Here is a 115,343-nt window from a genome sequence, read left to right on the forward strand (position 1 = left end):
TGTGTCACAAGCTGCTGAACACTTGCAGATGAGTCAGCCTACAGTCAGTAATATTTTAAATAAAATACGACAGCATTATAACGACCCCTTATTTTTACGTATCGGCAATGAAATGGTGCCTACGGAGTTATCGCGTCAATTATTTCCTTTAGTTAGCGAAGCCTTGAGTAAAGTCGAAGCCATTAATAATTTTACGATTAATTTTGATCAAGCCATTTCAGATCAACAATTTACTTTGGCCATGACCGATGTTTCGCATTTGGTTTTATTGCCTAAAATCAGCCAATATCTAAAAAAACACGCGCCACAAATACGTCTGAATGTACGCCCGATTACCACTGAAACCAGTTATCAAATGGCGAATGGTGAAATTGATTTAGCATTGGGGTTTTTACCGCATTTGGAAAGCGGCTTTTATCAACAAAAATTGTTTGAGCAATATTATGTGGTGATTGCAGCTAAGGATCACCCACGATTAACGGGTGACACCATTACAACTGAGCAATATTTGTCAGAATCGCATATTGATATTGATGCAGGGATGGGGCACTACCATATTGAAAATGAGCTGCTTAACCTTGATTTAAAACGTGATATTTTGATGCGTTTACCTAGTTATTTAGGTGTGGGTTTGGTTGTGCAAGACACTGATGCGATTGCTACTGTGCCGTACTACTTGAGTGAAGTATTGCTTTCACGCGGTAACTTAAAAATATTTGATGCGCCGATTGCATTTCCAACCTATGGCGTGAAGCAATATTGGCATATGTCCTGCCATCATAAAACCAGCCATCAATGGCTGCGTCATATGTTCCATGAAATCTTAGTGAAGTAAAAAATATCATTAAAAGATCTCGCGCAGAAAATTGATTGCTAGACGTTTAGTGAATAAAAGCATAAGTATTCCACTAATCGATAAATGCAATTTTGTGATAAATATTGTCAATTAACTTATTTTTCATCATAAAGCTGACTGATTAGTATGTGAATTAGTTATCACTTTTTATGAAAAAAATATGAGCGGCAAATCTAAACCTTTAATTATTACGGCGATCGTCATTGTGGCGATCGCTGCTTTCGTATATTTCCAAGCTAAAAAATCTACTCCTGACACTTCAACGGCTGCAATTGCGCAAAAAGATCAGAAAGCGGTAGTCATTGCCTATCAAACGGGTGTTGATCCGAGCAAAGTGGCGCAGGCCAATGGCGATTATGAAAAAGACAGTCAACAAAAAATTGAGTGGAAAAAATTTGATACGGGCGCAGACGTTGTAAATGCTTTGGCATCAGGTGATGTCAGTATTGGCAATATTGGGACAAGTCCTTTAGCTGCTGCTGCCAGCCGTGATTTACCTATTGAAGTATTTTTTGTGGCAGCCAAACCTGGTGCTTCAGAAGCCTTAGTGGTGAGCAATAAATCAGGCATTGAAAAACCTGAAGACTTAAAGGGCAAAACCATTGCAGTGCCATTTGTTTCTACGGCACATTACAGCCTGCTTTCTGCATTGAAGCATTGGAATCTGTCAGAGTCTGACGTCAAAATTATTAACTTACGCCCGCCTGAAATCTCAGCAGCGTGGGAACGTGGTGATATTGACGCGACTTATGTATGGGAACCCGCTTTAAGCAAGGCGAGTGCCACAGGTAAAGTTCTGACCGATTCTAAGCAAGTTGCAGAATGGGGCGCACCAACCTTTGATGTATGGGTGGTTCGTAAAGACTTTGCAGAGCAAAATCCAGAGTTTTTAAAATCTTTCGTTCAAACTTCTTTAAAGAAAATAGATGAATACAATCAAGATCCGAAAGCGTTTGAAACGAATATTGCTTATATCAATAGCATTGCGCAATTAACCGGTTCTGATGCGAAAGATATTCCATTGCTGCTATCTGGCAATATTTATTTGAACCAGCAGCAGCAAGCTCAAAGTTTCAGCACAGATTTTGCCAAGAATATTTTAGATACAGCGACCTTTTTAAAAGCCCAAGGCAAAGTAGATAAAGTCAAAGCCGACTATAAAGGCAATGTAACAGCCTTATTTGTTCAGCCTTAAGGATGTGAAAATGAGTATCTTAAAAGCGGAAAATATTAGCCTGACCTATCCTGAACAAGAGGTGGCTGTACTAAAAAATATCAATTTGGACGTTCCTGAATCGACTTTAACAGTTGTACTTGGCGAGTCTGGCTGCGGCAAAACGACGCTTTTAAATATTTTGGCGGGTTTTCAACAGGTGAGTGCAGGCCAAGTCAAAATTGATGATGAAGTTTTAACTGGCCCAGATGCAAGACGAGCAGTGGTCTTTCAAGAACATGCTTTGCTGCCGTGGCTTAATGTGTCAGATAACGTGGCATTTTCCTTGAAATTAAAAGGCTTAAAAAGTACAGAGATAAAGTCACAAGTTGCGTCTATTTTAAATACCGTCGGGCTTTCGCATGTGGCAAATGCCAATATCTGGGAGCTTTCAGGCGGGATGAAACAGCGCGTTGGTATTGCACGTGCCTTGATTAGTCATGCACCATTTATTTTGCTGGATGAACCATTTGCAGCACTCGATGCATTTACCCGCGAAAGCATGCAGGAGTTTGTGCTGAATTTATGGATTAAAGAGAAAAAAGGTTTCTTCCTCATTACCCATGATATTGAAGAGGCGCTTTTATTAAGCAATCAATTGGTACTGATGACAGCGCGTCCGGGGACGATTGTTGAAACGCTCAAGCTAGATTTTGCTGAGCGCTACCGTAAAGGCGAATCTATACGAGCGATTAAGTCTGATCCGCAGTTTATTCAGCTGCGTGAAATGTTGTTTGAACGCTTAAAAGCGCAAAAATTACATGCGGTGGAGTCTTAATATGAATACACAAATTCAAAAATTAAATAAGGCTCATCTAAGCGAAAATCGTGCAGAAGCAGTAACATTAAACAGAAGTTCATCTATTTCTATATTTAGAAAAAATTTGCCACTTATTGTGAGCATCGGCAGCGTGCTGAGCATTTTAGTACTTTGGTTTGTCGTAACCACTTTGAAAATTATTCCTGAGCTTTTTTTACCAAGTCCAGCAGCGGTATGGCAGAAGTTTATTGAAGTCAGCCAGCAAGGTTTTATGAAAGCCACGCTTTGGCAGCATTTGGCTGAAAGTATTGGCCGTGTGTTTAGCGCACTCATTGCTGCTATTGTGATTGGTGTGCCTTTAGGTTTATGGATGGGACTCAACAAATGGGTAAGTGCTGTATTTGATCCACTTGTGGAGCTACTCCGTCCCATTCCACCGCTTGCGTATTTACCGTTATTGGTGATTTGGTTTGGTATTGGTGAAACCACCAAAGTGCTGCTGATTTTCTTTTCAATTTTGGCGCCAATTATTATTAGCAGTGCGCATGGTGTGATCAGCCATCAAAAAAACCGTGAACGTGCAGCATTATCTTTAGGCGCAACGCGCTTGCAGGTTTTGCAATATGTGATTTTACCTACAGCTTTGCCGCACATATTAACGGGTGTGCGCATTGGCTTGGGCGTGGGCTGGTCAACACTGGTGGCTGCAGAGTTGGTTGCTGCTGATCGCGGTATTGGTTTTATGGTGCAGTCTGCGGCTCAGTTCCTAATTACTGATACCGTGATTCTTGGGATTATTGTGATCGCGATTGTCGCAGTAAGTTTTGAGCTATTTTTACGTTGGCTGCAAAAGCAGTTGGCGCCTTGGCATGGCCAACAGCTGTAAACAGATTTAGAGATTGAAGAAGATTTGATTATGTCATTGCAAGCGAAGCAAATTAACCCAAACATTGGCGCTGTTATTGAAGGTATCGATTTAAACCATGCCGATACACCATTGTTGCTTGAAATAAAACAGGCACTATTGCAGCATCAAGTGATCTTTTTTAGAAAGCAGGCGCTTAGCGCACAGTCGCAAGTGACGTTGGCAAAAACTTTTGGTACTTTACATATTCATCCGATTTACCCTGCGATGGAAGATGCTCCAGAAGTGATTGTACTGGATAGCCACAGACAAGATTTAAGAGACAATGACCTTTGGCATACTGATGTGACTTTTAGTCAGACACCGCCATTGGGCTGTGTGCTGCAAGCCATTAAAATCCCTGAATTTGGCGGGGATACGCTCTGGGCCAGCGGTACAGCTGCTTTTAATGCGCTCAGTGAAGATTTAAAACTGCAACTACGCGGTTTAACAGCAACACATGATATTCGTAAATCTTTTCCATTAGAGCGCTTTGGCGCAACAGCAGCAGACCGCGAAAGGCTTGAAAATAGTTTCCGTAAAAACCCGCCAGTGGTACATCCGGTCGTACGTACACACCCCGAAACTGGTGCTGAAGTATTGTTTGTGAATGAGGGATTTACAACACAAATTAATGAATTAAATGCACAAGAGAGCGATGCATTGCTGACATTCTTGTTTGAACATGCAGTGAAGGAAGAATTTCACTTGCGCTGGAAATGGCAAGAAGGTGATGTCGCTATTTGGGACAACCGCTGCACGCAGCACAAAGCGCTGTTTGACTATGGTGATGCGTACCGCATTATGCATCGTGCAACTGTGAATGGCTCGGTACCATTTTATAAAGCAGTCAGTTAATGCAATAAAAAGTCCTGAATAATCAGCAAAAGCCCAATGCCCATATTGGGCTTTTTATTTTGAAGAAATCGAAAAAATATAAATTCCAAAAAACTTAACCATGAATGCATTTGCACAATCATGAAGCATATCTAAGCAGAAACAAGGTTCAAAAATAGCGCAATTTAAAACCAATACTGCAGCTTAAGCATCAAAAACTAACCCTAAAAGCCTTAGTATTACGTTTTACTCAAACCGTAATACTATTTTGGCACAGCCTTTGCATTTCTACATACATCAAAAGTGATCTAGGGTTCCGATACATTTCTGTGTATGACCGCGACCGAGAGTTCACGGCTTCGTTTTAATTCAAAGCAAAGCTGCACGGAGGGATAAAAGCCCGGGAGGTAAACAGTTAAGAATTAGGCAGAGGCTGCAATGAGTACAACACATTATCATGACGATAAAGCACTATGGACTGAACTTTTACCGGGTGGACACCACTGGTCAGCGCGTATTCAGCGTGGGGCAGTATTACAGCTTAAATCGCTAGGGCAAAATGCCAATGTGGCACTGTACTGTGTAAATAGTGAAGATAAGCTTGAACGCTACAACATGCCAGATAGTCTCAAGGGGCAACACACGGCATATTTAAGTACAGGACATATTTTGGCGTCGGATTTAGGCCGTGCCATGATCTCGATAGTCAAAGATGATCACGCTTGGAATGATGCGTTTTGTGCACCAAGTACCGCACAACAAATCGAACAACAATTTGGTTCAAAAACTTTCCAAGATGCCCGTAACGATATGTACCGCAGTGGTAAGGATAGCTTACTGCTTGAAATGACCAAGTTTGGTTTATCTGCAACTGACCTGAGCAGTACCTTAAATTTATTCTCTAAAGTTCAACCTGATGACAACGGCAACTTAAGTTATGTTGCTTCGGACAATACAAATCAAGTGATTGAAATGCGCTTTGAAATGGATTGTTTGGTCTTTTTATCTGCTGCACCACATGGATTATCTCAAGCAGAAGAATATAACCCTGCTGACGTACAACTAAGTTTATTTAAGGCGTTACCTTTGGCAGACACCGATGTTTGCCGTGATTCTTGCCCGCAAAATCAACGTGCTTTTCAAAATAATAAACGCTATTACGCTTTAACGGCTTGAGGGGAATGATCATGACTGCATTAGTAAACCCAACACAACATTCTGAAAAATCAGTGTTAAGCGAAGTATGTCCAGCCGGTGAAGCGTGGATGTGCGAAGTCAAAAAAGGGCAATACTTCCGTATCGTGGATTTAGAGGGCAACCAAGCGGTCGATACGCTCTTTATCTCGGCATCAAACCCTGAAGAGCGTTATAGCGCCACTGATACCTTAGCGATTAATCAACAAATCTATTTAGAAAAAGGCACAGCGCTATACACTAACTTTGGCAACAAAATTGCCACCATCCATGACGATAACTGTGGTCGTCATGACACCTTAGGCGGTGCATGTTCATGTGAAAGCAACACTGTTCGCTATGCACATGACAAATTTCCAATGCACAGTTGCCGTAATAATTTCATGATTGCTCTGTCGCAACATCCGATTGCCAAAAAACATGGCTTAAATGTGCGCCATATCGGTCCAAATATTAACTTCTTTATGAATGTTCCTGTGACCGCTGAGGGACATTTGAAATTTGATGATGGGATTTCTGCACCAGGTAAATATGTCGAAATTAAAGCTGAAATGGACTTAATTGTATTGATCTCAAATTGCCCACAACTGAATAACCCATGTAATGCTTATAACCCAACAAAAATTCAACTGATCATCCGTGAAGGTGAGGAGTAATAGCATGTTTAATAAAGTCCTCATTGCCAACCGTGGTGCAATTGCGTGTCGTGTCATTCGTACCCTTAAAAAATTAGGTATCCAATCAGTTGCTGTATATTCCGAAGCAGACCGTGATTCTTTGCATGTGACCTTAGCGGATGAAGCGGTATTTATTGGTGATAGTCCTGCCAGCCAAAGCTATTTAAATGTCGATAAAATTTTAGAAGTGGCCAAACAAACCGGTGCACAAGCGATCCATCCGGGTTATGGTTTCTTGTCTGAAAATGCTGAATTTTGTGATTTGTGTGAAGCACAATGCATAGTATTTTTAGGGCCAGACTCAAAACAAATGAAATCATTTGGCTTAAAACATACGGCGCGAAAACTTGCGATTCAAGCTAATGTGCCTCTCCTTCCGGGCAGTCAGCTTTTGGCAGATGAAGCCGAAGCACTGCTTGAAGCCAATCGTATCGGTTATCCTGTGATGCTGAAAAGTACCGCAGGCGGTGGCGGTATTGGCATGCGTTTGGTATGGAATGAAGAAGAGCTGAAAGATGCTTATTCTACGGTTTCATATCTTGCCCAAGCCAACTTTAAAGATGCAGGTTTATACCTTGAGAAATTTGTACAGAATGCGCGTCATATCGAAGTGCAGATTTTTGGTGATGGTAATGGCTTAGTCTTGGCACTTGGCGAGCGTGATTGTTCGGTACAACGTCGTAACCAAAAAGTGGTGGAAGAAACCCCAGCACCACATATCAATGATGAGCAACGTGCCTATATTCAATCGGTCGCGATTGGGCTGATGCAGTCGGTGAATTACCGTTCGGCAGGTACAGTTGAATTTGTAATGGATACCGACACACAGGAATTCTATTTCTTAGAAGTGAATACCCGCCTGCAAGTTGAACATGGTGTGACGGAGCAAGTCTTTTGTGTAGATCTTGTGGAATGGATGGTGACTCTCGGTAGTGGGGATTGGATTGCACCAACAGAACAACTTGAATCGAAAGGTCATTCAATTCAAGTGCGTTTATATGCTGAAGACCCAATCAAAAACTTCCAACCGAGTGCAGGGCTTTTAACGCACGTTGAATTTGATGCCAATGCGCGTAATGAAACGTGGGTGGAAACGGGTTCAAATGTATCGTCATTCTATGACCCGATGATTGCGAAAATCATTGTCACGGCAGATGATCGTGACTCTGCAATTCAAGCCATGACCGAAACACTCGCCAAAACATCGGTTGCAGGTATCGAAACTAATCTTGAATATCTACAAAATATTATCGACTGTGATGTATTTAAAGCCGGTACGCAAACCACACGATTCTTAAATACATTTGAGTGGAAAACCCAAAAAATTGAAGTGTTGCAATCAGGCATTCAAACTTCTGTGCAAGATGTGACAGGTCGTTTGGGCTATTGGGATGTTGGTGTTCCGCCCTCAGGTGCGATTGATCCGCTGTCACTTAATGTTGCGAATCAATTGTTAGGTAATGCATATAACACCGCAGGGCTTGAATGTACGCTACAAGGTCCGACTTTAAAATTCCATTGTGACAGCCAAATCGTGCTTGCCGGGGGCGATATGCCATCAACCCTTGATGGTATGTCTGTACCAATGTGGCAAACCGTGAATGTACGTAAAGGTCAGATTCTAAAATGTGGAAAAATTGCCACAGGTTGTCGCACCTATATCGGGATTAAAGGTGGTCTAAATGTGCCTGAATATTTAGGTTCACAAGTGACCTTTACCCTTGGTCAGTTCGGTGGTCATGCAGGACGTAATTTATTGATTGGTGATATGTTGCCAATCACGGCATTTACATCTGAACAAGTGACAGCGCTTGCCCCTGAACAAGTGCCGTCATTCAGCCATGAATGGGAAATTGCGGTGATGTATGGCCCACAAGGTGCACCAGACTTCTTTACTAAAAAAGACATTGACACCTTCTTTGCTAATACTTTTGAGATTCACTTTAACTCAAGCCGTACAGGTATTCGTTTGATTGGTCCAAAACCTGAATGGGCACGTGAGGATGGCGGTGAAGCAGGTCTACATCCATCGAATATTCATGACAATGCATACGCGATTGGTGCGATTGATTTCACAGGGGATATGCCGATTATCTTAGGTCCAGATGGTCCAAGTTTAGGAGGCTTTGTTTGTCCTGCCGTGGTGATTAATTCTGAGCTTTGGAAGCTTGGTCAATTGAAAGCAGGAGACAAAGTCAGATTTATACCTGTGAGTTATCATCAAGCTAAGCTCTTAAATGAAAAATATCATGCACAATTAGAAGCATCTGATACGCAGGTTGTGGCATTTGATGAGTCATTTTATCCTGAACTTTTCACCTTAAAAAATGCGGTGCTTGATACCTTAAAAGGTGAAAATGGTGCGCCTGATGTGGTGTATCGTCCTGCGGGTAACAACTACATGCTGGTGGAATATGGTGAGTTGGTTTTAGATCTGAACTTACGCTTCCGTATTCATGCACTTATGCAATGGGTTCAAAAGCAAAATATCACAGGGATTATTGATCTCACACCGGGGATTCGTTCGCTACAAATCCATTTTGATTCGATCAAGCTTGATCAATTGGATTTATTGCGTTTACTACAAGTGGCTGAAGCAGAATTGCCTGATGTCACAGAAATGCAAGTTCCATCACGTACGGTGTATTTACCGCTGGCTTGGGAAGATTCACAGACCCAATTGGCAACTGAACGCTATATGCAAACCGTACGTCCAGATGCGCCATGGTGTCCTGACAATATTGAGTTTATCCGTCGTATTAATGGTTTAAAAGACAAACAAGCGGTCAAAGATGTGGTTTATGACGCGAGTTATTTGGTCATGGGTTTGGGCGATGTGTATTTAGGTGCACCTGTGGCAACACCACTTGATCCTCGCCAGCGTTTAGTGACGACTAAATACAACCCTGCACGGACATGGACACCTGAAAATGCTGTCGGTATTGGCGGTGCGTATATGTGCGTGTACGGTATGGAAGGTCCGGGTGGCTATCAGTTTGTGGGTCGTACTACTCAAATGTGGTCTCGTTACCGTAAAAACCCTGATTTTGAACAAGGCATGCCGTGGTTACTACGCTTCTTTGACCAAATTAAGTTTTATGAAGTTTCTGAAACTGAACTGATGCAGATGCGTGAGGACTTTAAAGCAGGTCGCTTAAAACTGCGTATTGAAGAAGGCGTACTCAATCTTAAAGAGTACAACGACTTCTTAACGGAAAATCAGGAATCCATTTCAGCATTTAAGTCTGTGCAACAAGCCAACTTTGATGAGGAACGTCGTCGTTGGCATGAAGCTGGGCTTGCAGAATATGTTTCTGAAAGCTTAGATGCTGTGACCGATGATAGTGATGTTCAAATTCCTGAAGGTGGCTGTGCAGTGGAATCGCACATGCCGGGCAGTATTTGGAAAATCGAATGTGCATCAGGCGATATTGTGGAAGAAGGTGCAACGCTTGCTGTGATTGAAGCGATGAAGATTGAGATTCCAATTATTGCACCTGAGCGGATGATGGTTTCTGAAATTACAATTGAGAAAGGGCAGACGGTGAAAACGGGGCAGGTGTTGTTTACTTTAGCTCCAGTGGCTTAAAGATATAAAGTAGAAAAGTTTGTTTAGCAGAATTTATTATTCATTAGACGTCTAAAGTAAACGACCTATATACCTAAGCACTTGTTATAAATATTATTGTTTATAACAAGTGCTTTAAGCTATTTTGTTGATTTTAAATTATTCACTTTTAGGATAAATGCAAATAAAAGCGGTGCGGTAAAAATACAAAGTGCAATAATACTAATGCTGTTGCCATAAGGTTGAGCAAATACAAACAGTGCTATGAGCAAACATAGGCTTGCTACTAATTTGGTTAATAGTGGAGAACGAGCCATCCAAGCCAGCTGAGTTTTTTGGGTGTGTACTAAACGTTTTGCACTCACTTGATAAAAGCACCAAAGCGCAATGACAATCAACATAAAACCAAAAATCAAATGCATGTTTAGATGTTCTCCAGTACAGCCTGCTGTTTACGTTTAATTTTATCTACGGCCCTTTGTTGAATGGGCACAATATTTTGATGTAAAAATAAGGCCAACAGTCCAAAAATTAAAATCATGAGATCTACTCTCAAAAAGGTCCAATATTGAGCCCATGAATGGATGTAGCCATGTGAAATTAAATAGTAAATATTAATGATCGGTAGCAGCAGGGCGCCAAGAATAAAAATTTTAAGCTGCATTTTCCAAAGCATGCGTTGTGGCATAACTAAGCTTGTAATTAAACTACTAAGCCAAATGCCAAAAAATGCGTAAACTTCATAAGTTGCGACACTGCTATGACCTTGCATCACTCGGTTTGCATATAAGTAGGCCAGCATAGACAGCGGGAGCCCAAGAATAGCCGCAATATTGAGACGGTTCACTACATAGTGGCCCAGATGAAAACTTTCCGATTTCCTTTGCATTTGTCGTTTTAAACTCCACAGCAAAAGGCCTGAAGCAATCATGGCACAGCCTAAAATGCCAGAAAAGAAAAAGCCCAAACGTAATGCAGGCTGAGCAAACTTTGCCATATGTAGCCCATATACACCTGCATTGAGTGTTGCGATGGCACTGGTATTCCGTGTTGAGCCCAACATTTTGCCATTGGCAGCATTAAAGGTTATTTGCGCTTGATTTCGAGTAATTGATTGATCTTTCAATTCGGTAATGGTGAGCCGCGATTGGGTAGTATTGGGTTGTTGGATAGTTATATTTTCAATAGCCGAATTTCCCCACTGCTGCCGTGCTGTATTTAAAAAATAATGAATTGACTTCATCTCTGCTTTATTTATTGTAGTTTGATGAGGCATAGTTACTGTGGTACGAATTTCTTCAAAATATTGAAATGGATTATCTGGATAGATTTTTTTCATACCAGATGGCAACAAAACATAGAAAAAAATGGCTAAACCAGTAAAAGTTATAGTCAAAAAAAAAGGAAGTGCGACAACAGCAGAAACATTATGAAAATCTAAATATGATCGTTGTCCTTTAAAGGCTCTTAAAGTGAAAAAATCGGTCAATATTTTTTTATGCGTTATCACTCCTGAAATGAGCGTAATCAGCATAATAAACGCCGCGATGGTCGTAATCAGCCTGCCAATATAATAGGGCACACCGTAGAGCTGAAAGTGAAAACTGTAAAAGAAATCTCCGCCTTGAGTTGTAGATGCGGCCATTTCTTTACCTGTGGCTGCATCTAAGGTTTTACTGTCATATCCGCCATCTGCCTTTTGCCAGTAAATTTTATTCACGGGCATGCTTTGATTTGCAACCCCGATGTACCAACTTTTAGCATCAGGCGCATTTTTTTGCAGATAGCTGACTGCAGTTTCAACAGCAGTTTGCTGATTAACTTGCATACTTGCAAATTGTGGTTGCATCCATAGACTGATTTCTTGGCGGTAATATGTGACGGATCCTGTTAAAAAAATCGCAAATAACAGCCAGCCAAAGAGCAGTCCAATCCATGAATGAAGCCATGCCATCGATTGGCGTACAGATTTATGCATGAATTAGCCTATGGAATGGTCAAGTAAAAATAGCCCGAATAAAAAAGCGATGCTGATAACAGAAAAGCGTTTGATATGTGGTGTACAAAATGCACAGATGACGAAGCAGGTATAAAAAATGAATGCGCAAAAACCTGCAAGAAATACCGATTCTGCTTTAGGTAAAAATGTGCTGAACAATTGGGTTAAATTCAGCGCCACTAATGCGCAGCACAAGAAGCCTATGCCAAAGGTCAGCAATAGCCGGTAAAGAAGGATGAGTGGCTGGGGAACAGAGATCATGCTGAGTCGTTTTAATTTACTTGATGTGAAAACAGATTGATCCTGCAAGCCTAAACGAGAGGATCAATCAGGCAATTATTGGCCGAACTTACTGAATAAAACTTAGAGTTGTGACCAAATACTGCTTGCTGTAATTTTGCTGATTAAATTTTCCTACTTTGTCAGACTCTTTGCTGACTTCAATTACATATTGGCCTTTCCAAGGCGTATCTATGGTGATTTGGCCTTGAGAATTGGCAGTATATTTCTTTTGCCAAAATTGAGGGGAAAATACAGTCAGTTCCAGTCCAGCTGCAGGTTTGCCTTGATAAAATACAGCGAATGTATTGCTGTTGGCTTGAACAGGAACAATATCCAGTTCAGAAACTGCTTTTAAATCTGATCTTCCCGCTTTCGCATGGTAAGAGAGCAGTGCTTCACCATACATCAGTTCACTGCTGAGTTTTACATCAGCCGCGCCTTTGGAGGCATAGGCAAGATGATCGGACTGAACCTTGGCCTTGAGCTTCTGTTTATTTTGCTCTGCCACGGCTGAATTAAATGATTTGAGAGATGTATCTTGTGTTTCTTTCACCTGTTCGCTGTATTCGCCAAAGTAGGCGCGGGTTTGATCATCTGCATCGCGTTCCAGCCAAAGCATATGCGCTTGTGCGGAGAGTGTGAATGTGAGACCAGTGCAAAGCGCAAAGATTTTTTTCATGATTCATCCTGCAATATTGAAAATCTGTGAATGGCCTTAAGACAAATGCTCAAGGCCTGTATGTAAATTAATATTTAAATCTGAGAGCTACGCTATAATTTGCTGGCGCACCGTAAAAACCTTGTTGGTCTGGGAAACTATAGAGATATTTTTCATTGGTCAAATTGTTGCCATTTGCCTGTAGGGTCAGATGATCATTTACCTCATAGCTGACCATAGCATTCAGCAGAGCATAGGCATCTTGTTTGATCACGCCAGCTTTTTGCGTGACTGTGCCATTGCTACTGGCTTCTGGAACTTCTAAATAGGTTTTGTCTTGCCATTGTAAACCCACGCCCAGTTTTAATTTAGGTAACTGTGGCACTTGATATGTGGTCAGTAAATTAAAAGTTTGTGTTGGATTAAAAGTACGGGCATCACCACCATTAATTAAGTCTTTCAGGCTAAATTGTGTATAACCAAAACTTAGATTTAAATGGTCGGATAGTTGACCAGCCAAGCTAAATTCATAGCCTTGCGAACGTAGATCACTGACCTGAGTTTTACGCAATGTTGGTATGCCATCTGAATTACGTAGAGGATAGTTACTTTCTTCGGTACGGAAAATGGCCATAGTTGCAGTTAACTTATCATCCAGCCAAGAACTTTTAACTCCAATTTCATAGCTTTCACCTTCAATAGGTTTATTGATGCTTCCATCTAAAGCTTTTGTTGTTTGTGGGCGGAAAATTGAGGTATAGCTCATATAACCTGTATATTCAGGCGTAAAATTGTAGGTCAAGCCTGCATATGGCAATACTTTGCTTTCGTCATAAAACATGTCTGTGCCATAACTACTACCTTTACTTTGCGCTTGAACGTAATTGGCACCTAAAAGCAGTTTCAGATCATCATTTAAATGTAGACGGGTTGCGGCATACAGACTGCGGTTTTTTTGATTGGTATGTGTTTCGCCCGTAATTGTAGACATATCCCAATCTGGCTCATCTGGCGTTAGACTGCCTAAGTCTGATGTAATTGGGTTGGTATAAGTACCGCCATGTGCAATTTCATTCATGTTGTTATCTGCCCATGAATAGCCAAAAGAGGCTTCATGGAGCTGCCCCCATAAAGGGTAAGTTCCGTTAATATTTAAACTCACTTGACGTTCTTTATCATTATCGTCATACATGCCTGGCCATAAATACACACCAGATGTGCCATCAGCACTTGGATTGCCTAATAAATATAGAAGTTTTGAGTCGCGAGTGGTCTGCTTTTCATCATAAACCAGTTTGGCTTTCCAATCGCCGCCCAGCTTCTGTTCAAGCTCGGCGAAGTAATTTTTGACATTGGTATTCCAATAGGTCCAGTCTGGGGTGTAATTGTAACTGCGTGGAAAATCGAGCTGTTCTCCCTCGGTCGTTATCAGCGGATTTGCTCCCCAGTTATTGCCATTCGGTTTATGGTTAGTTTCGGTGTATCCGGCAGTTAATGTTGTGCTGTCTGTAAGATCAGCAGCAAAGACTGCGCCAAAGCCATTTTTCTCTAATTCATAGTTGTCTAAATAACTGCCGCCTTTTTGCTCAAAACCAAATACCCTCGCGCGAACAGTGCTATCTTGATTCAGGGGAGAGGAGATATCCGCTTCATAACGCTGAGTATCCCAAGAGCCATAGCTTGCGTTCAACGAGGCATGAAGTTCCTGTGCAGGACGTTTTCGAATCATATTGATGCTGGCACCCGGATCTCCAATACCGTTGTTTAACGAATCAGAACCTTTAACCACTTCAACTCTGTCAAATAAAAAGCTGTCTGGATTATCATTGTTATAGTTGTAGCTGCTGAGCGGGAATCCCACACCGTCAAACATGATATTCGAGATCTCAAAACCGCGTGCTAAATAGGAAGAACGTTCGGTTTCCTGATTGCTGACAATTACACCAGGAGTGTTGCGCAGTACGTCTCGTGTGTTATTCAGTGCAAAATCATCCAGTTGCTGGCGTGTAACCACATTGACAGTCTGAGGCGTCTCTTTCAGTGCAATATCCAGTTTAGATGCGGTAGAAGAGTTTTGAATAATATAGGCTTTGCTTTGTTCTGAACTTTTATTTGCTTGCTGACGATCGACAGCAATAGTTATGGTCGGGAGCTGCTGGGATGTCTCAGCATAACTTTGATGGGAAAGTATAGCTAAACTGATGAGTGATAATTTAAAAACAGGGCTTTTATGAGATGACATTTTTATTTCATAAATGAAAACAATTATCATTAAGTTTATTATTTAATATGTGAGGTGACAACGGTTGCCTAATAGAAAATATGAATGAAATGTTAACTTTTAATAGAATTTGTATTTATAGAGTATATTGATAGGTGACTATTGTTTATTTGATAGGCTATGAAAATGTTTCAAAGGAATTGAAGTTTAAAACTAAAGGTCTATTTAGAATTTTTTCTGAGTAGCCCATAAGTCAGTATGAGTTAAACATAGCGTTTAAATAGAAATCTAAGTTATATCCCTTGTTTTGTTCAATCTAATTGTGCTGCTGATTTTTTAAGGTCATGTTGAGCAATTTATGGTGAATGAATCGCAATTTATCCAATACCGGATTCGACAATGTAAATGGATATGCATCATCTAAGCCCATGCTGCGGTTCAACGCATTTAAATTAAAGGTTAAGGTCATCCAGTGCTGCAGCAATAGGTCAAAATCTTGAGCGCCAATCGGGTTTTCTTTTAATTCTAAATTATTCAAATCTGACTTATTGGTTTTGACCACTAATCCTGCATAGTAGGCGGTTTCCAGAGTGTCCATCATGTGCAAATAATGCGCCCATGTTTCCGCCCAATCTTCCCAAGGATGCGTACTGGCATAGGAACTGACATAGTAATCCGCCCAATTTTGCGGCGCACCGTCATTATAATGACGTTTCAAAGCTTCACTATAATCTTGTCGTTCATCACCAAACAGTTCCCGAAATTCCTCAATCAGTTCAGGGTGTAAATGTTTGATCAAATCAAAATAATAATGACCGCTTTCATGTCTAAAATGACCTAGAAGTGTACGGTAGTTTTCACCCATTTTTATACGCGTTGTTTCACGGTAAATCACATCTGCTTCACTGGCATTCAAGGTAATAATTCCATTGGCATGACCGGTCATAACAGGTGTATTTTCTGTTGGCATCAGAAAATCAAAACGAAGTCCAAAACGGTCATCTTGGCTGCGTTTAGGACGCGGCATGGTATTGAGCTGCTGCATTAAATATAAAAAACGTCGTTTGGCATGTTCCAATCGCGCCCAGTACACAATATGGTCTGGGTTATCTAGATTGGGAATGGTGTGCGTGAGCAGGCAAGACTCACAGTAAATTTCTTCACTGTCGGCAGGCACCATCCAGTTGCAAACCTGATGATGCTGATAATTATGACAAGGTTTAAAGCGTTTTTCCTTTATTTCAGGATTTAACGCAAGCCACAGCGTAGAGCTGTGCTTTTCAAAACAGCCCATTTGCTTTTCAGAGGCAATATAACCCAGAGCAGTCTGACAATTGACACAGTGTGAATTGGCAAAAAAGATTTGGTTAGAACATACCGCGCAACTGAAATACTTCATAGGCGTTGAGTGATTAATAGAATGATCAATCAGTATAAATGATGTTCAATGTTGATGAAATAAATTGAACTTCGAGTTTGTTGCATGTCGGTCAATGCTCTTGTTTAAGAACAACGATTTTTTAGAAATAGTCCTTCATCAAAAGACACATCGCAGCAATAGTGCAAAGGGGTCTCTACGAGTGCATTTTTTGCACAAATGATGAACAATAAAATCTAAAAGAAAGCTAAAAGTCCAAAAGAATCGATCATTTTTCATATTCCTCACTTGGCACAGTTTCTGCATTTCTAACGATATTACGAAATAAATATTTTGTATTACTCAAACAGGAGATGCATATGAACCACCATCAATCTGCAACATTTCTGCATCAATTAAAGCAATTTTTTATTGAGCTACTGAGCGCCCGCGCGGGTTTCTATATTCAGCAAAAAAAATAAGGAAAAACAGTGCCTAAACAAAAGCTGGCGCGTATCAGTATTACTGTGCCTGAAAAAACAGTCGATGCTTTGGATCAAAAAATTGTCGATCAGCATTATGAAAGCCGTTCTCAGGCCATTGTCGACATGATCAATAAGCATCTGATTGCCGATCAGGAGCAGCGTAATGAAGTAATGGTCGGCACGTTTACCTTACTTTATGACGCAAGTATTACGGCGCTACGTATTCAGCTTTTAGATTTACAGCAGCAGTTTTTAGAACAAGTGGTGAGCTCGCTGCATATTCAACTCGATGACCACAAGATTTTAGAAGTCATGATTCTGCAAGGTGTCAGTTCAGAGCTCAAAGTTATCAGTCAGCATTTTTCAGCACTTAAGGGTGTGATTAAAGGACATTTGGAGTTGATGGACGCAGTGATGCCGCCAATTCCGCAAAATGCAAAGAATTAAGGAGTTTTAAAATGGGCCAATTATATCGATCACAAGGTCAGTTTAAAGACCAAGTGACAGACCAACAGCAAGCAAATGCCAATGCAGGCAACGATAGACCAAATCGTGCAAAGCGTAATGCTCAATCAGTCAGTAATCCGAATACACCATCGTTTTTGAACACCAATACCAAATTTAACTGTAATGCCATCGGGGAAATCTCACTATGATCAAAAAAACCTGCTTATCTGCATCCGTTGTGAGCGCTATCTTACTGGGTGGCTGTGACAATACGGCCAAAACACCTGAACCAAACGCGCAAGCAGAAGGCACAGTCAATACAAAAGCCATTACGATCGGCTATAGCGACTGGCCTGGTTTTGTCGCATGGCAAGTTGCTATTGAAAAAGGCTGGTTAAAAGAAGCCGGTGTCAATGTGGACTTTAAATGGTTTGATTATTCAGCTTCACTATCTGCATTTGCTGCAAATCAGTTGGATGCCGTTTTGGTCACCAATGGCGACAACTTAGTCACGGGTTCTGGCGGCACAAAAGGCGTCATGATTATGGCGACGGACTATTCTGCAGGTAATGATGTCATCATTGCTAAAGATGGCATCAATAGTTTAACTGATTTAAAAGGAAAAAGTGTCGCGACAGAAAAAGGCTTGGTTGATCATTTGCTTTTGGCAACGGCGTTGGATGATGCAAAAATTCAAGCTTCTGAAGTGAAGTTGGTCAATACCATGACCAATGAGCTACCACAAGTATTTGCGAGTCCAGATATTGCAGCGATTGCCGTGTGGCAACCGGTCGCAAATCAAGCTTTGAAAGCGGTAGCAGGTTCTAAAATCATTTATACCTCGAAAGATAAACCCGGTCTGATTTACGACACATTAACCGTCAACATGACGCATTTATCTGCCAACAAAGAAGAATGGAAAAAAATCATTCAAGTTTGGGATAAAACGGTTAAATACATCAATGACCCTGCAACGCATGCCGATGCCGTGAAAATCATGTCAACCCGAGTTGGTGTTGACCCTGCACAATATGAACAGTTTATTGGAGGGACACATTTACTGGATTTAGCTGCCAATAAACAAGTCTTTAAAAAAGGAACAGGTTTTGACTCAATTTATGGCTCTAGTTACCACGTGAATAAATTTAATGTTGCCAATGGTATTTATAAAACTGAAATGGATGTAGATGGATCAATCTATCCAACGTTGGTTGAAGAACTGAAATAAGTTGCAATATAGCTAAAAAAGCCCTGAATGATGTAAAAATTTCAGGGCTTAACAACATCAAATTAATATCCATAAAAAATAACGAAGGGCAGAACTCAAGCTTCTTCATCCATCGCATTGGAATAAAACTTCACCCCTAATTTGATTCGGTCACGGCCTTGACTCAAGCGCCAGCGGTTGGTATCGCGCAGTGAATAGACACAGCCACAGTATTCCTGTTGATAAAATTCTTCTTTTTTACTGATTTCCAGCATACGCACAGCGCCGCCATTTTTACGCCAGTTATAGTCCCAATATGTAATTCCGTCATAATGTGAAGCCGAACGATGACCACAGTCATTAATCTGCTGCATATTTTTCCAGCGTGAAATACCCAATGAACTGCTAATCAGGCTAAAGCCATGTTCTGCTGCATATAATGCTGTACGTTCAAAGCGCATATCAAAACACATGGTACAGCGGATACCTTTTTCAGGCTCATTTTCCATGCCTTTGGCACGTTCAAACCAGTTGTCTGTGTCGTAATCACAGTCGATAAACGGAATGTTGTGTTTTTCTGCAAAGCGGATATTTTCCTCTTTACGGATTTCATATTCTTTAACTGGATGAATATTAGGATTGTAAAAAAAAATCGAAAAATCAATACCAGATTCAATTAAAGTTTCCATGACTTCGCCAGAACAGGGCGCACAGCAAGAATGCAATAAAAGCTTGTCATGACCTGTTGGGAGCGTCAGTTTCTGACGGTCAAGTTTGTTCGACATAATCATAAGCTATAAATATAAACTTTATATTTTAGCGATTTATGGACATATCAAATTTCGAATATGCTGATTTTTTCTAAGTTTGAGTTGAGACAGATTCAGTACAGAGACTTAAAATTGAAACAAATTTGAAGATGCATTTTTTTTTATTTCGCGTTCATTTGCTGATTCCATTCAATCTGAAAATCATGTGCCAATTGGTCTAATTGAGTTGCTTTAAGGTTTTTAATCAGCACTTCTTGCGCTTCAAAAAAGGCATGATCAAGTGCCCGATTGACCACTAGTTCTACTAAGCAATCTGGATGCATATTTTCATTGCCAATGGCGAAAATAGAAGGTTCACCGACAGCAAGGTAAATGTCATACAGCGAAATGTCATGCAGGGGTTTAATCAAACACCAGCCACCACCTGGGCCTTTCTCAGAATCAACATATCCATGCTTTTTTAAACCCGACATGGTTCTACGTACGACAACAGGGTTTGTTTCTAGCATTTCGGCAATCTGATCTGAAGTGAAAGGCTTATTTTCACGCGCCATATGTAGCAGGACATGCAGCATTCGTGAAAGTTTACTGTCTTTACGCATGAGGAAATTGATTATCGGAGAAATTGATAGATTGTAACATTAAAAGTTTCTTATACATGGATTAAATGATATAGTAACTTCAAAAGTTACATATTAGGAATTATGAACATGAATTATGAAGTTGTGATTATTGGAGGCAGTTATGCAGGGCTTTCTGCAGCTTTACCTTTAGCACGTGCGCGCCGCCGTATTTTAATTATTGATGCAGGGCAACGTCGTAATCGTTTTGTTGAACATTCACATAATTTTTTGACGCAAGATGGCCGATCACCTAGAGCTATTGCAGAAGAAGCTAAAGCACAATTAGAAAAGTATTCCACGATTTCATGGCTTGCTGAAACGGTTACAGATGTAAAAGCAGTTGATGGAAAATATTCAGTTATCGCAGGTGATCAGCAAATTCAAGCTGAAAAAATAATTATTGCCACTGGCGTACGTGACGAATTGCCTCAAGTGAATGGTTTAGCCGAACGTTGGGGGCAATCTATTTATCACTGCCCATATTGTGATGGTTATGAACTGAACTTAGGTGAAATTGGCATGTTAGTGTCGGGTATGCACTCATTGCACATGGCGTTGATGTTGCCAGATTGGGGCAATACTACTTTATTTTTAAATGATGCAATTGCTGTAGATCAATTGGATGATGAGTTATTAGCGAAGCTTTCTAAACGTCAAATTCAGATCGAAACGCGTAAAATCGACCATATTGAAGGTCATTGTGACGTTGTAATGGCAGATGGTGAACGAATTAAATTGAATGGCTTATTTGTTTCTACTGTTACTCGTTTGCAATCGAACTGGATTCAGCAGTTAGGTTTAGAGATAGACTGCAATGAATATGGCGAGGCCATTAAAACTTCGCCAGCAAAAGAAACAAATGTTAAAGGAATTTATGCTTGCGGTGATGTCACACGTTCAGGTGGTTCAGTTGCTTTATCCGTAGGTGATGGAGCAATGACAGGGATTGTCGCGCATAAATCTTTTATTTTTTAAAGTGATTGCATAGTAGTTTACAAAAATAGGGCAAGTATCTAAATGATAAATTTGGGTACTTGGACCTAAATATAAGAAATGAAAATCCAGTTAATAATTTGATCTTTTCTCAGTTTAAGCTGAGTTTAATTCACTTAGAACGATAAATAATCATATTCTAAAAGCGGACATACTTATCGATGATTTTCATTTTATCCTAAAAAGTCAGTAGAATATAGATATAAATACTTATTAAAAAATATCATAAAGCATTGTTTATATTTAATTTAATTTAAAATTATTTATATCCAGATTATTTTTAAAATGCTCTCATCGAGCCAAGTTGAAATATATTCATCCTATAAAATTACCAAACATGAATTTCACTCACTTTGTGTTGAGGTTAAATCATTTTTATTCATCTTAAGATTCACGTATAAATTACTCCATACAGAAAATTTGATTATTTTAATTATAGGGTAGTGAATCTCCATGAGTAATAAATTTGCATGTTCAATCAAACGAATCCGCTTTGATGAAAACTATAAACCAGCTGACAATACACGTTTAACAACGAACTTTGCTAACTTGGCGCGCGGTGAGCACCGTGAAGAAAATTTGCGCCGTACCTTGGCAATGATTAATAACCGCTTCAACACTTTGGCCAGCTGTGATAACCCAAATGCGGATCGTTATTCACTTGAAATTGACATCATTTCTGCTGAACTCGATGTAGAAGGCAATGGTCAAACTTTCCCATTTATTGAAACTTTAAAAAGCACCATCATCGACCATAAAACCAATGAACGCATTGAAGGCATGATCGGCAACAGTTTTTCGTCGTATGTACGTGACTATGACTTCAGTGTGGTATTACCTGCACTCGGCTGTAAGTTCAATGAAAAGCCTGAAGATTTTGGTGATTTACATGGCAAGCTATATCAACACTTGATCAATTCAGATGTATTCAAAGCTGAATTCAAAAAACAGCCTGTTATTTGCTTAAGTGTTTCAACGACAAAAACCTATTACCGTACTGCAAATGTGCATCCGATCTTAGGTGTGGAATACACCAATGATGACTATTCACGTACCGATGATTATTTTGCAAAAATGGGCTTAAGTGTTCGTTACTTCAAACCTGAAAATGCGACTGCGCCATTGGCATTCTATTCAGCAAATAACTTGCTCAGCGACTATACAGATTTCGAACTGATCAGCGCGATCAGCACCATGGAAAGCTTCCAAAAAATCTACCGTCCTGAAATTTACAATACCAATGCGACAGCAGGCTTAGTGTATCAACCAAGCTTAAGCTTTGGCGATTACTCATTAACCCGTATTGTGTATGACCGTGTTGAACGTGGTCAGTTAGCAGTTAAACAGGGCAAATGGACGGAAGAGAACTTTATCCAGCCATATAAAGATATTCTGAATGAGTGGGCGGCTAATTTTAGTATTGAAAATGCAGATGCAGCTTAATTTTAAATTACGTAAATAGATGAAACACGGGTGAGTAAAAACACCCGTTTAAAAGAATATAGAGATAGAAGATCGAATATGGCCATTTTACTCCCAACTTCAACTGCTGGCAGCTTACCTAAACCATCTTGGCTGGCTGAACCTGAAAAATTGTGGTCAGCATGGAAACTTGAAGGCGAAGAATTATTAGATGCAAAACGTGATGCGTTGAAATTATCTTTGCATGAACAAATCCATGCAGGCATTGATATTGTTAGCGATGGTGAACAAACCCGTCAGCATTTTGTAACCACATTTATTGAACATCTTGAAGGTGTCGATTTCGAAAAGCGTGAAACGATGCGTATTCGTAATCGTTACGATGCAAGTGTACCCTCTGTGGTTGGTGAAGTATCGCGTAAGAAAGCAGTGTTTGTTGATGATGCGAAATTCTTACGCAGCCAAACCAATCAGCCGATTAAATGGGCACTGCCAGGCCCGATGACGATGATTGATACTTTGTATGATGGTCACTACAAAAGCCGTGAAAAATTGGCTTGGGAATTTGCTAAAATCTTGAATCAAGAAGCGCTAGAGCTTGAAGCGGCAGGCGTGGATATTATTCAATTTGATGAGCCTGCGTTTAACGTATTTTTTGATGAAGTCAATGACTGGGGTATTGCGACATTAGAGCGTGCGCTTGAAGGTTTGAAATGCGAAACAGCAGTTCACATTTGCTATGGTTATGGCATTAAAGCCAATACCGATTGGAAACAGACTTTGGGTAATGAATGGCGCCAATATGAAGAATCATTCCCGAAATTGCAGCAATCGAAGCTGGATATCATCTCGCTTGAATGCCAAAACTCTCGTGTCCCTATGGATTTGATTGAACTCATCCGCGGCAAAAAAGTCATGGTTGGCGCAATTGATGTTGCAACCAATCAGGTTGAAACAGCAGAAGAAGTAGCAAATACATTACGCAAAGCATTGCAATTTGTAGATGCCGACAAGCTATATCCTTCAACAAACTGCGGTATGGCGCCTTTACCTCGCCAAGTGGCGCAAGGCAAACTAAATGCGCTAAGCGCAGGCGCTGCCATTATTCGCCAAGAATTGACCGCATAAATTCGAGCTGACTCGGTTTCATGTAAGGGCAATAAGGAAATTAAATCCCTATTGCCCAAACCTGAGCGTGAGATAAGCCATATAAACCATTGAGATTGAAGAGATGATTGAAGCAACTGATTTTAGAAATGCAATGTCTTTATTGACGACTGCAGTCAACGTGATTACGACTGAGGGTGAAGCAGGCATGCATGGATTTACAGCATCAGCCGTATGCAGTGTGACAGATACACCGCCAACTTTGCTGGTTTGTATGAATCAATCATCTCGTTCTCATGCGCATTTTCTTGAAAATAAAGTTCTTTCTGTCAATGTTTTAGGCGCACAGCATGAGCAAATTTCCAATGCTTTTGCTTCAAGCAAATTCAATTCGGAAGAGCGGTTTAAATTGGGTTCTTGGACTGTATTAGAAACAGGTTCACCGATATTAAGAGATGCTTTGGCCAGTTTTGACTGTCAGATTGAACAGATTCAAGAAGTGGGTACGCACAGTGTGTTTATGTGCCGTGTGGTTGCAATCAAGCAAAGTCAGCAGGAGGAAAGCTTGGTATATTTCAACCGCGCTTATCATGCTGTGGGTCAAGTAGAGTTGGCTTAAACCAGTCAACTTCTTCAATACATCTCTTTAAAAGTATCTATTTCGTGGAACTCATTACTTTCTTAATTATTGGCGCATTTGCAGGTTTTGCTGCGGGGCTGTTTGGCGTTGGCGGCGGTACTATCATTGTGCCTTTGCTCTATATTGTTTTTAGCCAAATGGGCTATAGTCCCGATGTGATTATGCATTTGGCGCTCGGCACATCTTTGGCTACGATTGTTGTGACTTCGATCAGCTCCTTGATGGCGCACAATAAAAATGGTGCTGTGATTTGGCCTGTATTTAAAAATTTAGCTCCGTCTATGGCGATTGGCTGTTTTGCAGGCGCAGGGATTGCAGGCTGGCTGTCAGGTTTACATCTGCAAATGATTGTCGGCGTGTTTTTACTTTGGGTGGCTTATACCATGTTTATGGGAGCAAAAAAGCCAGTCGATCCCAACAAAACACTGCCATCTACAGGCAAGCAAATTGCAGCAGGTTCGGGCATTGGTGTGGCATCGGCCATCTTCGGTATTGGCGGCGGCAGTATTACGGTACCGTATTTAACGGCAAATGGCGTGGTGATGCAAAAAGCGGTCGGGACGTCTGCCGCTTGCGGTTTACCTATTGCCATTGCTGGTGCATTAGGCTTTATGTTTTTTGGTATGCAACAGCAAGTTGAAATTCCAAATACCATTGGCTTTATTCATATTTATGCCTTTTTGGGCATTAGTGTGATGAGTTTCTTTACGGCTAAATATGGCGCGAAAACTGCGCATGCGCTTTCACCAGCAGTACTGAAAAAATGTTTTGCTGTGCTGTTGTGTATTGTTGGATGCTTTTTTCTAGTGAAAGGCATTTTATAGAAGCCGACTGATCACAGTTAATTCATTCGAAACGTATGCTCTAGTGTGCAACAGAATGCTAGAGCATTTTTATCTATAGCAATTTAAGTCTTTAAAATTTCAGAGATATTATTTAAAAACTTCATTTTAAAACTGACATTTCAAAGCTCTGTGCTTTTAGAAAAAACATTAATAATCACAATGCCCAATAAAATAAAGGCCAAACCAATTATGGCAGGCAGGTCTAAATTTTGTTTAAACACAATCCAGCCCACGCATGAAATAAGCACAATGCCTGCAGCGGACCACATGGCGTAGGCCAATCCCATAGGAATCGATTTAAAGGTCAAACCTAAAAAGAAGAGCGCAATGGCATAGCCCAATACGGTAAAAATAATCGGTACTAGTTCAGTAAAGCCATTGCTGGCTTTTAAGGCGGACGTGGCAATCACTTCAGCAATGATTGCGATGAGCAAATATATAAACGACATTGATTTCCTATAGACATTCTACGGCATGGTACAAAAGGTGCTGTTTTTCATTTTGCAACCAATCTGTACTTTCTGTCGTGGTATCAGTGCGATGATGAAATGCATAATGTGGAACATAAATATCCACCTCGAACATCAGCTGTATTGCTTGACCATTAATAATGACGTTTTGCATTAAATGTGTTTCATCAATAACTTTGAAATGATCAAAGTTAAGTGGTTGATCTTGTTGAGATGAGGTCGTTGTATAGTATTTATGCAGACCATCTATAGCGATGGATACTTCAAAGCTTTCAATCAGCGCTTCATACCCAGCAGGTGCAGATGGTATGTCTATGCTGGCAATTGTTTGCTGATCTGTAGGTAAACGGCTCAGTGCAAAGGCCACATACTTATCACAAATAATTAAACCGCCATCCATCTGCAATCGCTGATGGCTTTCTACATCTAAAGCTGACTTCAAGCGCAGGCCTAAAAATAGCCCTTCATGCACTTGTTGACGCCAGTCTTCGACATACGCATTGCTTGGAGAAAATTCTAAAATGCAGTTACCAATCGCATGCAGTTTGGCGGGTTCTGGCCATTGCACATGATTTTGATAATTTGAGTGTGCTTCAACATCCCAAGACAATAATTGCTGTTCAGCATCCCAAAGAGTGTTGCCAATCCAGCCTTGACGCTCATTTACTGGCGTATCTTCACGGCTTTTTAAACGCAGATCGATGGTGAAACTACGTGACTGAAACCAATACACAATGGTTTTTTCATCCGTTAATCCATTTGCAAAACTGATACTTTTACGGCGAAAAGCACCATACAAATAGTCTGGAATAGGACCTGAAACCTCTTGGCTGGCTGGAAGCTGTGCTAAAGCCTGAAATAGATTCATGCGCTTGCTCCTTGTACTTCTGTATTTTCATCCATACCAAATGATGACAAAGGCACAGCATTTCTAAGACTTAGCTCTCCTGAAGCGATACGTTTTTTGAGATAACTAAAGGTTTGCGCGGTTTGATTAAATAAATGTTCGCCACCAATTAAGGGCTGATATTTGGGCACTTCAGTAGAATGTACTGGCTCAATAATTGTGTCGTAATTACAGGCACAGAACAGAGGGAAAGAGTAGCGTTCTTCAGAGACTTTTTTAACACGGTGTTTGGTGGCCAGATATTTGCCATTCGACAAAATTTCCATCATGTCGCCAATATTCATTACCAAGGTATTTTCAATCAATGGAATATCCATCCATTCACCTTGTTTATTTAATACCTGTAAACCCGGCGCCGTCGGCAAGAGCAGTGTAAAACACTCATAGTCTGTATGTGCACCAATACCTTCTGCATCTTTTACTTCAGGGTTATACGGATAATGGATTAGACGCAATTGGCTGGTCGGATGGGTAATTTTACGATCAAAAAAATGCTCATCGACATTCAAAGCTAAAGCAAAGGTCTGAAAAATCTGCTCGCTAATACTGCGTAAATGGCAGTAATAATCACTGACCGTACTTTTAAATGTGGCATCATTTGGCCATAAAGTAGGGCCCAGCAAGGGAAATACCGTAGTTTCGCCGTGGTAATCATAATTGACGTCATAGGCTTCTTTTAAGTCATAGCTGTTGCCTGCAAATTGTTCTTCACCAATCGGCACATAGCCACTGTGATTTTTCGACAGCCCAATATAGTGTTGCATTTTACTGGCGGTATCTTGTTGGAAATAGCGCTTTGCCACCTGAATTAGTGATGTCGCAAAATCAAAATTGAACTGATCACCTTTTAAATAAAGAAAACCAACATCTTTACAGGCTTGATCCAACGCAGAGGCTACTTCTAAACGCTCTGACAATACCGTGCTTTGCATTTTTGAAATATCAACAAGTGGCAAAACATAAGATTCATTCATCTTCGATTCCTATAATGTTGGCCGTCCAACGCTGTAGTACATCATTTAGGCCGTCCTAAAGATGAAGAGGGATTAATCCAGTTATTTTTGCGTACTGACTTGGGTCATACGCGGAATTTTCGGTAGGTTTTCCATCGCTGGGTCGAGCTCGTCTTCCTGCGCATGTACCAAGAAATCCACCCGTTCGCGCAGTTGTTTAAATTCAGGACTCAGCATGAGTTCAGGATTACGGGGACGGGGTAAATCGACCTCAATTATTTCTTTAATTTCACCAGGATTGGCTTTGAGCGCCACAATACGATCCGCCAATAAAATGGCTTCATCCATATCATGTGTCACAAAAATAATAGTAATATCAATGTTTTGCCAAAGATCCATTAAATGTTTTTGCATTTTTTGACGGGTATGCGGGTCAAGCGCGCCAAACGGCTCATCCATCAATAATATTTTGGGTTCATTGACCAATGCGCGGGCAATAGCAACGCGCTGTTTCATTCCGCCAGACAGCTGATGCGGGTACTGATCTTGGTATTTTTCTAAACCAATAATATCAATCCATTCGCGGGCGCTGGATTCAGCCGAGGCATTGCTGGCACCTTTCATTAAAGGGCCAAACATCACATTTTCTTTGACCGTTTTCCATGGAAAAAGCGTGTAGCCTTGAAACACCATGCCACGCTCAGGGCTTGGGCCTTCAATGACTTGGCCATCGACCAGCAATTCACCGCTACTGTAAGGGTCAAGTCCAGCCACAATTCGGCTAAAGGTCGATTTACCGCAACCCGATGGGCCAATCACACAGATAAATTCACGTTTATGAATCTTTAAATCCAACTGATTTAAAATAGTGCGTTCAGTTTTGCCGTGCTTAAAACTTTGTGTAAGTTTTTTTGCTTCTAAAATGACAGGGCGTGCATAAATTGCATCGAAATAAGTGGTGGCATTAAACTCTGTGCTGTTCATTATTTTGCTCCTGCTTTCCATTTAAATAGACGTTGACCGAGTTTCATTAGCACCACATCGCACAGCAAGCCAATCACCCCAATGATGAGGATCGCGGCATAGACATTGTCAAAATTTTGGTAACGCGCTTGTTGAGTAATAAACCACGTAATCCCAGAGGTTGTGCCGATCAGTTCAGAGACAATAAGATAGGTCCAAGCCCAGCCCAGTAATACACGCAAGTCGCGGTAAATGTCAGGAAGCGCTGCCGGAATCACCACATGAAATAAGCTTTTCATTTTATTGGTGCCTAGCGTAAAACCTGCTTCGATCAGGCCACGGTCAACCATCCGTGTGGTATTGGCAATAATTAGAATTTGCTGAAATAGCGTACCAATCACGATAATGGCGATTTTAGGTGCGTCATTAATGCCTAAAATTGCAACGGCTAAGGCACCAAAAGCAGGAGCGGGCAAGTAGCGAAAAAACTCAACAAAGGGTTCGGTCAGTTGTGATATTTTTTGAGAAAAACCGCAAAGAATACCCAGCGGAATACCGATGAGAGAGGCAATAAAAAATGCGCTGAACACAATTTTAATACTGTGCCATAAGCTTTGATGAAACCATGGGGCATCAGGTTGGGCAGGTGGAGTTATAAAAGCCGTAACTAATGCTTTTGCTACTTCGTGCGGTGCAGGTAAATAGATTGGATTGACCAGTTTACCTTGAGGTGGTGCTAAACCTGCATTCACTGCAGATTGTGCTTCGGCATAAAACACCGCTTTGTCTACACGGCTATCGACCTGAAAATATGGCACACTGCCAGACTGCGTAATTTGCACCTGTGAATGCCATAAAAATGGCAAATAACTCACTGCACACCAAATGAGCACAGGAATTAAAAATGATCCGAAGCCGAGCAATAGCTTGCTTTTCGGACTGAGCTCTCTTGCGACATAACCCATACTGACCAAGCCCCAATATTACTTTTTTAATAAAACGTAATACTGTAAAGCAATTAGAATGCCAAAGGCCTGTATGCCGTGATTTATTGGCCTTATGCAAAGTTAGATAGGCTATAAACAGCAAAAAGCCTGCAAAAGAAGCAGGCAATATTAGTTTTTTTGATCGATACTGATGCCAAAATGTGTTTTTATGGCGCAACCAATTGCAAAAAAAGTTTTTTCATTCCTTCACTCGCACCCGCTTTAATCAATTGATACTGCTCAGGTACACGCTGATAATCTGCTTTCGGGTCGATATAAAATGCACGGCAGTTGGCAGGGATTTCGTGAATCAATCCAGCCACAGGATAGACAGCCAGACTCGTGCCAATCACAATAAAAATATCTGCCGTTTGTACACTTAAACTGGCATCTTCATAGGCAGGAACTGCTTCGCCAAACCAGACTACATGTGGCCGTAAAGGATATCCTTCAGGGCATTTGTCGGTGTCTAAGTTTAAATCTGCACCTTCAATGGGGAAAAATTCTTGCGTATATTGCGCCTGAGGGCCGGAGCTTTTTGCGTAACGAATATTGCCATGCAGATGCAGTACATTGTGACTGCCTGCACGTTCATGTAGATCATCAATATTTTGTGTGATGACTTGTACATTAAAAAAATCATCGAGTTCAGCAATCAATTTATGCGCTGCATTTGGCTCTGCGGCTAAAATATGTTTACGGCGTTCATTATAAAAACGCTGTACTAAAGCAGGGTCACGTGCCCAAGCTTCAGGTGTAGCCACATCTTCAATACGATGCTGCTCCCAAAGACCATCACTGTCACGGAAGGTATTGATGCCGCTTTCTGCACTCATGCCAGCACCTGAAAACACCACAATTTTTTGCATAGATATTTAGCCTTATATTTTAAGTTATGAGTCCATTGCCTACGGTTGCATGTATTGAACGAATAATTCAGCGAATTTACTGTACTCAAAATATAGCGATTACTTCAACTCAGCTGATGCAATTCTTGTAGCACCCAATCGACAAATTTTTGTATTTGTGGTGAACTGTCTTGTCTCGAGTGGACTAAATAATATTTTCGGCTACCGTGCAATTTTTTATTTGATGCAATCACCAATTCTTTTTTTCTCAGTTCAGCTTCAATCAGCATTTGTGGAATCAGTGCCATTCCCATGCCATGACTGGCTGCCACAGAAAGCATAGAAAATAGTTCATGCCTCTGCCCATCGAAAGGCTTGGGATGCTGAATTTGATGGGCTTGAAACCATTCTTGCCAAATACTTGGACGGGTTGTTTGCTGTAATAAGGGTAATCGAAGCAATTCTTCATCACTTAAATTAAAACTATGATCATCCGTCATTTCCGCATGGGGAAAATTGTTTTCAATCAATTTGGGGGAACAAACGGGAACCACTTCTTCATCCATTAAATAATGCGCTTGAATGCCAGGCCAATGCTCAATTTGCTGTTGCGTTCCTGCAAAAATAGCTGCGTCAAAGACATTTTCATTAAACAAAAAAGGTTTGGTACTGGTTTCCAAATGCACGGTAATTTCAGGATGCTGTGCATTTAATTTATTTAATTTTGGCAACAGCCAACGTGTGGCAAACGTTGGCACAACGCCCAGCTTTAAAGTACCGCCTAAGCCTTTGTGCGTCATGATATCAGAGGTGCTTTTTTCGATGCCTTGCAAAAAGGGTTTAATACTTTTTGCATATTGTTTGCCTGCTTCTGTGAGATCGACACCGTGACGTGTTCGGCTAAATAGCATGACACCTAAGTACTCTTCAAGCTGCTGAATTTGGCGTGACACGGCACTTTGCGTAATAAATAACTCTTGAGAAGCATGCGTATAACTTGCGTGTTTTGCAGCAGATTCAAAGCAAATTAAGCTTTGCAAAGACGGAATATTGCGCCGCATAGATAAAGTCCTTTTTATCGATAGGTATCACAAAATGGCATATAAGAATGATTTTCATATACCACTATAGTCTATAAATAAAGCAATCCGCAGTTCAAATCAGTGGCTAAAGTGCTTAACACGCTGTGAACAAAGCTCAGGTATGCGAAAGGCGCATATCTACATGCAAATTAATCGTTTGAATGAATCACTTTTCACACATAGCATCGAATAAAACAAAGAAAGCCCGAAAAAGCAGAGGATGCGATGAATCAAATGGTCAATGTAAAAAAACCAAAAGTACAATTTAACTGGCAAGATCCGTTTCTTTTGGAACAGCAATTAACTGAAGAAGAACGCATGATTCGCGATACTGCGCATGCATACTGTCAAGAGCGTTTACAGCCACGTGTACTCGAACAATTCCGCCATGAAAAAACCGATGCATCTATTTTCCGAGAAATGGGCGAACTTGGCTTACTTGGCCCAACGATTCCAGAGCAATACGGCGGCGCAGGTCTAAACTATGTTAGTTATGGTCTCGTTGCACGTGAAATTGAATATGTGGATTCTGGCTACCGCTCAATGGCCAGCGTTCAAAGTTCTTTGGTGATGGTGCCCATTAATGAATTTGGCTCTGAAGAGCAAAAACAGAAATACCTACCAAAACTGGCAACAGGTGAATACATTGGCTGTTTTGGTTTAACTGAACCAGATCATGGCTCTGACCCAGGTAGCATGATTACTCGTGCAAAAAAGGTCGAAGGTGGCTATCGTCTCACGGGTGCAAAAATGTGGATTACCAACAGCCCAATTGCCGACGTGTTTGTTGTTTGGGCGAAAGAAGTATCGCCTGAAGGTAATGTGGGTGACATTCGCGGTTTTATTTTGGAAAAAGGCTGGGACGGTCTATCTGCTCCAGCAATTCACGGTAAAGTTGGCTTACGTGCATCGATTACCGGTGAAATTGTGATGGACAATGTCTTTGTCCCTGAAGAGAATGCTTTTCCAGAAGTACGTGGTTTAAAAGGTCCATTTACCTGTCTAAATAGTGCTCGTTATGGTATCGCTTGGGGCGCAATGGGCGCCGCAGAATTCTGCTGGCATACAGCGCACCAATATACTATGGACCGTAAACAGTTTGGCCGACCATTGGCAGCGAATCAGCTGATTCAAAAGAAACTTGCAGATATGCAAACTGAGATTGCCTTGGGTCTACAAGCTGCTCTTCGATTTGGACGTATGAAAGATGAAGGCATTGCTGCTGTAGAAGGCACATCACTCATTAAACGTAACAACTGTGGCAAGGCTTTAGATATTGCCCGTGTTGCGCGTGACATGATGGGTGGTAACGGCATTTCTGATGAGTTTGGTGTTGCCCGCCATCTGGTCAATCTCGAAGTCGTCAACACGTATGAAGGAACGCATGATGTACATGCACTGATCTTAGGTCGTGCGCAAACAGGCATCGCGGCTTTTAGTAACTAATTGAATTCAATATCAATAGGGCGCTCTGCATAGAGTGCCTTAGAGACTTTTTATGCAAAAATAAACTTAATCAATAAAGGATTCATCGTGAAACACTCTTGTAACTCTGTGCAATAGCCTGAGCAGTGATGAAATAAAAAGAATAAAAAAGGCAAATGTGCAGACATAGGAATGCCGATGACTCATTTGGGAAAATGAGGAACAAGGAAATGAATAACGAAATGCAAAACGGAGCAGGAACGCTCAAATTGCCTTCTAACGTGGGCACGATGCATCGGATTACCAGCAACACTTGGAAAATGGCTTTTATTTTTGCCTTTATTTCCTTGGTGATTGATGGTGTAGACATCATGTTGCTGTCATTCAGCCTGACCAGTTTAAAGGCTGAATTTGGTTTAAGTACATTTCAAGCCGGAATGCTCGGTAGTTCTTCTTTAGCAGGGATGGCGCTGGGTGGTATTTCGGGTGGATGGGCGTGCGATAAATTCGGCCGTGTGAAAACCATTGCTTGGTCGGTCGTATTTTTCTCGATCATGACCTGTATCTTAGGCTTTACCCAAAGCTATGAACAATTTTTAATTTTACGTTTTATTGGCGCTTTTGGACTGGGTTCTCTTTACATGGCGTGTAATACGCTCATGGCAGAATATGTGCCAACCAAATATCGAACAACGGTACTTGGAACTTTGCAAACCGGTCAAACCGTGGGGTATATCGTTGCAACGCTGATGGCGGGTGCCATTATTCCAGATCACGGCTGGCGGATGCTATTTTATGTCACCATTATTCCTGCTGCTTTTGCCCTGATCTTTATGCGTTTTGTTCCTGAACCAAAATCTTGGCAGGAAGCAAAAATTGAGCAGCTAAAACGCCGTGAATTAAAACTTGAACCTGTACAGCAACATGCTGCAGTCAATCAAAATGCACCTTCTGAAAGTATTTATAAACGTATTTTTGGGCATACCAATCATCGTAAAATGTTCTTCTTTTGGATGTCGACCGCTGCATTTCTACAATTCGGTTACTACGGTGTCAACAACTGGATGCCAACGTATCTAGAAACCGAACTCAGCATGAACTTTAAAGCCATGACAGGCTATATGGTAGGCGCATATACCGCCATGATTCTGGGTAAAATTTTAGCAGGCTATGCCGCTGACAAGTTCGGACGTCGTATTACCTTTGTGTTTGGTACGGTAGCTACGGCAGCATTCTTACCGATCATCATTTTCTATAACACACCAACCAACATCGCCTATTTACTCGTAACTTTCGGTTTCCTATACGGTATTCCATACGGTGTAAATGCAACGTATATGGCAGAAAGTTTCTCTACGGATGTACGCGGTACGGCTATTGGCGGTGCTTACAATATGGGACGTTTAGGCGCAGCCATAGCACCAGCAACCATTGGTATGATTGCCGCTGGCGGATCATTCACTATGGCCTTTATTGTAATGGGTGCTGCGTACTTTATTGCAGGTGTTATTCCGGGCTTGTTCATTCGTGAACGTCAATATGACCCCCAGCAAGCCTCACTTTCTTCAGATGCGGAAAAAGAAAAACTGGCAAATTTAGATACACATGTTGGTGATGCAGAACAAAAAGCATCTGCAAAAACTGCGACAGTAAAATAAATAAAAAATCTGTGCCATAGCTCAATACTATGGCACATCTGGAGTGAACTATGGGTGCATTAAAAGGAATTCGTGTATTGGACTTAAGCCGTGTTTTGGCAGGTCCTTGGTGCGGTCAAATTTTGGCTGATTTAGGTGCAGACGTAATCAAAATTGAGCGTCCAAAAGTGGGTGATGATACACGTATGTGGGGACCACCTTGGATGCCAAATCAGCAAGGTCAAGCGACGAAAGAATCAGGCTACTACCAATGTGCGAACCGCAATAAATATTCTGTAGCCATTGATATTGCTAGTGAAGAAGGGCAAGCCCTAGTCCGTGAAATTGCCCAAACTGCAGATGTCGTGATTGAAAACTACAAAGCAGGCTCACTTGCCAAATATGGTTTGGATTATGCATCGCTCAGTGCGCTAAATCCAAATATCGTATATTGCTCAATTACAGGTTTTGGTCAGGATGGCCCACGTGCGGAAGAACCAGGCTATGACTTTATCATTCAAGGTATGTCCGGTTTGATGAGTATTACTGGTGAATCTGATGATGTAATCGGTGGTGGCGCACAAAAGGTGGGAGTCGCTGTGGTCGATATTCAGACCGGACTGTACTCAACGATTGCAATTCAGGCGGCATTGTTGGCACGGCAACATACTGGACGTGGTCAATATATTGATATGTCATTACTCGATGTACAGGTAGCGGCTTTGGCCAATCAAGGTATGAACTATTTGACCTCGGGCAAAGCACCCAAGCGCATGGGAAATAATCACCCGAATATTGTGCCGTATCAAACCTTTAAAGCCAAAGATAAGGAATTTATTATTGCCTGTGGTAATGATAAGCAATTTAAAGACTTGTGTATTGCGATTGGCTATACAGAACTGTTAGATCAACCAAACTATTTAAGTAATCAAGATCGAGTGAAGCACCGTGAAGAATTAATTCCATTATTGAGTGCTTATTTTCTCACTCAAGATGCTCAAGTTTGGGTTGATGCGATTCATGCGGTAAAAGTGCCAGTGGGTGTAATCAACTCTGTAGAAGACGCATTAAATGAACCGCAAATTCAACATCGTCAAATGGTGGTGAATATTCCACATGCTTTAAATCATGATTTTAAAGTGATTGGATCACCGATGAAATTATCTGATACGCCTGTAGAATACCGTCATGCACCGCCGCAGTTAGGGCAGCACACAATCGAAATTTTGTCCCAATTTAAAACTGAAGCTGAATTAAATGAATTGGCTGCACAAGGTATCATTGATCAACTCAATCATCCTGCAGCTTAAAATTTCATGGGATTATTCTTCAAACTATTCTTCAATATCTGGTCTTAAACACCTATGAGGAATGAGTGGAGTTAAAAGTTTAGACCGAAGGACTCCAATACTTCGGTCTTTTTCAATATCAATATTCATTTACGGAGTGCTTTTAATGTTAATTTTCTAGATAAAGTATAATTATTCATTAAAGCTTGGGCCTGCAATACGGTCTTTATTTTTTCGTATGAAAGAGATGTCCATACTTTTGCGCCTTGATATTTTTTCTTTAAGCTATAACTTTAAAATTCTGGAATCCACAAACTAATTTCCGCAATGCTGCAGGCAATAAGCATTTATATGCCTATTTTTCAAGTCTACTAATTGCACAGAAAGATCTCGATACCACCTCCATTGGCGAGAGTATAAGTCTTCAAACGAAATAAAGCCCTGCACAATGGTAAGGCTCTATTTTAATAACATTACATTGAATTTGTTCAGCTGCTTATTATTGCTGTATAAAATTCTGCAAAGCCTGATTAAATGCATCTGGCTGTTCAATGTTTGAAATATGCGATGCATTAATTTCAAATAATTGGCTATTTGCAATGTGTTCTTGCATAAATTGACCATCTGCAACTGTAGTTACGGGGTCTTGTTGACCTGCAATAATTAATACAGGTACGTGAATAGACGAGATTTCATTGCGTAAATCCGCTTTAGCCAAAGCTTCACAACAACTTGCATAACCTTCTGGGCTGCCAGCTCCGAGGTCGTTACTCAAAGATTGTACAGTTGCCGTGTTACTTTGGATAAAGGGTTCTGTAAACCATCGTGATGCTGCCGTTTCTGCAATTGGTTTCAGACCTTGTTGACGGACTAACTGTGCACGTTCATTCCAAGCTGATTCTTGCCCAATTTTTGCAGCGGTATTGCATACAATGACATGGTTAAAGCGTTCAGGATGATGTATTGCAAGCCATTGACCTGTTAAACCACCCATCGATATTCCACAAAATGTGGCCTGTTGAATATTTAAATGATCCAATAAATGGATGACATCTGTACCCAATTGATCAAGGCTATAAGGCCCTTGAGGGGCAGAAGATGCACCATGACCACGTGTATCATAACAAATGACAAAATAATCCTGCTGCAGCGACTCTATCTGAGGCTGCCACATGCTGAACTTTGTGCCTAAAGAATTAGAAAAGACAATCGCAGGTTTGTTGGTATCACCAAAAGTTGCGTAATTAATCAAAGCATCATTGGATATAAATGTAGGCATATTTTGAATCCTTAATTTTATAAATCTCCTAAATCCCCCTATCAGAAGGAGGACTTTTATTGAGGATTAAACACGTTCAATAATCAAAGCGATGCCTTGACCGACACCAATGCACATTGAACAGAGGGCATATTGACCTGAAATTGCCTCAAGTTGATTTAACGCAGTCGTCACTAAACGAGCTCCAGATGCACCTAAAGGATGCCCCAAAGCAATAGCGCCACCGTTTGGATTGACATGTTTAGCGCCATCTTCCAAACCTAGTTCACGGGTAACCGCTAAAGCTTGAGCCGCAAAAGCTTCATTCAGCTCGATCACATCCATTTGTTCAAGGCTTAGACCTGTTTGAGCTAATAGCTTTTTGATGGCAGGCGCAGGACCAAAACCCATGATTTTGGGTTCAACACCCACTACCGTTGCCGCAATAATTTTGGCTCGTGGCTTTAACTTAAATCTGTTAACAGCATCATCTGAAGCAATCAGTAGTGCAGCCGCACCATCATTGATCCCTGAAGCATTGCCCGCAGTTACCGTCCCATCTGCTTTCACCACAGGTTTGAGTTTTGCTAAACCTTCTGCTGTCGTTGATGCACGTGGATGCTCATCTGTGTCGACAATAAGTGGGTCGCCTTTACGCTGTGGAATGATTACAGGGATGATTTCTTTCTCAAAAAAACCATTGGCTTGTGCAGCAGCTGTACGGCGCTGACTTTCTAAGGCAAAAGCATCTTGATCAGCACGGTTAATATTGAATTGTTCTGCCACATTTTCAGCAGTTTGAGGCATGGTTTCCACGCCATACATTTGTTTGAGTATTGGATTGATAAAACGCCAGCCCATGGTGGTGTCTTCAATCTTTTGGCTGCGTCCATAAGCACTTTCCGATTTACCCATAACAAAGGGCGCACGGGACATACTTTCTACACCACCAGCAATAATTAAGTCTGCTTCATTTGCTTTAATTGCACGGGCTGCCATCGCAATTGCATCAAGTGATGAACCACAAAGTCGGTTCACAGTTGTAGCAGGAACTTGAAAAGGGACACCTGCGAGTAGCGACGACATTCGTGCAACATTACGGTTATCTTCACCGGCTTGGTTCGCACAGCCGTAAATCACGTCATCAACAGACTCCCAAGCAATACTTGGATTTCGCTGCATCAGTGCCTTAATAGGTAAGGCACCTAGGTCGTCGGTACGTACTGCTGCTAAACCGCCCGCATAGCGACCGAAAGGTGTACGGATTGCATCAATAATATAGGCATTTTTCATTTTATAAATCCTAAAAACTCAGCTCCTCCCTTTTAACGGGAGGTTGGGAGGTTGGGAGGGATTTACAGGAAGTTAATTTTTGAATATTAATCCTCCCTAAATCCCTCCTTTAATCAAGGAGGGACTTTTTGCTTTATGCTGTCGTATCTATCAGCTTTGCACCGGTCATTGACTGTAATTCGTCAAAGCTCAGACCCTCAACTTTTTCAATCACTTTCATGCCTTCAACTGTTACATCAATGACGCACAAATCTGTGTAAATACGATCGACACATTGCAGGCCTGTCGCAGGGTATGACAATTCAGCGACAATTTTCGGTTCACCTTTTTTGGTCACATGGTCTGTAGTAATAAAGACTTTTTTCGCCCCAACCGCCAAATCCATTGCACCACCTACAGCAGGAATTGCATCTGGCGCACCAGTATGCCAATTTGCTAAGTCACCATTTTGGGCAACCTGAAAAGCGCCTAATACTGCAATATCTAAATGACCGCCACGCATCATGGCAAAAGAGTCACCGTGATGAAAAAAGCAGCCACCCGTTTGCATAGTGACAAACTCTTTTCCTGCATTAATTAATTCAGGGTCTTCTTCGCCTTTAGCCGGAGGAGGACCAAAAGCCAAAAGTCCATTTTCTGAATGTAGAAATACATCTTTGTCTGTTGGTAAATAATTTGAAATTTTAGTGGGTAAGCCAATGCCTAAATTGACATAAGCACCATCTGGAATATCTTGTGCAACACGTTCTGCAATTTGATCACGGGTTAATTTGGTATAGCTCATGGTTCTTTCCTCACGTGATTTATGCAGATTGCTCAAGCTGTGCAGATTGAACAGCCACGACATGTTGTACAAAAATACCAGGGGTAATAATGTGCTCTGGGTCTAATGCACCAAGTTCAACCACTTCTGAGACTTGAGCAATCGTCACATCTGCCGCCATGGCCATAATGGGGCCAAAGTTACGCGCTGATTTGTTGTAAACCAAGTTGCCCCAGCGGTCGCCCTGATGTGCTTTGATTAAAGCAAAATCGGCCTTAATTGGATTTTCGAGAACAAAATCTTTGCCTTCATAATTGAGTGTAGGTTTGCCTTCTGCCAACAACGTACCAAAACCTGTTGGTGTATAAATTGGACCCAAACCCATGCCTGCCGCCTGAATACGGCAAGCCAAATTACCTTGTGGTACAAGCTCAAGTTCTATTTTTCCTGCACGGTATAGCTTATCGAACACCCAAGAGTCCGATTGGCGAGGGAAAGAACAAATCATCTTACGGACAGCACCAGCTTTGAGTAATTTAGCAAGTCCATAGTCACCATTACCTGCATTGTTGTTGACGATGATGAGATCTTTGATGCCAAGTTCTATCAATCCATCAATCAGTTCAGCAGGCTGACCAGCCGTACCGAAGCCGCCGATCATAATGGTTGATCCATCCTTAATTTGAGAAAGTGCTTCTGTTAAGGAAGCGGTACTTTTATCAATCATGCTACGATCCTTCATCAAGAACGATAAAACTATTTACCTGACTAACCACTTCAGTCATGTAAGGCAGATAATCTTTTATTTCAAATATTTACAAACTTAAAAATGCAGATCAATGGACTTCAATCATTTGCTACACAATTGGAATCCAATCGCATCAGCTGTCATCACTACGAACAGAAGAGGGATGACGATTTAAAGCCATGACTTCAATATTCATATACGGGTAAAGGGGAAGCCCTTGTAAAATATTGTGTAACTCTTCATTGCTTTCAACATCAAAAATACTGATATTTGAATATTGACCGGTAATGCGCCAGATATGACGCCATTTGCCTTGACGTTGTAGATCTTGTGAATAAGCTTTTTCTACAGCTTTAATTTCATTGGCTTTTTCGACTGGTATATCTAATGGAATATTGACATCCATGCGTACTTGGAAAAGCATTTCTCACTCCTAGCTAAATGTTATTTGCGACGTAAGTCATCAATTTTGTTTTCATCAATTTCAATCCCTAAACCCGCTGTGGTCGGAATCTTGAGTTCGAAATCTTGATATTGAAGTGGGGTTTTTAAAATTTCTTCAGTTAGCAGCAATGGACCAAAAAGCTCTGTGCCATAAGCTAAATTGTCAAATGTAGAAAATGCATGTGCCGATGCAATAGTGCCCACAGGGCCTTCAAGCATGGTTCCACCATATAAATCGATACCCGCAAGTTTGGCGATTTTTGAAACCTCACAGCCTTCGATTAAACCGCCAGACTGTGCAACTTTGACTGCAAAAACAGAGGCAGAATTGTGCCGCGCAAGTTGATATGCCGTTTGAGGCCCCATCAGTGATTCATCTGCCATAATGGCAATATCAAAACGACGAGTTAAACGGCGCATCGCGTCAATGTTATCGATCGCGCAAGGCTGCTCAATCAGATCAACACCACCATCTTGTAACAATTGAATGCCTTTAATGGCATCTAGTTCAGACCATGCACGGTTGACATCTACACGTATAGAAATGTCCGAACCTAACGCTTTTTTTATGGCTAATACATGCTCAACATCAGCTTCAACGGGGCGTGAACCGATTTTAAGTTTGAAAATATTATGTCGTTTTGCCGCAATCATTTTTTGTGCTTCGGCAATGTCTTTTTCTGTATTGCCAGACGCAAGTACCCAAAGAACAGGTAAGCTGTCACGTAAGCGCCCGCCCAATACTTCGCTTAAAGGCAGATTTAAACGCTGCGCCAAAATATCGAGTAGCGCCGTTTGAATGGCACATTTAGCAAAGCGATTGCCGTTAATATTACGTTTAATGGCTTGCATGGTTTGAGCAACATTCAAACCAGTGAGGGTTTTCAGTAAAGGACTAAAATAAGTTTCAATATTGGTACGAATGCTTTCAGGGCTTTCTTCACCATAGCCTAGACCGCCAATCGTCGTCGCTTCACCCCAACCGATATAACCATCTTCGGTGGTGATTTTAATCAAAACAAGGGTTTGCGTTTGCATGGTTGCAACAGCCATCTTGTGCGGACGGATTGTTGGGATTTCCACGAGCAGGGTTTCAATCGACTTATACATCTTGCGTATTTCTTATCTATCCAACTATTTATATACCCTAATTTAATGTAATATCTTTAACTAGAGCGATTTTGGTATTTTTAGATACTTAAAAGGTATATAAATGGAATTAAGGCACTTACGTTACTTTGTCACCGTGGTTGAAGAGCAAAGTATTACCAAGGCAGCAGAAAAATTATGTATTGCTCAGCCACCTTTGAGCCGCCAAATTCAAAAACTTGAAGAAGAGCTGGGGATTACGTTGTTTGAGCGTGGTTCTAGACCCGTGAAAACCACAGAAGCAGGTATGTTTTTTTATGAGCATGCTGTGCAAATATTGACGCATACCGCCCAGGCCACAACCATGGCACAGCGGATTAATGCCGTCGATAAAACTGTCCGCATTGGTTATGTCAGTTCGCTTTTATACGCATTATTGCCGCAAATTATTTATTTATTTCGACAACGCAACCCAGATATTCATGTTGAACTCATAGAATGTGGTACACGCGACCAGATTGAAGCCTTAAAAACCGGTCGAATTGATATTGGTTTTGGACGACTTCGATTAACAGATCCGTCTATTAAACGTGTTTTATTACGAAAAGAAGCGCTACGTTTAGCTATACATAAAAATCATCATTTGGCTGAATTTAAAGACAAAGGCATTTATCTTTCTCAAATTTTAGATGAACCAATTTTTGCCTACCCTACGACACCTAAACCGAATTTTTCCACCCTCATCCAATCCATTTTTACCGAATTAGGACTTGTGCCTAAACATTTAACCGAAGTGCGTGAAATTCATATGGCTTTGGGCTTGGTGGCGTCAGGAGAGGGCATTTCTCTGATCCCTGAAAGTGCCAGTGATATTGGCATGAAAAATTTGATGTATATCCCAATCTTAGATTTGGAAGCCTATAGTCCAATCTCTTTGTCAGTACGCAATATGGATCATAGTAATTACATTCCAAAGATACTGGATTGCATTCGTGAAGTCTTTGTTGAAGAAAATATCGATCTGCGCGCCATCGATGCAGATGCATAACTAATCAATGTTTCATGATTGATATTTCATAAAATCCACTATTCAGATGATAGAGTCTTATGGAATATCAATCACTTCAGCCCAAAGTATCTTGATAAATACAAGACTGAGCTATTTCAAAAAACTTTTCATCTTCAATATTTAATTGATCGTATTGCTGCATTTTTTGAATCATCCATTCAAAGTCTGAAATTTGTGGCGCTTGGGTCTTGCCAAAATTTTGAATGATGCTTTTGATCCGATGAAAAGCCTCGACGTGAATCTGCTCAGAACAATCAAAACGGATGATGTGATATTGCTTTAACAAAGAAAATATTTCAGAAAAATGCGTTTGTTGAAGCAGATCGTTTTGGGCTTTTTGGATGGCAAGATTGATTGCGTTTAAGGTATTAGGATGTTTTTCTGCCCAATCATGGGTAAAAGCCAAAACTTTATCTGGAATATGATCAATAATATCTTGGCTATTGACGATAATACGACTATAGCCTTGTATTTCAGCTTGCGTATTCCACGGCTCTCCGACACAAAATACATCAATTCGTTGCGTTGATATTGCTTCGACCATATAAGGCGGTGGTAAAGTTGAAAACGTTTGCGTTTGAGCAATTTCTGTGTCTGCAAGTGCCAGCCATTCTCTTAGAATATAATGATGAATCGAATGCTGAAAAACATGCGCCAACTGAATCGTTTGATTCTGTTTTATCGCAGATACGATTTTCTCTGCTGAATTAATTGGTAGATCTAAAGCATGGATATTTAATTCATAGCACAGCTTTTGACTCAAACTAATATAAGCGCAGTTAGTACTGAGTGTAAGAGATGTTTGTAAGGGAATGCCGAGATGGTCTTTGCCCGTCACAGACGCAGGCAGCATGGCCGATAAACAATGGGCAGCATCTAAAAAACCAAAAGCTAGACGGTCGCGTAAACTTGCCCAAGACGGTTCTTGAGTCAGTTTGACATTTAACCCTTGTTCAGCAAAATATCCTTGATGTTCTGCCCAGAGCAAAGCAACACAGTCCAGTAAAGGAATATAGCCCAATTGAATATCAGTTTTTTCAAGCTTTTGCATGGTTTATTCCTTAAATTGAGATTGTAACAGTGCTTGCGCATCAAGCAGCCGACGCGCCATTTCACCCATTGTCATACGGTGACTCATGGCATTTTTTCTCAGCAAATTAAATGCTTGATCTTCGGTTAATCCATGCATTTGTATTAAAAGCACTTTGGCTTTTTCAATATCTTTTCGATCGGCCAATTTGCACTTGGTTTCAGCCAAATCATTCAGCAGTTTTTTATGCTTTTTATATTGTTCAATTGAAATTTCTAAAATACTATTCAAACGTGCAGGGTCAATGCCATCGACAATATAAGCCGTGACACCTGCATCAATCGCGCTTCGGATAATTTCGAGACTCGAATTTTTAGTAAATAGAACAGTCGGTAAGTCAAATTGGCTGACACAGCTTTCAATGACATCGCGATGCGGGTGATCCATATCCAATAAAATCACATCTGCCTGAATATTTTGCAGATATGACATATTTAAATGATCAATCATGAAACTGGCGACCACATCAAAGTCATGTTGAATTAATGAGGCTTGAATAAATTCAGCGCGTTCTTGATCATCATCAATTAGGGCTATTTTTAGTTTTGGCATGCAAACGCTCAGACAGAGCCAAACAAATACGTATTGAGTTTTCTAAGCAATTTAAATGCCAAATTTTAAGACAATACAAAATATAAATCTGCTTCTAAATTTTAGCTTGGTTATATGCACATTTTAAAATTGAACCATTTCCGTGCACTGATCTTGTGCAGGGCTGAACCACGTTTGAACATTCAGCCGCATCTCTATAGGCATATTGACTATCTATTTACCTTAATTCGCTTAATTTCTGACAAGTCGGCGTTCAAAGCCGCAATGTAAAGATGAATTGAAGTCGAAAATAAAAACTTGGCATGGCTCGTGCTTAATACTTGTTGAGTCAATGAAGACTCTAAAAATTTGTAGACGGCCAACGACGTCCGTTCTGATCGACTCTGTTATGTGTTAGCGACATAACCGAGTAATTCATGCGTTCAGTTCAGTCAGGAGAAGGTTATGTCTTCAAATTTAAATGCCAAAAAAGCCACAAAAATAAGTCTATTTAATTTTTCTTCAGCAGCAATGCGGGCCTTCCACATGAGTTGGCTCGCATTCTTTGTTTGCTTCTTTGCATGGTTTGCCTGTGCGCCGTTGATGCCAGTGATTGCAGGCGAATTTCACCTGACTAAAGATCAAATTGCCAATATTAATATTGCCGCGGTTGCAATCACGATTTTAGTCCGCCTGATTGTCGGCCCTTTATGTGATAAATATGGCCCGCGTAAGACCTACACAGCATTATTAATTGTCGGCAGCATCCCAGTCTTTGGGGTTGCATCTGCGAATAGCTATGAATCTTTTCTTTTCTTCCGCTTGCTGATCGGTGCGATCGGCGCAAGCTTTGTCATCACGCAATACCATACCAGCATTATGTTTGCGCCTAATGTGGTGGGTACAGCCAATGCGGCAACAGCAGGCTGGGGCAATGCAGGCGGCGGTGCAACTCAAGCCCTCATGCCTTTACTGCTTGGCGCACTCGTTATGTTTGGTGTAGAGCAAGCGATGGGCTGGCGCATAGCGTTAATCGTTCCTGGTGTGATGATGCTGATCGTAGGCGCGTTGTATTGGAAATTTACCCAAGACTGCCCGCAAGGCAATTTTAAAGAACTGCGTGAACAAGGCGTTGCGGTCGGTTCAGACAAAAAAGGCGGTGCAGCCATTCTCATGCACGCAGCGCGTAACTATCGCGTATGGATTTTATTTGGCGCTTATGCAGCTTGCTTTGGTATCGAAATCTTTATTCACAACATTATTGCGCTGTATTACGTCGACAATTTCCAATTCGGATTAAAAGAAGCCGGCATGGCAGCAGGGATCTTCGGTCTATTGGCACTGTTTGCCCGCGCGCTGGGCGGTATTGTTTCAGACAAAGTCGCGACCACCAAAGGCTTGGATGGCCGTACCAAAGTTCTGTTTGCGATGATTCTGCTCGAAGGACTGTTTTTAATACTGTTCTCGCAAATGAGCACGCCAATCTTCGCCATTCTTGCCATGACAGTCTTTGCGCTCTTCACCCATATGGCGTGCGGCGCAACCTATGCCTTGGTGCCATTCATTGACCGTGATGCTTTAGGCGGCGTGGCAGGCATTATCGGCGCAGGCGGTAACGTTGGTGCGGTAGCTGCAGGATTCTTGCTTAAAGGCATGTTGGATATTCAAACCACGCTGATGGTGCTTGGCGGTTTGGTGGTGATTGCTGCAAGCTGTGTGCTGATGATCCGCTTCTCTGTAGAGCATAAAGAAAAAGAACAGCGCTTATTTGAACAAGCTGTGAATGAAAGAAATCTAGCTGAAGTTCAAAACTAATACAAATAGCGGCCTAAGCGTATAGAGGCTTAGGCTGTGCCAAAGAAAATATTGCGGAGAAAGAATATGAAAATCATCATGATTGGACATGGCATGGTTGGCCACAAGTTTATCGAATCTGTACTGGAACACGCAGGTGATGATGTTGAATTAACCATTTTAGCTGAAGAGCCGCGTCTTGCTTATGACCGTGTGCATTTAACTGAATACTTCAGCGGCAAGTCAGCGAAAGACTTAACCCTGTGCCGCAGCGACTTTGCTGATGCATACGGTATAGATTTACGCCTGAGCACCAAAGCGGTTGAAATTGATCAGCGTAATAAAACGGTCACGACCAATCACGGTGATATTCTTTCTTTTGACAAGCTGGTGCTCGCAACAGGTTCATATGCATTTGTGCCGCCAATTCCAGGCAATGAGCGTGAAAACTGCTTTGTGTACCGTACCATTGAAGACTTGGATGCCATCCGTGCCGCAAGCTTCAATGCTAAAACAGGTGTGGTGATCGGCGGCGGTTTATTGGGTTTAGAAGCAGCAAAAGCGCTGCGTGATTTAAACTTAGAAACCCATGTTGTTGAATTTGCACCACGCTTAATGGCAGTTCAGATTGATGATCTAGGCGGTAAAGTTTTACGCTCGAAAATTGAAAATCTAGGTGTTAAAGTCCATACGCAAAAAGCAACATCTTGCATTGAAGACGGTGCAAATGCGAAGCATGTAATGAAGTTTGGTGATGGTTCTGAACTGGAAACCGACATCATCTTATTCTCTGCAGGTATCCGCCCACGCGATGAATTAGCGCGCCAAAGTGGTTTAGCCATTGGTGAGCGTGGCGGTATTGTAATTAACGATTATTGCCAAACTTCAAACCCTGACATTTATGCCATTGGTGAATGTGCGCTTTGGCAAAATAAAATTTATGGCCTAGTTGCGCCGGGCTATGACATGGCACGTATTGCAGCAAAGCATGTGATGGAACAAAACTGCACGCTTTTCGCTGGTGCAGATATGAGCACCAAGCTGAAACTGATGGGAGTTGATGTTGCATCTGTAGGCGATGCGCATGCAATGACACCAAATTCTTTAAGCTATTTCTATGCAGATGAAGCAGCTCAGGTTTATAAAAAAATTGTCGTGAATGCAGAGAAAACTAAGCTGCTAGGTGCAGTATTGGTGGGCTGTGCTAAAGAATACAATGACCTGCTGCAAATGATGCTGAATGGCTTAGAAGTTCCAGAAAGCCCAGAAAGCCTAATCATGCCTGGCTATGCACAATCTGCAGGTAAATCGGGCGGAAGCGGTGTCGATCTGCTGCCAGACAGCGCAACGATTTGTTCATGTAACAACGTCTCTAAAGCAGATATTTGTTCAGCCATTGCTGACGGATCGACTTCTTTAGGCGCATTGAAAAAATGTACTAAAGCTGCAACAGCTTGCGGCGGCTGTGCGCCATTAGTCACTCAAGTACTTAAATCGGAGCTTCAGCGTCAAGGTGTAACGGTAAATAACCATTTATGTGAACACTTTGCTTATTCACGCCAAGAGCTCTATCACTTGGTACGTGTGAACGAAATCAAAACCTTTGATGACCTGATTCAACAGCATGGCCATGGATTAGGCTGTGATATCTGTAAACCGACGGCAGCCAATATCCTAGCGTCATGCTGGAATGACTTTGTACTTAAACCAAGCCATGCGGGCTTGCAAGACAGTAATGACTACTACCTAGGCAACATACAAAAAGACGGCTCTTATTCAGTCGTGCCACGTATGGCAGGCGGTGAAGTTACTCCGGACGGATTAATTGCCGTGGGTCAAATTGCCAAAGAATATGGTCTATATACCAAACTTACAGGCGGTCAGCGTGTTGATATGTTTGGTGCACAAGTGCATCAACTGCCTGAAATCTGGGAAAAATTGATTGCTGCTGGTTTTGAGTCTGGCCATGCCTACGGCAAATCACTGCGTACGGTGAAATCTTGTGTCGGCAGTACTTGGTGCCGTTATGGCGTGGACGATTCAGTCGGCTTGGCGATTTATTTAGAGAACCGCTACAAAGGCCTTCGCTCACCGCACAAACTGAAAATGGCTGTGTCGGGCTGTACCCGTGAATGTGCTGAGGCGCAAAGTAAAGATGTGGGCGTGATTGCGACAGAAAAGGGCTGGAACCTTTATGTATGCGGCAATGGCGGTATGAAGCCACGTCACGCAGAGCTTTTGGCATCAGACTTAGATACGCAAACATTGATCAAATACATTGACCGTTTCTTTATGTTCTACATTCAAACAGCAGACCGTTTGCAGCGTACTTCTGTATGGCGCGACAACATGGAAGGCGGTTTAGATTACCTGAAAGATGTCGTTGTGAATGATTCGCTTGGCGTAGCTGCTGAACTTGAACGCCGTATGAGCCATGTTGTGGGTACATATCAAGATGAATGGCGTACTGCTGTAGAAGATCCTGAAGTACGTAAACGCTTTGTGACTTTCGTGAATGCAAAAGCAGAACAGCAAAATGATCCGCATATTCAGTTTGCATCCGTTCGCGGTCAAATCAGACCCAAAACAGAAGCTGAACGCGATTCGTCACGCATTCCAGTGGTTGAAGCTTAAGAGAATAACGAATTTAAAACTTCTTTTATTTGATTTACATCCTTATTCGGTTTCTCGTTAAAGCGGAAACGAAAGATGGTGAACTAAAAGAAGTTTAAAAAAGGATGAAGAATATGACAATTTTAAAAGAAATGAATGATTTAGACTGGTTTGATATTTGTGCATTAGAAGATATTACGCCAAATACAGGTGTGGGCGCACTGATTGAAAATCAGCAAATTGCGATATTCCGTGTCGGTGAAGAAAAGCGGGTTTATGCACTGAGCAATCAAGATCCGTTTAGTCAAGCCTATGTTATGTCCCGCGGTATTATTGGTGACTTGCAGGGTGAGCGTGTTGTGGCATCACCCATTTATAAACAGCATTTCAGCCTTGCTACTGGACGCTGCTTAGAAGATAAAGACCAAAAACTCTTGGTTTTTCCAAGCAAAATTGAAAATGGCCGTGTGCTGATTAGTCCAACTGCTCAAAAAACCTATATTACCAATAACGCGCCATCGTCTGAGTTGATGAAACTTGTTTTGGTCGGCAATGGCTTAGCAGGTATGCGTTGCTTAGAAGATCTGCTGGATATGGCGCCAGAGCGTTATGAAATTACGGTCATTGGTGAAGAACCTTGGGGTAATTACAACCGAATTATGCTTTCACCTGTGCTTTCAGGTGATAAAACCATTGAAGATATCATGCTGCATTCACATGCTTGGTATAAAGACAAAAATATCCGTTTTGTAGCAGGTGATGCGGCGGTACGCATAGACCGTCCGCGCAAGCAGGTATACACAGAAAAAGGCTTGGTCATCGATTATGACCGTCTGATTTTAGCGACAGGTTCTAAGCCGTTTATTCCGCCAATACCGGGAACTGACTTAAAAGGTGTTCTCAGCTTCCGTGATATTTATGATGTAAACCGCATGCTGGATTACTGTAAATCTAAGCAAAATGCAGTGGTGATTGGCGGCGGTTTACTTGGCCTAGAGGCTGCGTATGGCCTGAAACAGCGTGGCATGAATGTCACAGTACTGCATTTGATGGATCGTATTATGGACCGTCAGTTAGATGAAAAAGCCAGCTTAATGCTCAATCATGCGATTGAACAAAAAGGTATAAAAATCATGACCGCAGCAAATACCCAAGAGTTGATGGGTGAAGATGGCCATGTGAAGCAGCTTCGTTTGCAAGACGGTACTGTTTTAGATGCAGATCTTGTGGTTTTTGCGGTGGGTATTCGTCCGAATATTGAGCTTGCGCAAAGTGCAGGACTGCGCTGCGGCCGCGGTGTCATGGTGAATGACACCATGCAAACTTTTGATCCGAGTATTTATGCGGTGGGTGAATGTATTGAACACCGAAGCCAAACTTTCGGTTTAGTTGAACCGCTTTGGGGACAGGCATTCATTTGTGCATCGCATTTGGCCGAACATGGCAGCTTAACCTTCAAAGCGCCTACGGTTCCGACGCAGTTAAAAGTCAGCGGCTGTGATGTTTTTTCTGCAGGCAACTTTGAACCGTTAGAAGATTTTGAAGACATTATTTTGAATGATGAAAAGCGCCAAATCTATAAACGCATTATTATTCAAAAAGATAGAGTGATTGGCGCTGTACTGTTTGGCGATACTGAAGACGGTGCATGGTATGCAGAATTGATTTCAGATCAAACTCCAATTTCAAGCATCCGAAACAAATTACTGTTTGGTAAGGATTTTGCTTTAAAGAAAGCAGGGTAATGGAATCGCCCTGATAAAAAAGAAACAAGATTTAAATCGTCATTGGATACGCGATAACGTCTTACGCTGTTGTTTAAGGCAGGATTGCATATGAATAGTCATGTATTTGCAATACATCTGACAAAAGCAGGTAGTGGACGAGTTCAGCGGATGACAGTGGTTTTGCCTACTTTTCCCGAAAGAAAAGTAGGTCGAACCGAAGGTTAATCTTTAGATATAAATGTGAATGAAAAGACACCGATTTGAGCGTGTTAAGTGTTTAAAAAAGTATGGAAAAGGAGCCAGCAGAAGTGAATAGCATCCCGATAGTGGAACTGCATAGCTCCACAGAAAATAAAATTAAAACAACGCAAACCACTTGTCCATATTGCGGAGTCGGCTGCGGCGTGAGCGCAACAGTTGAACAGACTGCTGTAGGGCAGAAAGTGAGCGTGACTGGCGATGCGAACCATCCATCAAACTATGGCAAGCTGTGCATTAAAGGCAGTAACTTAGCCGATACGATTGGATTAGAAACACGTGTTTTACAGCCGATGCTTGGGCGTCAAACATCACCATTTCATACTCGTCAGGCTACAGATTGGAACACAGCAACAGCACTGATTGCCGAAAAAATTCAGCAATGTATAGATCTTTACGGACGTGAAAGCATCGCTTTTTATGTGTCGGGCCAACTGCTGACGGAGGATTACTATGCCGTTAACAAATTTGTCAAAGGCTATTTAGGTACTGCAAATATTGACACCAATTCACGGCTTTGCATGTCATCGGCTGTGGCGGCACATAAGCGTGCATTTGGTGAAGACCTTGTACCAGCAAGCTATGAAGACTTTGAGCATACAGAGATGGTGGTGCTGGTCGGATCCAATACAGCATGGTGCCATCCCGTGCTGTATCAGCGCATTATGAAAGCCAAAGAAGAACGTGATTTGTTCGTGGTGGTCATTGATCCGCGCTTTACCAGTACCTGTGAGGCTGCAGATTTGCATTTGCCAATTTTACCGGGGCAAGATGTCGCACTGTTCAACGGTTTGCTGCAGTATTTAGTACAAAATAATCATAGTGATGTAGATTTTATCACCAAACATACTCAAGGTTTGGCGCAAGCGCTGGAGCAAAGTAAAACAGAAGCTTCTATGACAGCAGTTGCTGAGCGTACAGGTATTTCTTTAGAAAAATTACAGATATTTTTTGAAAAATTTGCGCAAACTGACAAAGTTATGTCGCTATTTTCGATGGGGGTTAATCAGTCTTCGCGCGGTGTAGACAAAGCCAACAGTATTATTAACTGCCATTTGCTGACTGGCAAAATCGGAAAATTAGGTGCAGCGCCTTTTTCTATGACAGGTCAGCCCAATGCAATGGGTGGCCGCGAGGTTGGCGGCTTAGCCAATATGCTGGCTGCGCACTTAGATGTCGATAACACAGCGCATCAGGCATTAGTACAAGAGTTTTGGCAAAGTCCATTTATTGCCAATAAAGCGGGATTAAAAGCGGTTGATCTGTTTCAGGCGGTTGAAAGTGGCAAAATAAAAGTCATCTGGATTATGGCTACTAATCCTGTAGTTAGCTTGCCAGATGCAGATCAAGTCAAACGTGCCTTAGAGCAATGCGAGTTTGTAGTGGTGTCGGATATTTGCAAGGACACTGACACAGCAATATATGCAGATGTGCTTTTACCTGCATTGGGCTGGGGTGAAAAAGACGGAACCGTTACCAATTCTGAACGCCGTATTTCACGTCAAACTGCTTTTTTAGATGCGCCGGGTGAAGCCAGAGCAGACTGGTGGTCTATTGCACAAGTTGCGAAAAAGATGGGTTATAGCGGTTTTGACTACAGCAGCAGCTATGACATATTTATTGAACATGCAAAATTATCTGCTTATCAAAATGCGCCTTTAGATCAACGTGATACCACTGAGTCTTTTCGCTACTTTAACTTGCAGGGTTTAAGTAAGTTATCTGCACAAGATTATGCTGAATTAAAGCCCGTGCAATGGCCAGTTTGGCAGTTAGATCAGAGCGCTGATGCAGTCAGCCGTTTGTTTGCAGCAGGCCAATTCAGCCATGCCGATGCCAAAGCTAAGTTTGTAGCAACAACCGCTATTGACCCTTTGAACAAGATTTGCGGCGAATATCCGCTGGTTTTAAATACTGGCCGTATCCGTGATCAATGGCACACCATGAGCCGTACGGGTTTATCTGCAAACTTGAGTACACATATCGCCGAACCATTTTGTGAAATACACCCGCAAGATGCACTGAAGTTTGGTGTTAAAGATGGTGAACTGGTTGAGGTGAAATCTAACTGGGGCTTATGTATTTTACGTGCACAGGTCAGCAGTAAAATTCGACGCGGTCAAATTTTTGCGCCAATTCATTGGAATGACCAAGTCGCATCGGATGCGCGTATAGGCAAAGTGGTGAATCCTGTGGTCGATGCACTATCTGGTGAGCCTGAATTTAAACATACACCTGTATTTGTACAGCCGTTTTATACACAGTGGCAAGGTGTACTGTATGTACGTGACGGCTTTGAGCAAATGGTGCAAAACACCATTCAAAACACGGTGTGGTGGACCAAAATTAAAACAGCGAAAGCGACACGTTTTGAGTTGGCAGATCGTAAAAAATTTAGAAACACGGTTCAGCAGCTGAAAACATTACTGCCATTTACCGATGAAAGCTTTGAATGGCTGAATTTGGAAGATCAAACTGCCGATTTGAGTCATACCGTGGTGCTGCAAGATGGGCATTTAATTGCCAGTCTATATATTGCGCAACGCTCTATGCTGCCAGACCGTGATTGGATTGCTGGCATGTTTAAGCGTGAACGACTAAGCGCAATGCACCGCAAAGCGCTGCTTGCAGGTCAGCCGATGAACATGACCAACAGTGCAGGTCCGCTGGTGTGCAGCTGCTTTAAAGTCGGTAAAAATACCATTATCGAAACCATTAAAGAAAAGAATATTAGCCATGAAAAACAAGTTACTGCATGTTTAAAGGCTGGCGGCAATTGCGGTTCGTGCTTATCAGAAATTCGAGGCTTAATTAAAGCCTGTCAGACGGAGTACGCAGAATGATGAAGAAAATCACCAAATCAGTAGGCTATCCAGAAACAGACTTGGTTATTTTGGCGGGCGGTCAAGCCCGCAGAATGAACGGTATAAATAAAGTTTTACAAAAATTTGATGATGAAATTCAGCTGATTAAGATTCATCAGTGTTTAAAGTCACGGGCTGCAAATGTCTGGATTAACAGCCATCGTGACCATTCAATCTATGAATGCATGATTCCTTCAATAAAGCTGTATAAAGATGATGAAGCGGTGTTTTTAGGGCCGTTGATGGGCATGAAAAGCGCGTGGTCACATGTACAGTCGGATTATGTTTTGTTTGTCCCGTGCGATGTGACCTATATCCCGAAGAAAGTGCTTTCGAGACTGCATCAGGCCATGCAGCGGGATCCATTGTGTGAAGTGGCAGTTGTGGAAATTAATGGCAAAGCGCTGTATCCATTTTGTTTGCTGAAACGAAGCAGTCTCACAATGCTGCAAGCCCATCTTGATCAAAAACAGCGCAGTTTGAAGGGGTGTTTCAGTCAAATGCACATGCAGGTTGCACGTTTTCAAAATAATGCACTCTTTTTTCACAGTATTAACTCTTTAGATGAGCTGCAGCAGCACCGTCAGCTGAATTTTCTCTGAAAGCTGTACCTTTTGCGGAGCTTTCATTTTAAATGATGAGCCTAATGTGCTGTTTTTGAACCCAGAGAGAAAATTTACAGCCAATATGAAGCTTTTGAGCATGATATATAGCGATAAAACAGACTGCTTTTATGCCTTTGATAATGGGCTTAACGGCAATTTATATTTTTAATTGCTATTAGTTATTTATAAGTTATTGATTTTGTATGTCAAAAAAATAAACCAAATCCTCTGAAATAAATATTTAAAAAAGCGCAAAGTTGGAACACTTATTGCAATTTTTACTGCAAGAAAAGAAGGCGCAAAATTTGTACTGAGCTAAGACAGGGCAAATGACAGCACCATGGAAGATAAACATGAACAGCATGACACAATTACAGCCAGCGACCATTTTTAAGGATCAGTTTGGCCGTGAAAAACGCAAATTGCGCATTTCAGTGACAGACCGCTGTAATTTTAAATGTGTCTATTGTATGCCTGAACATCCTGAATGGATGAAAAAACATAATCTTCTTAGTTTTGAATCACTTTACAATTTTTGTGAGTTTATGGTGCTGCGCGGGATTGATCAAATCCGGATCACCGGCGGTGAACCTCTTATGCGTCAAGGCGTTGTGCATTTTATTGAACAGCTGCAGCAGCTGAGAAAGCTAGGCCTTAAACGTATTTCCATGACCACCAATGGACATTATCTGAAGCAATATGCACAGGCCCTAAAACAAGCTGGCCTAGATGGCATAAATATCAGCTTGGACAGTTTGGATGAAGCGCAATTTTTCCAGCTGACACAAAAACAATTACAGCCTGTATTAAAAGGTATTGAAGCGGCTCAGCAAGCGGGCTTTGAAATAAAAATCAATACCGTTTTAATGAAAGGTCTAAATGAACAGCAAATCATTGCATTAACAAAATGGGCGCTGCAACAAGGTTTCGAACTGCGGTTTATCGAGTTTATGCCGCTGGATGGTGATCAAAACTGGTCTAAAGCTGCGGTCGTTACCGAACAAGACATACTGGATAAACTCAAGACTGTTTTTGACGTGCAAACATTGCACGGTCAAGGTGCGTCACCAGCCAGATCTTACTTAATCAACGGCTTGCCTATAGGTATTATTTCAACCATCAGCAATTCTTTTTGCGGCAGCTGCGACCGTCTAAGACTGAATGCGCAAGGCGAGTTTTTTAACTGCCTGTTTGCCCGAAAAGGTTTAAATCTCAGTCATGAAATTCAGCAGCTGAAAAGCAGTAAAACAACAGAGTTAATGCCGCTCGATGCAATGGCTTTGCAGCAAAAATTAGGCAGTTATATTTGGCAGAAGGAGCAAGGCTTTCATGCCATAACAGCTCAATCCAGTCCATCTAGAAAAATCAGCATGCATATGATTGGAGGCTAATGATGAGTCAGATCACCATCAAAATAGAATCTTTTGGCGCTATTGAACGCCTGCTGCCAGCGAATTTAAGTCTGACTTGCTTGGCACAGCAATCAATTGCAGAGGTTTTACAGCAAGTTACAGATCAATTTCCGGAGTCATTCAGCATGCTTGAACGCTGCGCCTGTGCCATTGGGGAAGATATTGTACCAAGACAAACCGCATTGGTGCAGGACAGCACCGTTGTGCTGCTGTCACCTGTAGCGGGAGGCTGAATATGGAGCTCAAGCATATTTCACGCATACAAGATACGGTATTCAGCCAAGCTGATTTTGACAGCATTGAGGCATTTCCTGAATGTGGCGGTATAGGTGTATTTATTGGCGCGGTGCGTAATCACCATGAAGGCAAATCTGTAAAAGCTTTGAAATATACCGCTTATGCGCCTGTGGCTGAAAAAATGATCCGTCAAATTGAGCAGGAAATTCAAGCCAAATACGGCGTGTCTTATGTCCGTGTTGTACACCGTATTGGCGCGCTGCAGGTCGGTGATATGGCCATTATCGCAATGGCCTATGCGCCGCACCGACGTGAGGCTTTTGCTGCCTGCGAAGAAGCGGTTGAGCGGGTTAAGCATGAAGTTCCGGTCTGGAAAGAAGAGTTTTATATGGACGGCAGCAGCCAATATGTAGAGGGCTGCTGTATTCGTAAAGATCATGTGCCCAAGGCGACAATTCATGCAGCGCAGCATGCTCATATTCATGGCGAGTCATGTGAACATGCACATCAAAACAGCCATCAGACCATGCATTTGAACGCCAATATTTACCAATGGCACCTATAAAACTCCAAATTTAATACTGCAGACGCAAATGAATAAGATAAGGACTAAGCAATGAAAAATGTGGGCATGAAAGCGGAAAGTTACCGTACAGCCATTGCAACTGGAATTCTGCATGCGCCGCCACATTGCATTGAACTGCTGCGTAATGGCAATACAGAAAAAGGCGATGCGCTGAAAACCGCACGGATTGCAGGTATATTGGGCGCAAAACGCACGGATGAACTCATTCCGCTGTGTCATCCGCTGCCGATCTACCGTGCAGATGTCGAATATGAATTATTTGAGGCGCATGTCGAAATCAGTGCTGTGGTCGAAACCATTGGCCCAACGGGTGTGGAAATGGAAGCATTAACTGCGGTCAGTCTTGCCGGTTTAACGCTGTATGACATGCTGAAACCGCACTGTGAGCCTGAAGATTTATGCCTAGATCAGGTGAAACTGCAAAAGAAAAAAGGCGGTAAATCACATTTTACCCGTGTATTGAAAGAAAGCTTATCGGCGTCGATTATTGTGCTTTCAGATACGGTTGCTGCCGGTAAAAAATCAGATACTGCAGGGCAAAATGTCCTCGAAATTTTAGAAGAAGCAAACTTCAGCAACATCAGCTATCAAGTGATACCGGACAGTCCTGAACAGCTTTTGGCTCTTATTGAACAGCATAAGACGCAATATCCGCTGATTTTGACCGTGGGCGGTACAGGTCTAGGCCAGAAAGATTTAACCGTTGAAACCATTCAGCCGCTGTTAAAACGGGAAATTCCAGGGCTGATGGAAGCATCCCGCAGTTTTGGGCAGAAACGCACCCCTTATGCGGCCCTCAGCCGCGGTGTTGCCGGCTATATTGATGACAGTTTAGTCATTACACTGCCGGGCAGCAGACAAGGCGCAAAAGAATCATTGATTGCCATTTTACCTGCCTTGGTGCATCTATTTGATGTGCAGAAGAATATTCCGCATGCAGGAGGCTACCAATGAACCAAGCCGTATTGCACGCAGGCTGCGGGGCCGAGGCTGGACTGATTTCAGTGGACGAAGCGCTTACGCTGATTCAGACACATACGCAAATTTTAGCGCATGAAACTTTGGCGCTTCAGCACGCTTTAGGCCGTTATTTGGCGGCAGATGTGCATTCACCAATTCAGCTGCCTTTATTTGCGCAAAGCGCAGTGGATGGCTATGCCATTTGCGCAGCGGGTGAAATTAAACCCGGCGCGCAATTTAAGCTGATTGGAGAAATCCGCGCAGGGCAAACGGCTGAAATAAGCTTAAAAGCAGGGCAAGCTGTCCGCATATTTACCGGCGCGCCGATACCTGAAGGCACGGCAACTGTAGCGCGGCAAGAAATTGTAAAGGCGGATAGACAGCAGATTGAACTGACTGCAGCCTTAAGCCCGCATGCAGATATTCGAGATGCAGGTGAGGAAATTTCATTTGGACAATGTTTAGCAGCGCGTGGTCAAAAGCTGACGGTTGGATCAATTGCAGCGCTCAGTATGGCTGGTATTTCACACTGCGAAGTTTTTGCCTATCCGAAAATTGCGGTCGTGATTACAGGTGATGAAGTTGCGCAAAATATAGAAGATTACCGTGCTGGTAAAATATTTGATGCCAATGCGCCGCTGATTTTAGTATGGTTTCAGTCGCAGCACGTCCAAGTTGAAGTGATTCATATTGCAGATGAAAAACAGGCGGTTTTAGATTTATTCAACCGTTTAAAAGATAGCTTTGATTTAATTTTAACGACTGGCGGCGTATCTGTCGGTGATTATGATTTTGTTCGGCCGGCAGCCTTGGACATCGGTTTTCAGCAAATTTTCTGGAAAGTGAAACAAAAACCCGGCAAACCGATGCTGTTTGCACAATATCGACGTCCTGACAGCAGTTCCTGTTATTTACTCGGACTGCCGGGCAACCCCGCTGCAGTCTATGTCGGCATGCAAATTTATACAGATAGATTATTGAAAGCCCTACAAGGTCAAACACCTGCGCTGGACTGGTTCAGCGCAGTCATGACACATGACCTAAAAGCAGATGCACGTGAGCGGTTTTTAAGAATGTCGGCGCACTTTGATAAGCAAGGCAAGCTTCAACTAACCAGCCTGTCTAAACAGCAGTCGCATATGTTGAGCAATTTAATGCAAGCCAATTGCATTGTTCGGATTCCTGCAGGGCAGTCTGTGCAAGCAGGACAAATTCTTCAAGGCGTATTTATTCAGCATTAGGAGTTTGCTATGCGATTCAAATTTATTTTAGCAGTAGGACTGAGCTTCATTGCTGGCGCATCTCAGGCGGAAACAGTCAAAATTTATGCTGCAGCCAGTTTAAGCAATGCTATCAGCGATATTGCAAAGCAATATCAGGCACAGAATCCAGACATCAAAATTGTACCGGTATTTGGCGCGTCATCTGCTTTAGCCAAACAGATTGAAGCGGGTGCACCAAGTGACCTATTCTTTTCGGCGGATCAGGATTGGATGAATTACTTGGTGCAAAAGCAAAAAGTATCAGCTAAACATGTACACTCTGTGCTGTCTAATGATTTGGTGCTGATTACGCCTAAAGCGGTGAATATGCAATTTAAAGCCGTGCCGCAGTTTAATTTTGCCAAGGCATTCAAAGGTCACTTATGTACAGGGCAAATGGAGTCTGTACCTGCTGGAAAATATGCCAAACAAAGCCTGACCAAGTTGGGCTGGCTATCAAGTTTGAATGGAAGGATTGTCGGGACAGATGATGTACGATCGGCTTTGGCTTTTGTCGAACGAGGTGAGTGCCAAGCGGGGATTGTTTATCGTACCGATGCGATGATCAGTTCTAAAGTTAAAATAGCCGGGATTTTTCCAAACCATACCCATCAACCCATCATTTACCCATTGGCTTTAACACAGCAAGGCGCAGCTAAACCTGAGGCCGTGAAGTTTTACCGTTATCTTAAAGACCATGCGCAAAGCAAAATGCTGTTTAAGAATTATGGCTTTGGTGTGAAGGGCTAAAGCATGCTAAGCCCTGAAGAGTGGAGCGCCTTGTATCTGTCGGCTAAGGTTGCCATTTGCGCCACTGTATTTTGCTTACCATTTGCTATAGGGCTGGCATGGGTTTTGGCGCGCTATGAGTTTCATTTAAAATTTTTGGTCGAAGCACTTTTACAAATGCCAATGGTGCTGCCGCCGGTGGTTCTAGGATATTTGCTATTGGTGCTGTTTGGTTCAAATGGCTGGATCGGCAAGATGCTAATTGAATGGGGAATTCAGCTGGTTTTTAATTGGAAAGGCGCCGTTTTAGCATCGATGATTGTGTCATTTCCGCTGATTGTGCAGCCGATCCGTTTGTCTTTTCAAATGATCAATCAACAGCTTGAGCAGGTTGCAGGCTCACTAGGCGCACATCCTTTACGGGTATTTGTCTCAATCAGCCTGCCGCTGGCTTTACCAGGGATTTTAATTGGCAGCATTTTAGGCTTTAGCCGAAGTCTAGGTGAGTTTGGCGCAACCATTACCTTTGTCGGCAATATTCCAGATGAAACCCGAACCATTCCTATCGCCATTTATTCGCTGATACAGCAGCCAAATGGTGAAGAGGCCGCAATGCGTTTAGTGATCCTTTCATTGCTGGCGGCTTTTGGCGCATTGATTGCTAATTATTATATTTTACAGCGCTATCAGCGAAAACTCGGAACAAGCCATGCTTCAGTGTGATTTTCAGTTTCAATATGCAGGTTTTCAATTGCAGGCTCGGCTGCAGATGCAAGAACAGCTGCTTGGCATTATGGGGCCATCAGGTAGTGGGAAATCTACGCTGTTGAAAAATTTGGTTGGTCTGCTGCAACCGCAGCAAGGTTATATTTCGCTGAATACGCGTGAAGTGTTCGATGCGGCGCAGAAGATTAACGTGCCGATGCATAAACGCCGTATTGCGCTGATTTTTCAAAAAGCATGGCTTTTCCCGCATATGAATGTGCAGCAAAATCTGCAATATGCAGAGAAGTTAAGCGCTCAGGAAAATGCGCAATTTCAGTTTCAGCAAGTAGCGGATCTGCTTGAGTTGAAGCCACTGCTGAAACGGCGGGCGCATGAACTTTCCGGAGGCGAGGCGCAGCGCGTTTCCATAGGACGCGCATTGCTGTCACAGCCTGACTTACTGCTGTTAGATGAACCGCTGACAGGACTGGACCGCAGGCTGAAAGATCAAATATTGCCATTTTTAAACACGGTGAAAGAACAGTCGGCGCTGCCGATGATATATGTCACGCATCATGGTGATGAGTTAGATTATTTAAAAGCCCATATTTTGCATCTAGAAAATGGTCAAATAGGTTATTTAAATAAATATAAATTATATAAGTAATAACAATAAATTAGATGAAAAAATGGCATTAAGCTGCATCTTAAAGTTTTGATTAGAACTATGAAAAACTCATTTTCTAGATTAAATTGTTACAAAACAAGGGAGAACACAGCGTTTTCCCTTTTTTATTCCTAATGATCTTGGAAATAATGATTTGTACGACTGACCGTGCAGACAGGGAATCTAATCGATGCATGATGATAGCTTAGCCACACATAATTCAACTGCAAAACTGGGTGCAGGGCTATCTAATCGGCATATTACAATGATCAGTATTGGTGGTGTAATTGGTGCTGGACTGTTTGTTGGATCATCTGCTGCGATTGCAAAAGCAGGGCCTGCCGCCGTTCTTGCTTATATAATTACCAGTATATTGGTTTTTTTAGTCATGCGAATGTTGGGAGAAATGGCTGTAGCTCAACCTGACACCGGCTCATTTTCAACCTATGCAAGAAAAGCCATTGGGCCTTGGGCGGGCTTTACCATCGGATGGTTATATTGGTGGTTTTGGGTTTTAGTTATTCCAATTGAAGCAATCGCTGGTGCAGAAATTCTGCATGCATGGTTTCCTTCAATATCAAGTGCTGTATTTGCGACATTCTTTATTGTGCTTCTCAGTTTAGCGAACTTTTTTAGTACTCGGAGTTTTGGTGAGTTTGAATTTTGGTTTTCTCTGATAAAAGTCTTGGCTATTGTAATTTTTATCGCCATTGGACTCACCGCAATATTTGGATTTTGGCCATTAGCACCTGAAGTGAGTGGTGTAGAAAATCTGTTTAAAAATGATGGATTTATGCCAAATGGTCTGGGTGGTGTACTTTCAGCAATATTGATTTCAGCATTTTCATTCTTTGGTGTAGAAATATTATCGATCGCTGCAGCAGAATCAAAAGATCCTGAACAAAAAATTAAACGCGCAACCAATTTAGTGTTGTATCGGGTCATCTTATTTTTTGTGGTTTCAATTTTTATAACGGTTGCATTGGTTGATTGGCGTTCACCGCAATTACAACAATTAGGCACCTTCCAGTATGTCTTGGTCAGTTTAAATGTCCCTCAATCAAAATTGATTATTGATAGTGTGGTATTTATTGCAGTTGCAAGTTGTATGAATGCCGCACTTTATAGTTCATCAAGGATGCTATTTTCATTGGGGACACGCAAAGAAGCACCTCAATGGGTCACATCTATTAATGCCTCTGGTGTACCTGCTATTGCTGTATTTGCATCGTCTGTAGTGGGCTTAATTTGCTGTGCAGTCAATTATTTATTTCCAGGCCAAGTATTTGGATTTTTACTGTCTACAACAGGTTCAATTGCCTTATTGGTTTATTTAGTGATTGCATTTTCACAGCTTAAATTGAGAACACAAATCGAAAAAAATGGAACTGAGGTTGCGTTTAAAATGTGGCTATTTCCATGGTTGACATGGGCAGTCATTTTGGTGATCTTAAGTGTGCTGATCTATATGTTTTTATCTCCAGCCTACAGTTATGAAACTTCATTATCTTTAGGTGTTACGACATTGGTGGTTCTCTGCGGCTTAGTTGTGACAAGAAAAGCTAAGTTGAAGAATGATTCCGAACTGAATTAAAAATAAAGGTTTCGCCGATAAAAATCGTAATCATGAACCAATGGATTGTCTTTAGCATGTGCCGTGTCAGGGGATTAAAGCGAATGCCTTACGTTATATCTCTATGGCAATCCATTTTTAAGACAAATTCAAAGATTCACTTGACCTTCGACCGACTCCAAGCTTTATAATCGTTAAAATTTTCTTGATTGATGCAATATGCGTTCTGCGACATGGATAACAGTCTTAGTTGGATTGTTCATGTTCCAAAGCCTTTGGAACGTGGCAGCCGCTTTCTGTGTGCATGAAGAGCAAACTCAAGTTGTTCAAAGCTATCATTTTGGTCATCATCAAAATATCTTATGCGTTAGCAATGAAACCGATCCACAGCATTCGTTGCATCAAGCATCTGATGAATCTAGTAGCAAACCAGTCAAAAATATCGCTAACGATCTGCAACTTGGTGAAGATCATCAAGACCATTTACCGTCTATGACGCATTTGATTGTACAAAACCAACAATCGATTCTTTTTATTGCACATCAGGCCTTTGAATATTCGCCAAAATTTGTTTGGAAGAATCTTTATCAAGCCCCTGATTTATTACTGCAAACACCTCCTCCTGTTTATGCTCCGCTAATGGCGGGGTAGCCTAAAACATTCCCGCCACTTTTTTTAATAAATGAGTGGGAAAAATCATGTCTTTATATTTTATGGCGTTTATACGTCTAGGCTTAGCTGTCGGTATTTCGACGGCCTTACAAAGTACTTTTGCGGAAAATGTCAGTAGTTTTGAATCTGCATTTACCAAAGTACAAAACTACCAAGCCCAAACTGATATTTGGCAACAACAACAGCAAATCTCTGATTTTAATCTGCGTCAAAGCAAGCTATGGCAAAACCCAAGTCTATCGATTGAACAAAATGGTTTTGGTAAAAATCAAGATCAAGAGCTCAGTATCGCAATCAGCCAGCCACTGGATGTATTCGGTCAGCGTAAAATCAATCAAGCACTCGCGAGTACCTCAGCACAGCAAATTCAGTTGCAACAGCAGATTTGGAACGCGCAAAGTCAGCTGATTGTGAAGTATGCATGGTCACAGCTAGCCATCGCTCAAAATGAGCAATCGATTTACGCTACACAGCTCAAACTCAGTAAATCTAATTTGGACAGTGCGCAAAAACGTTATCAGGCAGGCAGTATCGCTTTGGTGGATGTGGAGCGCGCTCAAATTGAAGCATTGGAAATACAACGTCTATACCAACAGGCGTTTTTAAAACAGCAAACTGTGGCGCGTCAGCTTTCTAATTTATGGGGGGAAACCACGTCGCAAATCGGACTGAATAACAGCGTTACACCTTGGCCTGAACAGAGCCAAAATTTAGTTGAACGTAATTTATCGGAAGGTTGGCTACAAAAATTGTATGCCTTGAATGTTCAGCAGGCAAATCAGCAAATTGAACATTTAAAAGTACAGGCACGTCCAAACCCAACCCTAAATATGGGCATGTCACGTACCAAGTCTCCAACAGATACCAATGATACGGTCTTGGTACTTGGTGTGGATATTCCGCTAAATATTTTTAACCGCCAGCAATATGCCATTCCAATGGCGCAAAAACAGCAAATTTTATTAAATCATCAGCAACAGCGCGAGTTAAAACAGCAAGTTTTGGACATTGCCAATAGCATTCACCAGCTTAAAGGTCTGCGTATGCAGTTTGATGCCACAGGCAATCAGATTGGTTTGGCTGAAAAGGTTCAAAACCGAACTTTGCAAGGTTTTCAGGCAGGTAAATTTGCTATTACAGACGTACAGCAAACCACAAAACAACTCCAAGACCTTCGACTTAGCCAAATGCAAATTTTGGCGCAGGCTTGGCAGAGCGCACTCAGTGCTGAAGCCTTAAGTATCGGCACCAGTTATGAAGAAATCAGCCGTTCAGATGCTTATAGCCAACTCAATAAAAAAGCCATTGAGGCATCCCAAAATCTCATCAACAGCGCATCAGTACAATAAGGCAGTCAAGCATATGAAAATTAAACAAGATGGAAAAATTTCACAACCTTTGATGATTGCAGTTTTGATTGGCCTAACGCTGATGCTGTGTACTGCTATTTGGTTCAGTCAAAATAAATCCGATGCGGATAAAACTGAGCATGAAGGAGAGCATAACGAGGCTAATAATAGTGATGCTGAAGCAGAACATGCAGAAGAAGGTGAACTACAACTTACCGCTCAGCAAATGGTGGAACAAGGAATTAAAATGGCAACCGCGGAAAATGGTCTGGTCGAAAATATTATTCAATTGCCGGGTAAATTGGCCGTGAATACAGATCAACAGGCACATATTTCCCCAAACTTCAGCGGTCATGTCGAGCAAGTCAATGTAGCACTCGGTCAAACTGTACAAAAAGGGCAAACCTTAGCTGTGCTGTCAGTGCCTGAATTGATTGATCAGCAAGCCAATTTACGTATGGCAGAAGCCAATCTAGATTTAGCCCGTCAAGATTATCAACGTGAGCAAAAGCTGTGGTCTCAAGGGATTTCTGCTAAACAAGACTTTCAGCGTGCTGAAAATGCCTATCGTCAGGCTCAAATTAGCGTACAGTCAGCACAATCGCGGTTGCAAGCTTTAGGTGTAAATGGCAGTCAAAATGGACGTTTTATCATTCGTGCGCCTATTGCAGGTGTAATCAGTCAAAAAGATATTGTTGTAGGTGAAAATGTGCAATTGGCAGATCAATTGTTCACCATCGAACAACTAAAAGATTTGTGGCTGGAATTTCATTTGCCAAATCAATATTCAGGCCAGCTGCAAGCAGGTCAAAACGTCTCTTTCAAAATCAATGGCTCAGATCAGCTCTATAGCGCAGAGGTACAAAGCCTGACGTCAAAGGCAGATGTGCAAACTGGACGCTTAGTGGTACGTGCCAAATTAAAACAACAATCTGTTGAGCTTCGCCCGAATGTGATGGTCAATGTGCTATTGGCTGATTCGGGCACTAAAAAAGCATTACGGGTGCAAAAGTCTGCCGTACAAAGCATAGAGGGAAAAGACAGTATTTTTATTGTCGAATCTGAGCAAAAAGGTCAAGTACATTTAAAAGCACAAGCGCTAAAACTTGGGCAAGCATCCAGTGATGGTCAATGGCTAGAAGTGCTTTCAGGTCTTGAAGCAGGGCAAAAGTATATTTCCCAAGGCAGTTTTTTACTGAAATCTGAACTGGAAAAAGACGAGGCTGGCCATGAACACTAATTCAGAGAACCCGAACACAGATTTACCAAAGCCAGAAGGTCTATTCGAACGCATTATTCAGTTTTCAATTCAAAATGCAATTTGGGTGATGCTGTTTGTCTGCACATGGATTGCCGTCGGGATTTACAGTTATCAAAAACTGCCGATTGATGCAGTACCTGATATTACCAACACCCAAGTGCAAATTTATACGCAGGCCAATGGCTTTACAGCGTTAGAAGTTGAACAGCGGATTACTTATCCGATTGAAAATGCGATGGCAGGTATTCCAGATTTGGAGTTGACCCGTTCTATTTCCCGTTATGGCCTGTCACAAGTTACGATTGTCTTTAAAGACGGTACGGATATTTATTGGGCGCGTCAGCAAATTAATCAGCGGGTACAGGAAGTTCAGTCGACATTGCCTGCTCAGGTTTCTCCGACGATGTCGCCCGTTTCGACAGGTTTGGGTGAAATTTATCAATGGGTGCTTAAAGCTGAACCCAATGCCAAAAAAGCAGATGGCACGGCATATAGCGCGATGGATTTGCGTGAAATTCAAGATTGGATTGTGCGTCCGCAATTACAGCGTGTACAAGGTGTTGCCGAGGTCAACAGTATTGGTGGTTTTAATAAAACCTACGTGGTTTCACCTGATTTAAACCGCATGCAACAGCTGAATCTGTCATTAGAACAATTACAGCAAGCGCTCACGGAAAATAATGAAAACCGTGGTGCAGGTTTTATTGAAGAAAATGGTCAGCAGTTAACAGTTCGAGTGCCGGGAACCTTAAACACCATTTCAGATATTGAAAACACCATGATTGACAGTCCAAACGGCAGTCCAATTCGTGTGGGTGATATTGCACAAGTATCGATAGGGCATGATTTGCGAACAGGTGGTGCAACCTATAATGGGGAAGAAACTGTTTTAGGTATTGCCATGATGGCCATGGGACAAAATAGCCGAACTGTCTCGAAAGCTGTAGATGCCAAAATTAAAGACATTCAAGCCAGCTTACCCAAAGGGGTAAAAATTGAAACAGTGTATGACCGTACCACATTGGTGGAGAAAGCCATTAAAACCGTTCAAAAGAACTTGGTTGAAGGTGCAATTCTAGTCATTATCATTTTATTTATCTTTTTAGGTAATATCCGTGCCGCCTTAATTACTGCCTGCGTTATTCCACTTTCAATGCTATTTACCTTAACCGGTATGGCACAAAAGAATATCAGCGCGAACCTAATGAGCTTAGGCGCATTGGATTTCGGGATTATTGTTGATGGTGCAGTGGTGATTGTTGAAAACTGTATACGACGTTTAGCCCATGTACAGCAAACGTTGAAACGTCCATTAACGCAAAATGAACGCTTTAAAGAAGTCTTTTTGGCTGCTCGTCAGGCACGCCGTCCGCTGATATTCGGTCAGTTAATTATTTTAGTGGTTTATTTGCCAATTTTTGCTTTAAGTGGTGTAGAAGCAAAAATGTTCCATCCGATGGCATTAACTGTGGTATTGGCACTTGTGGCGGCGATCATTCTGTCTATTACATTTGTACCTGCTGCTGTAGCGCTTTGGGTGAAAGGTGAAATTAAAGAAACAGAAAGCCGTTGGATGAATTGGCTGAAAAAGCAGTATCTTCAAATTTTAAATAAAGCCTTTCATTACAAGGCTGTAGTGATGACTTTTGCACTGTGTTTACTGCTCATTACTGGGCTTTTAAGCACCAAAATTGGCAGTGAGTTTGCACCACAGCTGAGTGAGGGTGATTTTGCAGTTCAGTTGATGCGCTCACCAAGCACAGGCCTAGAAGAATCATTAAAAATGCAGGAGAACGCTGAGAAATTGCTGCTGAAAAAATTTCCAGAGATTCAGGCTGTATTTGCTCGTACAGGTACAGCAGAAGTGGCAACCGATGTAATGCCTCCGAACATTTCCGATGGTTATATTATGCTCAAACCACGTAATGAATGGCCGAACCCTAAAGAAAGTGTGGATGAACTGCGTGGCCGTATGGTGGCTTATGTGGCTACGATTCCTGGCAATAACAGTGAGTTTTCCCAACCTATTGAACTGCGCTTTAATGAGCTGATCTCAGGTGTGCGTAGTGATGTGGGCGTTAAAATATTTGGCGATGATATGCAAGTGCTTAACACAGAAGCCACTAAAATTGCCAAAATTATGCAGCAAGTTGCGGGGAGTAGCGCCGTAAAAGTTGAACAAACCTCAGGTTTGCCTTTATTAAATATTGAAATAGATAAGGCTTTGGCTGCGCAATATGGTTTAAGCGTTAAATCTATACAGGATACTGTGGCAGCCAGTGTCGGTGGACAAAGTGTAGGGGAGATTTTAGAAGGCGATCGCCGTTTTGACTTTGTTATTCGTTTAAATGATCAAGACCGTAATGTAAGCACGATTTCACAACTACCGTTAAAGTTGCCAAATGGTGGCAGTATTGTACTCTCAAATGTTGCCACAGTGTCTAATGTAGATGGGATCAATCAAGTCAGCCGTGAAAATGGTAAACGCCGTATTGTAGTGACTGCCAATGTTGAAGGCCGTGATTTAGGTTCTTTTGTGGCGGATATGCAGACTCAGCTGAAACAATATGCATTACCAAGCGGTTATTGGATTGAATATGGCGGTCAATTTGAAAACCTTGCATCTGCCAAAGCAAGAATGCAAATTGTCATTCCTTTAGCACTACTGACCATCTTTATTTTATTAATGGCAGTATTTCATAATGTGAAAGAAAGTCTGCTGGTCTTTACTGGCGTACCCTTTGCCTTAACGGGCGGTGTATTGTTTCTTTGGTTAAGAGATATTCCGCTTTCGATGTCTGCAGGGATTGGATTTATTGCACTCTCAGGTGTTGCTGTGCTGAATGGCCTGGTCATGCTGACCTTCATTAAAGAACTGGGGGACAAGTATCCATTGCATGAAGCCGTATGGCAGGGCGCTGTACTTCGATTACGCCCAGTACTCATGACTGCCTGTGTTGCCTCTTTAGGTTTTGTACCAATGGCTTTGGCAACAGGTACAGGTGCGGAAGTGCAACGGCCTTTAGCCACGGTTGTGATCGGCGGTATTCTTTCTTCCACCTTGCTGACCTTGGTGCTATTGCCAGTGCTTTACCGCTGGCTTAATACAGCTCGATCTCAATAATCTAGACTAAGCAATTTTGATTAAAACGATATTGCATTAACCCATACGGTTCATTCATTAGACAGAATGGATCGTATGGACTCAGGATCCATTAATATTTAAAATCAGCAAATCAGCATAAGCCGATATTCACCTGCATTTTCAACAGGTGCGCGGTGCACACAAGGTAAAACTGGCTGTGTAGGATGATCCACCGCTAAACGCCATAGATGACCATTGCCTAAATTTACAGGCACAGCATTGTCTTTGAGTTGATAATGTAAATCAAAAAAATATTCCGCTAAAAAATCATCAAACTCTGAGTCAGGGCCATCGTACAAAGCTTTGAGTTGCTCTCGTATTTCAGGAATTAAGATTTTTTGTGTGACTTGATCATTTGGCACAATATCACTAGAAGCACCATAATACGTACATAAAAAGGTATCGGTAGCGATGGGTGATCGATCAACATGAAAAGAATAAACATCGGTTGAGATGAAATCGAATTCATCATCGCGTTCATAACATTTAAGCAAATTCAGCGAGGGTGATGCACCAAATGCTGTTAATTGTTGCATGTCATTTAAAATGATTTCTCTAGCTAAATGACCTTGCGCTGAAAGCTTTAATTCCTTCAGATCATCTATGGGAATTTCGGTTATATTTTCAATCAGTTCGAGTTTTTCGACTATTTCTTTAAAGTCGCCTTGTAAGCTACGTTGCCAGCAAAGCGCATTCATTTGACCTTCAAAATGACGATGAATCAATTCAGAAAATGTAGTGACTACACCAATTTGATGATGCTGGGAAAAAGGATTGCTCATAATAGGGATCAATTTAAATCTGAGGCGAAAATACTGCGTGCAAGGAATAGCTAGAAGGATTCAGCAGTTTCATTTTATCTTAAAACACAAACTGCTATACAAGATTATTTGAGCGTAGGCATTCATCGTTACGCTTTCTGTTTGGCTTTTTGGCGTAAGACATACAAATATAAGCTTTCTACTTTTTCACGTGCCCAAGGTGTAGTACGTAAGAATCGTAGTGATGATTTAACGCTTGGATCTATGCAAAAACATCTAATTTCAATTTTGCGGCTTAAGCCTTCAAAACCACCGTAGTAATCCAATAATTCATCCAAGATGTCAGCAAGTTTTTTGCCGTGTAAAGGGTCATTGGAGGTGCTCATATTAGATCAATCATATTTTGGGAGACCATTATTATAACCTGAGCGAGTTGAAAAAATGAGAGGGTTTGAATTTAAACATCAGGAACGTCAGATTCGCCAATTGATAAGATTCTGATTTCGGCATAACGTATATTATGTTCATTAGCGTACTCGGCATCGTGAATGATAATTTTACAGATTCACGATGTCGAGCTGTGGCAACGGATGCGTTGTGTAGGCCACAGTCTTGGATATTCTATTTAACATAATATACATTATACGAAATAGTATAATTAAGACTTTGATATTTAATATTTTTTAATATATTGATGCTTAAATCTTTCATCTGTGTAACAAACTTGATTTGTTGCTCTTACACATCAAACATATTTTGTGCCGCCAAAATCCTACGCAATACTGACAATATTATTTGTCCTGCTACAATCCTCAGACAAGAAAAAAGCCATAACAACGATTGCTATGGCTAATTCACATTAATTTCTATATTTAAATCAGCCTACTGTTTACCTGATTTTTGATTTATGAAGATTTAATTTCTTTACTGCTAAATGCTTTTGTTTTTTGCTCTATTTGATCCGGCTTTAAAAATGACGACGCAATAATCGCAATCACTGCAAAGCCTGAAATATAGGCAATAATTAAATTGGGGCTTCCATCACCAATACTCAACAATTTCGTCGCGATTAATGGAGCTAAACCACCACCTAGCACGCCTGCAAATTGAACTGAGATTGAAATACCGCTATAACGTATTTCTGCTGGAAATTGGCGTGAAAATAACTGTGACTGCGGCGCATACATCAAAGGAAAAACTACGCCAATACCAATCACAATGGCCGTCCAAACCAATACAGGATCCTTGGTATTTAACATTGCAAAAAATGGATAGCTGTATAAAGCCAGTACGCATAAACCAAATCTGAACATGTTTTTTTGCCCAACTTTATCAGACAAATGCCCAAAAATTGGCGTAATGACCATGATGACCGCAGCACCACAAATCGTTGCAAACAAAATGTCTTGTCTAGGAATATTTAGCTGTGTGGTAGTATAGGCTAAAGCAAATGTCGATGCTAAATAGAACCAAGCATTTTCAGCAGCTCGAGATAAAATAATCGTAATCAACTGCTTAGGATGATTTTTAAACACTTGTTTTGCTGGAACTTTAATTGTTTCGGTTTGAGCTTTAACTTTTTCAAAGTCTGGTGACTCAGGCACTTTCACTCGAATATACCAACCTACAGCCAGTAAAATAATGCTGGCTAAAAATGGCAGACGCCAACCCCAGCTAAATAGTGCTTCTTCAGGCAACATTGAGACTAGACCTAAAGCCACGGAAGCGAGCAATAAACCACCACCTGTACTGGCTTGCGGTAAACTTCCCCAAAAGCCTTTTTTACCCGCTGGCGCATGCTCTACCGCCATGAGGACTGCTCCGCCCCATTCTCCACCCATGGCCATGCCTTGTATAAATCTTAAAATAATTAAACAAACCGTTGCCCAATAACCAATGGTTTCAAATGTCGGTAACAACCCAATCATCACTGTGGGAATACCCATCAACATTAATGTGACCAATAACATTGATTTACGACCGATTTTATCGCCAAAATGACCAAAAACAATGCCACCGAGTGGACGACCAATAAAGCCTACAGCATAAGTAGCAAATGCTGCCAATACGCCCGTTAACGGATCAAGATTTGGGAAAAAAAGTCGATTGAAAATGAGTGCTGCGGCAGCACCATAGATAAAAAAGTCATACCATTCGATGGTTGTACCCACCATGCTGGAAATACCCGCTAAACGATGCGAGGACTTAGCTGGTGGAGCTGTGTTTCCCTGTACATTTTGCATTGTTATCTTCCTTATTCTGCAAGATATTTCTATATTGCATTTTCACGATGCCTAGTTTATGTGATGATTTTCTTCTTGAAAATCAATATTTTTCAGATCTTATATATGTTTAATTTACGCTGAGTCACTTGTTCATATCGAATAAGAAATTAAGTATGAATATTGACCAATGGTTTGAATCGTTAAAGTTTTTTAAATCACTGATTAAATAGATATTTCATCCATTATTTTGTCTAAAGTCGGACTAGATTGTTGCCACTTTGGCTGCTTGTCTTTATCCACAATTAATGCGCGCACACCTTCAACAATATCCCCATGTTGAAACCAAACATCTTGCAAATGTCGTTCAATTTGCATGCATTGCTTTAGTGAAAGACTTCGACCTAAATGTTGGAGTTGCAAACTGATCCTTTTCGCGATTGGAGATCGTTGTTCCAAGGTATTGCGTATTTTTAGCGCCCACACTTGAGCATCATTATGCTGTTCATTTTCAAGACTATTTTCAATGGCATCAATGCTCTCAAAACCAAAATGCTTACGAATTAAATCTGCATTTTGACTAAGTTCACTTTCCGCTGGTCGAGTAATATATTTCGCAATCAATTGTTCAATATTTTCCTTGCTTAGTTGCTTGGAATTTCTTAATTCTTCTTCTAATTGAACAAGTTGCTCACTCGGAACATGGTAGTCAATCAAATCTAGATACAACGCATCGCTGGCACTGATTTGATCGCCTGTAGTTGCCATGTACACACCAATATCATCTAAACGGGATAAAAAGTGTGTCGCAGCCACATCTGGGAAAAATCCAATGGCAGTTTCAGGCATGGCAAATCTAGATTTTTCGCTGCTGACAAGCACATGACATGCTTGCGCTAAGCCAAATCCACCGCCAAGTACATAGCCATCGAGTATGACAATAATGGGTTTTTCATACGCACGAATGGTGTTCAGCATTTCATACTCAGCTTGAAAATAAGCTTGATGATCATCTCTACCATTCATATAACTATCATAGAGATAGCGAATATCTCCACCTGCACAAAATGCTTTGGGACTATTTGAGCGAATAAGCACGGCATGAATATTGGTTTGATCAGCCCATAGTGCTAATTGCTGTTGAATCCCTTGGATCATATTCAAAGACAAGGCATTTAAACTTGCCACGCGATCTAAACTGATTTGGCCTAAATGTCCATGTTCTTCAATCATTAAGTTATTTGTACTCATATCCGTATTATCCTTTTTTATTTTTAATTGTTTTTAAAATTGGCTTGGCGCTTTTCAACAAATGCTTGCATACCTTCTTTTTGGTCTTGAGTTGCAAAAATCGAATGGAATGTTCTGCGTTCAAAACGCAAACCTTCTTGCAAACTGACTTCAAATGCACGGTTAATTGACTCTTTGATCATCATGGTTGCCACCACAGATTTTTCGGCTATATTTTTAGCAGCATTTAAGGTCTTTTCGACCAACTCCTCTTTAGGAAAGACTCGAGCAACTAAACCACTCTGCTCTGCTTCTGCTGCGCCCATTTGTCTCGCAGTCAGACACATTTCCATGGCTTTAGCCTTACCTATAGCAAGCGTTAAGCGCTGTGTCCCACCTATCCCTGGGATTACTCCCAAAGTCACTTCTGGTAAACCGAATTTTGCATTATCGGCACAGTAAATAAAGTCACACATGAGCGCTAACTCACAGCCTCCACCTAACGCATAACCACTGACAGCTGCGATTAGAGGTTTACGGCGCTGCGCAATTCGATCTGCCAGATGAAAAAAATCATCCAAATAAATATTCGGAAAACTCAGTTCAGCCATTTCTTTAATATCTGCACCAGCGGCAAAGGCTTTTTCTGAACCTGTAATAACCATACAACCGATAGTTGGATCTCGATCTAAATCATCCAAGGCCAAATTAAGGTCTTTAATTATTGTGCTATTCAACGCATTTAAGGCCTGAGGACGATTTAAAATAATGAGTCCAACACCATTGTTCTTTTCGAGCAGAATCGTTTCAAATTGCATGTGAGATCCCTATATATGTTCAATATTTATAAGTAGGCTTCATATCTGAAGCCTTGTCGTTTTAAATGTCTTAAAGACGTTATAAGCTACGGGCAATTACTAAACGTTGAATATCACTCGTACCTTCATAGATTTGGCAAATACGTGCATCACGATAAATACGTTCTATCGGGAAATCTTTGAGATAACCATAACCTCCAAAGACTTGTAATGCTGCGGAGCAAACACGTTCTGCCATTTCAGATGAAAAAAGTTTAGCCATAGACGCTTCATTTAAACAAGGTTGTCCTGCTTCTTTTAAACGTGCCGCGTGATAGACCAATTGGCGTGCGGCTTCTATTTCTGTTGCCATACTTGCCAATCGGAACGCAACTGCCTGATGTTCAAAGATCGGCTTTCCAAAGGTAATACGCTCTTTGGCATATCGGGTTGCTTCTTCTAATGCTGCTCGTGCAAGACCAACCGCTTGCGCCGCTATACCAATACGACCGCCTTCTAGATTTGATAAGGCGATTTTCAAACCTTCACCTTCTTTTCCTAACATTAGGCTTTCATGCACTCGCACGTCTGTGAGTGCGATTTGGCAGGTATCTGAGGCATGTAATCCAAGCTTTTTTTCAGTACGAATCACTTCATAACCGGGTGTTTCTCTTGGTACAATAAAAGCACTCATGCCTTTTTTCCCTGCACTTGGGTCAGTCACAGCAAAGACAATAATGACCCCTGCATTATGACCAGAGGTAATAAACTGCTTAGCACCATTAATCACCCATTCATTGCCATCTTTTACTGCACGAGTTTTAATGGCAGCAGCATCTGAACCCGTATGTGGCTCAGTTAATGCAAATGCACCGATCATTTTGCCTTGTGCTAAAGGCACTAAATATTTCTGCTTTTGTTCTTCTGTGCCAAATTTAGCAATAGGAACACAGCCTACCGAGTTATGTACACTCATAATGGTTGAGGTTGCCCCATCGGCCGCGGCAATCTCTTCTAAAGCCATAACATAGGCAAGATTACCTGTATCTGAACCACCCCATTCATCTGATACCAACATACCCAATAAACCCAGTTCCCCCATCTGCGCTAAAGCCGCTTTGGGAAAGGTACCGTTTTTATCCCATTCAGCCGCTTGAGGTTTAATTTGTTCCTGTGCGAAACTGCGTGCCATGTCCTGAATTAATAATTGTTCTTCGGTAAATTGCATCTTATCTTCCTGTACATCAATCAATTGCTTTCATCCAGTTTGAAAATGACTAGAATTGAATGAAAGCTTGATTTGGATCCTGATTGTTCGGCATAAATTTAGGGTTAATCGTTGCGTCATTTAACTTGCATGCTGCGTAGATTGTTTTGCAATCTCTTGATTTCTTAATAAGAAACGCTGAATTTTTCCACTTGGAGTCTTCGGCAGTTCTTGAACAAACTCCACCAATCGTGGATAAGCATGTGCGGATAAGCGCTTTTTCACAAATTGCCCTAGCTGCTCTGCTAATTCTTCGGACGCTGTGACATGCTCAGCTAAAATTACAAAAGCTTTTACGATTTCTGTCCGATCTGGATCAGGCACACCAATGACCGCAGCTTCAATCACTGCATCATGCTCAAGTAAAGCGCTTTCTACATCGAATGGCCCAATACGATAACCGGATGTTGTAATCACATCATCATTACGACCAACGAAGCTCATACTGCCATCTGCGTGTAATTCTGCGGTATCACCCGTGAGGTAATAGTGCTTTACAAAGGGTGACTTACGACTTTCTTTATAGCCACCAAACCACATCATCGGTGATTGACTGATATCGACAGCCAGTACTCCTGGCGTTCCTGCAGCTAGCTCTTGCCCTTGTTCATCAACAACCGCCACGCGATATCCCGGACTGGCATAACCTGCGACACCTGCACGAATATCATGTTGTAAACCATGATGATTACACACCACCATACCGACTTCAGTCTGCCCATAATGGTCAAAGATCGGTGCATCGAGGACTTGTTTAAACCAACGGAACACTTCAGGGTTAAGCGGCTCTCCAGCACTACTCACGACTCTAAATTTCCCTTTGAGTTTTGCCATTTGTTCAGGATCAGCCGCCATCATCATTCGATACGCTGTCGGTGCGCCTGCAAGGTTCGTCACCTTGTAGTCATCTACGATCTGACACAAACTATCAATGCTAAAACCACCTTCGTAAAAGAGTGTTGCATGTCCAAGTAAAAGTGGCCCAGTAATTCCGTAATACAAACCATAAGCCCAACCCGGATCGGCAATATTCCAAAACGAATCATCTTCACGTAGCCCTACCGCATTTTTCATATATTGACCAAAAGCGATCAAAGCTTTAAGCGGGACTTCTAAGGGCTTTGCAGGACCTGTAGTACCTGAAGTAAACATTAGAAGAAATGGATCATTGATGCTCTGTAGGACAATTTCACAATCTGTAGACTGTGCGTTTACTTCATCCCAAAAGTTTAAATCTCCCTGTTGAATCCCTTGACCCGCTAGATCTGCAACAGTAACGATTTGGGGACAATGTGCAACTTCATCTAATTTACTGTGATTACCAACATCGCTAATCACCAATTTGCTTTGTGCAAGGTGTAAACGATGTTCAATGGCTTTGGGGCCAAAGGCGGTAAATAGCGGTTGATATACAGCACCTATTCGCCAAGCCCCTAAAATCACCACAAGTAATTCAACTGTACGGGGTAATAAACCCGATACACGATCACCCTTTTGCACACCCTGTGACTTTAAAAAATTGGCAAATTGGCTCGACCACTGTTGCAGCTCTGCAAAGGTATATTGTTCTTTCCGCCCATCTTTACCTTGCCAATATAGTGCGACCTTATTTTGATCAATCGCATGACGGTCGCAGCATTCATAACATGCATTTAATTGCTCTAAAGAGCCTGATAGCATTTCTTTGGCAGCATGATTTAAGTCAAATGCCTTTGCAACATCTTGATAATTCGACATCTTCTCTACCTCAGTCTCAATTTATTGTTATTCCGACACGAGTGTTTATATTGTTAGCCATCCCTAGGCTAGATTGGTGTTCAAAGCGATTATTCAGCGTCCTTAGGTAAGTATTGTTGCACAATGCTGGAAAAATCTAAGTGTGCATTACCTTGTAAACACAGCTGTTGATACATTTGCTGAACCAATCCGCCTAAAATAATTGGCTGTTTGACTTGTCCTGCGGCTTCTACAGCCAGCCCTAAATCTTTCAACATCAACTGAGTTGCAAAACCATCGGTATAACCACGTCCCGCAGGTGCATTTGATGAGATACCCGGCCATGGATTACATACATCCGAACTCCAGCAACGTCCACTCGAACTATTCACCACACCCGCTAAGGCTTGAGGATCAATCCCTAGACGCGCACCGAGCGCCATACCTTCAGCAACGGCTGCCATGGAAATACCAAGAATCAAGTTATTGCAAATTTTCGCAATTTGACCTGCACCCACATCACCACAATGCACAATGTTTTTACCCATGTGGCCCAATACCGCTTTGGTTTTTTCAAAGGTTTGATCATCCGAACCGACCATAAAGGTTAATGTACCTGCCTGAGCACCAATAGTGCCGCCTGAAACAGGTGCATCACAGATTTTTATCTGATGTGCAGCACCCGCCTCGGCTATATCCTTAATGGTTTGCGGATCAATGGTACTGCTATCGATACATAAGCTTCCTGCTTTCATTACCGCCAATACACCATTTTCTCCCAAGTACACCTCTTTGACATGCTTGGCAGCAGGCAACATGCTAATCACGACATCTGCTTGTTTCGCGGCATCTTGTGGGCTTTGGCAAACGATGCCACCTGCTTCAGTAAAATGCTGAATCGCAATTTCGCTTAAGTCGAAACCGTAAACCGTAAAACCTGCTTTGAGTAGGTTTTGAGCCATTTTTCCGCCCATGTTTCCTAAACCGATAAAGGCAATATTCATCCTTGAACTCCTAAATTAACGTAGGTTAATGGTGGTATTCACTTCACCTTTTTCTTGTGTATCTTCGAACCAACGACTGGTGATGGTTTTGGTTTGTGTATAGAACTGAACTGCTTGCTTACCATATGGACCTAAGTCACCCAGTTTTGAACCACGCGATCCTGTAAAGCTAAAGAAAGGTACAGGTACAGGAATTGGAATGTTGATACCCACTTGACCAATATCGATATCGCTTTGGAATGTACGAGCGACTGCACCGCTTTGTGTAAATAGTCCAACACCGTTGCCAAATGGATTGGCATTAATCAATTCAATCGCCTGCTCCAGAGTATCGACATGAATAATGGCTAATACGGGTCCAAAGATCTCTTCGGTATAGATGCGCATATCGGTTGAAACTTGATTAAAAATCGTTGCTCCGACAAAGTTTCCTTGCTCATAGCCAATGACTTGAACATCACGACCATCCAGCAACAGTTCTGCGCCTTGTTCTACACCGCTTTGAATTAAATCCAGTACACGTGCTTTTGCGCGAGGTGAAATAACTGGGCCAATATCGGTATTCGGCTCATGCCCTGCATTGACCTTCAGCGTTTTGGCTTTTTCAACCAGTTCATTGACCCATTCTTTACTTTCACCAACCATGACAGCAACCGACAAAGCCATACAACGCTGACCTGCCGCACCGAATGCTGCACCAACGAGGGCATTTAAAGTTTGTTCTTTATTGGCATCCGGCATTACCACCACATGGTTTTTGGCCCCCATCATCGACTGCACACGTTTTCCATGCTGTCCTGCAAGGTTATATACATGTGTACCAACGGCTGTAGAGCCTACAAATGAAATGGCCTTAATAGCTTGATGTATGCATAAACGATCAACAACGTCTTTACCACCATGCACTACGTTTAATACACCTGCTGGAATACCGGCTTCAATCGCAAGTTCGACAAGCATCATGGTCGATAATGGATCTTGTTCAGATGGCTTTAAAACAAAGGTATTTCCACAGACGATGGCCATTGGGAACATCCACAGTGGAATCATCGCAGGAAAGTTAAATGGCGTAATTCCTGCACATACACCCAAAGGTTGCTGCAAGGTATAGGTATCCACACCACGTGCAACACCTTCTATATATTCGCCCATTTGAAGTGTGCCAACCGAACACGCATGCTCAACGACTTCTAAACCACGTTGAATATCACCTTCAGCATCTGCAAGTGTCTTTCCTTGCTCAGCAGTCAGTACGCGGGCAATGTCTTTCATATTGCTACGGATCAGATCTTGTAGCTTCAACATAATGCGCATACGTGCTTGTACGGGTGTTAAGCGCCAAGTTTTAAACGCCTCTTGCGCTGAAGCAATCGCTGCATCCACTTCTTCCATAGTCGCCATTGGAACACGGCCCAAAACCTCTTGAGTTGCAGGATTTAGAATGTCTTGCCACTCTGTAGTGTTTGACTCTACAAATTTACCGTTAATTAATAATTTAGCCGTCGCTGACTGAATATTTGACATTGTGTTCATGACCTCTCCATAGGCATTTATTGTTTTGTACTGACTTAGAAAATATCCAAAAGCCTTATATTTATATTTTCCAATTCACTTCAAACTAGCAAAGAAAATTTTGACTACCAATAGAGATTCACGCACGATTGATGTGCAAATATGCACAGGGATGACAATAACAATGAAAGTAGACTGGGATCATTTACAGTATTTTTTGGTTTTGGCTCGTGCGAAAACCCTAACCAATACCGCCCGTATTATCGGTGTTGAGCACAGTACAGTTTCTAGACGTATACATGCGCTAGAACTGGCTTTAGGCACACCATTATTTAAACGTGAAGCCACAGGTTATGAGCTCACTTTAGAAGGTTTGGCACTGGTTCCTCGCGTTGAACAAATGGAACAGGCTTTTTTACAAATCGAAAAACCTAACCAACCTATGCAAGGTCGTGTGCGAATTGGCACACCCGAAGGGTTTGGAACAGCATTTTTGACACAGCTCTTGGCAGAATTGTCCAAAAAATACCCCTTGCTGACTATCGACCTTATTCCTGTGCCGAAAATGATCAAGCTTTCACATCGTGAAGCAGATATTGTTATTTCCATCGATCGACCAAAATCAGGCCCCTATATCATTACTCGATTGGCAGACTATTGTTTAAAAATTTATGGCAGTAAGGAATACCTAAAAAACACGCAACCCATTCATACATTAGAAGATTTAAAATCACACACTTTTGTGAACTATATAGATGATCTAGTCTATAGCCCCGAATTGTATTGTTTAGAGCGCTTACCTATTCAGCTCAATGCTAACTTTAGAAGTAGTAGTATTTTGGCACAACAAATTGCCGTGAGTGCGGGTGCAGGATTGGCAATATTGCCCAAATTTTTGGCCGAGGAAAAACCCGAATTAGAACAAGTCTTGGCGCAAGATGTTCGTTTTGTGCATACCTTTTGGATGCTGACCTTAGTCGATTTACAGCATGAGCCGCGCATTAAGCTGGTTTGGGACTTTTTGAGAAAAAGAACTGACCAATATCATAGTTTATTAATGGATTAAGAAATGAAGCTACCTTCCAAACTATAACTGTTATAGAAATTTAGATGAATGTTGTATCTATGCTTTAAGACGTTATACCCCAATAATCACCTATAACCACTAGGGATTTAGAGTACATCTTATGAGCAATCAAGAGCCTAAAAAACCGCAAAAATATGCAGACAGTGAAATTTCAGATAAGGCCTTTAAACGTGCCATTATTTGGTTCTCAATCTATGTGCTTTTATTCTGTATTGGTGTAGCGTTTGTCGTTGGTGCAGATAATTCTTATCTACCTTAAGCGATAATCTATTCACTTATTGCAACTCGCTATTGCATGTATATCTTACATTTCATGTTTGCTCATGATCAGTTCATAAAGTATTAATCGGATCATTAGGCCAAATAATTTGGTTTTAAATTTAAAAAAAAGCTTGTAAGTTTACATTTACAAGCTTTTTGCATTTTTAAAGTGATCAAATCATAGTTATAAAATTACTTACTCATCTGAATCACTTATGCAGGACTATGCTTTTTCACTTGATGCTGAAGATGCGTTTGAATGTATTCACCATAGACCGACATTTTTTCAAAGATATGCTCTGAATAAAACATGTCCTCTACCAAGACTTGCGCACGGTCAAATTCATATAAACCTAATCGTTGTAAAATTTGCGCATTAATAAACGAAAACTTTTGGCATAAATCGATATATTGCGGATCTTTGTCTTTAAATAGTAGCTTTAACATATTGATTTTACTTAGATCAAAGTCAATCGATTCAGCTTTATCCGCCAAGACATGGATTTCAACATCTAAAAATCCAGCAAGCTGATTTAATTTTTCTAAGTCGATATGTAGATGTGTAATACAAATAATTTTGGAAACTTTCGGATTACATAAGCTATTGATCAAACTAAAATAGAAGTATTCTGATGGCGATAGTTGTTCATTATGTAGCTCAATGTAGACATTGAGTCCCGATAAAACATCATCAACTTTAAATGCGCTAAGTTTAGCCTCAGCATGATAATAACGATTCAATATCGCAACATTTTCAGGGCTTTGCGGTGTAGCGTACATCACCTTCTGATTCAAATTCGCTAAGATAAATGGTGCAAATAAGAAAGCTGCATTTTCAGCCTTGGCATTCATATGCTCCTGACAAATACTGACATAGCCCACTTGCTGTACTTGTCGCAAAATTCGACTGCGCAAAAGTACTGCTTCTAAATTTGTATGCTGTTGTTGCAACAGATGCAGCGTTGAATCTGTCAATCGTTCATCCACCAGTAAATGTTGTAACAGTTCTAATTCACTGGCTTTAAACATACTCAACTCCCTAACTTCCCTACCATTTGACGCCACAAGTGTTGTGGTCAATGAACCTTATAAAAAATTCAAGCTTAAAACTAGATACAGTGAATTTGAAAAAACATATAACAGTACCGACCCATCTGTTATAAAAATATAATACAGGGTTACTTTTACTGATATATTTATAACAGAATCTTGTCTAGTTGATGACTATGTATAAATCGGAACAGCTCGCACAGCACCTACGTCAACTGATTGAAAATGGCACTTTAAAAGCGCACGAAAAACTTCCGTCTTTACGTGAACAAGTGCAGTTGTCTGGCTTTAGTTTAATCACGGTCATGAATGCTTATCAGGAGTTGGAATCGCGTGGCTTAATCTATGCACGTGAGAAATCTGGCTACTATGTGGCGCAAGGCTTACTCGAAATAGAAGCTGAACACGCTCAAATCGTGTCCTTAAATACCCCCATTGAAATTAACTCTCTGGTCTTTAAGTATTTAAAATCAATACAAGATGAAAAAATCATTCCCTTGGGATCAGCTTTTCCAGCGCAAGACATTGTTTTTTCTAAAAAGTTAACCCAAATCATGGGGCAAATTTCCCGAAATCCCAAAAGTTACGATGCCATTGATAATCTTCCACCCGGTAATTTAGCCCTTCGTAAGTTGATTGCACAGCGTTATTGCATGCAAGGCATAGCCACTGATCCAGAGGATATTGTGATTACCTCAGGCTGTATGGATGCACTGAATCTTTCCTTACAGGCCATAGCCTCACCGGGTGACTATATCGTGTTACAGCAAAATATTTTCTATGGCGCCTTGCAAGCTGCAGAGCGCTTAGGCCTTAAAGTGGTGACCTTACCGGAACATCCACAAGACGGTTTTGATTTAACCGCGTTTGAATATATTCTAAAAACTTATCCCGTCAAGATCTGTTGGTTGATGCTGAATTCGCATAATCCTGTGGGCTTTACAGTCAGCGATGAAATCAAGAAAAAAATTGCCGTGTTATTACACCAATATCATGTGCATTTAATTGAGGACGATGTGTATGAGGAAATGCATTATGCATCCAAGAAACCCGTTTCAATGAAATACTTTGACCAAAATAATATGGTCTTACATTGCTCATCTTTTTCTAAAACGTTAGGTGCTGCATTTCGGGTCGGTTGGGTGCACGCCGGTAAATACTCTCAAGCGATTCAACACTTACAACTCATGAGTACTATTTCCGTCAATACCTTATTGCAAAATGCCTTGGTGGAATTTATTTCAAATTATCATTATGAAAAACATTTAAGGGTCTTAAGAAAAAGTCTACAACAGCATAAATTACAGTTTTACCGTTATTTAGAAAGCCGCCTACCGACTGGATGCAAATTACAATATCATCCAAGTGGTTATTTTCTTTGGTTAAAACTACCGGAAAATGTTGAAAGTATGGCAGTCTATGAAGCCCTAATTCAACAACAGATTGGCGTTGCTCCAGGCCGTTTATTTAATGTTGCGGAAGCCAAAACTCAATATATCCGTTTAAATTGTTCCTTTGCATGGAAGGATGAGATTCAACAGGCTTTAGATGCCCTCCTTAGTACAATCTCTGCACTTTCCTCAGATCAGACGAATATTTGACAATTTTTATTGTCATTATTATGCTCAAACAGATATTGTTCAAATACATATATTTGTTGTTGAGATAACAATGAATTCATTCAATATTTACCAAAATTCAAAAAACAAATAGGTTCGTTCATGGAAGATCAAAAACACAGTCAACGCATACATGCTTTTAGTTCGGATGTACTCACAGATCTAGATGCTGTGGGGATTGTACAGCTCATCAAATCTAAAGAAGCCTCTGTACAGGAAATTACACAAGCGGCCATTGCACGTGCGGAACAAGTCAATCCGCATCTAAATGCCATTGAACTGGACTGTTTTCAACGTGCTTTAGAGAAAAATCAATATGTTGAACATGGTCTATTTGCGGGCGTCCCTTTTTTCTTTAAAGATAATCTAGATTATCAAGGATTGCCCTCACGCCATGGTTCAAAGGCCATAGGTTTAAAACCAGCCGATCGTAATCCTCAAATTAGCCAACAAATCTTAGATCAAGGGTTTGTCGTATTAGGAAAATCCAAGCTCCCTGAATTTGGTCTAAATGCCAGTACCGAATATAAAGATGGCTCAGCCACCTATAACCCTTGGCATTTAAGTTATTCCTGCGGTGCATCTTCAGGCGGTTCCGCAGCTCTCGTTGCAGCCGGTGTAGTGCCGATTGCTCATGCCAATGATGGCGGAGGTTCGATTCGTATCCCTGCTGCATGCTGCGGTTTGATTGGATTAAAGCCTAGCCGTGGCCGTACTTATGACAGTGAAGCAGCAGGCTCTCTTCCGATTAATATCATCAGTGAAGGTGTCCTAACCCGTAGCATACGAGATACTGCGCATTTCTATGCAGGAATGGAGTCAAGTTATTACAATAAAAAACTGCCACGAATAGGCATGATTCATGGCCCTTCTAAACGTCGACTACGCATCGGCTTAGTCCCGCAATCGATTACAGGGCAAATAGATAGCGAAACAACTGCAACGTTAATGCATAGCGCAGCACTCTTAGAAAAATTAGGCCATCATGTTGAAGAACTTCAGTTACCTTTTTCCTTAAGCTTTGTTGAAGATTTCAGTGAATATTGGGGGATGTTGTCCTTTTTACTGAGTACCTTTGGCAAGAAAATCTTTGGCGCTGACTTTAATCCAAAAGAGTTAGATCACTTAACCGTTGGTTTATCGAAGTTGTATAAAAAGAACTTTTATAAAACCCCGTTATTTCTGTATCGATTAAAGAAAATGCAGCAACAATATCGTGAAATCTTTAAGCATTACGATGTGTTGCTATCACCTGTACTTGCACATACCACACCTAAAATCGGCTATTTGTCACCTCAATTACCGTTTGACCAATTATTTGAACGTATTCAGAACTATGTGACTTTTACCCCTATCCAAAATGTGGTGGGTGCACCGGGTATGTCGATTCCTATGGGAGAAACGCAAAACGACGGACTACCGATCAGTATGCAAATATCAGCCGATGTCGGTGATGAAAAAAACCTGATTGAACTGGCGTATGAAATTGAAGAAGCTCAGCCATGGCGACGTATTCAAGATATGCCTCGTACTGCTTAACAACTCAATCAAAGATTTAAAAAAAAAGGGAGCTGATTGGCTCCCTTTTTTATTTTCAAATCCGCAGCATAAGGCTTTTCAATTATTCGCTGTATTGGAATACAAGATGCTTAATTAAAATGATACGTTAGTCCTGCATATACCGCCCGACCTTCACCCGGTGTTAAACGAGCAGGATCTTTGCCGGCATCGTTATAGCCCGGTGTAACGGTAGATGCATATTTTTTATTGCCCATATTTCTAAAATCCAACCACGCCATATACTGTTTTTGCGGTTGTATATAGCCGAACGATGCTCCCCAAATTTGCCAATCTTTTGCGTAGAAACTATTGGCATAGTCTGTTGCGACCTTTGCGGCATAAAGTGTATTGACTGCGGCATAGAAGCCTAAAGGATGTTCGTATTTCAGTTCAGCCTGATAGATGTGTTTTGGTATCCCTGCAAGCTCATTTTTTCCAAAAACTGCATCATTTTTATAGTGAAAATCATTCAAGGTATAGGCTTGTTTCAGTTGAACCTGTCCATATGTATCATTTTGCCAAAGTGAACTGTTTAAACCGATTTCAAGCCCCTGATGGATGGTGTCTGAAGCATTCGATTCAGCAATAATCTTTTTAGGCTCTGATTGGATTTCAACAGCCAACAGTTCATTTTTAACCTGTGAATAGTAATATGCAATATTCCACTCACCCAGTGCATGTTGACCACGCCCACCTAGTTCAAGAGTATTCGCTGTCTGACTATTCAAATGAATCGGAGCATTTTGGCGTCCCGTCGCTGCGCCACTTTCGTCGGGGAACTTTTGATCCGAACCCCAAATTAAAGCCCAAGGATGTGGTGCTTCTAAGCTTCGACTGACATTGGCAAAGAGCTGTGTTTCAGGTTGGATTTGATATCGAAAACCTAGCGATGGCAGGACATTCCATTCACGAATATTTTCTTTATGACTTTGCACAGGCCATGTCACTTCACTTTCACGATGGGTGTACGCCAATGCAACTCGACTATCGAGCCAAAACTGTGGGTGTAGTGCCAAGGCATTGGCATAATGTAAAACATAGTCACCACCTTGGTAGGTATAATGCCGCGTTTCTGTACCCGCAGCATAGGCGCCTTGCGCTACACGCAAGCGTTCAACGACCTGACCATCTGGCAAATGCGTGGTACTACGAAAACCTAAAGTATTTTGGCTTTCATGCCCCCATAGCGTTCGGTCAAATTGGTAGTTAAATAAGGTACTGATATCGTCATAGTCAACATCAGTACTATAAAGTCCTTCTTGCAAATTCATCGGATAATGATGATAAGCCAGACCCAACTGTAAGTGATCGCCTGAGTCCAAAGTCATATTGGTTTTATTCGCCAACCAAAGACTTCCCGGCTGCGGGCGATTGCTATTTAGCGAGATATTTAGGGGTACTGCTTGTTTTGGATCTTGTTCAATCTGTTGTTGGGTTAGACGTCCCGGTGTTTGGTGTTCAGTTTCTCGGTAACGCAGATAAAAACGTGTATCTAGGATAGAGTTTATTTGATATCCCACATTGGCCGATATACCTTTGCTCTGGCTTGAGGCATGATCTTGAAAACCATCATCTTCACTTTGCGTTAAGGAAAGATAATAGTCTAAGTCACCGATTTGTTGTCCTGAGCTGATTTTACTTTTTTGATAACCGTGGCTGCCCATTTCATGATGCACTGACAGTTTTGCTGCATTTTTTCCAGTTGGGCTGGCATAGTTAATTAGACCACCCAAGCTTAATGCGCCACGTGTTAAACCATTAGCCCCACGTAAAACCTCTATATGGTCTACCCACAGCGGCTCAAGCAGTTCATAAGGTGTTCCTCCTGGCCCTGTAAATGGCAAATCATCTAAGGTTACATACAACCCTGAAGCATGCGCCCCCGGTGCACGATTGATCCCCGAGCCACGTATCGACAGTTTCACCCCTTCATTTCCTGAAGATGCCGCGTATATCCCCGGTTGATTTTTAAATAAATCAGCATTTGTTCGCTTGGGTACATCTTGAATGTCTGCTGCAACGATCGCATTGGTTGCACCATTTACTTTAGTCAGTGCTTTTTTTATTTGATCATCCATTGAACTTTGTTCAACGTTGATGGTGATTTCAGGTAATACATTGCTATCTGCAACACTATACTGTGCCATTGCAGTAAGCATCATCAGGCTTAAAAGCTTAAGTGACGTGTTGTTATATTTGGAAAATTGAGCGACATCCATGATTGCGTCTTCTAAGTGAAACGAAATTAACGGCAAGGATTGTAGTGTGTTTCATCGTCATGTATGTATCAAAATATTTCAAAATTCATGATTTTTATCAATATCCTTCTTCGTATTTTTATATTCAAATGATTTGTTAAATGAAATAAAACAGATAATTATATTTTTTAGTCAAAAAATAAAAGTTTCTAAATAAGATAAAAGCCCTCAATCAGAGAAGATCAAGGGCGTGTATGAATTGAGAGCACATATTGAAAGATTTTCGGAAAATTAGATGTCAAATCCTGAACATACTTCCAATCACGCTCCCGTTAAGTTGATATTGAAATTTCTAAGCCAATTTAAATTAAACAATTCTCTGTAACGGCATTAGAAGTTGTACATCGCGACCGCATTGATTCGGTTATCTTCACCCTTGGTACTGCCATTTGGCGCAGCACCAAAAGCTTCACGTTCACCATAGACATATTCCAGACCTAAACTGATGGGCTTAACAGGGCTGTAAAATACATTTGCCCATGCTTGCCACAAGTTTTTATTGGCCTTGGTTTTATCGACTAATGAGTTGACATAATCAGCATTATTATCTGCTTTCATATAACCATAGCCCAATGTTCCGCGCCATTGTGCTGAAATTTGTTGAGTTAAACCTACTGTAATCGAATCAAATTCATTGGTGGCGATGATGTCTTTATCCGCATTGGTGACAAAGCCTTGGTTCGTCCATGACACAAAACTACTGTCGCCTTTGACATGGTAATAATCCGCTTTGAGCACGGTTTTATCCGTCAAATCCAGTTTTGCGCCCAGACCAAGCCCCCATGCAGTTTCTGTATCTGTATCCGTTTTCTTTTCAGCACCCATCGCACGTGCACTCAACATGAGTGTATCTGTCATTTTATGGTTTAAACGCGCTGTTAATGCTGGCAAACGCATATTTGAACTATCATCCTTAGAATCTTCTGCGGCAAGTACTAGATTTGTCTCAGGACTAAATTTGTGACTATAGCGAACTTGCGGTGTACGTTTAACAGCACCACCAACATAGCCCAATGCATCAATGGTTTCAGGCATATAATCTGGTACAGCAAAGTTAGACCATGTTTGCCCCACCAACCAATTGCCATAGGTTAAATAGGCATGACGAATACGTAGTCCATCATTTGCACCCAAAAAGTCGACTTCAATTTTACCGCCTACATCTCCCACTTGAGTCGGTGTTTTAAAGTCTAGTCCTAAACGTGTGGCAGCAAGTGTTGCTTTTAAACGATCTGAACTTTCAGCATTCCCTTCTAGCGGAACACTATTCATTTGGTTATATAAGCGAGATAAGCTGCCGCCTTCAGCCTGATAAGATGCATCTGCACGCACATTGCCATACAAGCTAAACTCAGCGCCCGATTTGGTATTTAAACTCAGGCTCGGTGTTTGAGTCGGTTTTTGAGTCTGTGCAGCAACTGCAGGTCGTTGTTTTACGTCTTTGATTTCACTCGACAAGGTGTTTTGCTGTTGAACATATTGCTGCATCATGGCTTTTAACGCTTTGACTTCATCACGCAACTGTTCAACTTCAGCTTCGCTGACTGCCGCATGTGTCCACATGGGGAACGCAGCTGCAAAAGCTAGTATCATCGGTTTAATTTTAAAGGTTTTTTTGAATAAATTTAGCTTTTGAGTTTTCATCCTGACCTCGATTTGGGCTATGCCCTTTCCTTATTTTTTGTCACAATTTCCCACTAGCCCTCATGCTGTGCATCAGGGCCTGGAAACTTAAAATTTTGGGGTAATGTTAAATCTGTAAATGACAGCTTAATTTGCTGGATTTTTGATGGCTTGCGTATTGAGCTTTGGCGATTGACCTTGAGTAGACGCTTCTACAGACGCTTGCAAATTCACCATAAAGATCGCCAATGCAGCTATGACACCCGGAATGGCAATCACCAAGAAGTTCATTTGATGCGGCAAATTCATGGTTAACAGCGCACCAGTAAGTACTGGCCCAACGATTGCACCAATTCGTCCAATGCCCGATGCCCAGCCCATACCTGTAGAACGTACCGTGGTTGGGTAGTATTGTGCGACAAAGGTATAAAGTAGGATTTGCGAACCGATCGTAGCTGCACCTGCTACAGCAATTAAGGTATACAGAACCATTTGCGGACTGTTAAAGCCTAGTAAGATTAAAGCCAATGCGCCACACATGAACATGATGCTCAGTACTTTTTTGATATGGAATCGGTCTGCCAAAGCACCACCACCAATAGCACCTACCATTCCACCAATATTCAGTGCAAAGAGGAAGATCATACTTGCACCAAGCGAATAGCCAGCTTGAATCATCAATTTTGGTAACCAGCTTCCAAGTGCATAAACCATCAATAAGCACATGAAAAATGCAATCCAGAACATGAACGTACTGAAACTACGGCCTTGTTGAAATAATGCTTTTAACGGAGCTTTGTCTTCTTCAGAAACTTCATTGAGTACAAATTGCGTATCCGTTGTGAGGACTTGTTCAGGAGCAATTTTAGAGACAATTGTTCGAGTCGTATCTGTTTGATGCTTTGAGGTTAAATACATCAATGACTCAGGGAGGAATTTCCAAATTAAAGGCAATGCAAGACATGGAATAATTGCAATATAAAACATGATTTTCCAGCCATATACAGGCACTAACCAAGCACCCAATAACGCTGAAGCCATACCACCTATGGCATAACCACTAAACATTAGTGCAACTAAGGTACTGCGTATACGTTTTGGCGCGTATTCTGTCATTAATGCGACAACGTTCGGCATAACGCCACCGATGCCTAGACCGGCAAGAAAGCGTAAAATACCAAACTCAACGGGAGTACTTGCAAAAGCGCCGCAAAAGGTAAAACCACTAAAAATACCGACGCAGATCATAATGGTTTTTTTACGACCAATTTTATCGGACAGTGTGCCAAAACACATGGCACCAAACATCATGCCAAATAAAGCCGTACTTGCCAGTAAGCCGGCTTGTACCGCAGATAATGACCACTCTTGCATCAACAAAGGTAAGGCAACGCCATAGATCACCAAGTCATAACCGTCAAAAATAATAATCAAAAGACACCAAATCAAAACACCCCAATGAAATGGCGTAAATTTGGCTTCATCAACCAAGGTATTAATATTAATTTTCTGGTTTTGCATAGCCCACCTCCTAATTGTGAAGCTTGTAAAATTCGCTTTTCACAATGAATAAGTCGGTGCTTAATGTCCAAAACCGATTAGGCATGTTTGTATACCTAAAAAGTTGAATACAAATTAATCCCTTGATTCCGTTTTATTTAAATAGATCATTTCATATGTGCAGTTCATCTGAACGTCTAGCGACAGCATACTCAAAACACAGCACGATCATATGGAATCGCTTCTAAATCATACACTTGATAAACACTATCAAATAAACCACGAATATCTTCGCTTTCATCCATATTACGTACAGCCATAAATATAGGACTAATCGCGGCTTCATCTAAGATCGGAACAAAGGTTAAATGTGTTAATTGCACACTTTGGGCACTCATTGGGGTGATACAAACTCCTTCATTCGCTGCAACAAAGCCTAGTGCCAGTTGTAATTCACGTACTTCACGTACTTTTTTAGGTTCCAAACCATACTCTGAAAATATGCCACGCACTTGGGTCGAAAAGTTTGGTTTGTTGTGATTTGGGTAAAAAATCAATTGTTGATCGATCAGATCTGCGAGATATACCCCTTCCTTTTTTTGTGCCAATGGATGACTAGCATGTAAGGCTACCACTAAGCGTTCTTCACGCAGTAAAACCCGTTTGATCGCGGGGTCTGAAATACGCAAACGCCCAAAGCCGACATCTATACGACCTTCCTTTAATGCTTTGATTTGTTCTGTGGTGGCCATTTCCTCCATTTCTATTTTTAAATGTGGATGTTGTTGTTTAAATAAATACAAAATATTCGAAAGTAAACCAAACAATAAAGAGCTCACAAAACCGATTGTCACGGTCCGTTCTGTCAAACCGATTCGTTTCGTCATTGATTTAATTTCTTCTGCATTAGACAAAAGTTTTAAAGCATGATGATAAAAAAATTGGCCTGCTTCTGTAGTCTTAAGCGGACGGCTACCGCGTTCAAATAACTGAATTCCAAGCTCATGTTCCAAATTTTGAATCTGCCGACTCAAAGGTGGTTGAGCTATATATAGTTTTTCTGCCGCTTTGGTAAAACTCTGCTCTTCAACCACCGCGACAAAGTATCTTAAGTGTCTTAGTTCCATGATTATCGATACCTATTAAGTATAATAAAATGCAAATTTGATCTTCGACGTGAAGATTTTATTCTTTTAAGGTATATCACATAGACAGGATTAAGCAAATTTAATCCCATCCAACAGATCAAAAACATCGTGCAGCGCATTACCTGAAAGAAGCTTCAGCCGCTACACGAAACAACTTAAAAAGTATTGTTAGACAACCAAACAAGGAACGTGGCAGCCAAAGACCTCTTTTATCGAGTGATAGCCACCCAAACTTAAATGCATACTTAAGGAGATATAGTATGAACCGTCAAGAGATTGATGTTCTGGTTAAACAAATGAACGTAGATACAGCGACAGGGCCTGTTGACCAACGTGTACAGCAAGTTGTGGTACGTTTATTGGGTGATTTATTCCAAGCGATTGAAGATCTGGATATTACTCAAACTGAACTATGGAAAGGTCTAGAGTATTTTACAGACGCGGGTCAAGCAAACGAATTGGGTCTTTTAGCCGCAGGTTTAGGTTTAGAGCACTATCTTGATTTACGTGCGGATGAAGCTGATGCGAAAGCAGGTATTACAGGTGGTACACCACGTACCATTGAAGGCCCTTTATATGTGGCTGGCGCACCTGAATCAGTGGGCTTTGCTCGTATGGATGATGGTACGGAAACCGATAAAATTCCAACACTGTTTATTGAAGGTACAGTAACAGATACCGAAGGCAACATCATTGAAGGCGCTAAAGTTGAAATTTGGCATGCCAACAGCCTAGGTAACTATTCTTTCTTTGATAAGTCTCAATCTGACTTTAACCTTCGCCGTACGATTCTTTCTGACCAAGACGGTAAATATGTTGCACAAACTACGATGCCCGTTGGTTATGGCTGCCCTCCAGAAGGTACAACTCAATTTGTTTTAGACAAATTAGGCCGTCATGGTAACCGTCCATCGCATGTACATTATTTTATCTCTGCACCAGGTTACCGCAAGCTAACCACTCAATTCAACATCGAAGGTGATAAATACCTTTGGGACGACTTTGCCTTTGCAACTCGTGATGGTCTGGTAGCAACTGCTGTTGATATCACAGACGAAGCTGAAATTGCGCGTCGTGGTCTAAACCAGCCGTTTAAACACATTAGCTTTAATGTTGAGTTAGTTAAAGAACAAGCTGCAGCACCAAATACTGAAGTTGATCGTCGACGCGCTAGCGCTTAATTACTCACTCAAAGGAAGCCGAGCTGTCTCATCCAAGTTTGACAACTCGGCGACTATCCCCTCATTGGACAGTCGGAGAATGGACATGCCACGTATTCCTGTAATTAACACCAGCCATCTAGATCGTATTGATGAACTTCTTGTCGATAATTTTGACACTGGTGAATTTAAACTGCACCGCTCAGTATTTACCGATCAAGCGTTGTTTGATCTTGAAATGAAATACATTTTTGAAGGTAACTGGGTATATTTGGCACATGAAAGCCAAATTCCAAATAACAATGATTATTACACGACTCATATCGGTCGCCAGCCCATTATCATTGCACGTAACCGTAATGGTGAACTGAATGCCATGATCAATGCCTGCTCACACCGTGGCGCACAGTTATGTCGTTATAAAAAAGGCAACAAAGCAACCTACACCTGTCCATTCCATGGTTGGACTTTTAATAACTCAGGTAAATTGCTCAAAGTTAAAGACCCTGCTGAAGCGGGTTATTCAGATTGCTTTAACCAAGATGGTTCACATGACTTGAAAAAAGTCGCGCGCTTTGAAAGTTATAAAGGCTTTTTATTTGGTAGCTTAAATCCTGATGTGCCAAGCCTTGAAGAATTCTTAGGTGAAACCACCAAAATTATCGACATGATCGAAGGTCAGTCGGAAAACGGTTTGGAAGTTTTACGTGGTTCATCTACCTATACCTATGAAGGTAACTGGAAACTGACAGCTGAAAATGGCGCAGATGGCTATCACGTTTCAGCCGTGCATTGGAACTATGCAGCAACCACACAGCACCGTAAAGAAGCACAAGCGGCAGATAATATTCGTGCCATGAGTGCGGGTTCTTGGGGCAAACAAGGTGGTGGTTCTTATGGTTTTGACAGTGGTCACATGTTGTTATGGACCCAATGGGCAAACCCAGAAGATCGTCCAAACTTTAGCAAAGCCGATGAATATACCGAAAAATTCGGCGCACCGATGTCGAAATGGATGATCGAGCGTTCACGTAACCTATGTCTTTATCCAAACGTCTATTTGATGGATCAATTCGGTTCACAAATTCGAGTTTTACGCCCGATTTCTGTCAATAAAACTGAAGTCACCATTTACTGTATTGCCCCTGTCGGTGAAGAGCCAGAAGCACGTACACGTCGTATTCGTCAATATGAAGACTTCTTTAATGCTTCAGGCATGGCAACACCTGACGATTTAGAAGAATTCCGTGCCTGCCAAGCAGGTTATGCAGGGATTGAACTGGAATGGAACGACATGTGCCGTGGTTCAAAACACTGGATTCATGGACCGGATGATGCAGCCAATGAAATTGGATTAAAACCGCTATTAAGTGGCATCAAAACCGAAGATGAAGGTCTTTACCTTGCTCAGCATCAATATTGGTTAAAAACCATGAAACATGCCATTGCTGAAGAAAAAGAATTGGCAGAACAAGTCGCAAATGAACAAGGAGATGTCGCATGAATGCAACTGCACATTTAGACAGCGTAAGCATTGAAGCTGTATCTCAGTTCCTCTACCGTGAAGCGCGTTTTTTAGATGATGAACAGTGGGATGAATGGCTAGCGTGCTATGCCCCAACTGCATCATTTTGGATGCCAGCTTGGGATGACGACGACCGCCTAACGGAAGATCCACAGTCTGAGATTTCTTTGATTTATTATCCAGACCGTCAAGGTTTAGAAGACCGTGTCTTCCGCATTAAAACCGAGCGTTCATCTGCCACGATGCCAGATACTCGAACCAGCCATAACATTAATAACGTCGAGATTATTGAACGTGATGGCGACAAAGTGACGGTGCGTTTTAACTGGAACACCTTAAGTTTCCGCTACAAAACCAACTATAGCTACTTTGGCATGTCACGTTATGAAATTGATTTTTCAGGCGAGCAGCCAAAAATCCTCAGCAAATATGTTGTTCTGAAAAACGATTATATCAACCAAGTTATTGATATTTATCACCTCTAAAAGCTTATTTCACTAAGCAAGGTTTTACTTTCAGCCAGAAGGATATTTGGCTGAAAGGACACGTTATACCAGATTTTCAAAAGGATATTCAGCCATGTCAAACCATAATGTTGCACTTCAATTTGAAGATGGCGTTACTCGTTTTATTAGTGTTGCTCAAGGTGAAACCCTATCCGACGCAGCCTATCGTCAAAAAATCAATATCCCTCTAGATTGCCGTGATGGCGCATGCGGGACATGCCGTGCATTTTGTGAGTCGGGTACTTACGACATGCCTGAAGAGTCTTATATCGAAGACGCTTTAACCCCCGAAGAAGCTGAGCAAGGTTATATTTTAGCTTGCCAATGTCGTCCAAGTTCAGATGCTGTTTTCCAAATCAGTGCATCATCTGACGTATGTAAAACTGAAATTCATGAGTTTCAAGGCACATTGTCTCGTGTTGAAAATATGTCGGATTCTACGATTACCTTTGATATTCAACTGGACGAAGATCAACCTGACATTAACTTCTTGGCAGGTCAATACGTCAATGTCGGCATTCCGGGGACTGAAGAAACTCGTTCGTATTCGTTTAGTTCAAAGCCGGGCAATCGTTTAACAGGCTTCGTGGTTCGTAATGTCCCTGAAGGAAAAATGAGTACCTTCCTGAGTGCCGATGCGAAAGCCGGTGACAAAATGACCTTCAAAGGTCCTTTTGGTAGTTTTTATCTGCGTAATGTCGTCCGCCCTGTGGTCATGCTTGCAGGTGGTACAGGTATTGCGCCGTTTATGTCCATGTTACAAGTGCTTGAAGAAAAAGGTTCTGAACAACCTGTTCGTCTTGTATTTGGCGTAACCAATGACTTTGACATCGTGGCAAAAGACAAGCTCGATGAATTTCAAAGCAAACTCCCTTGGTTCGAATACCGTACTGTGGTCGCTCACCCTGAGTCACAGCATGAACGTAAAGGCTATGTGACCAGTCATGTTGAAAAAGATTGGTTAAACAACGGCGATGTAGATATTTATCTCTGTGGTCCTGTGCCGATGGTTGAAGCTGTACGTGGCTGGTTAGATACAGAAGGCGTTAAACCTGCAAACTTCTTGTTTGAAAAATTCTCAGCGAATTAAGGGAGAATAGTTTAATGTCAGAACAAGCCAGATTTAGCAATAAAGTTGTCATTGTAACCGGTGCCGCTCAAGGTATCGGTCGTGGAGTCGCACTACAAGTGGCCCGAGAAGGCGCTCAAGTGGTATTGGCAGATCTTTCAGATTTTGTTGAAGATACGCTGAACGATATTCAAGCCCATAATGGCGATGCCATTATTGTTAAAGCCAATCTTGAAACATATTCAGGCGCTCAATTAGTTGCTACCCAAGCCATTAAAAAATATGGCCGAATTGATATCTTGATCAATAACGTCGGAGGTGCGATTTGGATGAAGCCCTTCCAAGAGTTTTCAGAAGAAGAAATCATTAAGGAAGTTAATCGTTCATTATTTCCAACTATGTGGTGCTGCCGAGCCGTGTTACCTGAAATGATTAAAAATCAGCAAGGGACGATTGTGAATGTATCTTCTATTGCAACCCGTGGTATTAACCGTGTGCCATATTCAGCGTCAAAAGGTGGGGTCAATGGCTTAACCGCTGCACTCGCTTTTGAGCATGCAAAAGATGGTATTCGAGTCAATGCCGTAGCCACAGGTGGCACAGAAGCACCACCACGGAAAGTACCAAGAAACGCCAACCCATTGTCAGATCATGAAAAACAATGGATGCAAGACGTGGTCGATCAAACCATTGACCGTACATTCTTGGGGCGCTATGGCACAATTCAGGAACAAGTCAATGCCATCCTATTTTTGGCATCCGATGATTCATCTTATATGACAGGAACAGTCGTCCCTGTTGGTGGTGGAGATCAAGGTTAATCTCTAAAAATCATTGGTTAAATTCAACAGGCTCATTGACATAGTCGCATGGAGGCAAAAGCGATGGCACCCCTGTTAAAAACATTAAAAAAAGATTGGTCGATCTCAGCGACGGTTGCAGGATTTTTAGCCGTGCTGATCTCCTATTCAGGCCCACTAATTATTTTTTTCCAAGCCGCACAAAAAGCTCAAGTTTCCCCAGCCATGATGATTTCATGGATTTGGGGGATTTCTATTGGTGCTGCGCTGGCGGGTATTTATCTCTCTATTAAATATAAAACCCCGGTGATCACCGCGTGGTCAGCGCCCGGTACGGCTCTTTTAGTCACCCTCTTTCCGAATATTTCACTGAATGAAGCCATAGCGGCTTATATCACATCCGCTATCGTTATATTTTTGATTGGCATCACCGGCTATTTTGACAAACTCTTAAAATGGATTCCTCAAGATGTCGCTGCGGGAATGATGGCAGGTATTTTATTTCAGTTTGGGCTTGGACTGTTCACTGCTACAGATAGTATGCCGATCATTGTCTTTGGCATGTTATTGGTCTTTCTGATTTCTAAAAGACTATCGCCACGCTACGCGATGATTTGGGTCTTACTGACTGGAGTCGTTTTGAGTTTTTCATTAGGAAAAATTAATCCTGTTGATGTGAATTTTCAACTCGCTATACCGCAGTTTATTGCCCCGATTTGGACTTGGAACTCAACTTTAAATTTGGCGATTCCCTTAATCTTAGTCAGTCTGAGTGGTCAATTCCTTGCGGGGATGGCGATCATGAAACTCAGTGGATATGACACGCCAGCCAAGCCCATTATTACAGCGACCAGTATTGCCTCGCTCGCTGTCGCATGTGTCGGAGGCATTACTATTGTTTTAGCGTCTATCACCGCAGCCATGTGTATGGGCAAAGATGCACATGAACTTAAAGAAAAACGCTATATAGCCGGTATTGCCAATGGTATTTTTTATATTTTAGGCGGCTTATTTGCAGGCAGCATTGTCATGTTATTTAGCCTATTACCTAAAGAGTTGGTCGCTGCACTTGCAGGTCTAGCGTTATTAGGTGCGATTGGAACAAATATGTCGGTTGCGATGAAAAATGAGGCCAACCGTGATGCAGCGCTGATCACCTTTTTAGCGACAGCCTCAGGTATGCATTTTTTAGGGCTAAGCTCGGTTTTTTGGGGGATTTGTATCGGTGTTGCGGCACATGTCATTTTGACCAACCGTGTAACTACACAAGCGCCAATGACAACGACTCAAGATTCTAAAAGTTCATAATATCCAAACGCATTGCTAATACAAAGAAGATGGAAAATTACATCTTCTTTGTTTAATCAAAAATAAAATGCTTTCATTTAGACTTCGGTTAATTCAGGCAATTCTCGATGAGCGATTTCAAAAGCTTCTTGAACATCTAATCCCACAGCAGTCAATAAAAGCTCTACAACTTTGGCAATCAAGTGAACCCTTTAGGCAAATAAGCATAGCAACGCACAGATTCAATTTTTATGATGAAGTAATCGCCACCTAGCCTTAGTTTAAAAAAAACCATCTAATTTGAACCAACATAAACTTTATCAGCAGCGTAAATTTAAAGGTTTTTACCCCCCTGAGAAGATTATTTATTGAATAGAATCACTTAACTAAATGATAAACTTCAATCAAACTTCAAATGAAAAAAATCGTTAATTAAATTTATAAATGCTTGCACACTAGGTGATGTATTTGTACTGCGCTTACTCATATATAAGTTGATTGTTGGAAGGTCTGTATCTAACTTTTTGACAATAATATTTTCATAAGCAATATCTGCAATATAACTCGGTAAAATCGTACACGACTGTGTGATATTGATTGAATTAATGTTGAATAAAATATTACTGGCGCGTTGGATGATTTTTAAGTTGATCTTTTTGTCTTCTGCAAATTTTAAAATCTTATGATGCAAAACTGACGACACTTCCTCAGCCGGAATAATAAAATCTATTTCTTCTAAAGATTTGACTGATATTTTATTTTGATTTGCAAATGGATGCTGATTATTCATCAAGAAAATCAAAGGCTCTTCAAATATCAACTGGCTCGAAATTTCATGGTTATTAACATCTGCCCTTGATATGGCGATATCAATACGCCCATTATGTAAATCACTGACGATTTGCGTGTCATTTAAGCTCAAAAGTTCAACTTTTAAGTCAGGAAACATCTCTGTGAGTTTCGGAATAATAAAAGGAAAAATTTTCATTTCTGCAACTGGTACAAAGCCAATGGTGATCTTTTGGTCTTTGGCTTTTTTGACTTGGCGCGTCATTGCAACTGCTTTATCGGCACTTTCTAAAATGTTTTTGGCATGTTCTAAAAACACAATTCCTTCATCGGTCAGTTCAACTTTACGTTTAGAGCGAATAAATAACTGTACGCCAATAAACTCTTCGAGGTCTTTGATTTGTTGGCTAAGAGAAGGCTGAGCCGTATAAAGTTTTAAGGCCGCTTGGCTAAAATTAAGTTCTTGTGCAACCATGACAAAATATTTTAAATGTCTTAATTCCATTTAAGTCACCTGTGTAGTCCAATCCTTAGGACGTTTTTAATACAATTCTGTTAGCAAGCTAAAATAGTCTTATATTTTGTGGTGAAGTGTTCATTTTTTATTTAAATATCATTTTTTCTCATATTTTACTTCTAAATAGTTCAAAATTTTTAATCAATTGAACTTATGCTAAATTTTTGTGATTTCAAAAGTGCATCTTCTTTAATACTGCTAAATTCATATTAGAAATACATTTTCAAATAAATATTTTGACAATACAGAATCAAAAAAAAGGGATCATGTTGCATCATCCCTTGTTATTGATCTTTGAATTATTTACGTTTTTTCTTACCACTGAGCAGATCTATGGCTTGGGCATATCGTGTAGGTGCAATCCGCTGAATTAAATCAATGATTTTGGCGTCATTGCCGATTAAAACACGACGTTTATTCTGTTTCACTGCATCTAAAATCACTTTTGCTGCAACTTCAGGCGGTGTTTTCAGCACTTTATTAAAGGCTTTCGTGGCTCTATCTGGATTCATACCCAACGCGCGAATACTGTCACTCATACGTGCGCTATTTGCAATATTGGTTCGAATTCCACCCGGATGCACGCAGGTAGCGCTCACTCCGACATTTTCCAAATCTAATTCTTGACGTAAAGATTCTGTAAAACCACGGACTGCAAACTTAGTTGCATTATAGGCACTTTGAGTCGGTTGAGCTGTCAAACCAAATAAGCTGGAAATATTCACAATATGTCCATCGCCACTTTGTCTTAAGTACGGTAAAAATGCTTTTGTCCCATACACCACGCCCCAGAAATTGATATTCATAATCCACTCAATTTCATCATAATGCATACCTTCTACTGTACTGGCTAGCGCGACACCCGCATTATTAAAGATCAAATTGACCTGACCAAATTCAGCTTGGGTTGCAGCCGCCCATTGCTCGACAGCGGCACGATCAGACACATCTAACTGGGTCTGAGTTATTTTCATACCGGTGTGCTTAATCATTTCAGACGTTTGTGCAAGGCCGTCGAGGTTCCGATCACTTAATGCTAGATTCGCACCTGCTTGAGCAAGTTGAATAGCTAACTGCTGCCCAATACCTGAACCTGCTCCAGTAATGGCTGCGACTTTGTTGTTAAAATTTTTCATCGTTATTCCTATACACACTTAATCCAGTTCAGTGATCAAGCCGCATTTTCGTATTATTCATAGCACAAGCTTAACGAGTTCTAATCTATGAATGAAATGATTTTATTTAATTCTAAAATATGAATGCTATACATAGCTCTTTAGCGTTATATTTTAAAATCAAATTAATCTAATTCACCATGATTACAATAAAAAATGAAAGCTTAAAGGAGCCTTTTAGCTCCTGCTTTTTTGCGGATTGTAGCTCCAATTCTTTTAAATCAAACTGCGTTTGAAATTTATAAAAGTGATACAAACCCCAAATGTTATAAACAAAGCTCAACATTTATTCTATTTTTCTACACGATCCAGATTCTAGATATTCAAAATCAGTATATAAAATCCACAATATATACTTATTTTTTTGTGAATATAGCCCTTGAAGACAGCAAGGCTGATGCTTTGTAATTTTCCAAGTCTTGTGTATCCACCCTTTGGAAGATCAGGGATGCACATCTCTTACTATGTTCAATAGAGGTTCTAAAATGATAAAAACAACTCTTAGCCTAATCGGTTTGTCACTGGTGTCTAGCTTAGCTTTGGCTGCTGATCCATTGCATGGTACTAAATGGAAAACCATCGATGACCAAACCAAAAAACCTTTATCTGTAGTTCAATTTAACGAAACCTCAAATGGCGTTTTATCTGCAAAAATCGTTGATGTACTCACCCCGGGTGAAGCAGAAAACTGCCAAAAATGTGTTGGTAAATTCCACAATAAACCATTACTCGGTGTACAAATCGTGAATGGTTTAAAAAATACCGGTAAAAATACCTATGATGGCGGTAAAATTACTGACCCGAAAAATGGTAAAACCTATAGCTTCAATGCCAAAATGTCGAATGACGGCAAGACTTTGAATGGTCGTGGCTATATTGGTGTATCTGCGCTTGGACGCAGCCAAACATGGATACGTGTAAACTAATCCTTAATGTACAAATTCAAAAAGCGGCTCGATTGAGTCGCTTTTTTGTATGAAAAATTCAAATATAAAATTATGCGATTATAAAAATTATACGGTATAACGTTTGCTTAGCCCCCATTCGGCTAATATGCGACGATAGGTTGTCGATGAGCGATCTGCTTCGAAATGCGCCTCCATACTGATATCCAGTGGCAATTCCTCAGGTTTTTGACTTTCCACCATGTCCTGATCTTCAGCAAAAATTTGTGCATTAAAATCATAGACCGCTTGTAAATCTCCTGTGGTATCAAAATTACGAGTTAAAGGCACAAATAAACGGGTTTTATTATGCGATACAGGACAACAGGCATTTAAGATTTTCAACACCCCATTTTCAGGAAAATCGATGGTTAAAATTGCTGAAAATGGCGGATAGACATCAAATGTTCTTTTCCATAAAAAATCTTCTGGCGCTAAATGTTGTAAGCCATGCGGATAATTACTCACATCACTGAGATATTCTGTATGTAGTCCATAGTCCGTACGTACTGTGGAATATTTTTGTACTTTAGGATTTTCACGGTCTGCAAAGCTCTCATGATGCACCCATGCGAAATGTGCAACATCAATAAAGCCTTCGAGCTGACGCCCACTTGAACCACCAATATCTACATAAGGTGGCAATATCGATTGGTGCTGCTCGGTATCCCACGTGTCTAAATTTGGAAAATTGGCTGTAGATTCATCTCGGTTAAATAAACTGGTCCACACCAATCCATATTTCAATACAACTGGAAATTTAGTTAATGAAAAACGCTCTGAAATTTGTGTCAACTCAGGCTGTGCGGGAATTTTTACACACTTTCCTGCGCCGTTATAATGTAGACCATGATATGGACAAATGATATCTTCAGCCTTGACCCAACCTTTGGTTAATGGCACCCCACGATGTGGACAGATATCACGAACCAAATGAATTTTTCCACTTTCAGTTTGATACAACGCCATTTTTACATCGAGTAATTGCACTTGTTGCGGTTCAATCGAAACATCTTCTACACGTGCAACGGGATACCAATGCTGCGCCAAAATATTCCAGTCGTTAGCATCAAATGTACTGCACTGAGGTTGGGTAAATAAATTGAGTACTGGAATGGCATTCATAGTTCATCTCAACATTTTCAATATTTCTTCAGCATTTAGCATTATCAAGGTTTTGCTAAACCCTTATTTTCTAAGTCGAAATTAATATCTAAACACATTTCTGTCTATTAGAATGATTTGCATAGATTGTTCTGTTTTTTAGAACATTAAGCATTGAACCCTGCTTGATTTGATAAAGCTGGCATGAATATCGCTTAAAATACATAACATTATGATTCGCTGATCACGCGATAGAGATTGAAGCCTGTATGTCGATTACTTTTTCTAGATTTTCTGAATATTTTATGGCGGTTGCACGGACTGGTAGTCTACGCAAAGCCGCTGAACAACTTTTTATTTCAGTTTCGGCAGTACATCGACAAATCGTTTTGGCAGAGGAAGAACTGGGGGTTGCCCTATTTGAACGACTCCCTCAGGGCTTAAAACTGACGCTTGCGGGTGAATTACTGTATGCCGATTTATTAAAATGGCAAAAAGAATATCAACTGACACGAACTCGATTTGATGAAATCCAAGGCTTAAACCGTGGAAACATTGAAATGGGCTTTATTGCAGCTTTGAATGACAGTTTCATCGTCGACTGCATTCAAAAGATGGCTGAAACTTATCCGTGGATCAACCTCAACATCAGCATGAATAGCAGTGAAGATATTTCCAGAAAAATCGTCGATGCAGAATTAGATTTTGGCATTATTTTAAATCCCAAAAGCCATAGCCAATTAGAGATTTTATCCTTTATAGAAATTCCGTTGGGCTTTGTGATGTCGCCGCATCATACCTTGGGTGGGATGGATAAAATTTATCTTTCAGATACGTTAAATGAACGGCATATTTTGCCGAGTGATCCACTCATTATTAGTGAATATGTACAGACTTTATATAAACATCATAAGTTTAGTCCGATTCAAAAGATCGAATGTAATGACATTAGAATGATATTGTCATTGGTTCAACAGCAATTAGGTATCAGTTTGATGTCATACATAGATGCTTTGCCACTGCTTGAGAATAATAAGATTATTTTTAAACCGATCCGTGAAAAAGGCTTACACAGTTTGACCATCGCTTTATGTGTCGCATCGAAACGCCAAACCTCTCGAATTTCTCAGATCATGATTAATCTTTTGGTGGAAAAAATGGAAGAAATTAAGATCAATTTAAAATCTTTGAACCCCTAAACCATTATTTAAGTTTTGGGGTCGCAAAACTTTCATAAAAAAAGCCAGTACAAATAAACCGTACTGGTTGCTGAAAGCTAAAGTTTTATTAGTTTATTTTTTTTAATCCAATGGATTACCTACAATATTACTGATAATACCTTTCATAATATGATTGCCTTGTTCTTTACGCAGTTCTGCATACCATTCGCGCGTTACGCTTACATCTTTCATATGGGTTACATCACAACGCTTACGCGCTCGCAGAACCAATTCATTGGCACGTTCATTACGTTTATTTTGATAACGACGCAATGAATCTTGCAACCCTAAAGTATTGATTTGCAAAGAACGGGCTAAATATATTGCGTCTTCCATTGCTTGGCAGCCGCCTTGTCCAATATCCGGCGTTGTGCTGTGTGCTGCATCACCCACAATCACCACACGACCTTTGTAGAAATCTGCAAAAGGTTCAATATCATGAATTTCTACCCGATTGGTTTTTTGGGCATCTACAGCATCAATTAGCTTTTGAACCGGTTCACACCAGCCCTTAAAGTATTCTTTAAATAAAGCCTTATATTGTGTTCGGTCATTTTCTAAGCCTGCTGCTAAAGGTACATCAAAGAAGAAATAGAATCGGTTGTCGGCAACGGGCATCAGCGAAACGCGCTTACCTTCTCCTACAAATGTCGTCCATTGATCTGCCGCAGCAAATTCTTCTGAAATATCGACTAATCCGTTCCAATTGACATAACCTGCATAGCGGCGCACAACTTGCTCACCCAATATATATGCCCGTGTCAATGAATGTGTGCCATCAGCGCCGACCAATAAATCAGCCTGAACCTCGCTTCCGTCGGCAAAACGGGTGATCACTTGATTATCTCGTTCTGAGAAACTCACCATTTTTTTGCCTAGATGAATATTCTCACGACCAAATTCATCCATAAGCATATTTTGTAAGTCAGCACGTGAAACGGGATAAGGTCGCTGTCCAACTTCTTCGATTAAAGGAAACAGACTAAACTGCGTCATAACATCGCCCGTTAAGCCATCAATATAGGCTAAGTGATCCATCTTGCCACCGAGCTTTTCGACTTGTTCGGTTAGCCCCAAATAGTTCAAACATTTGACACCGTTAGACCATAAAGAAATAGCGGCTCCAACAGGTAAAATTTGTTCTGCCTGTTCATAGATGGTTACTTGGTGTCCAAATTTTTTCAAAGCGATCCCTGTCGTTAGGCCCGCCATACCTGCACCAATAATTGTAATGTCCATCTATAACTCCCCTGTGTTTTTTTAAATATCTTTCTCCTAAAAAGCGAAAAGCATGCCATTTTTTCAAACAAGCAATAAAAAATTCTAAAGTTGGCACAGGCTGTGCTTCTAAACACGTGTAAATGCTAGTTTTTATCAAATGTTAAATTTTTAACACTGAAAACAAAATGCATATGTTTTAAATGAAAATAGTGAATGGATTTTATATATGGCGACTTTACACGCACCAAGTTTTGATATTCCTGCACAATTACAGACACTTACAAATTTAGCAGATGACCGTATTGGTGCAAAAATACTTGAATGTTCAGATGATTTTTTTGCAGAAGCAAAACGCATGCTTCAATTTAATGCACCAATCTTTGTCGAAGATAAATTTGATGATCATGGCAAATGGATGGATGGTTGGGAAACGCGTCGTAAACGCCATGCAGGTTATGATTGGGCAATTATCCAACTCGGTGTTGCTGGTCGAATTCAAGCCTTAGATATTGATACAACATTCTTTACTGGGAATTACCCAACTTCCGCATCAGTTGAGGCCTGTTTTGCACCGAGTGGTGAACTAGCACAGGCAGCATGGGTCAATATCTTAGGCAATACCGTATTGGGCCCGAGCCAACACCATATATTGAAGGTCTCAACTGATCAGGTTTTTACCCATGTGCGTTTAAATATATATCCAGACGGCGGTATTGCACGATTTAAAGTCTATGGTGAAGTTCAGGTTCAAATTCAAGACAGTACGAGCACATTAGACCTCGTTGCACTAGAAAATGGTGGACGTGTTATTGCTTATAGTGATGCTCATTTTGGACATCCACGAAACTTAATTAACCCTGGTCGCGGCATCAATATGGGAGATGGTTGGGAAACTAAACGTCGCCGTGCACCAGGTTTTGACTGGTGCATTTTGGCTTTGGGCCAATCTGGTGCAATAGAGAAAATTGATATTGATACTGCCCATTTTAAAGGCAACTTCCCTGCGCAGGTTTCCATACAAGCGATTTATGTAGAAGATGCCACTGACCCTCAACTGATTCCGCAAAGTATGTTCTGGCCGTTTTTGCTCGACGCACAAGACATGCAGATGGATCATATTCATAGCTTTGTCAGTGACATTTTAAAGCATGAAAAAATATCGCATATCCGCATCAATATGATTCCTGACGGGGGCATTAGTCGCATACGGTTATGGGGAAAAATACATCTTTAATTGCAGTGTTAATCAAATAGGAAGCCTTCGTGCTTCCTATGTGTATGGTTTCAATTTTTTTAATTAAATACCCTATAAGATATCTAAACATGACTCACAGCATAAAAATACAAGCTCTAAGTATTGAAGGCTTTGCGCCTTTTGGTGAGGTTATTTGTACGACTGGACATGATTTTTTCCACATCAATGATGCACATACAGAGCGATATCATGCCCTCGTAGAAACAGAAATTTCAGGTGATGCGGTTGCTGGAATTAGCCTCTTTAGAAATATCAAAACTACTGAGTTGCCTTTTACGATTTCGATGTTGGAGCGTCATCCCAACGGCTCGCAAGCTTTTATTCCAATGCAAGCACAGGCTTTTTTAGTGGTTGTTGCACCTGCGTTAGATGATCACAGTCCCGATCTTACACAGCTATATGCTTTCATTACTGATGGTAGCCAAGGAGTCAATTATCGTGCAGGAACATGGCATCATCCTCTCCTAACACTCGAAGCACCGAGTAGCTTTGCCGTTATCGATCGTATTGGCGCTGGGCATAATTGTGATGTGTTTCAGTTCCCAACGCCTATTCACATTTCAATTTAATGTATTTTTAGCTTAAATACTTACAGTTAAATAGACTAAAAATCACTTAACCATCTGTTAATACATTCTTTATTTAACCTATTGATATAGTTTAATTAAAAAATATCGCAATAAAAAAGCCCTCTACTTCGAGGGCTTTTTTAAACTATAAAGTTTTTATTTTATGAATCATCGTGAGGTTTAAGACTTAAAATCTGCCATGATTAATGTTGCACATCTATCGCCATGCTTGGTTTTTTAACCTGATCTTTGCTCATAGTCACTTCTTTATTTTTAAATAAATTCAGATGATTGAACACAATATTTAAAATAATCGCCATCAAACAAGTCGAACTAATGCCTGAATGAAAGAGTGTTTGCACCCATTTCGGGAAGTTGGCATAGAAAGAATGATCGATAATTGGAATCATTCCTGCTGCAATCGCAGTCGCAACTATGATGAGATTCTTTTGCTCGTTATAGTCAATTTTCGCCAAGGTACGAATACCACTTGCCGCAACTGTTCCAAACAAAACTAAACCTGCACCGCCTAAGACAGGGACTGGAATCGCTGCAATCAGTCGCCCCATAATTGGCAGAACGCCTAATACGACCAAGATCATCCCACCCGCTGCGACAACAAAGCGACTTTTCACGCCTGTAATCGCTACTAAACCGACATTTTGTGCAAAAGCACTTTGCATGAATGAACCGAAGATTGGTGCTGCTGCACTAGATAGCATATCAGCGCGTAAGCCATTGGTAATACGCTCAGCATCTACTTTAGTACCAACAATTTCACCGACAGCAATAATGTCTGCCGTCGTTTCAGTCATAATGACTAAAGTCACGATCAGCATGGCAATAATGGCACTTAACTCAAAAGTTGGCATACCGAAAGCAAAGAAGCTTGGAAATTGAATCCAGTTACCATTTGCAACTTTAGAAAAATCGCCAAAGCCAAAGGCATAAGCGAGCACTGTACCGAAGACGATGGCTAACAAAATAGATAAACGTCGGATGGTTGCATTACGGGTTAAGTTCAGCGCAATCACGATACCCAAAGTTAAAAATGCCAAGCTGATGTTCTCAGCACTTCCCCAGTCTGGTGCTTTATTATTGCCCCCCATCATCCAGCGTACCGCTACAGGCAGCAATGAAAGACCAATCACGGTGATTACACAGCCAGTCACAATCGGTGGGAAAAAACGAATAATTTTTGAAAAATATGGAGCTAGAAAAAAGCCAATTAGAGATGCAACAATCACCGCGCCATAAACAGCAGAAAGCCCACCGCCAGTGGTTACTATGGCAATCATCGTCGCCACACCTGCAAATGAAACCCCTTGAACTAAGGGTAATTTTGCACCGATATATTTCACACCTACGGTTTGCAGGATGGTCGCCAAGCCACCCACAAAAAGCGCCGCCGCAATCAATAAACCGATCTGCGCAGGTTCAAGTCCCGCGGCTGTACCAATAATCAATGGCGGAGCGATAATACCGCCATACATGGTTAATACATGCTGTAGTCCATAGGCAAGGCTTTTCCCTGCGCCTAAATATTCATGTTCTGGTGAAACTGTTTTATCTTGTTCTGCCATTTTTATATCCCCTTTTTTTTAACTTTGCTCTTAGCTGCCGCGATACGTTGAATATGCAAATGGGCTGATGAGTAAAGGAATATGAAAATGCTGCGAGGCATCTTTTACATAAAAATGAATCACAGCTTTTGGAAAAAATGTTTCGGTATTTAAAGTCTGAAAATATTCAGCAGTCGCAAATTCAAGGCTATAAGCACCTACTGTAAAGTCCTTCAGCGCAAAATCATTAACGCGACCATCCGCATTGGTTTGCGCAGAAGCCAACAACTTACCTTCAGCATTAAATAATTGAATGCTGACATTCGCTGCGGGTTTGCCTAGATTGGTATCTAAAATATGTGAGCTAATCATGCGCTAAGCTCCTGTTTTAATCTTAATAAGGCAATTTCAGCCAGTTGATGATGGACAATTCTTTTTTCTGTTTCAGGATCATTCAATAATCGATATTGCAGCGCCTGTAATACATCTTCACTACTGAGGCCAGAGGCTTTGATTAAAAAGAGATAACCGTACTTTTTCTCATACGCGATATTGCCTTTGAGCAAAGCAAATTGAGTTTCTTCATCTGCTGAAATTTCAGACTGTTCTCGATTGGAAAATTGTTGCTCCAAACTACTTAATTCAGCCTGTGCCTTTTTTTCACCAATCCGTGGATGGTTATCTAGAGCATTTTTGATTTCATCCCAAGTCCAAGCATTTGCAGCTTTTACTGCTTGCTCTGTGATTTGCGTGATAGAGGTATAAGGGCGCTGCGCCACAATGTGTTCTGCCCAGCCTTCAATTTGCACACAGTGCTTTAAAAAAGTTTTTACATCTGCTTCGGATGCTTTATTAAATTCAACAAGTTGCACTATAAAATCGCCTAAAATTATTGAATGATTGTTCAAATTTAGTTCTGCAATATCAATGCCAACCTAGGTCTATGATGTCAGTTACCTAAGTACAGGCCTAAAAAAAGAGGAGCTAAGCTCCTCTTTATCCAAATATTTTTTTATTAGACTGCATGATGTGTATACCAATGTTCCGCGATATCACCACGGCGACAGATCCACACTTTTTCATGTGATTGCACATAATCTAAGAATCGTTGTAGTGCTTTAAAACGGCCTGGTCGCCCTAAAATACGACAATGCATCCCAATCGATAACATTTTTGGCGCGCTCTCACCTTCTTCATATAGCACATCAAAAGCGTCTTTAAGGTATTGATAAAATTGTTCACCACTGTTGAAACCACCCGGTGAACAAAACTTCATATCATTGCTTTCGAGTGTATAAGGAATAATTAAATGTGGACGGGTTCGACCATTTTCATTCGTCAAACGACTCCAAAAAGGCAGGTCATCACCATAGTGATCGCAGTCATATTTAATTTGCGGAAATTCAGCCAATAGCTGACGTGTGTTGGGACTGTCACGCCCTTTGTACCAGCCAATAGGCGTCCTTCCAAATAAAGCTTCAAGCACACTAATCGCTTGATCCATGTGCTGACGTTCTAGCTCTATCGGCATATCCTGATAATGTAACCAGCGTTGACCATGTGAAACGACATCATAGTTGGATTGTCTGATCGCATCGACAATATAAGGATTGCGCGCTAGAGCCATACCAACGCCAAAGATCGTCATGGGTAAATCACGTTTTTTAAATTCTTCATGAATCCGCCAAAAACCGGCTCTAGAGCCATATTCATACATCGAGTCCATCGACATATGTTTGGCAGGAAAACTGGCCGCTCCAATAATATCGGATAAGAATTGTTCTGATCCTGCATCCCCATGTTCGATGTGATTTTCCCCACCTTCTTCATAGTTCAACACAAACTGCACTGCGATACGTGCCTGATTAGGCCATACGACTTGAGGTACATCGCCATGATATCCAATTAGGTCTCTGGAATAATCCTGTTGTTGGATCTGGTCAATTAAGTTTTGTCCACGTAAGTAGCCTGTAGTCACTTCAACTTCCTAATTTGTTATATCAAACAGTAAAAAAATTAGGTAGAAGCAAGCAAATTATGCGCCAATGTCATAGATGACTAAATAGCTTTTCATATCAATGACCATTGCCATTTTTTAAAATATTGAATGGTTGCCCTGAATCATCTGCAATGATTGAAATTTGCCAAATTTCATCTATTTCTGGAAAATTCTGATGCAATTGATCAATGAAATAGTAATAACCTGGTGTATTTTCCGTAATATAAATGATTGTATTTGAACACAATATATAGAGTTGAATCTCATCAATGGTTCCAATATTTTGGCGTATGACATCTATACTTTGAATATCTTTCCATAATATAGTTGAAGTTCTTATTGGTAGTTGTACTTTCATTGGGCTTTGTTGCACAAACCTATCTGTAAAGGCTTTTTCAGCGATATAATTTTCAAATGAAGAAGCCTACACACAAAATCTACCGCACAACCAATTGGCCCGCATATAACCGAGCACTCATGAGTCGCGGAAATATTGCCATTTGGTTTGATCCTGCTACGCAATGGTATGCGCCATCAAAAGGCAAACAAGGGCGAAATCAAATCTACTCCGACGCAGCTATCCAATGCTGCTTAATGATTAAATCCTTATTCCGTCTGTCTTTACGTATGGTTACTGGCTTTGTGCAAAGTCTGATTAAACTTTGCGGATGAGCAGCCCCGAATATCAGTGATATTCTTACACCACGCTTTGTAGAAGACAAAAGCATATTGATATTGTAATCAGCTACCAAAAAAGTAGCGATGGGCTGCATCTACTCATGGACTCTACAGGCATGAAGTTTCTAGGTGAGGGCGAATGGAAACGAAAGAAACATGGACCTGAATATCGTCGCCAATGGCGTAAACTACATATTGGTATAGATGCTAAAACCCTACAAATACGCGCTATTCAGCTCACAACCAATAATGTCAGTGATTCACAGGTGCTTGGTGATTTACTTAATCAGATTCCACAAGATGAGCGGATTGATTCTGTTTATACCGATGGAGCTTATGACACCAAGCAATGCCGTCAGGTCATTGCAGATCGGCAAGCGCATGCGGTGATTCCACCTAGAAAAAATGCGAAACCATGGAAAGATACAAAGAGTAGCTCGCTAGAGCGAAACGAATGACTTCGAACGGTTAATCTTGCGAAGCAGTGCTTCTCAGGCAGGACACTATGGAAAAAATGGTCAGGCTATCATCGGCGAAGTTTGGTTGAAACTAAGATGCATTGCATCAAATTATTAGGAGATAAACTCAGTGCAAGGAGTTTTGATAGCCAAGTGAATGAGATCCATGCACGTGTAGCAGTCCTTAACAGATTTACGGAATTAGGTCGACCACTTACCCAAGTTACGCCTTAAATTTGGCTTAATTAGGGGCGCTTTACCTTTCAAATCTTTGTGCAACAAATCCCTTCTTCAGTAGACATCAATTATTTAATACACATCACGGCGGTAACGACCTGCTTTACGCAGTGTATGCAGTTGTTCAATGCCCAGTATCTCTTGCAAAGTGGCATCTACCGCTTTAGCCATATTCAAACTGCCGCAGATATAGAGACAAGCCCCTTGCTCTAGCCAATCAATCAATTCAGCTTTTTTTACAACTAGGACATCTTGCACATACTTTTCAGCAAATCCATCACGAGAAAATACCCGATTGATTTCTGCAATTTTACCTTGGTTTTGTAATTCATGCAGTTCATCAGCAAAAATTGCATCGAAAGCTTGTTGACGCTCACCATAAATTAACCAGTTTTGATAGTGCTCTGTTGCGACACGTTGCTTAAGATGTGAAAGTAAACCCGCCATTCCTGAGCCATTGCCAATCATAATTGCCGACTTAACGCCCTCTGCTAAGTCAAAATTTGGATTCGCACGAATATAGGCATGAATACATTGTCCAAGTTTTAAATCTTGTATTAATAAACCAGAACCTAAACCTAGTTCATCGCCATGCTGCTCTTGACGTACGACGAGCTCTAAATCTTTTTAATTAAATAGAGTTTGATAATTTCACGCTTATACTAAACGACTGAATAAAGACTATAATAAAAATTAAAAATTCATTCGCTATTTGCGAAATCTTCGAGCAATCATGTCCAAAAATCTTGCAACGCTGATTGGATTCAGTGCAATCTTACAATGGTCTTCTATTGTTGGTTTACTTAAGAAAATTAGTTTCAGTATTGGCCCTGATCTTGCTGTGCTCTTTATGTATACCTTGAGCGCAATTATTCTATTGCTCTTATTTAAAATTCCAAACCTTAAACTGGTTCCGCGCCAATTTTTGATATACGCCACCCTTTTATTTGTGATTTATGAGTTGTGTTTTTCGTATGCCATTGCTTTGGCTCAAACAGCTCAACAAGCGATTGAAATCAGTTTGGTCAATTATTTATGGCCGAGTCTGACAATTGCCGCGTTAATCTTATTTAAAGAATTAAAGTTTAACTTCTTCGTAATCATTGGTTTAGTCATGAGTTTGGGCGGCATTATTTTAATCCAAACTGTTAACGGAAGTTTTAACTGGTCTACAGTCTTTACCAACATTCAGTCCAATCCATTAAGCTATTTTCTTGCTTTTGTGGGCGCGAGTTTATGGTCACTCTACTGTGTGATTACACGTAAATACAGTCATGGGCATAACCCTATTTCATTCTTTTTCGTCGTGATCACCATTGTGCTATGGCTAAAAATGTTGATGTTTCACGGTATCCCGCGAATGCCTGCCGTAGACTTACATACCGGTAAGTATATGTTAATCGTGTCCATCGTGACCGCATTGGGCTATGCAGCGTGGAATGTAGGTATTATAAAAGGCAATATTACGATATTGGTGACCTTATCGTATTTTAGTCCGATTTTTTCTTCATTAATTTCAATGTTTATTTTACAGACACCACTGAGTTTAAGTTTTTGGCATGGTGCCATTTTAGTGACATTCGGTTCGCTGGTATGTTGGATTTCAACCAGCTGGCCACAAATAAAAGCCAAATTAATGCAATTGCGCCATGAATAATAAGAAGCAGTCACTTAACTCATTTATCTTAAACTGAATAGCAAAACCGCGATTAGGCACAGCATGTGAAGTAACTGTGTTGGTGCAAAATATAGAAAATATTTCCAGCCACCTGTGAGAAATGCATTCACACATTTTGAAATTGCATGGGCTGATAATCCAATCACCACAGCATAAACCAATGTTAAATTGTCGATATTACCTTGCATCACCACGGTTGCCATAGCGGCATGGACTTCAAAGAGTGATGCTAATAATGTCCCTAAAATTAAACCTTTATCACCTAAAGCGAGATTTAATCCATAAACAAGTGCTTGGATCAAAGTAAGCGTGATGGCAATGATTGCCGCCTGTTTTAAGCTAAACATTCGACTATCTGTATTTTCTAACGCCGCTGATTCATTCGCTTCTACACGAAGCATTTCGGGTTCTGACTCTTTATTATGCTGAACTTGGGATGAGCCATAAATCAGATATAGCGCAGCAAGGACCAATATCAAGATGCCGACGATACTTGGTATAACTAATATTTTAAACCAAGCAAAACTCACCCCAAGGACAATGATCAAGAGTTGAACCAATGTCGCAACACATGAAAAAAGTCCTGCCCCTGCATTACTTTTGGCACTGGCTTTTCCTGCTCGCACTTCCATGCCTAAGCTTGCGATCGTTGCTGTGCTTGACACAAAACCAGATGCCAAGGCCGATAAAATAATCGCTTTATCAGAAGATAGTAGCCGCTTGGCAATGTGTGCTAATGACTGCACCACCAAGATCAATATCAGTAATTTTAAAATCACATAGGGATTTAATACAGAACCCCAATAGGCTTGATTCGGAGTTAAAGGTAAGGCAATTAGGATCAATGCCAGTAAAAAGACCCCATCTCTTAACTCATAGTCTTTGATCCAATGCGCTGCAAAATGATGTAAGCCTTTTTTTCCAACTAATATGAGGGTCAACACCACAGCCAAACACGCAGCCAGTGGAATATTAAATACACAAGCAGCGCCGATTAAATAGGTCATAACAAAAGCAAGTTCTGTGGTTGTTCCAATATCTTGTTTTTGTTGACTTAATCCATAATAGCTAAACATACTGACGACAATTGCACCGATCGCACCAATAGCTAAATGTATTAAAAAACACAATGCTCCAAACAACGCACAAATGGTAAATGAGCGTAAACCAGCAAAACTCTGTTCACTGTCCAAATTGTTGTTACGTTGACGCTCCAAACCGATGAGCAATCCACAGCCTAAAGCCGAAGCTAAAATAGTTAACAATGCGGGGAAGGATAAAGTTTGTATAAGTATTTCCAAATTTAAGCCCTCCCATCAATACATTGTTTATTTTGGCAATATAAATAAAAATTAATAAAAAAATTTAACGCTAAAATTTGAAAAATAAATATATAGATTGAACAACTTGAGCATTTTCAATCATGTTCCAAGTTTAGTCATCCTTTAAATCATAAACAATTCCATGTTAAATATCCTAGTGAACATGGAATATTTCTCATATTTTAATTAAAAATATATTCGAAAAACTGACTTAAATTCGGCCTCTATTTGCTTTCATGACTGTTTAAAGCACACATTAAGCCCAAATTACCATAATCGCCGCAATCACCACTAAGGCTAATCCCCAATGATCGGTTCTTGCGAGTTTTTCCTTAAAGAAATATGCAGAGATTAAGAGGCTAAATAAGATTTCGATTTGACCTAGGGTTTTGACAATCGCAACCGTTTGCATACTCATAGCAGTAAACCAGCCCAAGGATGCTAGAAAGCTACAGACACTAACGCGAAAGGTCAGACCGACTCTATCCCACATGGCAATGAGCGTTTTGCGGCTAAATAGACTGAGGTACAGCAGCATAATCACACATTGAAAGCCAATTACACTCAACAATACCCACGCCGCACGATGCAAAGTCGGTAAATCACTTAGCTCTAAACTGGCTTCACGAACCAATAAAGAGGTAATGGCAAAACTTAATCCACTCCCTACACCGATGCATAAAGTTGGCAAAGATAACTTTTGTCGTTGAGAACCTTTGCTTAAAAGAAAAACGGCAACACCACCAACCAAAACACCAATCCAACCAAATAAACTTAAATGTTCACTTAAGAAAATCACCCCAACAATGGCCGCAAATATCGCTTCACTTTTCGCTAAACCAACACCAATGGCATAATTCTTTTGTTTAAAAAGCAAGACCATTAAAATCGTCGCTAAAATTTGACTTAGTCCTGCAATCACCACATAGACCCAAAACATAGTTGTAAATGTGGTCACCTGAGTCACAGGCTGTTGTTGGTACAGCACATATAAATAAATGCAGGCAAATGGGAGTCCAAAAATAAACCGTGCAAGGGTGACACCATACACATCAACAGTGGTACTGAGTTGTTTTTGAAATGCATTGCGCCATGACTGCATAAAAGCAGCCATTAAAGTGAACAAGATCCAAACTGGAAACATAAGAAAGGTGGTTTAACGGTGGATGCCTCATCAATTTACGCTTTTATTGAATTGAATGCGACCCAACACGCCTAGATTATTCATTGAACTTGGTTATGGATTCGTTGAAAAAAATTTATTTAAAAACCTCATATTAAGCATATGGTATTTATCAAAATTTAAGTTTTTATAAAAAAACGC

102 protein-coding genes, 1 pseudogene and 1 riboswitch (1 of these 104 cut by a window edge) are annotated in these 115,343 nt (G+C 41.1%); of the genes and pseudogenes, 55 read left to right on the forward strand and 48 right to left on the reverse strand.

Annotation, left to right across the window (positions count from 1 at the left end; all coding sequences use genetic code 11):
* The 8 genes from FTU75_RS07585 to uca all read left to right on the forward strand — a co-directional run.
* Positions 1–835 carry the 3' portion of a LysR substrate-binding domain-containing protein gene (locus FTU75_RS07585; RefSeq protein WP_078190935.1) on the forward strand. The gene continues 59 nt to the left of window position 1, outside the view, so 835 of the gene's 894 nt are visible here — the last part of the coding sequence; the start codon falls outside the window, past its left edge; the stop codon is at positions 833–835.
* A gap of 181 nt (positions 836–1,016) precedes the next feature.
* Positions 1,017–2,051, forward strand: a complete 1,035-nt coding sequence (gene tauA, locus FTU75_RS07590; protein ID WP_180115596.1) for a taurine ABC transporter substrate-binding protein — start codon at positions 1,017–1,019, stop codon at positions 2,049–2,051.
* A 10-nt stretch (positions 2,052–2,061) separates the two neighbouring features.
* Entirely contained in the window at positions 2,062–2,847 is a 786-nt protein-coding gene (locus tag FTU75_RS07595) for a taurine ABC transporter ATP-binding protein (protein ID WP_180115597.1), read from the forward strand.
* A gap of 1 nt (position 2,848) precedes the next feature.
* Positions 2,849–3,715, forward strand: coding sequence for a taurine ABC transporter permease TauC (gene tauC, locus FTU75_RS07600; RefSeq protein ID WP_180115598.1), 867 nt, complete (start codon positions 2,849–2,851; stop codon positions 3,713–3,715).
* 30 nt (positions 3,716–3,745) lie between these two features.
* Positions 3,746–4,591, forward strand: coding sequence for a taurine dioxygenase (gene tauD / locus FTU75_RS07605; protein ID WP_180115599.1), 846 nt, complete (start codon positions 3,746–3,748; stop codon positions 4,589–4,591).
* 276 nt (positions 4,592–4,867) lie between these two features.
* Positions 4,868–4,979: riboswitch (guanidine-I (ykkC/yxkD leader) on the forward strand.
* Between the two features lie 29 nt (positions 4,980–5,008).
* Positions 5,009–5,746: an urea amidolyase associated protein UAAP1 gene (locus tag FTU75_RS07610; protein ID WP_180115600.1), complete on the forward strand. Its 738-nt coding sequence runs from the start codon at positions 5,009–5,011 to the stop codon at positions 5,744–5,746.
* Between the two features lie 11 nt (positions 5,747–5,757).
* Entirely contained in the window at positions 5,758–6,420 is a 663-nt protein-coding gene (locus tag FTU75_RS07615) for an urea amidolyase associated protein UAAP2 (RefSeq protein ID WP_180115601.1), read from the forward strand.
* Between the two features lie 4 nt (positions 6,421–6,424).
* Positions 6,425–10,030 carry an urea carboxylase gene (gene uca / locus FTU75_RS07620; RefSeq protein WP_180115602.1) on the forward strand — a complete coding sequence of 1,202 codons (3,606 nt, stop codon included), beginning with the start codon at positions 6,425–6,427 and terminating at the stop codon, positions 10,028–10,030.
* A gap of 119 nt (positions 10,031–10,149) precedes the next feature.
* Here uca and FTU75_RS07625 read toward each other — a convergent pair whose 3' ends face one another.
* The gene (locus tag FTU75_RS07625; protein WP_180088355.1) at positions 10,150–10,431 is read right to left on the reverse strand and encodes a hypothetical protein; all 282 of its coding nucleotides are present in this window, start codon (positions 10,429–10,431) and stop codon (positions 10,150–10,152) included.
* 2 nt (positions 10,432–10,433) lie between these two features.
* A complete protein-coding gene (locus tag FTU75_RS07630) occupies positions 10,434–11,987 on the reverse strand; it encodes a PepSY domain-containing protein (protein WP_180115603.1) in 1,554 nt (517 codons plus the stop codon).
* Between the two features lie 118 nt (positions 11,988–12,105).
* Between FTU75_RS07630 and FTU75_RS18425 the strand changes: the two genes are divergently transcribed.
* Positions 12,106–12,237: a hypothetical protein gene (locus FTU75_RS18425; protein ID WP_257220934.1), complete on the forward strand. Its 132-nt coding sequence runs from the start codon at positions 12,106–12,108 to the stop codon at positions 12,235–12,237.
* A gap of 120 nt (positions 12,238–12,357) precedes the next feature.
* Here the strand turns inward: FTU75_RS18425 and FTU75_RS07635 are convergent, their stop codons facing one another.
* The 3 genes from FTU75_RS07635 to FTU75_RS07645 form a co-directional block, all read right to left on the reverse strand.
* On the reverse strand, positions 12,358–12,969 hold the full coding sequence (locus tag FTU75_RS07635) for a DUF4198 domain-containing protein (protein ID WP_180088351.1): 612 nt from the start codon (positions 12,967–12,969) through the stop codon (positions 12,358–12,360).
* A 67-nt stretch (positions 12,970–13,036) separates the two neighbouring features.
* Positions 13,037–15,190: a TonB-dependent siderophore receptor gene (locus FTU75_RS07640; protein ID WP_180115604.1), complete on the reverse strand. Its 2,154-nt coding sequence runs from the start codon at positions 15,188–15,190 to the stop codon at positions 13,037–13,039.
* 295 nt (positions 15,191–15,485) lie between these two features.
* Complete coding sequence (locus FTU75_RS07645; protein WP_180115605.1) at positions 15,486–16,568, reverse strand: putative zinc-binding metallopeptidase; 1,083 nt, start codon at positions 16,566–16,568, stop codon at positions 15,486–15,488.
* Between the two features lie 449 nt (positions 16,569–17,017).
* Here FTU75_RS07645 and FTU75_RS07650 point away from each other — a divergent pair, with 449 nt between their 5' ends.
* The 3 genes from FTU75_RS07650 to FTU75_RS07660 are packed head-to-tail and all read left to right on the forward strand — an operon-like array spanning position 17,018 to position 18,686.
* Positions 17,018–17,458, forward strand: a complete 441-nt coding sequence (locus FTU75_RS07650) for a ribbon-helix-helix protein, CopG family (RefSeq protein ID WP_180064198.1) — start codon at positions 17,018–17,020, stop codon at positions 17,456–17,458.
* Positions 17,459–17,469: 11 nt separating this feature from the next.
* Positions 17,470–17,667: a hypothetical protein gene (locus FTU75_RS07655; RefSeq protein WP_180115606.1), complete on the forward strand. Its 198-nt coding sequence runs from the start codon at positions 17,470–17,472 to the stop codon at positions 17,665–17,667.
* A complete protein-coding gene (locus FTU75_RS07660) occupies positions 17,664–18,686 on the forward strand; it encodes an ABC transporter substrate-binding protein (protein WP_180115607.1) in 1,023 nt (340 codons plus the stop codon). Before FTU75_RS07655 ends, FTU75_RS07660 begins: the two co-directional genes overlap by 4 nt.
* Before the next feature lie 95 nt (positions 18,687–18,781).
* Here the strand turns inward: FTU75_RS07660 and FTU75_RS07665 are convergent, their stop codons facing one another.
* Together FTU75_RS07665 and FTU75_RS07670 are read right to left on the reverse strand one after the other, a co-directional pair.
* Entirely contained in the window at positions 18,782–19,450 is a 669-nt protein-coding gene (locus FTU75_RS07665; protein ID WP_180115608.1) for an epoxyqueuosine reductase QueH, read from the reverse strand.
* A gap of 146 nt (positions 19,451–19,596) precedes the next feature.
* Entirely contained in the window at positions 19,597–20,037 is a 441-nt protein-coding gene (locus FTU75_RS07670) for an Rrf2 family transcriptional regulator (protein ID WP_180115609.1), read from the reverse strand.
* A gap of 108 nt (positions 20,038–20,145) precedes the next feature.
* Between FTU75_RS07670 and FTU75_RS07675 the strand changes: the two genes are divergently transcribed.
* The 5 genes from FTU75_RS07675 to FTU75_RS07695 all read left to right on the forward strand — a co-directional run bounded on the left by FTU75_RS07675 (position 20,146) and on the right by FTU75_RS07695 (position 25,044).
* A complete protein-coding gene (locus FTU75_RS07675) occupies positions 20,146–21,033 on the forward strand; it encodes an NAD(P)/FAD-dependent oxidoreductase (RefSeq protein ID WP_180115610.1) in 888 nt (295 codons plus the stop codon).
* Positions 21,034–21,504: 471 nt separating this feature from the next.
* Positions 21,505–22,494, forward strand: a complete 990-nt coding sequence (locus tag FTU75_RS07680) for a putative oxygenase MesX (RefSeq protein ID WP_120363698.1) — start codon at positions 21,505–21,507, stop codon at positions 22,492–22,494.
* A 78-nt stretch (positions 22,495–22,572) separates the two neighbouring features.
* Positions 22,573–23,601 carry a methionine synthase gene (locus FTU75_RS07685; protein ID WP_078193780.1) on the forward strand — a complete coding sequence of 343 codons (1,029 nt, stop codon included), beginning with the start codon at positions 22,573–22,575 and terminating at the stop codon, positions 23,599–23,601.
* A gap of 103 nt (positions 23,602–23,704) precedes the next feature.
* Positions 23,705–24,199 (forward strand): flavin reductase, encoded by a 495-nt coding sequence (locus FTU75_RS07690; protein ID WP_180115611.1) that lies wholly within the window; start codon positions 23,705–23,707, stop codon positions 24,197–24,199.
* Positions 24,200–24,243: 44 nt separating this feature from the next.
* Positions 24,244–25,044: a sulfite exporter TauE/SafE family protein gene (locus FTU75_RS07695; RefSeq protein ID WP_180115612.1), complete on the forward strand. Its 801-nt coding sequence runs from the start codon at positions 24,244–24,246 to the stop codon at positions 25,042–25,044.
* A 140-nt stretch (positions 25,045–25,184) separates the two neighbouring features.
* On the opposite strand, the gene FTU75_RS07700 is transcribed toward FTU75_RS07695, so the two are convergent.
* The 7 genes from FTU75_RS07700 to FTU75_RS07730 all read right to left on the reverse strand — a co-directional run bounded on the left by FTU75_RS07700 (position 25,185) and on the right by FTU75_RS07730 (position 31,253).
* Complete coding sequence (locus FTU75_RS07700) at positions 25,185–25,514, reverse strand: multidrug efflux SMR transporter (protein ID WP_180115613.1); 330 nt, start codon at positions 25,512–25,514, stop codon at positions 25,185–25,187.
* Between the two features lie 7 nt (positions 25,515–25,521).
* Complete coding sequence (locus tag FTU75_RS07705) at positions 25,522–26,403, reverse strand: hypothetical protein (protein WP_180115614.1); 882 nt, start codon at positions 26,401–26,403, stop codon at positions 25,522–25,524.
* Positions 26,400–27,416, reverse strand: coding sequence for an isopenicillin N synthase family oxygenase (locus tag FTU75_RS07710; protein ID WP_180115615.1), 1,017 nt, complete (start codon positions 27,414–27,416; stop codon positions 26,400–26,402). The genes FTU75_RS07705 and FTU75_RS07710 overlap by 4 nt, the downstream gene beginning before the upstream one ends.
* A gap of 81 nt (positions 27,417–27,497) precedes the next feature.
* A complete protein-coding gene (locus FTU75_RS07715; protein ID WP_180115616.1) occupies positions 27,498–28,379 on the reverse strand; it encodes an ABC transporter ATP-binding protein in 882 nt (293 codons plus the stop codon).
* Positions 28,379–29,323 (reverse strand): ABC transporter permease, encoded by a 945-nt coding sequence (locus tag FTU75_RS07720; protein ID WP_180035179.1) that lies wholly within the window; start codon positions 29,321–29,323, stop codon positions 28,379–28,381. The genes FTU75_RS07715 and FTU75_RS07720 overlap by 1 nt, the downstream gene beginning before the upstream one ends.
* Before the next feature lie 188 nt (positions 29,324–29,511).
* On the reverse strand, positions 29,512–30,213 hold the full coding sequence (locus FTU75_RS07725) for an NAD-dependent deacylase (protein ID WP_180035180.1): 702 nt from the start codon (positions 30,211–30,213) through the stop codon (positions 29,512–29,514).
* Between the two features lie 104 nt (positions 30,214–30,317).
* Entirely contained in the window at positions 30,318–31,253 is a 936-nt protein-coding gene (locus FTU75_RS07730) for a LysR substrate-binding domain-containing protein (protein ID WP_180115617.1), read from the reverse strand.
* A 246-nt stretch (positions 31,254–31,499) separates the two neighbouring features.
* Here FTU75_RS07730 and FTU75_RS07735 point away from each other — a divergent pair, with 246 nt between their 5' ends.
* The 3 genes from FTU75_RS07735 to FTU75_RS07745 all read left to right on the forward strand — a co-directional run bounded on the left by FTU75_RS07735 (position 31,500) and on the right by FTU75_RS07745 (position 35,646).
* Positions 31,500–32,720, forward strand: a complete 1,221-nt coding sequence (locus tag FTU75_RS07735) for an acyl-CoA dehydrogenase (RefSeq protein WP_180064226.1) — start codon at positions 31,500–31,502, stop codon at positions 32,718–32,720.
* Between the two features lie 209 nt (positions 32,721–32,929).
* Positions 32,930–34,357: an MFS transporter gene (locus FTU75_RS07740; RefSeq protein WP_180115618.1), complete on the forward strand. Its 1,428-nt coding sequence runs from the start codon at positions 32,930–32,932 to the stop codon at positions 34,355–34,357.
* 50 nt (positions 34,358–34,407) lie between these two features.
* Positions 34,408–35,646, forward strand: a complete 1,239-nt coding sequence (locus FTU75_RS07745) for a CaiB/BaiF CoA-transferase family protein (RefSeq protein ID WP_180115619.1) — start codon at positions 34,408–34,410, stop codon at positions 35,644–35,646.
* A 478-nt stretch (positions 35,647–36,124) separates the two neighbouring features.
* Here the strand turns inward: FTU75_RS07745 and pcaD are convergent, their stop codons facing one another.
* The 6 genes from pcaD to FTU75_RS07775 form a co-directional block, all read right to left on the reverse strand.
* Positions 36,125–36,904, reverse strand: a complete 780-nt coding sequence (gene pcaD / locus FTU75_RS07750; RefSeq protein ID WP_180115620.1) for a 3-oxoadipate enol-lactonase — start codon at positions 36,902–36,904, stop codon at positions 36,125–36,127.
* Positions 36,905–36,970: 66 nt separating this feature from the next.
* Complete coding sequence (pcaF, locus tag FTU75_RS07755; RefSeq protein WP_180115621.1) at positions 36,971–38,176, reverse strand: 3-oxoadipyl-CoA thiolase; 1,206 nt, start codon at positions 38,174–38,176, stop codon at positions 36,971–36,973.
* Positions 38,177–38,309: 133 nt separating this feature from the next.
* Entirely contained in the window at positions 38,310–38,960 is a 651-nt protein-coding gene (locus FTU75_RS07760; RefSeq protein ID WP_078193766.1) for a 3-oxoacid CoA-transferase subunit B, read from the reverse strand.
* 19 nt (positions 38,961–38,979) lie between these two features.
* Positions 38,980–39,666: a 3-oxoacid CoA-transferase subunit A gene (locus FTU75_RS07765; RefSeq protein WP_180023664.1), complete on the reverse strand. Its 687-nt coding sequence runs from the start codon at positions 39,664–39,666 to the stop codon at positions 38,980–38,982.
* Between the two features lie 154 nt (positions 39,667–39,820).
* On the reverse strand, positions 39,821–40,111 hold the full coding sequence (catC, locus tag FTU75_RS07770) for a muconolactone Delta-isomerase (protein WP_180115622.1): 291 nt from the start codon (positions 40,109–40,111) through the stop codon (positions 39,821–39,823).
* Between the two features lie 20 nt (positions 40,112–40,131).
* Positions 40,132–41,241 (reverse strand): muconate/chloromuconate family cycloisomerase, encoded by a 1,110-nt coding sequence (locus tag FTU75_RS07775; RefSeq protein WP_180023666.1) that lies wholly within the window; start codon positions 41,239–41,241, stop codon positions 40,132–40,134.
* Between the two features lie 103 nt (positions 41,242–41,344).
* Between FTU75_RS07775 and catM the strand changes: the two genes are divergently transcribed.
* Positions 41,345–42,268, forward strand: coding sequence for a cis,cis-muconate-binding transcription regulator CatM (catM, locus tag FTU75_RS07780; protein ID WP_180023667.1), 924 nt, complete (start codon positions 41,345–41,347; stop codon positions 42,266–42,268).
* A gap of 76 nt (positions 42,269–42,344) precedes the next feature.
* On the opposite strand, the gene FTU75_RS07785 is transcribed toward catM, so the two are convergent.
* The gene (locus FTU75_RS07785; protein ID WP_180115623.1) at positions 42,345–43,340 is read right to left on the reverse strand and encodes an ABC transporter substrate-binding protein; all 996 of its coding nucleotides are present in this window, start codon (positions 43,338–43,340) and stop codon (positions 42,345–42,347) included.
* Positions 43,341–43,343: 3 nt separating this feature from the next.
* Positions 43,344–43,931, reverse strand: coding sequence for an ANTAR domain-containing response regulator (locus FTU75_RS07790; protein ID WP_078190882.1), 588 nt, complete (start codon positions 43,929–43,931; stop codon positions 43,344–43,346).
* Positions 43,932–44,375: 444 nt separating this feature from the next.
* Between FTU75_RS07790 and FTU75_RS07795 the strand changes: the two genes are divergently transcribed.
* The 18 genes from FTU75_RS07795 to FTU75_RS07880 all read left to right on the forward strand — a co-directional run bounded on the left by FTU75_RS07795 (position 44,376) and on the right by FTU75_RS07880 (position 68,308).
* Positions 44,376–45,725, forward strand: a complete 1,350-nt coding sequence (locus FTU75_RS07795) for an MFS transporter (protein WP_180115624.1) — start codon at positions 44,376–44,378, stop codon at positions 45,723–45,725.
* Between the two features lie 66 nt (positions 45,726–45,791).
* Positions 45,792–48,338 (forward strand): nitrite reductase large subunit NirB, encoded by a 2,547-nt coding sequence (gene nirB / locus FTU75_RS07800; RefSeq protein ID WP_218948335.1) that lies wholly within the window; start codon positions 45,792–45,794, stop codon positions 48,336–48,338.
* A 113-nt stretch (positions 48,339–48,451) separates the two neighbouring features.
* The gene (gene nirD, locus FTU75_RS07805) at positions 48,452–50,062 is read left to right on the forward strand and encodes a nitrite reductase small subunit NirD (RefSeq protein WP_180115625.1); all 1,611 of its coding nucleotides are present in this window, start codon (positions 48,452–48,454) and stop codon (positions 50,060–50,062) included.
* 290 nt (positions 50,063–50,352) lie between these two features.
* Entirely contained in the window at positions 50,353–53,145 is a 2,793-nt protein-coding gene (locus FTU75_RS07810) for a nitrate reductase (protein WP_180115813.1), read from the forward strand.
* Positions 53,145–53,768: a molybdenum cofactor guanylyltransferase gene (locus FTU75_RS07815; RefSeq protein WP_373685856.1), complete on the forward strand. Its 624-nt coding sequence runs from the start codon at positions 53,145–53,147 to the stop codon at positions 53,766–53,768. Before FTU75_RS07810 ends, FTU75_RS07815 begins: the two co-directional genes overlap by 1 nt.
* 356 nt (positions 53,769–54,124) lie before the next feature.
* Complete coding sequence (gene moaA, locus FTU75_RS07820; RefSeq protein WP_168377475.1) at positions 54,125–55,162, forward strand: GTP 3',8-cyclase MoaA; 1,038 nt, start codon at positions 54,125–54,127, stop codon at positions 55,160–55,162.
* Positions 55,163–55,164: 2 nt separating this feature from the next.
* Entirely contained in the window at positions 55,165–55,416 is a 252-nt protein-coding gene (locus FTU75_RS07825) for a MoaD/ThiS family protein (protein ID WP_180021849.1), read from the forward strand.
* A 2-nt stretch (positions 55,417–55,418) separates the two neighbouring features.
* A complete protein-coding gene (locus tag FTU75_RS07830) occupies positions 55,419–55,985 on the forward strand; it encodes a molybdenum cofactor biosynthesis protein MoaE (protein WP_180115627.1) in 567 nt (188 codons plus the stop codon).
* Between the two features lie 51 nt (positions 55,986–56,036).
* On the forward strand, positions 56,037–56,960 hold the full coding sequence (moaCB, locus tag FTU75_RS07835; protein ID WP_180023676.1) for a bifunctional molybdenum cofactor biosynthesis protein MoaC/MoaB: 924 nt from the start codon (positions 56,037–56,039) through the stop codon (positions 56,958–56,960).
* Positions 56,957–58,207, forward strand: a complete 1,251-nt coding sequence (locus FTU75_RS07840; RefSeq protein WP_180115628.1) for a molybdopterin molybdotransferase MoeA — start codon at positions 56,957–56,959, stop codon at positions 58,205–58,207. The genes moaCB and FTU75_RS07840 overlap by 4 nt, the downstream gene beginning before the upstream one ends.
* A gap of 9 nt (positions 58,208–58,216) precedes the next feature.
* Positions 58,217–58,978, forward strand: a complete 762-nt coding sequence (modA, locus tag FTU75_RS07845) for a molybdate ABC transporter substrate-binding protein (protein ID WP_180115629.1) — start codon at positions 58,217–58,219, stop codon at positions 58,976–58,978.
* A gap of 3 nt (positions 58,979–58,981) precedes the next feature.
* Entirely contained in the window at positions 58,982–59,680 is a 699-nt protein-coding gene (gene modB, locus FTU75_RS07850) for a molybdate ABC transporter permease subunit (RefSeq protein WP_180115630.1), read from the forward strand.
* Positions 59,667–60,329, forward strand: a complete 663-nt coding sequence (locus FTU75_RS07855) for an ATP-binding cassette domain-containing protein (RefSeq protein ID WP_180115814.1) — start codon at positions 59,667–59,669, stop codon at positions 60,327–60,329. The genes modB and FTU75_RS07855 overlap by 14 nt, the downstream gene beginning before the upstream one ends.
* A gap of 190 nt (positions 60,330–60,519) precedes the next feature.
* Entirely contained in the window at positions 60,520–61,923 is a 1,404-nt protein-coding gene (locus tag FTU75_RS07860) for an amino acid permease (RefSeq protein WP_180115631.1), read from the forward strand.
* Between the two features lie 198 nt (positions 61,924–62,121).
* Positions 62,122–62,553: a cation efflux protein, CzcI-like gene (locus FTU75_RS07865; protein WP_218948337.1), complete on the forward strand. Its 432-nt coding sequence runs from the start codon at positions 62,122–62,124 to the stop codon at positions 62,551–62,553.
* A gap of 47 nt (positions 62,554–62,600) precedes the next feature.
* Positions 62,601–63,923, forward strand: coding sequence for a TolC family protein (locus FTU75_RS07870; RefSeq protein WP_180115632.1), 1,323 nt, complete (start codon positions 62,601–62,603; stop codon positions 63,921–63,923).
* A 13-nt stretch (positions 63,924–63,936) separates the two neighbouring features.
* Positions 63,937–65,163 (forward strand): efflux RND transporter periplasmic adaptor subunit, encoded by a 1,227-nt coding sequence (locus FTU75_RS07875; protein ID WP_180115633.1) that lies wholly within the window; start codon positions 63,937–63,939, stop codon positions 65,161–65,163.
* Entirely contained in the window at positions 65,153–68,308 is a 3,156-nt protein-coding gene (locus tag FTU75_RS07880) for an efflux RND transporter permease subunit (RefSeq protein WP_180115634.1), read from the forward strand. Before FTU75_RS07875 ends, FTU75_RS07880 begins: the two co-directional genes overlap by 11 nt.
* Before the next feature lie 104 nt (positions 68,309–68,412).
* On the opposite strand, the gene FTU75_RS07885 is transcribed toward FTU75_RS07880, so the two are convergent.
* The 9 genes from FTU75_RS07885 to FTU75_RS07925 all read right to left on the reverse strand — a co-directional run bounded on the left by FTU75_RS07885 (position 68,413) and on the right by FTU75_RS07925 (position 78,859).
* Entirely contained in the window at positions 68,413–69,111 is a 699-nt protein-coding gene (locus tag FTU75_RS07885) for a DUF1826 domain-containing protein (protein ID WP_180115635.1), read from the reverse strand.
* 128 nt (positions 69,112–69,239) lie between these two features.
* The gene (locus tag FTU75_RS07890) at positions 69,240–69,476 is read right to left on the reverse strand and encodes a VF530 family DNA-binding protein (protein WP_078193741.1); all 237 of its coding nucleotides are present in this window, start codon (positions 69,474–69,476) and stop codon (positions 69,240–69,242) included.
* A 519-nt stretch (positions 69,477–69,995) separates the two neighbouring features.
* Positions 69,996–71,333, reverse strand: a complete 1,338-nt coding sequence (locus tag FTU75_RS07895; protein ID WP_180008152.1) for an MFS transporter — start codon at positions 71,331–71,333, stop codon at positions 69,996–69,998.
* A gap of 204 nt (positions 71,334–71,537) precedes the next feature.
* Positions 71,538–72,563 (reverse strand): enoyl-CoA hydratase/isomerase family protein, encoded by a 1,026-nt coding sequence (locus tag FTU75_RS07900; protein WP_180115636.1) that lies wholly within the window; start codon positions 72,561–72,563, stop codon positions 71,538–71,540.
* A 23-nt stretch (positions 72,564–72,586) separates the two neighbouring features.
* Positions 72,587–73,360 carry an enoyl-CoA hydratase gene (locus tag FTU75_RS07905; protein ID WP_180115637.1) on the reverse strand — a complete coding sequence of 258 codons (774 nt, stop codon included), beginning with the start codon at positions 73,358–73,360 and terminating at the stop codon, positions 72,587–72,589.
* Positions 73,361–73,439: 79 nt separating this feature from the next.
* The gene (locus FTU75_RS07910; protein WP_180115638.1) at positions 73,440–74,567 is read right to left on the reverse strand and encodes an acyl-CoA dehydrogenase family protein; all 1,128 of its coding nucleotides are present in this window, start codon (positions 74,565–74,567) and stop codon (positions 73,440–73,442) included.
* Between the two features lie 120 nt (positions 74,568–74,687).
* Positions 74,688–76,343, reverse strand: a complete 1,656-nt coding sequence (locus tag FTU75_RS07915) for an AMP-binding protein (protein ID WP_180115639.1) — start codon at positions 76,341–76,343, stop codon at positions 74,688–74,690.
* An 89-nt stretch (positions 76,344–76,432) separates the two neighbouring features.
* Positions 76,433–77,326: a 3-hydroxyisobutyrate dehydrogenase gene (gene mmsB / locus FTU75_RS07920; RefSeq protein ID WP_180115640.1), complete on the reverse strand. Its 894-nt coding sequence runs from the start codon at positions 77,324–77,326 to the stop codon at positions 76,433–76,435.
* 15 nt (positions 77,327–77,341) lie between these two features.
* A complete protein-coding gene (locus FTU75_RS07925) occupies positions 77,342–78,859 on the reverse strand; it encodes a CoA-acylating methylmalonate-semialdehyde dehydrogenase (RefSeq protein WP_180115641.1) in 1,518 nt (505 codons plus the stop codon).
* A 163-nt stretch (positions 78,860–79,022) separates the two neighbouring features.
* Here FTU75_RS07925 and FTU75_RS07930 point away from each other — a divergent pair, with 163 nt between their 5' ends.
* Both FTU75_RS07930 and FTU75_RS07935 read left to right on the forward strand, forming a co-directional pair.
* Positions 79,023–79,904, forward strand: coding sequence for a LysR family transcriptional regulator (locus tag FTU75_RS07930; protein WP_078193328.1), 882 nt, complete (start codon positions 79,023–79,025; stop codon positions 79,902–79,904).
* Between the two features lie 121 nt (positions 79,905–80,025).
* Positions 80,026–80,184, forward strand: coding sequence for a hypothetical protein (locus FTU75_RS07935; RefSeq protein ID WP_168379604.1), 159 nt, complete (start codon positions 80,026–80,028; stop codon positions 80,182–80,184).
* Positions 80,185–80,399: 215 nt separating this feature from the next.
* Here FTU75_RS07935 and FTU75_RS07940 read toward each other — a convergent pair whose 3' ends face one another.
* Positions 80,400–81,215 (reverse strand): hypothetical protein, encoded by an 816-nt coding sequence (locus FTU75_RS07940; RefSeq protein ID WP_180115642.1) that lies wholly within the window; start codon positions 81,213–81,215, stop codon positions 80,400–80,402.
* Positions 81,216–81,412: 197 nt separating this feature from the next.
* Here FTU75_RS07940 and FTU75_RS07945 point away from each other — a divergent pair, with 197 nt between their 5' ends.
* Positions 81,413–82,837, forward strand: a complete 1,425-nt coding sequence (locus tag FTU75_RS07945) for a PLP-dependent aminotransferase family protein (protein ID WP_180115815.1) — start codon at positions 81,413–81,415, stop codon at positions 82,835–82,837.
* Positions 82,838–82,957: 120 nt separating this feature from the next.
* The gene (locus FTU75_RS07950) at positions 82,958–84,394 is read left to right on the forward strand and encodes an amidase (RefSeq protein WP_180115643.1); all 1,437 of its coding nucleotides are present in this window, start codon (positions 82,958–82,960) and stop codon (positions 84,392–84,394) included.
* Positions 84,395–84,504: 110 nt separating this feature from the next.
* Here the strand turns inward: FTU75_RS07950 and FTU75_RS07955 are convergent, their stop codons facing one another.
* From FTU75_RS07955 to FTU75_RS07970, 4 genes are all read right to left on the reverse strand, one after another.
* Positions 84,505–86,634 carry a TonB-dependent receptor domain-containing protein gene (locus tag FTU75_RS07955; protein WP_180115644.1) on the reverse strand — a complete coding sequence of 710 codons (2,130 nt, stop codon included), beginning with the start codon at positions 86,632–86,634 and terminating at the stop codon, positions 84,505–84,507.
* A gap of 369 nt (positions 86,635–87,003) precedes the next feature.
* Entirely contained in the window at positions 87,004–88,317 is a 1,314-nt protein-coding gene (locus FTU75_RS07960) for a DcaP family trimeric outer membrane transporter (RefSeq protein ID WP_180115645.1), read from the reverse strand.
* Between the two features lie 126 nt (positions 88,318–88,443).
* Entirely contained in the window at positions 88,444–89,817 is a 1,374-nt protein-coding gene (locus tag FTU75_RS07965; protein ID WP_180004495.1) for an MFS transporter, read from the reverse strand.
* Between the two features lie 191 nt (positions 89,818–90,008).
* On the reverse strand, positions 90,009–90,923 hold the full coding sequence (locus tag FTU75_RS07970; protein ID WP_180107911.1) for a LysR family transcriptional regulator: 915 nt from the start codon (positions 90,921–90,923) through the stop codon (positions 90,009–90,011).
* A gap of 281 nt (positions 90,924–91,204) precedes the next feature.
* Here FTU75_RS07970 and catA point away from each other — a divergent pair, with 281 nt between their 5' ends.
* The 6 genes from catA to benE all read left to right on the forward strand — a co-directional run bounded on the left by catA (position 91,205) and on the right by benE (position 97,312).
* Positions 91,205–92,125, forward strand: a complete 921-nt coding sequence (gene catA, locus FTU75_RS07975; protein ID WP_078193335.1) for a catechol 1,2-dioxygenase — start codon at positions 91,205–91,207, stop codon at positions 92,123–92,125.
* Positions 92,126–92,210: 85 nt separating this feature from the next.
* Positions 92,211–93,608: a benzoate 1,2-dioxygenase large subunit gene (gene benA, locus FTU75_RS07980; RefSeq protein ID WP_078190863.1), complete on the forward strand. Its 1,398-nt coding sequence runs from the start codon at positions 92,211–92,213 to the stop codon at positions 93,606–93,608.
* Complete coding sequence (gene benB, locus FTU75_RS07985; protein ID WP_180106479.1) at positions 93,605–94,114, forward strand: benzoate 1,2-dioxygenase small subunit; 510 nt, start codon at positions 93,605–93,607, stop codon at positions 94,112–94,114. The genes benA and benB overlap by 4 nt, the downstream gene beginning before the upstream one ends.
* 94 nt (positions 94,115–94,208) lie before the next feature.
* Positions 94,209–95,225: a benzoate 1,2-dioxygenase electron transfer component BenC gene (benC, locus tag FTU75_RS07990; RefSeq protein ID WP_180115646.1), complete on the forward strand. Its 1,017-nt coding sequence runs from the start codon at positions 94,209–94,211 to the stop codon at positions 95,223–95,225.
* 14 nt (positions 95,226–95,239) lie between these two features.
* Positions 95,240–96,025 (forward strand): benzoate diol dehydrogenase BenD, encoded by a 786-nt coding sequence (gene benD, locus FTU75_RS07995; protein ID WP_180115647.1) that lies wholly within the window; start codon positions 95,240–95,242, stop codon positions 96,023–96,025.
* 63 nt (positions 96,026–96,088) lie between these two features.
* Complete coding sequence (gene benE, locus FTU75_RS08000; protein ID WP_180115648.1) at positions 96,089–97,312, forward strand: benzoate/H(+) symporter BenE; 1,224 nt, start codon at positions 96,089–96,091, stop codon at positions 97,310–97,312.
* 379 nt (positions 97,313–97,691) lie between these two features.
* Here benE and hcaR read toward each other — a convergent pair whose 3' ends face one another.
* Both hcaR and FTU75_RS08010 read right to left on the reverse strand, forming a co-directional pair.
* Positions 97,692–98,585: a DNA-binding transcriptional regulator HcaR gene (gene hcaR / locus FTU75_RS08005; protein ID WP_078193338.1), complete on the reverse strand. Its 894-nt coding sequence runs from the start codon at positions 98,583–98,585 to the stop codon at positions 97,692–97,694.
* Between the two features lie 311 nt (positions 98,586–98,896).
* Positions 98,897–99,733, reverse strand: coding sequence for an SDR family oxidoreductase (locus FTU75_RS08010; protein ID WP_180115649.1), 837 nt, complete (start codon positions 99,731–99,733; stop codon positions 98,897–98,899).
* 524 nt (positions 99,734–100,257) lie between these two features.
* Here FTU75_RS08010 and FTU75_RS08015 point away from each other — a divergent pair.
* A complete protein-coding gene (locus FTU75_RS08015; RefSeq protein WP_078190743.1) occupies positions 100,258–100,698 on the forward strand; it encodes a DUF2147 domain-containing protein in 441 nt (146 codons plus the stop codon).
* A gap of 87 nt (positions 100,699–100,785) precedes the next feature.
* Here the strand turns inward: FTU75_RS08015 and FTU75_RS08020 are convergent, their stop codons facing one another.
* Positions 100,786–101,841 carry an aromatic ring-hydroxylating dioxygenase subunit alpha gene (locus FTU75_RS08020; protein ID WP_180115650.1) on the reverse strand — a complete coding sequence of 352 codons (1,056 nt, stop codon included), beginning with the start codon at positions 101,839–101,841 and terminating at the stop codon, positions 100,786–100,788.
* A gap of 248 nt (positions 101,842–102,089) precedes the next feature.
* Here FTU75_RS08020 and FTU75_RS08025 point away from each other — a divergent pair, with 248 nt between their 5' ends.
* Positions 102,090–103,019, forward strand: coding sequence for a LysR family transcriptional regulator (locus tag FTU75_RS08025; RefSeq protein WP_180115651.1), 930 nt, complete (start codon positions 102,090–102,092; stop codon positions 103,017–103,019).
* A 102-nt stretch (positions 103,020–103,121) separates the two neighbouring features.
* Here FTU75_RS08025 and hpxO read toward each other — a convergent pair whose 3' ends face one another.
* Positions 103,122–104,279: an FAD-dependent urate hydroxylase HpxO gene (gene hpxO / locus FTU75_RS08030; protein ID WP_180115652.1), complete on the reverse strand. Its 1,158-nt coding sequence runs from the start codon at positions 104,277–104,279 to the stop codon at positions 103,122–103,124.
* Between the two features lie 208 nt (positions 104,280–104,487).
* On the opposite strand from hpxO, the gene alc reads away from it, so the two are divergent.
* Together alc and FTU75_RS08040 are read left to right on the forward strand one after the other, a co-directional pair.
* Positions 104,488–105,495, forward strand: coding sequence for an allantoicase (alc, locus tag FTU75_RS08035; protein ID WP_180115653.1), 1,008 nt, complete (start codon positions 104,488–104,490; stop codon positions 105,493–105,495).
* A gap of 89 nt (positions 105,496–105,584) precedes the next feature.
* Positions 105,585–106,085 carry an ureidoglycolate lyase gene (locus FTU75_RS08040; protein WP_180115654.1) on the forward strand — a complete coding sequence of 167 codons (501 nt, stop codon included), beginning with the start codon at positions 105,585–105,587 and terminating at the stop codon, positions 106,083–106,085.
* A gap of 203 nt (positions 106,086–106,288) precedes the next feature.
* Here the strand turns inward: FTU75_RS08040 and FTU75_RS08045 are convergent, their stop codons facing one another.
* The 5 genes from FTU75_RS08045 to FTU75_RS08065 form a co-directional block, all read right to left on the reverse strand.
* Positions 106,289–107,668, reverse strand: a complete 1,380-nt coding sequence (locus FTU75_RS08045) for a nucleobase:cation symporter-2 family protein (RefSeq protein ID WP_180115655.1) — start codon at positions 107,666–107,668, stop codon at positions 106,289–106,291.
* 30 nt (positions 107,669–107,698) lie between these two features.
* Complete coding sequence (gene uraH, locus FTU75_RS08050) at positions 107,699–108,019, reverse strand: hydroxyisourate hydrolase (protein WP_180115656.1); 321 nt, start codon at positions 108,017–108,019, stop codon at positions 107,699–107,701.
* The gene (gene uraD, locus FTU75_RS08055; RefSeq protein WP_180115657.1) at positions 108,016–108,519 is read right to left on the reverse strand and encodes a 2-oxo-4-hydroxy-4-carboxy-5-ureidoimidazoline decarboxylase; all 504 of its coding nucleotides are present in this window, start codon (positions 108,517–108,519) and stop codon (positions 108,016–108,018) included. The genes uraH and uraD overlap by 4 nt, the downstream gene beginning before the upstream one ends.
* A gap of 143 nt (positions 108,520–108,662) precedes the next feature.
* Positions 108,663–109,625: an allantoinase PuuE gene (gene puuE / locus FTU75_RS08060; protein WP_180115658.1), complete on the reverse strand. Its 963-nt coding sequence runs from the start codon at positions 109,623–109,625 to the stop codon at positions 108,663–108,665.
* A gap of 97 nt (positions 109,626–109,722) precedes the next feature.
* The gene (locus FTU75_RS08065) at positions 109,723–110,019 is read right to left on the reverse strand and encodes a hypothetical protein (RefSeq protein ID WP_180115659.1); all 297 of its coding nucleotides are present in this window, start codon (positions 110,017–110,019) and stop codon (positions 109,723–109,725) included.
* A 41-nt stretch (positions 110,020–110,060) separates the two neighbouring features.
* Here FTU75_RS08065 and FTU75_RS08070 point away from each other — a divergent pair.
* Positions 110,061–111,016, forward strand: a pseudogene (locus FTU75_RS08070) (IS5 family transposase).
* A gap of 75 nt (positions 111,017–111,091) precedes the next feature.
* Here FTU75_RS08070 and FTU75_RS08075 read toward each other — a convergent pair.
* Positions 111,092–111,487, reverse strand: a complete 396-nt coding sequence (locus tag FTU75_RS08075) for a hypothetical protein (RefSeq protein ID WP_180115660.1) — start codon at positions 111,485–111,487, stop codon at positions 111,092–111,094.
* A gap of 265 nt (positions 111,488–111,752) precedes the next feature.
* On the opposite strand from FTU75_RS08075, the gene yddG reads away from it, so the two are divergent.
* Complete coding sequence (gene yddG / locus FTU75_RS08080; protein WP_180115661.1) at positions 111,753–112,676, forward strand: aromatic amino acid DMT transporter YddG; 924 nt, start codon at positions 111,753–111,755, stop codon at positions 112,674–112,676.
* A 23-nt stretch (positions 112,677–112,699) separates the two neighbouring features.
* Here the strand turns inward: yddG and FTU75_RS08085 are convergent, their stop codons facing one another.
* Positions 112,700–113,998 carry an MgtC/SapB family protein gene (locus tag FTU75_RS08085; RefSeq protein WP_180115662.1) on the reverse strand — a complete coding sequence of 433 codons (1,299 nt, stop codon included), beginning with the start codon at positions 113,996–113,998 and terminating at the stop codon, positions 112,700–112,702.
* 277 nt (positions 113,999–114,275) lie between these two features.
* On the reverse strand, positions 114,276–115,163 hold the full coding sequence (locus tag FTU75_RS08090) for a DMT family transporter (RefSeq protein WP_111885468.1): 888 nt from the start codon (positions 115,161–115,163) through the stop codon (positions 114,276–114,278).
* Between the last annotated feature and the right edge of the window lie 180 nt (positions 115,164–115,343).

The sequence above is a fragment of the Acinetobacter sp. YH12140 genome (genome assembly GCF_013418475.1).
GTDB lineage: Bacteria > Pseudomonadota > Gammaproteobacteria > Pseudomonadales > Moraxellaceae > Acinetobacter > Acinetobacter amyesii.

Coding starts and splice junctions, on each gene's coding strand:
- tauA (WP_180115596.1), top strand. CDS start 1,017: ATGAGCGGCAAATCTAAACCTTTAATTATTACGGCGATCGTCATTGTG.
- FTU75_RS07595 (WP_180115597.1), top strand. CDS start 2,062: ATGAGTATCTTAAAAGCGGAAAATATTAGCCTGACCTATCCTGAACAA.
- tauC (WP_180115598.1), top strand. CDS start 2,849: ATGAATACACAAATTCAAAAATTAAATAAGGCTCATCTAAGCGAAAAT.
- tauD (WP_180115599.1), top strand. CDS start 3,746: ATGTCATTGCAAGCGAAGCAAATTAACCCAAACATTGGCGCTGTTATT.
- FTU75_RS07610 (WP_180115600.1), top strand. CDS start 5,009: ATGAGTACAACACATTATCATGACGATAAAGCACTATGGACTGAACTT.
- FTU75_RS07615 (WP_180115601.1), top strand. CDS start 5,758: ATGACTGCATTAGTAAACCCAACACAACATTCTGAAAAATCAGTGTTA.
- uca (WP_180115602.1), top strand. CDS start 6,425: ATGTTTAATAAAGTCCTCATTGCCAACCGTGGTGCAATTGCGTGTCGT.
- FTU75_RS07625 (WP_180088355.1), bottom strand. CDS start 10,431: ATGCATTTGATTTTTGGTTTTATGTTGATTGTCATTGCGCTTTGGTGC.
- FTU75_RS07630 (WP_180115603.1), bottom strand. CDS start 11,987: ATGCATAAATCTGTACGCCAATCGATGGCATGGCTTCATTCATGGATT.
- FTU75_RS18425 (WP_257220934.1), top strand. CDS start 12,106: ATGAATGCGCAAAAACCTGCAAGAAATACCGATTCTGCTTTAGGTAAA.
- FTU75_RS07635 (WP_180088351.1), bottom strand. CDS start 12,969: ATGAAAAAAATCTTTGCGCTTTGCACTGGTCTCACATTCACACTCTCC.
- FTU75_RS07640 (WP_180115604.1), bottom strand. CDS start 15,190: ATGTCATCTCATAAAAGCCCTGTTTTTAAATTATCACTCATCAGTTTA.
- FTU75_RS07645 (WP_180115605.1), bottom strand. CDS start 16,568: ATGAAGTATTTCAGTTGCGCGGTATGTTCTAACCAAATCTTTTTTGCC.
- FTU75_RS07655 (WP_180115606.1), top strand. CDS start 17,470: ATGGGCCAATTATATCGATCACAAGGTCAGTTTAAAGACCAAGTGACA.
- FTU75_RS07660 (WP_180115607.1), top strand. CDS start 17,664: ATGATCAAAAAAACCTGCTTATCTGCATCCGTTGTGAGCGCTATCTTA.
- FTU75_RS07665 (WP_180115608.1), bottom strand. CDS start 19,450: ATGTCGAACAAACTTGACCGTCAGAAACTGACGCTCCCAACAGGTCAT.
- FTU75_RS07670 (WP_180115609.1), bottom strand. CDS start 20,037: ATGCGTAAAGACAGTAAACTTTCACGAATGCTGCATGTCCTGCTACAT.
- FTU75_RS07675 (WP_180115610.1), top strand. CDS start 20,146: ATGAATTATGAAGTTGTGATTATTGGAGGCAGTTATGCAGGGCTTTCT.
- FTU75_RS07680 (WP_120363698.1), top strand. CDS start 21,505: ATGAGTAATAAATTTGCATGTTCAATCAAACGAATCCGCTTTGATGAA.
- FTU75_RS07685 (WP_078193780.1), top strand. CDS start 22,573: ATGGCCATTTTACTCCCAACTTCAACTGCTGGCAGCTTACCTAAACCA.
- FTU75_RS07690 (WP_180115611.1), top strand. CDS start 23,705: ATGATTGAAGCAACTGATTTTAGAAATGCAATGTCTTTATTGACGACT.
- FTU75_RS07700 (WP_180115613.1), bottom strand. CDS start 25,514: ATGTCGTTTATATATTTGCTCATCGCAATCATTGCTGAAGTGATTGCC.
- FTU75_RS07705 (WP_180115614.1), bottom strand. CDS start 26,403: ATGAATCTATTTCAGGCTTTAGCACAGCTTCCAGCCAGCCAAGAGGTT.
- FTU75_RS07710 (WP_180115615.1), bottom strand. CDS start 27,416: ATGAATGAATCTTATGTTTTGCCACTTGTTGATATTTCAAAAATGCAA.
- FTU75_RS07715 (WP_180115616.1), bottom strand. CDS start 28,379: ATGAACAGCACAGAGTTTAATGCCACCACTTATTTCGATGCAATTTAT.
- FTU75_RS07720 (WP_180035179.1), bottom strand. CDS start 29,323: ATGGGTTATGTCGCAAGAGAGCTCAGTCCGAAAAGCAAGCTATTGCTC.
- FTU75_RS07725 (WP_180035180.1), bottom strand. CDS start 30,213: ATGCAAAAAATTGTGGTGTTTTCAGGTGCTGGCATGAGTGCAGAAAGC.
- FTU75_RS07730 (WP_180115617.1), bottom strand. CDS start 31,253: ATGCGGCGCAATATTCCGTCTTTGCAAAGCTTAATTTGCTTTGAATCT.
- FTU75_RS07735 (WP_180064226.1), top strand. CDS start 31,500: ATGAATCAAATGGTCAATGTAAAAAAACCAAAAGTACAATTTAACTGG.
- FTU75_RS07740 (WP_180115618.1), top strand. CDS start 32,930: ATGAATAACGAAATGCAAAACGGAGCAGGAACGCTCAAATTGCCTTCT.
- FTU75_RS07745 (WP_180115619.1), top strand. CDS start 34,408: ATGGGTGCATTAAAAGGAATTCGTGTATTGGACTTAAGCCGTGTTTTG.
- pcaD (WP_180115620.1), bottom strand. CDS start 36,904: ATGCCTACATTTATATCCAATGATGCTTTGATTAATTACGCAACTTTT.
- pcaF (WP_180115621.1), bottom strand. CDS start 38,176: ATGAAAAATGCCTATATTATTGATGCAATCCGTACACCTTTCGGTCGC.
- FTU75_RS07760 (WP_078193766.1), bottom strand. CDS start 38,960: ATGAGCTATACCAAATTAACCCGTGATCAAATTGCAGAACGTGTTGCA.
- FTU75_RS07765 (WP_180023664.1), bottom strand. CDS start 39,666: ATGATTGATAAAAGTACCGCTTCCTTAACAGAAGCACTTTCTCAAATT.
- catC (WP_180115622.1), bottom strand. CDS start 40,111: ATGCTTTTCCAAGTACGCATGGATGTCAATATTCCATTAGATATACCA.
- FTU75_RS07775 (WP_180023666.1), bottom strand. CDS start 41,241: ATGTATAAGTCGATTGAAACCCTGCTCGTGGAAATCCCAACAATCCGT.
- catM (WP_180023667.1), top strand. CDS start 41,345: ATGGAATTAAGGCACTTACGTTACTTTGTCACCGTGGTTGAAGAGCAA.
- FTU75_RS07785 (WP_180115623.1), bottom strand. CDS start 43,340: ATGCAAAAGCTTGAAAAAACTGATATTCAATTGGGCTATATTCCTTTA.
- FTU75_RS07790 (WP_078190882.1), bottom strand. CDS start 43,931: ATGCCAAAACTAAAAATAGCCCTAATTGATGATGATCAAGAACGCGCT.
- FTU75_RS07795 (WP_180115624.1), top strand. CDS start 44,376: ATGTCTTCAAATTTAAATGCCAAAAAAGCCACAAAAATAAGTCTATTT.
- nirB (WP_218948335.1), top strand. CDS start 45,792: ATGAAAATCATCATGATTGGACATGGCATGGTTGGCCACAAGTTTATC.
- nirD (WP_180115625.1), top strand. CDS start 48,452: ATGACAATTTTAAAAGAAATGAATGATTTAGACTGGTTTGATATTTGT.
- FTU75_RS07815 (WP_373685856.1), top strand. CDS start 53,145: ATGAAGAAAATCACCAAATCAGTAGGCTATCCAGAAACAGACTTGGTT.
- moaA (WP_168377475.1), top strand. CDS start 54,125: ATGAACAGCATGACACAATTACAGCCAGCGACCATTTTTAAGGATCAG.
- FTU75_RS07825 (WP_180021849.1), top strand. CDS start 55,165: ATGAGTCAGATCACCATCAAAATAGAATCTTTTGGCGCTATTGAACGC.
- FTU75_RS07830 (WP_180115627.1), top strand. CDS start 55,419: ATGGAGCTCAAGCATATTTCACGCATACAAGATACGGTATTCAGCCAA.
- moaCB (WP_180023676.1), top strand. CDS start 56,037: ATGAAAAATGTGGGCATGAAAGCGGAAAGTTACCGTACAGCCATTGCA.
- FTU75_RS07840 (WP_180115628.1), top strand. CDS start 56,957: ATGAACCAAGCCGTATTGCACGCAGGCTGCGGGGCCGAGGCTGGACTG.
- modA (WP_180115629.1), top strand. CDS start 58,217: ATGCGATTCAAATTTATTTTAGCAGTAGGACTGAGCTTCATTGCTGGC.
- modB (WP_180115630.1), top strand. CDS start 58,982: ATGCTAAGCCCTGAAGAGTGGAGCGCCTTGTATCTGTCGGCTAAGGTT.
- FTU75_RS07855 (WP_180115814.1), top strand. CDS start 59,667: ATGCTTCAGTGTGATTTTCAGTTTCAATATGCAGGTTTTCAATTGCAG.
- FTU75_RS07860 (WP_180115631.1), top strand. CDS start 60,520: ATGCATGATGATAGCTTAGCCACACATAATTCAACTGCAAAACTGGGT.
- FTU75_RS07865 (WP_218948337.1), top strand. CDS start 62,122: ATGCGTTCTGCGACATGGATAACAGTCTTAGTTGGATTGTTCATGTTC.
- FTU75_RS07870 (WP_180115632.1), top strand. CDS start 62,601: ATGTCTTTATATTTTATGGCGTTTATACGTCTAGGCTTAGCTGTCGGT.
- FTU75_RS07875 (WP_180115633.1), top strand. CDS start 63,937: ATGAAAATTAAACAAGATGGAAAAATTTCACAACCTTTGATGATTGCA.
- FTU75_RS07880 (WP_180115634.1), top strand. CDS start 65,153: ATGAACACTAATTCAGAGAACCCGAACACAGATTTACCAAAGCCAGAA.
- FTU75_RS07885 (WP_180115635.1), bottom strand. CDS start 69,111: ATGAGCAATCCTTTTTCCCAGCATCATCAAATTGGTGTAGTCACTACA.
- FTU75_RS07890 (WP_078193741.1), bottom strand. CDS start 69,476: ATGAGCACCTCCAATGACCCTTTACACGGCAAAAAACTTGCTGACATC.
- FTU75_RS07895 (WP_180008152.1), bottom strand. CDS start 71,333: ATGCAAAATGTACAGGGAAACACAGCTCCACCAGCTAAGTCCTCGCAT.
- FTU75_RS07900 (WP_180115636.1), bottom strand. CDS start 72,563: ATGAGTACAAATAACTTAATGATTGAAGAACATGGACATTTAGGCCAA.
- FTU75_RS07905 (WP_180115637.1), bottom strand. CDS start 73,360: ATGCAATTTGAAACGATTCTGCTCGAAAAGAACAATGGTGTTGGACTC.
- FTU75_RS07910 (WP_180115638.1), bottom strand. CDS start 74,567: ATGCAATTTACCGAAGAACAATTATTAATTCAGGACATGGCACGCAGT.
- FTU75_RS07915 (WP_180115639.1), bottom strand. CDS start 76,343: ATGTCGAATTATCAAGATGTTGCAAAGGCATTTGACTTAAATCATGCT.
- mmsB (WP_180115640.1), bottom strand. CDS start 77,326: ATGAATATTGCCTTTATCGGTTTAGGAAACATGGGCGGAAAAATGGCT.
- FTU75_RS07925 (WP_180115641.1), bottom strand. CDS start 78,859: ATGAACACAATGTCAAATATTCAGTCAGCGACGGCTAAATTATTAATT.
- FTU75_RS07930 (WP_078193328.1), top strand. CDS start 79,023: ATGAAAGTAGACTGGGATCATTTACAGTATTTTTTGGTTTTGGCTCGT.
- FTU75_RS07935 (WP_168379604.1), top strand. CDS start 80,026: ATGAGCAATCAAGAGCCTAAAAAACCGCAAAAATATGCAGACAGTGAA.
- FTU75_RS07940 (WP_180115642.1), bottom strand. CDS start 81,215: ATGTTTAAAGCCAGTGAATTAGAACTGTTACAACATTTACTGGTGGAT.
- FTU75_RS07945 (WP_180115815.1), top strand. CDS start 81,413: ATGTATAAATCGGAACAGCTCGCACAGCACCTACGTCAACTGATTGAA.
- FTU75_RS07950 (WP_180115643.1), top strand. CDS start 82,958: ATGGAAGATCAAAAACACAGTCAACGCATACATGCTTTTAGTTCGGAT.
- FTU75_RS07955 (WP_180115644.1), bottom strand. CDS start 86,634: ATGGATGTCGCTCAATTTTCCAAATATAACAACACGTCACTTAAGCTT.
- FTU75_RS07960 (WP_180115645.1), bottom strand. CDS start 88,317: ATGAAAACTCAAAAGCTAAATTTATTCAAAAAAACCTTTAAAATTAAA.
- FTU75_RS07965 (WP_180004495.1), bottom strand. CDS start 89,817: ATGCAAAACCAGAAAATTAATATTAATACCTTGGTTGATGAAGCCAAA.
- FTU75_RS07970 (WP_180107911.1), bottom strand. CDS start 90,923: ATGGAACTAAGACACTTAAGATACTTTGTCGCGGTGGTTGAAGAGCAG.
- catA (WP_078193335.1), top strand. CDS start 91,205: ATGAACCGTCAAGAGATTGATGTTCTGGTTAAACAAATGAACGTAGAT.
- benA (WP_078190863.1), top strand. CDS start 92,211: ATGCCACGTATTCCTGTAATTAACACCAGCCATCTAGATCGTATTGAT.
- benB (WP_180106479.1), top strand. CDS start 93,605: ATGAATGCAACTGCACATTTAGACAGCGTAAGCATTGAAGCTGTATCT.
- benC (WP_180115646.1), top strand. CDS start 94,209: ATGTCAAACCATAATGTTGCACTTCAATTTGAAGATGGCGTTACTCGT.
- benD (WP_180115647.1), top strand. CDS start 95,240: ATGTCAGAACAAGCCAGATTTAGCAATAAAGTTGTCATTGTAACCGGT.
- benE (WP_180115648.1), top strand. CDS start 96,089: ATGGCACCCCTGTTAAAAACATTAAAAAAAGATTGGTCGATCTCAGCG.
- hcaR (WP_078193338.1), bottom strand. CDS start 98,585: ATGGAATTAAGACATTTAAAATATTTTGTCATGGTTGCACAAGAACTT.
- FTU75_RS08010 (WP_180115649.1), bottom strand. CDS start 99,733: ATGAAAAATTTTAACAACAAAGTCGCAGCCATTACTGGAGCAGGTTCA.
- FTU75_RS08015 (WP_078190743.1), top strand. CDS start 100,258: ATGATAAAAACAACTCTTAGCCTAATCGGTTTGTCACTGGTGTCTAGC.
- FTU75_RS08020 (WP_180115650.1), bottom strand. CDS start 101,841: ATGAATGCCATTCCAGTACTCAATTTATTTACCCAACCTCAGTGCAGT.
- FTU75_RS08025 (WP_180115651.1), top strand. CDS start 102,090: ATGTCGATTACTTTTTCTAGATTTTCTGAATATTTTATGGCGGTTGCA.
- hpxO (WP_180115652.1), bottom strand. CDS start 104,279: ATGGACATTACAATTATTGGTGCAGGTATGGCGGGCCTAACGACAGGG.
- alc (WP_180115653.1), top strand. CDS start 104,488: ATGGCGACTTTACACGCACCAAGTTTTGATATTCCTGCACAATTACAG.
- FTU75_RS08040 (WP_180115654.1), top strand. CDS start 105,585: ATGACTCACAGCATAAAAATACAAGCTCTAAGTATTGAAGGCTTTGCG.
- FTU75_RS08045 (WP_180115655.1), bottom strand. CDS start 107,668: ATGGCAGAACAAGATAAAACAGTTTCACCAGAACATGAATATTTAGGC.
- uraH (WP_180115656.1), bottom strand. CDS start 108,019: ATGATTAGCTCACATATTTTAGATACCAATCTAGGCAAACCCGCAGCG.
- FTU75_RS08075 (WP_180115660.1), bottom strand. CDS start 111,487: ATGATTGGCAATGGCTCAGGAATGGCGGGTTTACTTTCACATCTTAAG.
- yddG (WP_180115661.1), top strand. CDS start 111,753: ATGTCCAAAAATCTTGCAACGCTGATTGGATTCAGTGCAATCTTACAA.
- FTU75_RS08090 (WP_111885468.1), bottom strand. CDS start 115,163: ATGTTTCCAGTTTGGATCTTGTTCACTTTAATGGCTGCTTTTATGCAG.